This is a genomic window from Rosenbergiella nectarea (assembly GCF_900111105.1).
GTDB lineage: Bacteria > Pseudomonadota > Gammaproteobacteria > Enterobacterales > Enterobacteriaceae > Rosenbergiella > Rosenbergiella nectarea.
Genome location: NZ_FOGC01000002.1, coordinates 113,073 through 228,415, shown reverse-complemented (window position 1 = coordinate 228,415; position 115,343 = coordinate 113,073). Strand labels below are relative to the sequence as shown.

107 protein-coding genes, 4 pseudogenes and 1 riboswitch (2 of these 112 cut by a window edge) are annotated in these 115,343 nt (G+C 47.0%); of the genes and pseudogenes, 46 read left to right on the top strand and 65 right to left on the bottom strand.

What is annotated here, in order from left to right:
* The 5 genes in view from parE to nudF are tightly spaced (at most 39 nt apart) and all read right to left on the bottom strand, a layout consistent with a single transcriptional unit that may run on beyond the window.
* Window positions 1-1,162, bottom strand: partial view of a DNA topoisomerase IV subunit B gene (parE, locus tag BMX14_RS03940; protein ID WP_092673102.1) — the 5' portion only. Its footprint begins 734 nt before the window's first position; only the first 1,162 of its 1,896 coding nucleotides appear in the window; the start codon lies at window positions 1,160-1,162; its stop codon lies off the left edge, out of view.
* Between the two features lie 30 nt (window positions 1,163-1,192).
* Entirely contained in the window at window positions 1,193-1,774 is a 582-nt protein-coding gene (gene yqiA / locus BMX14_RS03935; RefSeq protein WP_092673100.1) for an esterase YqiA, read from the bottom strand.
* Window positions 1,775-1,776: 2 nt separating this feature from the next.
* Window positions 1,777-2,601, bottom strand: coding sequence for a 3',5'-cyclic-AMP phosphodiesterase (cpdA, locus tag BMX14_RS03930; RefSeq protein ID WP_092673098.1), 825 nt, complete (start codon window positions 2,599-2,601; stop codon window positions 1,777-1,779).
* A gap of 39 nt (window positions 2,602-2,640) precedes the next feature.
* On the bottom strand, window positions 2,641-3,072 hold the full coding sequence (locus BMX14_RS03925) for a DUF1249 family protein (RefSeq protein ID WP_092673096.1): 432 nt from the start codon (window positions 3,070-3,072) through the stop codon (window positions 2,641-2,643).
* Window positions 3,069-3,704, bottom strand: a complete 636-nt coding sequence (gene nudF, locus BMX14_RS03920) for an ADP-ribose diphosphatase (RefSeq protein ID WP_092673093.1) — start codon at window positions 3,702-3,704, stop codon at window positions 3,069-3,071. The genes BMX14_RS03925 and nudF overlap by 4 nt, the downstream gene beginning before the upstream one ends.
* Before the next feature lie 208 nt (window positions 3,705-3,912).
* Here nudF and tolC point away from each other — a divergent pair, with 208 nt between their 5' ends.
* Window positions 3,913-5,412 carry an outer membrane channel protein TolC gene (gene tolC / locus BMX14_RS03915; protein ID WP_092673090.1) on the top strand — a complete coding sequence of 500 codons (1,500 nt, stop codon included), beginning with the start codon at window positions 3,913-3,915 and terminating at the stop codon, window positions 5,410-5,412.
* 54 nt (window positions 5,413-5,466) lie between these two features.
* On the opposite strand, the gene ygiD is transcribed toward tolC, so the two are convergent.
* Complete coding sequence (ygiD, locus tag BMX14_RS03910; RefSeq protein ID WP_408011858.1) at window positions 5,467-6,249, bottom strand: 4,5-DOPA-extradiol-dioxygenase; 783 nt, start codon at window positions 6,247-6,249, stop codon at window positions 5,467-5,469.
* Between the two features lie 237 nt (window positions 6,250-6,486).
* Here ygiD and BMX14_RS03905 point away from each other — a divergent pair, with 237 nt between their 5' ends.
* The 3 genes from BMX14_RS03905 (at window position 6,487) to BMX14_RS03890 (ending at window position 9,921) form a co-directional block, all read left to right on the top strand.
* Window positions 6,487-8,334: a coiled-coil domain-containing protein gene (locus tag BMX14_RS03905; protein ID WP_092673084.1), complete on the top strand. Its 1,848-nt coding sequence runs from the start codon at window positions 6,487-6,489 to the stop codon at window positions 8,332-8,334.
* A complete protein-coding gene (locus tag BMX14_RS03900; protein WP_143056381.1) occupies window positions 8,315-8,779 on the top strand; it encodes a hypothetical protein in 465 nt (154 codons plus the stop codon). The genes BMX14_RS03905 and BMX14_RS03900 overlap by 20 nt, the downstream gene beginning before the upstream one ends.
* A gap of 686 nt (window positions 8,780-9,465) precedes the next feature.
* Window positions 9,466-9,921, top strand: coding sequence for a hypothetical protein (locus BMX14_RS03890; protein ID WP_092673075.1), 456 nt, complete (start codon window positions 9,466-9,468; stop codon window positions 9,919-9,921).
* Between the two features lie 133 nt (window positions 9,922-10,054).
* Here the strand turns inward: BMX14_RS03890 and ribB are convergent, their stop codons facing one another.
* Window positions 10,055-10,714, bottom strand: coding sequence for a 3,4-dihydroxy-2-butanone-4-phosphate synthase (gene ribB, locus BMX14_RS03885; RefSeq protein WP_092673072.1), 660 nt, complete (start codon window positions 10,712-10,714; stop codon window positions 10,055-10,057).
* Between the two features lie 105 nt (window positions 10,715-10,819).
* Window positions 10,820-10,968: riboswitch (FMN riboswitch) on the bottom strand.
* A 177-nt stretch (window positions 10,969-11,145) separates the two neighbouring features.
* Here ribB and ubiK point away from each other — a divergent pair.
* A complete protein-coding gene (gene ubiK / locus BMX14_RS03880) occupies window positions 11,146-11,469 on the top strand; it encodes a ubiquinone biosynthesis accessory factor UbiK (RefSeq protein WP_092673069.1) in 324 nt (107 codons plus the stop codon).
* A gap of 42 nt (window positions 11,470-11,511) precedes the next feature.
* On the opposite strand, the gene hldE is transcribed toward ubiK, so the two are convergent.
* The 3 genes from hldE to BMX14_RS03865 all read right to left on the bottom strand — a co-directional run bounded on the left by hldE (window position 11,512) and on the right by BMX14_RS03865 (window position 17,179).
* Window positions 11,512-12,936 carry a bifunctional D-glycero-beta-D-manno-heptose-7-phosphate kinase/D-glycero-beta-D-manno-heptose 1-phosphate adenylyltransferase HldE gene (gene hldE, locus BMX14_RS03875; RefSeq protein ID WP_092673066.1) on the bottom strand — a complete coding sequence of 475 codons (1,425 nt, stop codon included), beginning with the start codon at window positions 12,934-12,936 and terminating at the stop codon, window positions 11,512-11,514.
* Between the two features lie 86 nt (window positions 12,937-13,022).
* Complete coding sequence (glnE, locus tag BMX14_RS03870; RefSeq protein WP_092673064.1) at window positions 13,023-15,845, bottom strand: bifunctional [glutamate--ammonia ligase]-adenylyl-L-tyrosine phosphorylase/[glutamate--ammonia-ligase] adenylyltransferase; 2,823 nt, start codon at window positions 15,843-15,845, stop codon at window positions 13,023-13,025.
* Window positions 15,846-15,856: 11 nt separating this feature from the next.
* Window positions 15,857-17,179 carry a CYTH domain-containing protein gene (locus BMX14_RS03865; protein WP_092673061.1) on the bottom strand — a complete coding sequence of 441 codons (1,323 nt, stop codon included), beginning with the start codon at window positions 17,177-17,179 and terminating at the stop codon, window positions 15,857-15,859.
* A gap of 188 nt (window positions 17,180-17,367) precedes the next feature.
* On the opposite strand from BMX14_RS03865, the gene BMX14_RS03860 reads away from it, so the two are divergent.
* Both BMX14_RS03860 and BMX14_RS03855 read left to right on the top strand, forming a co-directional pair.
* Complete coding sequence (locus BMX14_RS03860) at window positions 17,368-17,988, top strand: TIGR04211 family SH3 domain-containing protein (RefSeq protein ID WP_092673058.1); 621 nt, start codon at window positions 17,368-17,370, stop codon at window positions 17,986-17,988.
* Between the two features lie 3 nt (window positions 17,989-17,991).
* Complete coding sequence (locus BMX14_RS03855) at window positions 17,992-19,227, top strand: multifunctional CCA addition/repair protein (protein WP_092673055.1); 1,236 nt, start codon at window positions 17,992-17,994, stop codon at window positions 19,225-19,227.
* 116 nt (window positions 19,228-19,343) lie between these two features.
* Here BMX14_RS03855 and bacA read toward each other — a convergent pair.
* Both bacA and folB read right to left on the bottom strand, forming a co-directional pair.
* Window positions 19,344-20,162: pseudogene (gene bacA, locus BMX14_RS03850) on the bottom strand (undecaprenyl-diphosphate phosphatase).
* A gap of 125 nt (window positions 20,163-20,287) precedes the next feature.
* A complete protein-coding gene (gene folB / locus BMX14_RS03845) occupies window positions 20,288-20,650 on the bottom strand; it encodes a bifunctional dihydroneopterin aldolase/7,8-dihydroneopterin epimerase (RefSeq protein ID WP_092673052.1) in 363 nt (120 codons plus the stop codon).
* A 108-nt stretch (window positions 20,651-20,758) separates the two neighbouring features.
* On the opposite strand from folB, the gene plsY reads away from it, so the two are divergent.
* A complete protein-coding gene (gene plsY / locus BMX14_RS03840) occupies window positions 20,759-21,370 on the top strand; it encodes a glycerol-3-phosphate 1-O-acyltransferase PlsY (protein WP_092673049.1) in 612 nt (203 codons plus the stop codon).
* Between the two features lie 23 nt (window positions 21,371-21,393).
* Here the strand turns inward: plsY and tsaD are convergent, their stop codons facing one another.
* Window positions 21,394-22,407, bottom strand: a complete 1,014-nt coding sequence (tsaD, locus tag BMX14_RS03835) for a tRNA (adenosine(37)-N6)-threonylcarbamoyltransferase complex transferase subunit TsaD (RefSeq protein ID WP_092673046.1) — start codon at window positions 22,405-22,407, stop codon at window positions 21,394-21,396.
* A 279-nt stretch (window positions 22,408-22,686) separates the two neighbouring features.
* Between tsaD and rpsU the strand changes: the two genes are divergently transcribed.
* From rpsU to rpoD, 3 genes are all read left to right on the top strand, one after another.
* Window positions 22,687-22,902 (top strand): 30S ribosomal protein S21, encoded by a 216-nt coding sequence (gene rpsU, locus BMX14_RS03830; protein WP_001144069.1) that lies wholly within the window; start codon window positions 22,687-22,689, stop codon window positions 22,900-22,902.
* 122 nt (window positions 22,903-23,024) lie between these two features.
* Window positions 23,025-24,770, top strand: a complete 1,746-nt coding sequence (gene dnaG / locus BMX14_RS03825; RefSeq protein WP_092673043.1) for a DNA primase — start codon at window positions 23,025-23,027, stop codon at window positions 24,768-24,770.
* A gap of 227 nt (window positions 24,771-24,997) precedes the next feature.
* Window positions 24,998-26,839 (top strand): RNA polymerase sigma factor RpoD, encoded by a 1,842-nt coding sequence (gene rpoD / locus BMX14_RS03820; protein WP_092673040.1) that lies wholly within the window; start codon window positions 24,998-25,000, stop codon window positions 26,837-26,839.
* A gap of 47 nt (window positions 26,840-26,886) precedes the next feature.
* On the opposite strand, the gene BMX14_RS03815 is transcribed toward rpoD, so the two are convergent.
* From BMX14_RS03815 to BMX14_RS03805, 3 genes are all read right to left on the bottom strand, one after another.
* A complete protein-coding gene (locus BMX14_RS03815; protein ID WP_092673037.1) occupies window positions 26,887-27,729 on the bottom strand; it encodes a GNAT family N-acetyltransferase in 843 nt (280 codons plus the stop codon).
* An 18-nt stretch (window positions 27,730-27,747) separates the two neighbouring features.
* Window positions 27,748-28,410 carry a YecA/YgfB family protein gene (locus BMX14_RS03810; RefSeq protein ID WP_092673034.1) on the bottom strand — a complete coding sequence of 221 codons (663 nt, stop codon included), beginning with the start codon at window positions 28,408-28,410 and terminating at the stop codon, window positions 27,748-27,750.
* Between the two features lie 90 nt (window positions 28,411-28,500).
* Window positions 28,501-29,895, bottom strand: a complete 1,395-nt coding sequence (locus BMX14_RS03805) for a uracil-xanthine permease family protein (RefSeq protein ID WP_092673031.1) — start codon at window positions 29,893-29,895, stop codon at window positions 28,501-28,503.
* Between the two features lie 106 nt (window positions 29,896-30,001).
* Here BMX14_RS03805 and BMX14_RS16365 point away from each other — a divergent pair, with 106 nt between their 5' ends.
* A complete protein-coding gene (locus BMX14_RS16365) occupies window positions 30,002-30,223 on the top strand; it encodes a hypothetical protein (protein WP_143056380.1) in 222 nt (73 codons plus the stop codon).
* 324 nt (window positions 30,224-30,547) lie between these two features.
* On the opposite strand, the gene BMX14_RS03800 is transcribed toward BMX14_RS16365, so the two are convergent.
* The 3 genes from BMX14_RS03800 to BMX14_RS03790 are packed head-to-tail and all read right to left on the bottom strand — an operon-like array spanning window position 30,548 to window position 32,441.
* Entirely contained in the window at window positions 30,548-31,333 is a 786-nt protein-coding gene (locus BMX14_RS03800) for a YsnF/AvaK domain-containing protein (protein WP_177173074.1), read from the bottom strand.
* An 8-nt stretch (window positions 31,334-31,341) separates the two neighbouring features.
* Window positions 31,342-31,761, bottom strand: coding sequence for a DUF2382 domain-containing protein (locus BMX14_RS03795; RefSeq protein WP_092673025.1), 420 nt, complete (start codon window positions 31,759-31,761; stop codon window positions 31,342-31,344).
* 20 nt (window positions 31,762-31,781) lie between these two features.
* Window positions 31,782-32,441 carry an OmpA family protein gene (locus BMX14_RS03790; protein WP_092673022.1) on the bottom strand — a complete coding sequence of 220 codons (660 nt, stop codon included), beginning with the start codon at window positions 32,439-32,441 and terminating at the stop codon, window positions 31,782-31,784.
* A 334-nt stretch (window positions 32,442-32,775) separates the two neighbouring features.
* Between BMX14_RS03790 and BMX14_RS03785 the strand changes: the two genes are divergently transcribed.
* The 8 genes from BMX14_RS03785 (at window position 32,776) to BMX14_RS03745 (ending at window position 44,038) form a co-directional block, all read left to right on the top strand.
* Window positions 32,776-34,023: an aromatic amino acid transporter gene (locus BMX14_RS03785; protein WP_092673019.1), complete on the top strand. Its 1,248-nt coding sequence runs from the start codon at window positions 32,776-32,778 to the stop codon at window positions 34,021-34,023.
* A 74-nt stretch (window positions 34,024-34,097) separates the two neighbouring features.
* Window positions 34,098-35,825: a thiamine pyrophosphate-dependent enzyme gene (locus BMX14_RS03780; protein WP_092673016.1), complete on the top strand. Its 1,728-nt coding sequence runs from the start codon at window positions 34,098-34,100 to the stop codon at window positions 35,823-35,825.
* 105 nt (window positions 35,826-35,930) lie between these two features.
* Complete coding sequence (gene proP / locus BMX14_RS03775; RefSeq protein ID WP_177173081.1) at window positions 35,931-37,436, top strand: glycine betaine/L-proline transporter ProP; 1,506 nt, start codon at window positions 35,931-35,933, stop codon at window positions 37,434-37,436.
* Between the two features lie 835 nt (window positions 37,437-38,271).
* Entirely contained in the window at window positions 38,272-38,826 is a 555-nt protein-coding gene (locus BMX14_RS03770) for a Csu type fimbrial protein (protein WP_230527267.1), read from the top strand.
* Between the two features lie 28 nt (window positions 38,827-38,854).
* Entirely contained in the window at window positions 38,855-39,565 is a 711-nt protein-coding gene (locus BMX14_RS03765; protein ID WP_092673010.1) for a fimbrial biogenesis chaperone, read from the top strand.
* Entirely contained in the window at window positions 39,565-41,964 is a 2,400-nt protein-coding gene (locus BMX14_RS03760) for a fimbria/pilus outer membrane usher protein (RefSeq protein WP_092673007.1), read from the top strand. The genes BMX14_RS03765 and BMX14_RS03760 overlap by 1 nt, the downstream gene beginning before the upstream one ends.
* A 223-nt stretch (window positions 41,965-42,187) precedes the next feature.
* Window positions 42,188-43,003, top strand: a complete 816-nt coding sequence (locus tag BMX14_RS03750) for a Csu type fimbrial protein (RefSeq protein ID WP_092673001.1) — start codon at window positions 42,188-42,190, stop codon at window positions 43,001-43,003.
* 390 nt (window positions 43,004-43,393) lie between these two features.
* Entirely contained in the window at window positions 43,394-44,038 is a 645-nt protein-coding gene (locus tag BMX14_RS03745; protein WP_092672998.1) for a ZinT family metal-binding protein, read from the top strand.
* On the opposite strand, the gene BMX14_RS03740 is transcribed toward BMX14_RS03745, so the two are convergent.
* A complete protein-coding gene (locus BMX14_RS03740; RefSeq protein ID WP_092672995.1) occupies window positions 44,035-44,799 on the bottom strand; it encodes a tyrosine-protein phosphatase in 765 nt (254 codons plus the stop codon). The genes BMX14_RS03745 and BMX14_RS03740 overlap by 4 nt on opposite strands.
* Window positions 44,800-45,103: 304 nt before the next feature.
* On the opposite strand from BMX14_RS03740, the gene BMX14_RS03735 reads away from it, so the two are divergent.
* Window positions 45,104-45,520, top strand: a complete 417-nt coding sequence (locus BMX14_RS03735; protein ID WP_092672992.1) for a DoxX family protein — start codon at window positions 45,104-45,106, stop codon at window positions 45,518-45,520.
* Between the two features lie 120 nt (window positions 45,521-45,640).
* Entirely contained in the window at window positions 45,641-47,920 is a 2,280-nt protein-coding gene (locus BMX14_RS03730) for an FdhF/YdeP family oxidoreductase (RefSeq protein ID WP_092672989.1), read from the top strand.
* Here the strand turns inward: BMX14_RS03730 and BMX14_RS03725 are convergent.
* The 4 genes from BMX14_RS03725 to BMX14_RS03710 form a co-directional block, all read right to left on the bottom strand.
* Entirely contained in the window at window positions 47,879-48,331 is a 453-nt protein-coding gene (locus tag BMX14_RS03725) for a hypothetical protein (RefSeq protein WP_092672986.1), read from the bottom strand. The two genes, BMX14_RS03730 and BMX14_RS03725, sit on opposite strands and share 42 nt — an antisense overlap.
* Before the next feature lie 16 nt (window positions 48,332-48,347).
* Window positions 48,348-49,595: an amidohydrolase gene (locus BMX14_RS03720; protein ID WP_092672983.1), complete on the bottom strand. Its 1,248-nt coding sequence runs from the start codon at window positions 49,593-49,595 to the stop codon at window positions 48,348-48,350.
* A 178-nt stretch (window positions 49,596-49,773) separates the two neighbouring features.
* Entirely contained in the window at window positions 49,774-51,045 is a 1,272-nt protein-coding gene (locus tag BMX14_RS03715) for an OprD family outer membrane porin (RefSeq protein WP_408011857.1), read from the bottom strand.
* Window positions 51,046-51,172: 127 nt separating this feature from the next.
* The gene (locus BMX14_RS03710; protein ID WP_092672980.1) at window positions 51,173-51,976 is read right to left on the bottom strand and encodes a MetQ/NlpA family lipoprotein; all 804 of its coding nucleotides are present in this window, start codon (window positions 51,974-51,976) and stop codon (window positions 51,173-51,175) included.
* Between the two features lie 265 nt (window positions 51,977-52,241).
* On the opposite strand from BMX14_RS03710, the gene BMX14_RS03705 reads away from it, so the two are divergent.
* A complete protein-coding gene (locus BMX14_RS03705; protein ID WP_092672978.1) occupies window positions 52,242-53,390 on the top strand; it encodes an amidohydrolase in 1,149 nt (382 codons plus the stop codon).
* 28 nt (window positions 53,391-53,418) lie between these two features.
* Here the strand turns inward: BMX14_RS03705 and BMX14_RS03700 are convergent, their stop codons facing one another.
* From BMX14_RS03700 to BMX14_RS03680, 5 genes are all read right to left on the bottom strand, one after another.
* Window positions 53,419-54,189: an amino acid ABC transporter substrate-binding protein gene (locus BMX14_RS03700; protein ID WP_092672975.1), complete on the bottom strand. Its 771-nt coding sequence runs from the start codon at window positions 54,187-54,189 to the stop codon at window positions 53,419-53,421.
* Window positions 54,190-54,205: 16 nt separating this feature from the next.
* The gene (locus BMX14_RS03695; RefSeq protein ID WP_092672972.1) at window positions 54,206-54,970 is read right to left on the bottom strand and encodes an amino acid ABC transporter ATP-binding protein; all 765 of its coding nucleotides are present in this window, start codon (window positions 54,968-54,970) and stop codon (window positions 54,206-54,208) included.
* Between the two features lie 4 nt (window positions 54,971-54,974).
* On the bottom strand, window positions 54,975-55,646 hold the full coding sequence (locus BMX14_RS03690) for an amino acid ABC transporter permease (protein ID WP_092672969.1): 672 nt from the start codon (window positions 55,644-55,646) through the stop codon (window positions 54,975-54,977).
* A 430-nt stretch (window positions 55,647-56,076) separates the two neighbouring features.
* Complete coding sequence (locus BMX14_RS03685; protein WP_230527265.1) at window positions 56,077-56,757, bottom strand: hypothetical protein; 681 nt, start codon at window positions 56,755-56,757, stop codon at window positions 56,077-56,079.
* A gap of 317 nt (window positions 56,758-57,074) precedes the next feature.
* Window positions 57,075-57,965 carry a LysR family transcriptional regulator gene (locus tag BMX14_RS03680; RefSeq protein ID WP_092672966.1) on the bottom strand — a complete coding sequence of 297 codons (891 nt, stop codon included), beginning with the start codon at window positions 57,963-57,965 and terminating at the stop codon, window positions 57,075-57,077.
* Window positions 57,966-58,076: 111 nt separating this feature from the next.
* Between BMX14_RS03680 and BMX14_RS03675 the strand changes: the two genes are divergently transcribed.
* Window positions 58,077-58,490: a DoxX family protein gene (locus BMX14_RS03675; protein WP_092672963.1), complete on the top strand. Its 414-nt coding sequence runs from the start codon at window positions 58,077-58,079 to the stop codon at window positions 58,488-58,490.
* 41 nt (window positions 58,491-58,531) lie between these two features.
* On the opposite strand, the gene BMX14_RS03670 is transcribed toward BMX14_RS03675, so the two are convergent.
* Window positions 58,532-58,891 (bottom strand): VOC family protein, encoded by a 360-nt coding sequence (locus BMX14_RS03670; RefSeq protein ID WP_268993317.1) that lies wholly within the window; start codon window positions 58,889-58,891, stop codon window positions 58,532-58,534.
* A 208-nt stretch (window positions 58,892-59,099) separates the two neighbouring features.
* On the opposite strand from BMX14_RS03670, the gene BMX14_RS03665 reads away from it, so the two are divergent.
* Complete coding sequence (locus BMX14_RS03665) at window positions 59,100-59,630, top strand: sterol desaturase family protein (RefSeq protein ID WP_092672957.1); 531 nt, start codon at window positions 59,100-59,102, stop codon at window positions 59,628-59,630.
* Here the strand turns inward: BMX14_RS03665 and BMX14_RS03660 are convergent.
* The 8 genes and pseudogenes from BMX14_RS03660 to BMX14_RS03625 all read right to left on the bottom strand — a co-directional run.
* Window positions 59,575-60,501: a phytoene/squalene synthase family protein gene (locus tag BMX14_RS03660; protein WP_092672954.1), complete on the bottom strand. Its 927-nt coding sequence runs from the start codon at window positions 60,499-60,501 to the stop codon at window positions 59,575-59,577. The two genes, BMX14_RS03665 and BMX14_RS03660, sit on opposite strands and share 56 nt — an antisense overlap.
* Window positions 60,494-61,975 carry a phytoene desaturase gene (locus tag BMX14_RS03655; protein ID WP_092672951.1) on the bottom strand — a complete coding sequence of 494 codons (1,482 nt, stop codon included), beginning with the start codon at window positions 61,973-61,975 and terminating at the stop codon, window positions 60,494-60,496. The genes BMX14_RS03660 and BMX14_RS03655 overlap by 8 nt, the downstream gene beginning before the upstream one ends.
* 8 nt (window positions 61,976-61,983) lie before the next feature.
* On the bottom strand, window positions 61,984-63,132 hold the full coding sequence (crtY, locus tag BMX14_RS03650; protein ID WP_092672948.1) for a lycopene beta-cyclase CrtY: 1,149 nt from the start codon (window positions 63,130-63,132) through the stop codon (window positions 61,984-61,986).
* Window positions 63,125-64,405 carry a glycosyltransferase gene (locus tag BMX14_RS03645; protein ID WP_092672945.1) on the bottom strand — a complete coding sequence of 427 codons (1,281 nt, stop codon included), beginning with the start codon at window positions 64,403-64,405 and terminating at the stop codon, window positions 63,125-63,127. The genes crtY and BMX14_RS03645 overlap by 8 nt, the downstream gene beginning before the upstream one ends.
* A gap of 9 nt (window positions 64,406-64,414) precedes the next feature.
* Window positions 64,415-65,323 carry a polyprenyl synthetase family protein gene (locus tag BMX14_RS03640; RefSeq protein WP_092672942.1) on the bottom strand — a complete coding sequence of 303 codons (909 nt, stop codon included), beginning with the start codon at window positions 65,321-65,323 and terminating at the stop codon, window positions 64,415-64,417.
* Between the two features lie 91 nt (window positions 65,324-65,414).
* Entirely contained in the window at window positions 65,415-66,029 is a 615-nt protein-coding gene (locus tag BMX14_RS03635) for a YtfJ family protein (protein ID WP_092672939.1), read from the bottom strand.
* 9 nt (window positions 66,030-66,038) lie between these two features.
* Window positions 66,039-66,602: pseudogene (locus BMX14_RS03630) on the bottom strand (MFS transporter); the annotation flags it as partial.
* A gap of 11 nt (window positions 66,603-66,613) precedes the next feature.
* Window positions 66,614-67,424, bottom strand: a pseudogene (locus tag BMX14_RS03625) (RNA-guided endonuclease TnpB family protein); the annotation flags it as partial.
* Between the two features lie 299 nt (window positions 67,425-67,723).
* On the opposite strand from BMX14_RS03625, the gene BMX14_RS03620 reads away from it, so the two are divergent.
* Entirely contained in the window at window positions 67,724-69,232 is a 1,509-nt protein-coding gene (locus tag BMX14_RS03620; RefSeq protein WP_092673435.1) for an L-lactate permease, read from the top strand.
* Window positions 69,233-69,771: 539 nt separating this feature from the next.
* Complete coding sequence (locus BMX14_RS03615; protein WP_143056378.1) at window positions 69,772-70,047, top strand: hypothetical protein; 276 nt, start codon at window positions 69,772-69,774, stop codon at window positions 70,045-70,047.
* 95 nt (window positions 70,048-70,142) lie between these two features.
* Here the strand turns inward: BMX14_RS03615 and uilS are convergent, their stop codons facing one another.
* The 19 genes and pseudogenes from uilS to BMX14_RS03525 form a co-directional block, all read right to left on the bottom strand.
* On the bottom strand, window positions 70,143-71,003 hold the full coding sequence (uilS, locus tag BMX14_RS03610) for a UilS family quorum-quenching N-acyl-homoserine lactonase (RefSeq protein WP_092672930.1): 861 nt from the start codon (window positions 71,001-71,003) through the stop codon (window positions 70,143-70,145).
* 88 nt (window positions 71,004-71,091) lie between these two features.
* Complete coding sequence (locus BMX14_RS03605; protein WP_092672927.1) at window positions 71,092-72,576, bottom strand: PhoPQ-activated pathogenicity-related family protein; 1,485 nt, start codon at window positions 72,574-72,576, stop codon at window positions 71,092-71,094.
* A 619-nt stretch (window positions 72,577-73,195) separates the two neighbouring features.
* On the bottom strand, window positions 73,196-74,368 hold the full coding sequence (locus BMX14_RS03600) for a pectate lyase family protein (protein WP_177173073.1): 1,173 nt from the start codon (window positions 74,366-74,368) through the stop codon (window positions 73,196-73,198).
* Window positions 74,369-74,576: 208 nt separating this feature from the next.
* Entirely contained in the window at window positions 74,577-75,575 is a 999-nt protein-coding gene (gene virB11, locus BMX14_RS03595; protein WP_092672921.1) for a P-type DNA transfer ATPase VirB11, read from the bottom strand.
* A gap of 5 nt (window positions 75,576-75,580) precedes the next feature.
* Window positions 75,581-76,645, bottom strand: a complete 1,065-nt coding sequence (gene virB10, locus BMX14_RS03590; protein WP_092672918.1) for a type IV secretion system protein VirB10 — start codon at window positions 76,643-76,645, stop codon at window positions 75,581-75,583.
* Entirely contained in the window at window positions 76,642-77,475 is an 834-nt protein-coding gene (locus tag BMX14_RS03585; RefSeq protein ID WP_092672915.1) for a TrbG/VirB9 family P-type conjugative transfer protein, read from the bottom strand. Before BMX14_RS03585 ends, virB10 begins: the two co-directional genes overlap by 4 nt.
* Window positions 77,476-78,171, bottom strand: a complete 696-nt coding sequence (locus tag BMX14_RS03580) for a virB8 family protein (RefSeq protein WP_092672913.1) — start codon at window positions 78,169-78,171, stop codon at window positions 77,476-77,478.
* Window positions 78,158-78,319: a hypothetical protein gene (locus BMX14_RS16530; protein ID WP_177173072.1), complete on the bottom strand. Its 162-nt coding sequence runs from the start codon at window positions 78,317-78,319 to the stop codon at window positions 78,158-78,160. Before BMX14_RS16530 ends, BMX14_RS03580 begins: the two co-directional genes overlap by 14 nt.
* Before the next feature lie 62 nt (window positions 78,320-78,381).
* A complete protein-coding gene (locus BMX14_RS03575) occupies window positions 78,382-79,377 on the bottom strand; it encodes a type IV secretion system protein (RefSeq protein ID WP_092672910.1) in 996 nt (331 codons plus the stop codon).
* A 27-nt stretch (window positions 79,378-79,404) separates the two neighbouring features.
* On the bottom strand, window positions 79,405-81,951 hold the full coding sequence (locus tag BMX14_RS03570) for a VirB4 family type IV secretion/conjugal transfer ATPase (RefSeq protein WP_092672907.1): 2,547 nt from the start codon (window positions 81,949-81,951) through the stop codon (window positions 79,405-79,407).
* The gene (locus BMX14_RS03565) at window positions 81,952-82,269 is read right to left on the bottom strand and encodes a type IV secretion system protein VirB3 (RefSeq protein WP_092672904.1); all 318 of its coding nucleotides are present in this window, start codon (window positions 82,267-82,269) and stop codon (window positions 81,952-81,954) included.
* A 27-nt stretch (window positions 82,270-82,296) separates the two neighbouring features.
* The gene (locus BMX14_RS03560; RefSeq protein ID WP_092672901.1) at window positions 82,297-82,593 is read right to left on the bottom strand and encodes a TrbC/VirB2 family protein; all 297 of its coding nucleotides are present in this window, start codon (window positions 82,591-82,593) and stop codon (window positions 82,297-82,299) included.
* Between the two features lie 54 nt (window positions 82,594-82,647).
* Window positions 82,648-83,376, bottom strand: a complete 729-nt coding sequence (locus BMX14_RS03555; protein ID WP_092672898.1) for a lytic transglycosylase domain-containing protein — start codon at window positions 83,374-83,376, stop codon at window positions 82,648-82,650.
* A gap of 143 nt (window positions 83,377-83,519) precedes the next feature.
* Window positions 83,520-84,569, bottom strand: coding sequence for a pectate lyase family protein (locus BMX14_RS03550; protein ID WP_092672896.1), 1,050 nt, complete (start codon window positions 84,567-84,569; stop codon window positions 83,520-83,522).
* A gap of 29 nt (window positions 84,570-84,598) precedes the next feature.
* Window positions 84,599-85,354 (bottom strand): GH12 family glycosyl hydrolase domain-containing protein, encoded by a 756-nt coding sequence (locus BMX14_RS03545; RefSeq protein WP_177173071.1) that lies wholly within the window; start codon window positions 85,352-85,354, stop codon window positions 84,599-84,601.
* Window positions 85,355-86,542: 1,188 nt separating this feature from the next.
* Window positions 86,543-87,688, bottom strand: coding sequence for an HlyD family type I secretion periplasmic adaptor subunit (locus tag BMX14_RS03540; RefSeq protein WP_230527272.1), 1,146 nt, complete (start codon window positions 87,686-87,688; stop codon window positions 86,543-86,545).
* Window positions 87,689-87,756: 68 nt separating this feature from the next.
* Window positions 87,757-89,903, bottom strand: a pseudogene (locus BMX14_RS03535) (type I secretion system permease/ATPase).
* The gene (locus tag BMX14_RS03530; protein ID WP_371316100.1) at window positions 89,900-91,204 is read right to left on the bottom strand and encodes a TolC family outer membrane protein; all 1,305 of its coding nucleotides are present in this window, start codon (window positions 91,202-91,204) and stop codon (window positions 89,900-89,902) included. Before BMX14_RS03530 ends, BMX14_RS03535 begins: the two are co-directional and overlap by 4 nt.
* A gap of 198 nt (window positions 91,205-91,402) precedes the next feature.
* Complete coding sequence (locus tag BMX14_RS03525; RefSeq protein WP_092672884.1) at window positions 91,403-95,317, bottom strand: Ig-like domain-containing protein; 3,915 nt, start codon at window positions 95,315-95,317, stop codon at window positions 91,403-91,405.
* A 1,152-nt stretch (window positions 95,318-96,469) separates the two neighbouring features.
* On the opposite strand from BMX14_RS03525, the gene BMX14_RS03520 reads away from it, so the two are divergent.
* Window positions 96,470-96,739, top strand: a complete 270-nt coding sequence (locus BMX14_RS03520) for a hypothetical protein (protein WP_092672881.1) — start codon at window positions 96,470-96,472, stop codon at window positions 96,737-96,739.
* A 251-nt stretch (window positions 96,740-96,990) separates the two neighbouring features.
* Here BMX14_RS03520 and BMX14_RS03515 read toward each other — a convergent pair whose 3' ends face one another.
* Window positions 96,991-97,224 (bottom strand): hypothetical protein, encoded by a 234-nt coding sequence (locus BMX14_RS03515; RefSeq protein ID WP_092672878.1) that lies wholly within the window; start codon window positions 97,222-97,224, stop codon window positions 96,991-96,993.
* A 370-nt stretch (window positions 97,225-97,594) separates the two neighbouring features.
* On the opposite strand from BMX14_RS03515, the gene BMX14_RS03510 reads away from it, so the two are divergent.
* The gene (locus BMX14_RS03510; protein WP_092672874.1) at window positions 97,595-99,142 is read left to right on the top strand and encodes an alginate lyase family protein; all 1,548 of its coding nucleotides are present in this window, start codon (window positions 97,595-97,597) and stop codon (window positions 99,140-99,142) included.
* Between the two features lie 427 nt (window positions 99,143-99,569).
* Here the strand turns inward: BMX14_RS03510 and BMX14_RS03505 are convergent, their stop codons facing one another.
* Window positions 99,570-100,601, bottom strand: a complete 1,032-nt coding sequence (locus BMX14_RS03505) for a phage integrase (protein WP_092672871.1) — start codon at window positions 100,599-100,601, stop codon at window positions 99,570-99,572.
* A gap of 27 nt (window positions 100,602-100,628) precedes the next feature.
* Window positions 100,629-101,207 carry a phage repressor protein CI gene (locus tag BMX14_RS03500; RefSeq protein ID WP_092672868.1) on the bottom strand — a complete coding sequence of 193 codons (579 nt, stop codon included), beginning with the start codon at window positions 101,205-101,207 and terminating at the stop codon, window positions 100,629-100,631.
* Window positions 101,208-101,333: 126 nt separating this feature from the next.
* Here BMX14_RS03500 and BMX14_RS03495 point away from each other — a divergent pair, with 126 nt between their 5' ends.
* The 9 genes from BMX14_RS03495 to BMX14_RS03455 all read left to right on the top strand — a co-directional run bounded on the left by BMX14_RS03495 (window position 101,334) and on the right by BMX14_RS03455 (window position 106,906).
* On the top strand, window positions 101,334-101,555 hold the full coding sequence (locus BMX14_RS03495) for a regulator (RefSeq protein WP_092672865.1): 222 nt from the start codon (window positions 101,334-101,336) through the stop codon (window positions 101,553-101,555).
* Window positions 101,556-101,585: 30 nt separating this feature from the next.
* Window positions 101,586-102,095 carry a phage regulatory CII family protein gene (locus BMX14_RS03490; protein WP_092672862.1) on the top strand — a complete coding sequence of 170 codons (510 nt, stop codon included), beginning with the start codon at window positions 101,586-101,588 and terminating at the stop codon, window positions 102,093-102,095.
* A gap of 7 nt (window positions 102,096-102,102) precedes the next feature.
* Window positions 102,103-102,315, top strand: coding sequence for a phage filamentation protein Fil family protein (locus BMX14_RS03485; RefSeq protein WP_092672859.1), 213 nt, complete (start codon window positions 102,103-102,105; stop codon window positions 102,313-102,315).
* Entirely contained in the window at window positions 102,255-102,590 is a 336-nt protein-coding gene (locus BMX14_RS03480) for a DUF5347 family protein (RefSeq protein WP_092672856.1), read from the top strand. The genes BMX14_RS03485 and BMX14_RS03480 overlap by 61 nt, the downstream gene beginning before the upstream one ends.
* 68 nt (window positions 102,591-102,658) lie before the next feature.
* Window positions 102,659-102,886, top strand: a complete 228-nt coding sequence (locus tag BMX14_RS03475; protein ID WP_071431294.1) for a DUF2732 family protein — start codon at window positions 102,659-102,661, stop codon at window positions 102,884-102,886.
* The gene (locus BMX14_RS03470; protein WP_092672853.1) at window positions 102,886-103,107 is read left to right on the top strand and encodes a TraR/DksA C4-type zinc finger protein; all 222 of its coding nucleotides are present in this window, start codon (window positions 102,886-102,888) and stop codon (window positions 103,105-103,107) included. Before BMX14_RS03475 ends, BMX14_RS03470 begins: the two co-directional genes overlap by 1 nt.
* A 1-nt stretch (window position 103,108) precedes the next feature.
* Window positions 103,109-103,687: a 3'-5' exonuclease gene (locus BMX14_RS03465; RefSeq protein ID WP_092672850.1), complete on the top strand. Its 579-nt coding sequence runs from the start codon at window positions 103,109-103,111 to the stop codon at window positions 103,685-103,687.
* Window positions 103,680-104,546: a DNA adenine methylase gene (locus BMX14_RS03460; RefSeq protein WP_092672847.1), complete on the top strand. Its 867-nt coding sequence runs from the start codon at window positions 103,680-103,682 to the stop codon at window positions 104,544-104,546. Before BMX14_RS03465 ends, BMX14_RS03460 begins: the two co-directional genes overlap by 8 nt.
* On the top strand, window positions 104,543-106,906 hold the full coding sequence (locus BMX14_RS03455) for a replication endonuclease (protein ID WP_092672844.1): 2,364 nt from the start codon (window positions 104,543-104,545) through the stop codon (window positions 106,904-106,906). The genes BMX14_RS03460 and BMX14_RS03455 overlap by 4 nt, the downstream gene beginning before the upstream one ends.
* Here the strand turns inward: BMX14_RS03455 and BMX14_RS03450 are convergent.
* The gene (locus BMX14_RS03450) at window positions 106,903-107,136 is read right to left on the bottom strand and encodes a hypothetical protein (protein ID WP_092672841.1); all 234 of its coding nucleotides are present in this window, start codon (window positions 107,134-107,136) and stop codon (window positions 106,903-106,905) included. The genes BMX14_RS03455 and BMX14_RS03450 overlap by 4 nt on opposite strands.
* Before the next feature lie 142 nt (window positions 107,137-107,278).
* On the opposite strand from BMX14_RS03450, the gene BMX14_RS03445 reads away from it, so the two are divergent.
* A complete protein-coding gene (locus BMX14_RS03445; protein WP_092672838.1) occupies window positions 107,279-107,467 on the top strand; it encodes a hypothetical protein in 189 nt (62 codons plus the stop codon).
* Window positions 107,468-107,484: 17 nt separating this feature from the next.
* Window positions 107,485-107,718: a DinI-like family protein gene (locus tag BMX14_RS03440; RefSeq protein WP_092672835.1), complete on the top strand. Its 234-nt coding sequence runs from the start codon at window positions 107,485-107,487 to the stop codon at window positions 107,716-107,718.
* A gap of 64 nt (window positions 107,719-107,782) precedes the next feature.
* On the opposite strand, the gene BMX14_RS03435 is transcribed toward BMX14_RS03440, so the two are convergent.
* Window positions 107,783-108,229: a hypothetical protein gene (locus BMX14_RS03435; protein ID WP_092672833.1), complete on the bottom strand. Its 447-nt coding sequence runs from the start codon at window positions 108,227-108,229 to the stop codon at window positions 107,783-107,785.
* Here BMX14_RS03435 and BMX14_RS03430 point away from each other — a divergent pair.
* Window positions 108,228-108,422, top strand: coding sequence for a hypothetical protein (locus BMX14_RS03430; RefSeq protein ID WP_092672830.1), 195 nt, complete (start codon window positions 108,228-108,230; stop codon window positions 108,420-108,422). The two genes, BMX14_RS03435 and BMX14_RS03430, sit on opposite strands and share 2 nt — an antisense overlap.
* A gap of 383 nt (window positions 108,423-108,805) precedes the next feature.
* On the opposite strand, the gene BMX14_RS03425 is transcribed toward BMX14_RS03430, so the two are convergent.
* The 3 genes from BMX14_RS03425 to BMX14_RS03415 are packed head-to-tail and all read right to left on the bottom strand — an operon-like array spanning window position 108,806 to window position 111,999.
* Window positions 108,806-109,168, bottom strand: a complete 363-nt coding sequence (locus BMX14_RS03425) for a hypothetical protein (protein WP_092672827.1) — start codon at window positions 109,166-109,168, stop codon at window positions 108,806-108,808.
* A gap of 2 nt (window positions 109,169-109,170) precedes the next feature.
* Complete coding sequence (locus BMX14_RS03420; protein WP_092672825.1) at window positions 109,171-110,232, bottom strand: phage portal protein; 1,062 nt, start codon at window positions 110,230-110,232, stop codon at window positions 109,171-109,173.
* Window positions 110,233-111,999, bottom strand: coding sequence for a terminase ATPase subunit family protein (locus BMX14_RS03415; protein ID WP_092672822.1), 1,767 nt, complete (start codon window positions 111,997-111,999; stop codon window positions 110,233-110,235).
* Between the two features lie 155 nt (window positions 112,000-112,154).
* Between BMX14_RS03415 and BMX14_RS03410 the strand changes: the two genes are divergently transcribed.
* The 5 genes from BMX14_RS03410 to BMX14_RS03390 all read left to right on the top strand — a co-directional run.
* Window positions 112,155-112,988 (top strand): GPO family capsid scaffolding protein, encoded by an 834-nt coding sequence (locus tag BMX14_RS03410; RefSeq protein ID WP_092672819.1) that lies wholly within the window; start codon window positions 112,155-112,157, stop codon window positions 112,986-112,988.
* A 16-nt stretch (window positions 112,989-113,004) separates the two neighbouring features.
* Entirely contained in the window at window positions 113,005-114,105 is a 1,101-nt protein-coding gene (locus tag BMX14_RS03405; RefSeq protein WP_092672816.1) for a phage major capsid protein, P2 family, read from the top strand.
* A 3-nt stretch (window positions 114,106-114,108) separates the two neighbouring features.
* A complete protein-coding gene (gpM, locus tag BMX14_RS03400; protein ID WP_092672813.1) occupies window positions 114,109-114,762 on the top strand; it encodes a phage terminase small subunit in 654 nt (217 codons plus the stop codon).
* A gap of 93 nt (window positions 114,763-114,855) precedes the next feature.
* Window positions 114,856-115,320 (top strand): head completion/stabilization protein, encoded by a 465-nt coding sequence (locus tag BMX14_RS03395; protein WP_092672810.1) that lies wholly within the window; start codon window positions 114,856-114,858, stop codon window positions 115,318-115,320.
* Window positions 115,320-115,343, top strand: partial view of a tail protein X gene (locus BMX14_RS03390; RefSeq protein ID WP_092672807.1) — the beginning only. The gene runs 180 nt beyond the window's last position; only the first 24 of its 204 coding nucleotides appear in the window; it begins with the start codon at window positions 115,320-115,322; its stop codon lies off the right edge, out of view. The genes BMX14_RS03395 and BMX14_RS03390 overlap by 1 nt, the downstream gene beginning before the upstream one ends.

Genomic DNA, 115,343 nt, shown 5'->3' with positions numbered 1-115,343 from the left:
CCACTTTTTTGGCCGCACGCAGACGTCGTTGTGCGCTAGCAATCGCCAGTTCTGCCAGTTGCTCAGCAATCTGTACGTTCTGATTTAACCATAAACTGAACGCATCTTTCACAACGTTAGCCACAAAACCGGCGGATTGACGCGAGGATAGACGCTCTTTGGTCTGCCCTGCAAATTGTGGATCCTGCATTTTTACCGACAACACATAGGCACAACGATCCCAGATATCCTCGGCGGAGAGTTTCACCCCGCGCGGCAGAATATTTCGGTACTCGCAAAAGTTACGCATTGCGTCCAACAGACCTTGGCGTAACCCGTTAACGTGAGTGCCCCCTTGCATAGTCGGGATCAAGTTAACGTAACTTTCGGTTAGCAGTTCCCCACCTTCAGGTAACCACACTAGCGCCCAGTCAACCGCTTCCGTCTCGCCGGAAAACGACCCAACGAAAGGCTCCTCGGGTAACACGGGAAGGCCATTAACCGCTTCACGTAAGTAGTCGGTAAGACCGTCCTGATAGCACCAGCGTTGTTCGCTATCGTTGACCTTGTCTTTAAAAACAATTTCGACACCCGGGCAAAGTACGGCTTTCGCTTTTAGAAGATGACTCAGGCGGCTGACGGAAAATTTTGGCGTATCGAAAAAATGACTATCAGGCCAGAAATGAACGCGCGTCCCTGTATTACGACGACCGACCGTACCGGTGACGACTAAGTCTTGGACCTTATCGCCATTCTCGAAGGCCATATCGTAGACTTCGCCCCCACGCTTGACCGTGACTTCAACGCGGGTAGAGAGGGCGTTAACGACTGAGATACCCACACCGTGTAAGCCACCGGAAAACTGATAGTTTTTATTGGAGAATTTACCCCCCGCATGCAGACGGCAAAGAATCAGTTCTACTGCTGGCACGCCCTCTTCGGGATGGATATCAACCGGCATTCCTCGTCCATCATCGATCACTTCCAGTGATTGATCGGCATGGAGAATGACCTCAACACGCTTAGCATGTCCCGCTAGCGCTTCATCGATACTGTTATCAATCACTTCTTGTGCCAAGTGATTAGGACGAACAGTGTCGGTATACATACCGGGGCGACGTCGTACTGGCTCAAGTCCGGTGAGAACTTCGATATCGGCAGCGTTATAACTTGATTGAGTCATTATCTTCTTTCGTTTATACAGTGTGAGTGGTTAACAACGCGTTAAACCAAGAAATTCGATTATCGATGGAAAGTGACGCTCGACAGAGATAAAAGCATGGTTTCCCCCCTGTTCAATCGTTTGACGGCATGCTGAATAGTAAGCAACGGCTTGAGTATACTCTAACACCTCATCGCCGGTTTGTTGCAGTAACCAGAGCAGTTCAGGCTCGATTAACCGGGTCACTTCAAGCGTCTTTAAATCGTCTATATGGCGAGACTCTAACACATATTTTTGCCCTGTGTATGGATTCTGGTTATCGCCTAAAAAATTCAATAATAACTCAAAGGGCCTCACTGCAGGATTGATCACTACCGCAGGAACACCATAACGTTGTGACAACCATGTTGCATAATATCCTCCCAACGATGATCCGACTATTCCAACTGGGCGCTGTTTACACTGCGCAAGTTGCACCTCTAAAAACGTCGAAATATTCTCTGGCGTCGCAGGGAGTTCTGGGACGTGCAAATGAATGGTTGGGGCATTTTCCGCCAACCAACTGGCTAATAGAGCGGCTTTTTCAGAGCGAGGCGAACTATTGAAGCCATGGAGATACAGCAATGTCGGCATCGTTAATACCCTTCAGAATGAAAATCGGGCTGAAATTGTGGGCCGAAGAGACGTTGCACCTCAGTCACTACCTCTCCGTCTGGGCGCAACTCAAGCCAACGCCATCCTGGCGACTGGTTATCGATAGTAAATCCGGTACATTGCGGACGAAACTGTACGCAGGTTGAGGGCGTGGACAGCACACGCCGGCCCTGCCAAAGGTCATCCATCTCTTGATGAATATGGCCACACACCACCGTTTTGGCGAGCGGATAATCCTGCAACACCTCGGCTAATTGATGCGAATTACGTAGGCTGTGAGTATCTAACCACGTACACCCCGAGGGAATAGGATGATGATGGAGCAAAATAATGGTGTGACGCTGCGGATGCCGAGCCAATGCATCGCCTAACCATTGCAGCTGATAGTCGCTGAGCAAGCCATGGGGAACACCATGCACTTGGCTGTCGAGCAGTAGAAGCTGCCACTGGTCGCCAAGTAGCACGGATTTTTGATCACAGACCCCTTCACTTGCCAAGGTTTTAACCATGGCCGGCTGAAAGTCATGGTTACCGGGTAACCATACACAGGGCTTCTGTAATCGACGAATACCTTTAGCAAAAGCATGGTAGGCCTCAGGGCTATGATCTTGGGCGAGGTCACCCGTGGCAATAATCAAATCGATTTGACGTTGTTCAGCGATAACCGCGTCTATTACCGCTTGGTAGCTTTGCCATGTATTGACCCCTAATAGACTCTCTTGTGGGGTTTTAAAGAGGTGCATATCAGTGAGTTGTAGGAGCCGGATGCTCCGATTATCAGCGATCTCTGGCACTAAAGAATTCACTAAAACTCACCTTTTATCCGCGTTGAAATTACTATTGTCTCACATCTCAGGCAGCGGCGTTGCCATCACACCTTGCACCAGACAATACCGTAGCCATTCAGAGAGAAACTGATTAATTTGATGCTTTTCATCACGTTGATGCAGTTTCCGATTCGGGTAATCATAGCGTGCTTTGAAGCGATAGATCTGTTGTGTCGAACACACTTCTGCAACCATCGCATCATGGTATAACCGTACAGACATCGACGGCAATTGCCAATAACTGACGACTGGCGCGACTTGTTTAATCATCACGCGGGTGGTGTAACGAGTCGATTCCTCGATCACCACTTGATAGTGGATGCCATTCACTTGGTAGGTCAAGGCGGCTCCTTCTACCTCTTCTCTTGGGATCAATCTCCGTAATTGCGCATAGTTTGTTTCATTTAAGCGCATCATTTCTGGAAAATTGGGGGTGTATTGCTGTTTCATGAAGATAACCACTCATTACGTATTTGCTCATGATGTAGGGCGAGCCACTGGAGGGCGATAATAGAGGCTGCATTATCGATAATTCCCGACTCGACCCACTGATAAGCGAGTTCACGACTCACTACTCTGACTAAAATGTCCTCGTTTTCACTCGCTAACCCATGATTCCCTTCTGCTTTGGTCGCGTCGACCTCGCCGATAAATATCGCTAGCCTCTCACTGCTACCGCCTGGACTGGATAAATAACTGAGTAGAGGCTTAGTACGCCCGATGTCTAGACCGGCCTCTTCTTGCGCTTCACGACGGGCCACATCCTCATCCGACTCTCCCGCCTCACAAATACCCGCGACTAATTCAATCAGCCATGGTGTTTTCCCAGACTCTAGAGCAGGAATGCGAATCTGTTCAATTAATACCACTTCATCACGAACGGGATCATAAGGGAGTAAAACGACCGCTTTTCCACGTTGAAATACTTCACGCACGACAGGCTCGCTCATGCCCCCAGCGTAGAGCCGATGTCGAAATCGATATTTAACGATTGAAAAGAATCCCTTATACATGGGTTCTTGGTGCAAAATTTCAACATCATCGCGTGTAAATTGGGTGGGAGATTTTGGCTTTTTGCACATATAATAGACCTCGGATGTAGAGTGGTTCCAATGTCCTAGGACGATTTTTACTAGAAAACTGGGCTATTAAGTCAATATTTTACGCTAACGCGCCAAGTAAGGCACGTTCAGCCAACTTATTTCATTCTGTCTGTCTGGTACAATTCGAAAAATTTTTTGACCTGACAACTTTATTTTTGCAATTTCGCTGCAACACAAAGGAACGCAAATGAAAAAATTGCTCCCCGTACTCGTTGGTCTGAGCTTAGCTGGCTTCAGTCATTTAGGCCACGCTGAAAACTTATTACAAGTTTATCAACAAGCACGTGATACCAATCCTGATTTACGTAGTGCAGCGGCCGATCGTGATGCTGCGTTTGAAAAAATTAATGAATCGCGTAGCCCATTACTTCCGCAGCTGGGACTGGGGGGGGACTACACTTTCAATAGTGGTTATCGCGATAATAGCGGTGTACGTTCCAATGCTTGGGCCGGTTCCTTACAGTTATCACAAACCATTTTTGATATGTCGAAATGGCGCGCGTTGACTCTGCAAGAGAAAACCGCAGGGATCCAAGATGTGACTTACCAAGTCGCGCAACAAGATCTTATTTTAAACACCGCAACCGCCTACTTTAATGTGCTTAATGCGATTGATACGCTCTCGTATGTCGAAGCGCAGAAACAATCGATTTACCGCGAACTCGATCAAACCACTCAACGTTTTAATGTTGGACTGGTGGCTATTACCGATGTGCAAAATGCTCGTGCCCAATACGACAGCGTATTAGCGAGTGAGGTCACTGCACGTAATGATATCGATAATAAGATGGAGGCACTGCGTCAGGTCACTGGAAATAGTTACCTCTCCCTGTCTTCACTTGATATTGGCCGGTTTAAAACGGAAAGACCGCAGCCTATCGATGCCTTACTGACCAAAGCTGAAAACCATAACTTGTCGTTGCTTTCCGCACGTCTGTCAAAAGACTTGGCGCGTGAGCAAATTCGTTATTATGAAACTGGCCACATGCCAACTCTGAGCTTAAATGCCTCGACGGGGCTGACTAATACCAAGTATCAAGGTTATCGCGCTCACACTACCTCTACTACCCAAGATTCTATCGGGGGGAATAATCAAGTCGGTGTCAGCTTATCTATCCCGCTGTATACCGGTGGATCGGTAACCTCTCAGGTGAAACAAGCTGAGTACAGCTTCGTTAGCTCTAGCGAGAAATTAGAAAGCGCGCACCGTTCAGCGGTACAAACCGTTCGTTCATCGTTTAACAATGTTAATGCGTCCATCAGCAGTATCGATGCTTACCGCCAAGCGGTGGTTTCAGCGCAAAGCTCTCTTGATGCGATGGAAGCCGGTTACCAAGTTGGTACCCGTACCATTGTTGATGTGTTAGATGCGACCACCACGTTGTATAACGCCAAGCAACAGCTCTCCGATGCACGCTACGGCTATCTGATTAACCAAATCAATATCAAATACGCGTTAGGCACCCTTAACGAGCAAGATATTATCGCGTTAAACAGTACCTTAGGTAAGGATGTATCAACCTCTCCACAAGCGGTTGCGCCGGATAATCCAGTACAAGATAACCGCGCCGATGGTGTAGCACCGGTACGGACGCAACAAGCATCATTAAACTCAACGGCTCCGGTGACTCATTCGTCTACCTCTGCAACCAGTACGCCTCGTGCAGGGAATCCGTTTCGCGGATAATTAGATGATAACGTTGGCAAAGTCTTCAGAATTTGCCAACGTTAGCTTGGTCTCTCACTGCACTAATACACTTGTCATACTAATACTGCCCATATCCATTCCCGTCACGGGTACTGTTATTTGGTCATCGGCACGTGCCGCGCCCAAAATATACAATAAAGGTAGAAAGTGTTCAGGGGTCGGATTGGCCAGCTGTGCGCCGGGAAACTGCATATAGTCGACTAAAGGATGATGGCTGTCGCCGGTTGCAGATCCTAAAGCCTCTTGCACTCGCTGATCAAAATCTTCCGCCCAAGGATAGATACCGCCCTCTTTTCCCCAGCGCGCCATTGATAAATTATGCACAGTATTGCCACTCGCCAGTAATAGTACGCCTTCGTCGCGAAGCGAAGACAATTGTTGACCCAGCTGATAGTGTTCTTCAGGCGATAACGCGGCATCCAGGCTCAATTGCACCACAGGAATATCAGCTTTAGGATACATTTTTACCAGTACCCCCCAGGTGCCGTGATCCAGCCCCCATTGATGGTCCAGCTTTATATTCGACGCGCCAAGTTGTTGTTTAACCTTTTCCGCTAATGGCGGATCACCCGCCGCAGGGTATTGCATATCGAATAACGCCTGAGGAAATTGGCCAAAATCGTGGATCGTTCTAGGGTGGCTCATCGCCGTCACGGCTGTGCCTCTCGTCACCCAATGTGCCGAAATAACGAGGATTGCTTTAGGTCGAGGCAATTGTTCCCCGAGTTGCCGCCATACGTCGGTATAACGATTTTCTTGAATGGCATGCATGGGATTGCCATGGCCAAGAAACAGTGCTGGCATGCGCGGAGTCATAATAAATATCCTATTTTAAATAATTTGAGCCTAGGATACGCCGCTAAATAAAAAACACACCTAGCGAGTAGTGATGATCATTTTCAAAAAAATTGAATATCGGTTTTTTGGGTGGATTTATTATTTATTAACGAAATTTTGATATTGAACAAATTTCGACCTCCTTTATTGAGACCTGTCTAGTAAAATTGCTCTTTATAAATGGGTATAAAAAGCTGAGCTAATCAAGGAGTGATTATGAACATAACTAAAAAGCCTCTTTTGGATGCAGGTAATCAGGGAATAATAGGATTTGAAATTACAATTTCGAGTTATTTTTTTAATGTAAATAAAGCCAATGATCAACTAAATAAAATAAGGGATAAAAGGTATGACGTAGAATATATCATCGATGAGTGGCAGGAAAGTCAGTCTGAAATTGTAGAAGAAACAGATGAATTACAGATTCTAAAGGGTACTTTACAGGAACTGATTACTGAAGAAGAGAAACTTACAAAAGAGATAGATGATTATTACAATCGTCATGATGAAACTGACCAGAGCAATGGCGAATTCAATCCCTATAACCATTTATATAGCGATAGCCGTTCCCTTAGCTATGCGACGACCTTAGACACTGATGCGTCATTTATTAAACATAAACCTGATGAATTTGGCGATTTCCCCCCCTACCTCAGCGTCAACATAGAGAGCTTTAAAGCCTCCATAGACTTTACCTTTTCAAGTGCGATCGCTGAGGAAAATAGGGATGATATTGTGCTGAGATTTTTTACTGACCACACTCTCTACGGTGAGATGAAAAGTTACGATGTCAGTATTTCCAGTTACAGCACTGATTCCTATTCTAGCTTTGTTAAGTTCTGTGAGTGGGTCAGGATGGACGCTGAAGAAGACTTTGTCGACGATGACTTAGGCTATTGGGGAACGGATCAAACGTTTTCCGATGGGGAATCTCTCTTATCGCTTGATAATTGTACCATCAGTCCAGGCCATACATCGCTCTCTTTACATAGCCTCTCTGTTATCAATATTAAGGCGTTATCCTGCACTATCGACTTTCACGATGAAGGGAAGGTTAGTGCTCTGATAAAGATAATTAATGGCAACGAGTTAGTAGAGCAAAGAGACACACTTGGTTTTATGATCGCCAATAGAGACGCGATACTAAGCGAATTAGTGAATGAGATATTTACGGATAAGTCACCTTCAGAAGCCATAGACTTATTTAGAAAATTGAATGGCCCGGACGATAGCGTCATTAAGGCAGGAAGTATTTTAATACTTGCCGATCCTGAGTACCCTTATGAGGAAGAACTAGCTCAGTTGATCACCGCCCAAAAGACTGCCCAACTCGCCTTAGAGGCGGTTCAAAACGAAGGGATTAACCGCGATTTTTTCCTTGATCATTACGCCACTCTGTCACATTTTTCTTCTATTGCCTCAACAGGTGTTGGTATCACGGGTACGGTTGGTGAAGTCTACTTCACCAAAATTAATAAAATTTTAAATCAAATCGACCAATTATATAAATCGACTTATGTGGGCAACACTGCTCTGGGGGGTGAGGCCTATTATTTACGCCGTGGGGTTCTTTTTTCCGAACTCGATACGTTACTCAAGCATTCATTTTTACGCCAAGTGTTCGACCTACCCCAAGATCAAAAAATCAAGTCCGCTTTACGACTCTCGTCTAAATCAATCGTCCATCACTGGAAAAAATCGGGGACCACCGAAATCCCTGGCTATGCGACACATCTAAACAATGCCAGTAAGCTCGTCAAAATAATGAAAACAACGGGTTACGTAGGTATTGCGTTTAGTGCGATGTATTCGGCGAATGAAATCTATAATGCCTGCTCGGTAGGGAGAGTAAGCGAGTGTAAGCAGACCACGTTTAGAGAGATAGGAAAATTTACGGGGGTTATTGCTGGTGGGGCTTTGGGGATGCGTATCTGTATCGGGCTCTTTCCGAATGTATACGCTACTGCAGGCTGTGTTATTACCTTAGGAACGTTAATAGGAATTGGCGGCGGTTACTTGGGCGAATCAATCGGTAATGATATTTATGAATCTTTTGAAGGATAATATGTTCTGGGTATACTCACTGTATATCTTATTGGTCGCTTCCCCTGCTATCTTAATTTTAATTAATTCAGAGGTATACCGCTCTTTAGATAAACTCTATTTTGAAAGATTTTCGATACCTCAACAACTCCACTGGTTAGACACTTACCGAGGTTCTACTTCTGTAATAATGAAATGGGGGATTTACGGAATGATTTTGACACAGAAAAAATACAATCCTAAACATCGACTTTTCCGTAACGTTTCAGAAGAAGAATATAATTTCATAAAAGAAGCGCCTGCAGAGTTACAAAAGAAAATTTTACGTGAAATGTTAATTCGTCGTTGCCTTCTTTACGCTATCGGCTTGGCCACTATAGCTATTTTTCTCTTTGGGGGGGGACTCGACTACCTGCTCGAACCCGTCACTCATGAAAATATTATGCAGGGAATTTCATTACTTTGACGGTCGGCATGCGGTTTATTATTTAGTTGGCCGTGGACTAATTGCCATGTTAATGCTGCACAAAAGTCGCCGTGTCGGTGATGTAACTAGGACCTCTCTGCTGTGGCCATTCATCTGTAGGTAATGAATTAATTGGTCCAGGTTATCGTAAAAGGAAGATATTAAAATTATCGCGCTCGGGTCGTACCAGCCGCTGGGCTTTTGAAGCTTTCTGCAAAGCGTTGCGTGAGTTGATAGCACCTTGGCAATAATTTTAGCTACCAATGTTCACACTGGATAACAGAGCTGCTGGCAATAAAAATCCGGGTACCAGTACTACGCAGGGCCCCTTCTTCGCTAGCGACCTTCAGAGGGGCTGCAACAAATATAAAAAACATAACCAATTAAAACAAAGGGTTACGTAGGTATTGCGTTTAGTGCGATGTATTCGGCGAATGAAATCTATAATGCCTGCTCGGTAGGGAGAGTAAGCGAGTGTAAGCAGACCACATTTAGAGAGATAGGAAAATTTACGGGGGGTATTGCCGGTGGGGCTTTGGGGGCACCAATATGTATTGCGTTAGGAATTACCGGGCCTTGGAATATTGTAGGCTGCGCTGTTGGCTTAAGTATAATAGGAACCGGAGCAGGCACTTATTTTGGCGAATCGGTGGGTGATATTTTATATAATATAATCGAGAAAAAAGATGAGTATCCATAAATTAATTATTGGCGTAGCCATTATATCGTTATTAATTATAATTCATATATATGATAAAAAAACCTCACCTATTTTTAAAAAGTTAGATAATGACCATTATAAAAGATTTAGAAAATATCCAAACTTCTATTGGCTGGAAAATTACCCACGTAAATATTGGTCCCGTATACGGTTAGGTGTGTATGGGAGATTATTAAAAATAGAAACCTACGATGCTAATGACCGTTGGCTAAAGACAATATCTAAAGAAGAGTTTGATTTTATAAAGAAAATACTGATTGCAACTCAGAAATTCATCATAAAACATTTTTTATTTAAAACGTATTTTCTCTATATCTTTTTTATTTTTATTATTACACTGTTTCTAGTAGATGGTGGACTCGACTACCTGCTCGAACCCGTCACTCATGAAAATATTATGCAGGGGATTTCATTACTTTGACGGTCGGCATGCGGTTTATCTTTTAGATGTCTAATGTAGTGATATTAATAATGATAAAGGCCTAATGCTACCCACCTAAAGCTAATACTAGCCCTAAGTCGATAGCAGTAGGCCCACCGATTATTCTGTAAGCTTAGACCGCTTTTTGTTGATCATGCTGTTGGCGCCATGCCACCAGATCATCAATGGTCACTACAGGCATATTATGCTGCTTAGCAAAAATAATCGCTTCCGGCGCACGCGCCATGGTGCCATCGTCATTGGTTAATTCACACAATACCCCTGCTGGGGCATAACCGGCGAGTCTGACTAAATCGATAGTCGCTTCGGTGTGACCACCACGGGTTAGCACTCCACCTTCACGCGCACGTAAAGGAAATACATGGCCTGGACGGTTAAGGTCACCTGGAACAGCATTATCAGCAATGGCTGCACGTACAGTGGTTAAGCGGTCAGCCGCAGAAACACCCGTGGTCACCCCCTGAGCCGCTTCGATGGTCACCGTAAATCCGGTACCGTAGGCACTCGAATTATGCTCAACCATCATCGGTAGCGCCAGCTGTTTACGCCGTTGCTCAGTGATGCACAGGCAAACAATACCGCTACCGTGGCGAATGGTTAGCGCCATCTGCTCCACGGTCATACTTTGCGCAGCAAAAATCATGTCGGCTTCATTTTCGCGATCTTCGTGGTCTAAAACCATAACGCCTCGGTTTTCACGAAGTGCCTGTAAGGCCAACTCTACACGCTGTTCTGGCGTGCCGAATTCAGATAAAAGTGTGTTCTGATTCATGGTAAAAAATCCTATATATATTAATAAAATTACCAGAATCAGGGCATAGGAGTGACGTCGATAGACGTAGTAATACAGCAGAGATCGTAGTGATCGGAACAGTATCTTTACCCTCTCCCGTCCGGACTATTACCGTCGGCCCCGGATTTGCACCGGATCTGCTGACCTTCACCACAATGGGTAAAGCGCTCGCGGGCTTTCAGAATGACTGATTTACCGCCGGTGGGGAATTGCGCCCCGCCCTGAGAATAAGCCTCTTCACTATATCGGCAAAATTATCAATGCGCAATCAAGCGCTAAGTCCAAAATTGGCTTTTCGTGTGCTGAAAATTAGGTTTCGCCATAACCGATTAGCGATTACACTTAAGTGACCTACAGCCTGCACGCCAGAATTCTCAGAGTGACTCCGGCGTTAACCTCGGGAAATAATTATGATTGACGCAAAAAAAATTGAACAAATCGCTCGCCAAGTTCAAGACTCCTTACCTCAGGGAATTCGTAATCTTGGTGATGACGTTGAAAAGAAAATTCGTCAAGTGCTCCAAGCCCAGCTCAGCCGTATGGAGTTGGTCAATCGCGATGAGTTTGATGTACAAACACAAGTCTTAGTGCGTACCAGAGAGAAGTTGGCTTTATTAGAGAAGCGCCTTGATGCACTTGAAGGCAAACAAGCCGCTGGCACAGAACCGCAAGAAGTCAGCCCAGCAGACGTTTCTAACGAAACACCGATCGTACCGGACGTGAAGCACGACTAATCGCGTTGACGTCGCCTATTCTTGGCGACGTCTTATTATCGACTAATGGCTCGTGATCTTTTTGATGATATTGGTGGTCGATAAGCCTTCTTCAAAATTTAGAATCCGAACTTCACCACCATTGGCGATGACCTCTGCGCCACCTGCTACTTCTTCAGGACGATAATCACCGCCTTTCACCAGCAAATCAGGTAACAATTCTGCGATTAAACGCTGTGGAGTCTCTTCTTCAAAAGGGATCACCCAGTCGACCGCCCCTAAGGCCCCTAGCACAATCATCCGGTTCTCGAGTTTATTGATAGGACGGGTGGGTCCTTTCAGTCGCGCCGTGGAAGCATCGCTATTTACCGCTACAATTAATCGGTCACCCAACTTACGGGCGTGGGTTAAATAGGAGACATGGCCGGCATGCAAAATATCGAAACAGCCATTGGTCATGACGATTTTCTCACCACGCTGACGCGCCGCGTCCAAAGCTTTCTGCAGGGTTGACTGGCTCATAATACCAAACCCGTCTTCGGGGCGAGCATGCAAAACATTTTCCAGCTCAATCGGTGTTACGGTGGAGGTACCGAGTTTTCCCACCACAATCCCGGCTGCCGTATTCGCCAGGAAACTCGCCTCTTCCAAAGTACAGCCATTCGCTAACGAGGCCGCTAATACCCCGATTACCGTATCCCCCGCTCCTGTGACATCGAACACTTCTTGCGCTTGGGTAGGAAGGTGTAGTGGAGCCTTGTTCGGTTGTAATAGCGTCATACCTTGCTCAGAACGCGTGACTAATAGAGCACTCAGTTGGCAGCTTTCCAACAACGCCATCCCTTTTTCGACTAACTGCTGTTCGCTATGACATTTCCCCACCACCGCTTCAAACTCTGACAAATTCGGTGTTAATAAGGTCGCGCCACGGTAGCGTGAAAAATCGTGACCTTTAGGGTCGATAAGCACGGGAATGCCTGCCTCTCTCGCTTGCGTGATCAGCGGTTGAATATCCGCTAGTGCGCCTTTAGCGTAATCCGATAAAACCACCGCACCGACATTATCGAGGGCAAGGGGCATGCGCTCGGCAATTTTCTTGCTCTGTTGCCGATCGAATGGCTCTTCAAAATCCAATCGGATGAGTTGCTGATTACGGGAAAGTACCCTTAACTTGGTGATCGTAGGATGGGTCGCGAGTGCCACAAACTGGCAATCGACGCCCACTTGCGCCAATGCCGTATTAAGCTGTTCAGCCGCCTCGTCTTCACCCGTTAAACCGATGATGCGTGATGCCGCACCCAGTGAAGCAACATTCATTGCAACGTTGGCTGCGCCACCAGGACGCTGTTCCACTTCATCAACTTTGACGACAGGAACTGGGGCTTCCGGGGAAATCCTTTGTGTTGGTCCGTACCAATAGCGATCAAGCATTACATCGCCAATCACTAATACTCCTGCACGATTAAATTCAGGCAGTGAAACCTTCATGCCAGCAACTCCAAGCTCGATTTGTTTAACATTTTCCGCCTATCATACCACAGCCCATTCAGAATGGCGGTGCTCACTGTAACGCCCTACTTTTCCGGCTCTAACCACTGCTGCCAAGTCGTTCGCGTAACCGAACGCTGTGGTAAGAATGCCTGCTCGTCCACCACGCCATCATCGCCCTGCAGCGCTAAATGATGAAGCGTGTCACGCAGAGTGATGTAAGCTTGAGTAAGGGCCTGAGCGCTCTGTTCAGTTAAAATTCCCTGCTGAGCTAACATTTCGACGATCCGCACGTTATCCGACCAGCGCGTTAAGTTGGGGTGCTCCGCGGCAAACCTTAGCACCCAATACTGTGCGAGGAATTCAATATCGATAATCCCGCCTTGATCGGCTTTGATATCCCATTTCGGTAGATGTTTATTGCCTAAATGCTTAAGCATTTTCTCACGCATCTCCGCCACCTCCGTCGTAAGCTGGCCAACCTCTCTGGGACGACAGAGGATGCTTTGTCTGATTTGCGCAAACTTCTGTTGCAGCCCAGGTTCACCGAATACCGTTCGTGCACGAACCAGTGCCTGATGCTCCCATGTCCAGGCTTCTTGACGTTGGTAATCCTCGAACGCTTCGAAGGTGGTGACTAGCATACCCGCGGCGCCCGATGGCCGTAAACGCGCATCGACTTCATATAAAATACCGGAAGCGGTTCGAGTGCTAAAAAGATGGATAATCCTTTGTGCCATCTTCAAATAAAATTGCCGCCCTTCTATACTGCGTTCGCCAGTGGTGACCGTATCGGCGGGGCAATCATGCAAAAAGACTAAGTCTAAATCGGAACGATATCCCAGTTCCCAGCCGCCTAACTTTCCGTATCCCACCACCGCAAAACCTGGCCCCTGCTCTGCAGTAAAATGATTGGGACGGCCATAGCGCTGTACCATCAATTGCCAAGCCTGCCAAACTACCACTTCCAATAAGGCTTCGGCCAGCCAAGTTAAGTGATCGCTTACCTTCATTACCGGCAAGGTTCCGGCAATATCTGCCGCAGCAATACGTAACTGCTGGGTGAGCTTAAATTGCCGCAAGGCTTCTACCTGCTGCTCCTCATCCTCTTGAGGGATCCGCAATAGGTATTCACGGAGCTCTTCTCGATAACTGTTATTCGGTGCGGGTTGATAGAGGGTCTGAGGATCTAACAGCTCGTCGAGCAGTAAGGGGTGGCGAGCAAGCTCCGTCGCCACCATCGGTGACGCGGCACATAATCTCACCAAATGCTTTAGAGCACCGGGGTGTTGAATAAATAATTCAAGGTAAGTGCTGCGACTGGCAACACTGAGTAACACTTCGGCTAACCGAGAAAACGTCGCCGCTGCGTCCACGCGGGGACAGACCTCAGCCAAAATAACGGGCATTAACTGGTCAAGTGCCTGACGTCCTCGCGGTCCCACCGTTCGCCGTTTAATATCGTGTTGGAAGAGTTGTAATGAAGTCAATAATTGCTGTTGCTGCTCGGCGGTTAACTGGGGGGTTGCGCCCTGTAACTCCTCGAGGTCCGGGGCCTCTAACCACCAATGTTGCGTGTAATGCTCTGGGGCCTCTTCGGTACGAGCCTCTTCTTCACCGATAAGCTCCACGAAAATGACATGGATCTCCTGCATCACTCGGTCGAGGGTCGAGACCAATAAGGACCATTGTTCCATCCCCATCGCCCAGGCTAGGCGTTGGCGATTTAAATCGTCTTCCGGCAAAGTTTGCGTTTGTTGGTCACCGATGCTTTGCAGAAGGTTTTCGAGTCGTCGCAAGAAAAGGTAACCGGAATGCAGCGCCTGGGCTTGTTCTCTGGGAAGTAACCCCAAGGTTTCGATTGATTGTAACGCAGTTAAAAATGATCGGGTTTGCAGAGCACGCTCCCTGCCCCCGCGAATAAGTTGGAAGACCTGGACGATAAATTCGCACTCGCGGATCCCACCCGCGCCTAATTTAATATTATTTTTTAAACCACGACGCCTGACTTCCCGGTGGATTTTACCTTTCATCGTCCGTAATGATTGAATTGCGCTGAAATCGATATAGCGGCGATAGATAAAAGGGCGTAGCAGTTGTTGCAGTTCCTCGTTATAGGGGGAGTGTGCTGTGCCCATTAGGCGCGCTTTTACCATCGCATAGCGTTCCCACTCACGTCCTTGCTCTTGGTAATAATCTTCGAGGGCTGCAAAACTCAACACTAAGGGACCGCTATCACCGAAAGGCCGCAAGCGCATATCCACGCGATAAACAAACCCATCAATCGTCGGTTGGTCGAGAAGTTTAATCAGCCGTTGCCCCATACGCATAAAAAATTGCGCATTATCGAGCTCGCGACGTCCGCCTACCGTGCTGCCATTTTCTGGCCATGCGAAGATGAGGTCGATATCCGAAGAGAAATTTAGCTCGCCTCCCCCCAATTTCCCCATCCCAAGGACCAGTAAAGGCTGAGTCTCTCCTTGCGCGTTGGTGGGGGTCCCCATCTCCTGGCAACATTGCTGCCAACACCAATCCCGTGCGGCGGCAATCAGTAATTCGGCTAGGTGGCTCAATTGCTGCAGGGTTTGTTCTGTGGTCGCGATACTGAGCGTTTGCATCCATGCAATTCGCACCAACATCTCACGACGAAATAACCTTAATCGCCGCATGACCTGTGCTTCAGTTCCTGCGGGTACTGACTGCTGATCCAGCCACTGTTGGTAGTGCTGCCACTCATCAGCTAGTGGGGGGTGGTCAACCAAACGCTGTTGCCACTCAGGATGTTGCTGCAGGTTATCCGCGACAAAATCACTCAATGCGAGTACGGCAAATAACGGATCTTGAGGTGAAATCTGACCCTGTACACGATGTTCCGCTTGCTGTGTTAATGCTAACGGGAGTGGCAACATAATTTTCTCTCTTAGTGGTTAAGTGAGTCTTTCGCGGTATTACTCGTCAACCAGAATGGCGATAATGGGCGCGAGGGGAGTGGCAAGCGGAGCACCTCTTGGCCGCCGGAGACCAGATGTTGTCTAGCGAGTAACCAAGGGGCTAACCATTCGTCTACCTGATCTGATGGGTAAGCACTACTTAATAGACTTATCGCTATCGTTAATTTATCGAGCCTTAACAAGGTCGTGCTCAATTGATTTGCGATGAGTGTTTCTGCTGCGAGATCATGTAACTCTGCGGCACAACGGCTCAACATTACATCACAAAAACGTTTGAATGAGCTTTCTAAGCGTTTGAGTTGCCGTGCATTAATGGACTGACGCCATTGCTGTTCAACAACCAGCTCGATCAGTTTAAGCTGACCGAGGACCCAATCCGTGGAGAAACAGAGGTGCGACGCGTCCGGTTTTTTTTGCTGTAATGCTTGATCCAGCGTCAGCAATTGTTGACGAATTTCACTACTTACCGAGCGCGGAATGAGTCCACCAAATAACGAAAATGTTTCACGAATCGCGAGCAGGGTTTGGAGTAACAGCGTTGGTATTTGTTTATCGCCAGCCATCCAGTGTGATTCCAATAATTGCCAGCGGCCAATTAGCCCACTGAGTAAGGTAGATAACCCCTGTTCACAACTTGCTTTTGGCTCAACGCTTGGCTGAACCAGGGGTTCCACTATCGGTAGACCACTCCCTTGCGCTAAGCCATAGCCTCGGGCGGCTTTACTTTGCCAGCCCAATCGGACTCCGCCGTTTTTAACCAACTCGTTGGCTAAGGCAAAAATATCGGCACGTGTCCCCTGTAACAGCTCAAGCTCCAGTTCTAGTAGAGGGGTGCTCTGATCACCGGCGCTGACGGAACCTTGGTCAAGCGCGACTTCAATCTCACTCTTGCCGTAGCTAATCACCCACTTTTCACGGGTAAAATCGGTATTGAAGAGTGGAGTGAGGTGTTGCTGTAGGGCCGAAAGATCGGTGCCGGTAGGCCAAACATGGTCGGGTAATAAGCCGATATTCAGTCGACTATCTTCAAGGGCGACATTGTACTCTGGACGTTGATGTAGCCCACCGATCTCTTGCCCGGCCGTTTTTAATGTCATCTCATAGTGACCATCCTTCCCTCTGACACGCAATCCCATGTCCCAACCCCGCAGTTGATTGTCTGCCGTCTCATAATAATGGTTGGCAAGCAGTGTCGGCGATGTGTAGCGATGAGGATAACTCGTCAGCTGTTGCGTGATCACATCAATTTGTTTAGGGTCGAGAAGAAACTTTAGTTCGATTTCTATGGTCATAATTATCCTGTTACTACTCTTTTGGTACGAGATCTTTCACTGTTATTGTTATGCAGGGTAATCCACTAAAGACGTACTGTCTCTGATTTGTTAGGATCCTACGGTGGGGAGAACAGGAAATTTCTCATTTATAACACAACTTGACGCCTACAGACTGTGGCGACACTTACTATTAGAACTGTCATCCAATGAAAAAAATTATTTTTGCAGGTTGCTTACTGCTTACACTTGGCCAAACGGTCACACTCGCTCACGCTGAAACTACCCGATATATCTCGGATGATCTTTCTACGTGGGTACGTAGCGGTCCAGGGAATCAATACCGCTTAGTCGGACAAGTGAATGCAGGGGAAGCGGTAACACTGCTTAGCACTAACCCTGAGACGCATTATGCGCAAATCCGCGATCAACAAGGCCGCACGACATGGATCCCAGAATCTCAGCTAAACGATAATCCAAGTTTTAAAGTGCGTGTTCCCCAATTGGAACAGCAAGTTAAAACGCTGAGCGATAAACTGGCAAATATCGATACTAGCTGGAATCAGCGCACTGCAGAAATGCAACAAAAAGTGGCGGGTAGTGACGGTGCCATCAATCAATTGAAAGAAGAAAATCAGCGCCTAAAGAATGCGTTAATTGTTGCGCAGAAAAAAGTTGATGCCGCGAATGTGCAGCTCGACGATAAGCAACGCGCGATTATCATGCAGTGGTTCTTATACGGTGGCGGTGTTCTCGGGATCGGTTTACTCTTCGGTCTGTTTTTACCCCACATGATCCCTCGTCGTAAAAATAAAAATCGTTGGATGTAATCAGTGCAAAAATATCTTGTGGGGGGTGCGGTCAGAGACCGATTACTTGGGTTACCTGTGACTGACCGTGATTGGGTGGTGGTTGGCGCTACCCCCGATGCACTGTTAGCGCAAGGCTATCAGCAAGCGGGCCGAGATTTTCCGGTATTTCTCCATCCGACCACTCACGAAGAATATGCCCTTGCACGTACCGAGCGGAAAACCGGCAGTGGTTATACCGGTTTCGATACTCGCTTTACACCGGAAGTCACATTGGAAGAAGATCTGCAGCGCCGCGATCTGACCATTAATGCAATGGCGCAAGACGCTGCAGGGATGATCATCGATCCTTGGCACGGTCAGCAGGATTTAGCCCAACGCTTGCTACGCCATGTATCCGTTGCCTTTATCGAAGATCCGCTACGCGTATTAAGAGTGGCCCGCTTTGCAGCGCGTTTCGCCCCACTGGGATTTTCAATTGCGGAGGAAACCTCGGTGCTTATGCAGCAGATTACCCAGAGTGGTGAACTGGCGTATTTGACCCACGAGCGAGTCTGGAAGGAGACCGAAAAAGCGCTTTCAACCGACTCCCCCTCCACTTATTTTTCGATCTTACGTCAATGTGGGGCGCTCGCGGTACTGTTTCCTGAACTTGATGCGCTGTTCGGCGTCCCTGCACCCGCTAAGTGGCATCCAGAAATCGATACTGGTGTCCATAGCCTACTGTCACTGGATATGGCCACACAGTTAACCGATGACCCTGCCCTACGGTTTTCTGCTTTGTTTCATGATGTCGGTAAGGGGTTAACCCCAGCAGAATTATGGCCATCACATCCCGGCCATGGTGCGGCAGGCGTTCCGCTCATCGAGGCCCTATGTCAGCGGTTAAAGGTCCCCAACCACTATCGCGATATCGCCCGCTTAGTCACTGAGTTGCACGATATTGTCCATAGCGTCGAGAAATATCCTGCAGAGCGTTTAGTTACACTGTTCGATCAGCTCGATGCATGGCGTAAACCTGAACGTGTCGCTCAACTCGCGTTGGTTAGTGAAGCCGATGTTCGAGGTCGTCTCGGCTGGCAAGATAGGGCATATCCTCAGGCGAAGCAATTAAGACAAATTTTTGCTGCGGCCCAAGCGGTCAGTGTCGGGCCAATCGTCGCGGCAGGATTCACCGGTAAAGCGGTGCGGGATGAGTTAACCCGACAACGTACGCTTGCGGTGGCAGGTTTTATGGCCGAGATATTAAAAACCGAGTGAAATGACGATATTTTCTTAACCAAAGGTCATGCAAAAGGAGTGCTTTCTATTTTCTAGGAAGCGCTCCTTTCCCCATTGATAACCAAGCTACACGAGTTAATAAGGCCTGCAATCATTTACATAAACACATACCACACCAGTAATGCCACAAAGAAGCGGTAAATCGCAAAGGCAATAAAAGAGATGCGCTTAATGATGGCAAGGAAGGCTTTTATCGCCAACAAGGCGACTAAGAAGGCTGCGATAAAACCGGTGGCAAACATAGGTAAATCGCTGACGGATAGAAATCAGATACTCTTTACTAAATCAAGACCCGTTGCGCCAATCATCATGGGAACGGCGAGTAAAAAGGAGAACTCAGAGGCAGCAAAACGGCTAACGCCCACCAACAACCCACCGCTAATCGTGGAACCTGAGCGAGAGAACCCCGGCCATAAGGCCAAGCATTGGAAACAACCAATAAGAAAAGCTTGTCGATACGAAATGTCATCAATACCTACCGCTTTCGGTTTAACGGGCTTCAGCCATTCCGCGACGATTAATAAAATCCCGCCAGCGATCAATGAATAGAAGACATTTTGAGGGGTGAATAGGGCTTTGATTTTATCGTGAAGTACCAATCCCAAGACGACTGCAGGGAGCATCCCACAAAGTATATGAATAAGCGATAGCCGGCCTTGTCCGATCCCTTCATGTGGCACTCTGCCAAAATGGATACCGAGTAATCCAAATAAACGGCGCCAGAACATGACCAACACAGCGAGTATCGAGCCGAGTTGGATAACTATCTCAAAGGTTTCAGCCTTAGCTCCCTGAAACCCTAATAGATGCCCGACGATAATTAAATGCCCAGTCGATGAAACCGGGAGAAACTCCGTTAATCCCTCAACGAGGCCAAGCAGCGTCGCCACACCCAATGGGTGAACATCTATCATTACTTATTCCTCTTGTCATGACCAAAAATAAAAATTAAATTTTATAAACAATTTTAATAACTTATAGCGATTTCTAAAAAATATGACCCGCCAAGTGAACAAAAGTTTCTCCCATAATTTATATTTTAATATTGAGGGAAAATGCCACGGGTAATCTTCACACCAACGCTACGAGCCTGCGCAACAGCTCCCGGTTTATTGACGGTAATGCGCACGCCTGGCGTAGCAAATTCACGCATCAATAACTCAGCCACTTCCTCAGCAACGCGTTCAACCAATGCAAAGCGCTGGTTCTCAAGATGCCCCAATACTGCTTGGGCAACATCCGCATAACTCAAGCAGTCATTGACGTCATCGCTTTTCGCCGCGAGACGATTATCCCAAGCTAGCTCAATATCCAAGACTAGCTTTTGCGTGATCTGTTGTTCCCATTCGAACGCACCTATCGTGGTGAATGCGGTTAACTGCTCAATAAAAACAATATCCATCTCTCAACTCTCTTTATTTAATGATGCCTCGGTGATACCACTTAACGATAAATATGCGTATTATCATAGCTATCGCTAACGACTGTACACCTGTTAGGTGGGATTATTATGACAGCTATCGCCGTAGGAATGATTATATTTGCCTACCTTTGTGGATCAATATCGAGCGCTATCGTGATCTGTAAAATTGCACGCCTGCCTGATCCTCGCCTTAGCGGCTCCGGCAATCCTGGTGCGACCAATGTGTTACGGATAGGCGGCCGTATTGCCGCGATTAGCGTACTTCTCTTTGATATTATCAAAGGCATGCTTCCCGTCTGGCTAGCGTACCACCTACAGCTTTCCTCGATGAGCTTGGGCTTAGTCGCGATTGCTGCGTGCTTGGGTCACATCTATCCAGTCTTTTTTAAATTTCAGGGGGGGAAAGGTGTCGCAACGGCGCTAGGTGCCATCGCTCCAATTGGCCTAGACCTCAGCCTACTATTAATGGGGACATGGCTATTAACCGTATTCCTTAGCGGTTATGCCTCTCTGGCGGCAATCCTTAGCGCGCTGGTTGCTCCATTTTATGTTTGGTGGTTTAAGCCGCAATTTACCTTTCCTGTCGCCATGCTTTCCTGTCTTATTTTATTACGCCACCACGAAAACATTCAGCGGTTATGGCGTGGCGATGAAAAGAAATTACTGAAACGTCGCTGGTTTCGTCTGAAAAAAAAATAACCCGGCAAGCCGGGTTATGGGAGTCAAATCGGAGTGAGTTCTGATAAAGGCCATCGTGGACGTACGGTGATACGAGTATCTGTCGTGCAGCCGGCTTTAAGCCGCACCATTCCTGCATAAGCAATCATCGCACCGTTATCGGTACAAAACGCTGGCCGGGCATAAAATACCTCGCCCCCACGTCCAGTCATCATCGCAGATAATTTTTCGCGCAGATTTTGGTTTGCGCTTACTCCCCCCGCGATGACCAAGTTCTTAAAGCCGGTCTGCTGCAGTGCGCGCTTACACTTAATTAATAATGTATCGACGACGGCCTCTTCGAAAGCTCGGGCAATATCAGCGTGAGTCTGCTCATCACTCGCGTTGGCGCGTATCGTATTCGCCGCAAAGGTTTTCAGCCCTGAGAAACTAAAATCGAGACCGGGGCGATCCGTCATCGGGCGTGGGAAAGTAAAACGACCAACCGTTCCTGTCGCCGCCATCTTCGCTAATCGCGGTCCACCGGGGTAATCTAGGCCCAATAGTTTTGCCGTTTTATCGAAGGCTTCACCTGCCGCATCATCGATAGATTCGCCCAGCAATTGATATTCCCCGATCGCCGTAACACTGATGAGCTGAGTATGCCCCCCGGAGACAAGTAGTGCGACGAAAGGGAATGAGGGAGGCGTATCTTCAAGCATCGGCGCAAGCAAATGGCCTTCCATATGATGGACCGTAACTGCGGGAACATTCCAAGCGAACGCGAGCGAACGTCCAACGGTCGCCCCTACCATCAAGGCACCCACTAATCCTGGGCCTGCTGTATAGGCAACCGCATCAATATCGTTGTGGGTCAGATTAGCTTCTTGCAATGCCGCATCGATGAGTGGCAGTAATTTACGAACGTGGTCGCGGGAAGCCAGTTCAGGGACCACGCCGCCATAATCGGCATGCAGCTCCACTTGGCTATAAAGTTGATTCGCAAGTAGTCCCGTTGTTTCATCATAGATGGCAACACCGGTCTCATCGCAAGATGTTTCTATACCTAATACACGCATGATTTTCCCCTCACTCATTGGCCGCAGTGTAACACAGCGAGCCGGTATGCGAAGAATGCAAAGCAGTGCAATTAAATAATTATCGACCTTGCCCGCGAGTTTAGGCTATAATTTGCGCCTTCCTAAAACCGGCATCCACTGCACAGGCATTGTTCCGTTGGTTTGAAATTGTTCATGGTGCTTTACTTTACAGGTCATGCTGAAGTAAAATGCTGCACCATTTTGAAATATGCTGGCGAGACAGCCAGTCGAAATCGAATTTATCGAGGTGAGAGTTACATGCCGGTAATTAAAGTACGTGAAAACGAGCCATTTGACGTAGCACTACGTCGCTTCAAGCGTTCCTGTGAAAAAGCAGGCGTTCTGGCTGAAGTTCGTCGTCGTGAGTTTTATGAAAAACCTACGACTGAGCGTAAGCGCGCTAAAGCGTCTGCAGTTAAGCGTCACGCCAAAAAATTGGCTCGCGAAAACGCACGCCGCACTCGTCTGTACTAAGTAGTTTCGGAGAAGTTCTCTTCTCCATTGCGTAATTTACGCAGTTCGAGTCAAGTATCAGGCCGTGCTTTCCGAAAGGAAGCGCGGCTTATTGTCGTTTTTATGCATAAAAAACAGGTGTCATGGCTGGTAGAATACCAAGTAGTTTTATCAATGACTTGTTAGCGCGAACCGACATTGTCGACATCGTCGATGCGCGAGTACGCCTCAAGAAACAAGGTAAAAACTTTCACGCTTGCTGCCCCTTCCATAATGAAAAAACACCCTCTTTTACTGTCAACGGCGACAAACAGTTTTACCATTGCTTCGGCTGTGGTGCACACGGTAATGCTATCGATTTCTTGATGAACTTTGATCGACTCGACTTTGTCGAAACGATCGAGGAATTAGCCACCTTACATGGCTTAGAGGTTCCTCACGAAACCGGGCAATCCGCGACACCGATGGAACGTCATAAACGGCAGAGCCTTTACCAATTACTAGACGGATTGAGCCAGTTTTATCAACAGGCATTGGCTCAACCAGCCTCCGCCTCGGCGGCAGAGTATCTCGATAAACGAGGCCTCAGCGCGGCAGTCACTTCGCAATTTGCGATTGGTTATGCCCCCGCGGGATGGGATAACGCGTTAAAGCGGTTTGGTAGAAACAATGACGACCGGCAGTCTTTAGTTGAAGCCGGTATGTTGGTTACCAAAGAAAATGGTCAGCATTACGACCGTTTCCGTGACCGCATTATGTTTCCAATACGGGATAAACGTGGTCGAGTGATTGGCTTTGGTGGGCGCGTCCTAAACGATGACGTCCCGAAATATTTAAACTCGCCCGAGACCTCGATTTTCCACAAAAGTCGCCAGCTCTATGGCCTGTATGAAGTCAGCCAGGCTCATAACGCGCCACCCCATATTCTCGTCGTAGAAGGGTATATGGATGTTGTCGCCTTAGCGCAATACGGTGTCGATTACGCCGTTGCCTCGCTAGGGACCTCAACAACTAGCGAACATATTCAGTTACTATACCGGAATACGGAGAATATTGTCTGCTGCTACGACGGTGATCGTGCGGGGCGTGAAGCCGCTTGGCGGGCGCTCGAAACGGCCCTGCCCTATCTAAACGATGGGCGCCAATTGAAATTTATGTTTCTGCCAGACGGTGAAGACCCCGATACGCTAATCCGTAAAGAGGGTAAGGCGGCGTTCGAACAACGGATTAGCAGCGCGACTAGCTTGTCTGATTTCCTGTTCGACACGTTGTTACCGCAGGTCGATCTCAGTAGCCGTGAAGGTAGAGCGCGGTTAAGCCATCTTGCGATACCGTTGATTAACCAAGTTCCCGGCGGCACATTACGAATCTACCTCCGGCAAGTGCTAGGGCAAAAGCTCGGTATCCTGGACGATCAGCAGTTAGAAAAGTTATTACCGCAACAGGGCGCGAGTCAAGGAGCAACGCCCGCGCCAGCACTGAAGCGTACTACCATGCGTGTACTTGTTGCTTTACTGCTCCAGCGGCCGAGTTTGGTCAGCGCCGTACCGGTTTTGGATGCGCTAAAAGAAGTCAATTTACCGGGATTACCGCTGTTCGTTGAACTTGTGACCTTCTGTTCTGCGCATCCGGGGATCACCACCGGACAAGTGTTGGAGCATTATCGTGATAACGAATTGCGTCAGACCCTTGAAACGCTGGCAACTTGGCACCATATGATAGTGGATGAAGAAGTTGAAGCCGTATTTATCGACTCCCTTGCCAGTATTTATAATATTGCTCTTGAACAACGTTTAGAATCACTGATTGCTCGCGAACGTACCGCGGGATTGAACAAAGCAGAACGACAAGAGTTACAAGCGCTTGTCAACGCGTTAGCGAAAAAATAGCCAGAATCTTGGCAAAGATTGCGTCATCACTCTGACATAATCATCAGAGTGGCACTATAATGATTGTTACAGAATTGCGAAAGTACTTATATCCTGCGGCTTAAGTGCCGATTATTGAGGGCTGATGCCCGTTGCTGCGCAAAGGCTGCAGCCCCTTAAACGCCTTTATAGTTTAATTGGTTCTGCCAATTACCTCTTTATACTAACAGAAGTGTGGATACCGTCTTATGGAGCAAAACCCGCAGTCACAGCTTAAGCTACTTGTCACCCGTGGTAAGGAGCAAGGCTATCTGACCTATGCTGAGGTCAATGACCATCTGCCGGAAGATATTGTCGACTCCGATCAGATTGAAGACATCATCCAGATGATCAACGACATGGGTATTCAGGTTGTGGAAGAAGCGCCTGATGCCGATGACTTGATGCTGAATGAAAACAGCACAGATACTGACGAAGATGCTGCAGAAGCGGCTGCTCAGGTGCTGTCGAGTGTCGAATCGGAAATTGGCCGTACCACTGACCCCGTGCGTATGTATATGCGCGAAATGGGGACCGTTGAACTGTTAACCCGTGAAGGTGAAATCGATATCGCGAAGCGTATCGAAGATGGGATTAACCAAGTGCAATGTTCGGTTGCTGAATATCCAGAAGCGATTACTTACTTACTGGAACAGTACGACCGAGTGGAAGCTGAAGAAGCAAGACTCTCCGATATTATTACTGGATTTGTTGATCCTAACGCTGAAGAAAACATCGCCCCTACCGCGACCCATGTCGGCTCTGAGCTGTCTGAAGAAGATCGCGATGATGAAAATGAAGATGAAGATGGCGACGACGATACCAGCGAAGACGATAACTCCATCGACCCAGAATTAGCACGCGAGAAATTCACTGAACTTCGTACTCAATACGAGACGACCCGTGATGTGATCAAAGCTAAAGGTCGCAGCCACAAGGACGCAGTGAAAGAGATCAACAATCTTTCTGAAGTCTTTAAACAGTTCCGTTTGGTGCCAAAGCAGTTCGATTATCTGGTCAACAACATGCGTCAAATGATGGACCGCGTTCGTCTACAAGAACGTACTATCATGAAGATCTGTGTTGAACTCAGCAAAATGCCGAAAAAGAACTTCATTACCCTCTTCACGGGTAACGAAACTAGCCCAACTTGGTTTGAAGCCGCACTGGCCATGAAAAAACCTTGGGGCCAAACGCTGAAACAAAACGAAGAAGAGATCCAACGTTTTGTACAAAAGCTGGTTCAGATTGAATCAGAGACTGGCCTGACTATCGAGCAAGTCAAAGATATCAACCGTCGCATGTCAATCGGTGAAGCGAAAGCACGCCGCGCGAAGAAAGAGATGGTCGAAGCAAACTTACGTCTCGTGATCTCTATTGCTAAAAAATATACTAACCGAGGATTACAATTCTTGGATCTGATTCAAGAAGGTAACATCGGTCTAATGAAGGCGGTTGATAAATTTGAATACCGTCGCGGCTATAAGTTCTCGACTTATGCAACCTGGTGGATTCGACAAGCTATCACTCGTTCGATTGCTGACCAAGCGCGTACCATCCGTATTCCTGTGCATATGATTGAGACCATCAACAAGCTGAACCGTATTTCACGGCAGATGCTGCAAGAGATGGGACGCGAGCCTTCTCCGGAAGAGTTAGCTGAACGCATGCTAATGCCTGAAGATAAGATCCGTAAGGTATTAAAAATTGCCAAAGAGCCAATCTCGATGGAAACACCTATTGGTGATGATGAAGATTCGCACTTAGGTGATTTTATTGAAGATACTACCCTGGAGCTGCCACTCGACTCGGCAACCTCAGAAAGCCTACGCTCAGCGACTCACGATGTTCTGGCCGGTCTGACCGCCCGTGAAGCGAAAGTGCTACGTATGCGTTTCGGTATCGATATGAATACCGACCATACCCTTGAAGAAGTAGGCAAACAGTTTGATGTCACGCGTGAACGTATTCGTCAGATTGAAGCCAAAGCATTACGTAAACTTCGTCACCCAAGCCGCTCAGAAGTCCTGCGCAGCTTCCTTGATGAATAAGCCAGCCTAACGCTGTCAGCCCTTCCTCGTGAAGGGCTTTTTTTTGCCTAGCCCAACGCAGGCGTCATCACCGTAACTTCAATGGCTGTCGGCGTAAAGGCGGGGATCTTTCCCGCTCTGATCATGATTTGCGGCACATCGACCCGTTGCAAGCCCCACTGCGTTAACCATGCTTCGTTGACCCACTGCTCATCAATATCCAGCCGCACGAACTCGCCAGGTAACTGACTCAACGCAGCTTGCAGCAGCCCGGTCAGTATACCGCTCTCTTTAACATAGCAAGGCCCGAGCGAGAGTCCTCGACCAAAGCGGTGACACCCCACGGAACCCACTATCCCCCCCTGCTGATCGGTCAAAACGAAGAGTCGCTGCTCTTTGAGCAAATAGTCATACAGCTGCGGTCGATTCATTCCGGTTGCACAATAGGCCAACTGCTCTAACCCAGGGCGATCCTCAAGAGTTGCTAATCTGACTTGGTAGCCCTTGGGAAAGGTCGGTGGCGAAATCAACGCAAGTTGAGGGGTCTGAAACTGCGACAGCGTGCCGCGAACCGTAAAGCCTAATTTCTCATAAAGCATGGCTCCCTGTGGGGTAGCATGCAGTCGCAGTTGCGGGTTGGGAAAGTCAGCCATTAGGGTCTGCATTAATTGCTTCCCAATCCCCTTCCCTTGCCAAACATTATCCACCACAACAACCCCCACCGAGGCAAAATGCTCACCCCAGCGCCAAGCCATAACGGTCCCGATGACTTGGTCATCATGTTCCATCGCATAGCCTTCGCCGAGTGTTAACAATAATTGCCAATCCACCAGGCGATGCGGCCAGCCACACTGTTGTGTTAGACGAAAGCCATTTGCTGCATCGTTATAGGTCAATCTACGTATCAGCATCGAGAGCGACCTTACTGGTTAATGAAGGCAGCATTGCTTGAATTTTTTTCCACTGCCGCATGGACAAGGCTCGTTACGCCCAACCTTTGTCTCGACGATCTTCGGTTGTGGCGCATTTTGCTGTGCCTGAAATGACCAATACTGATACAGATCGAGCACTGCTGCCGGGAGGGCTTCGATATGTTCTTCAAACTGTTCAGCCGTCAGAGCATTGACCTCCTCCGCCTCGGCTTCGGAACCATGTAAAGCTATTAATTGGAACGCAGACGCTAATTGCTCGGATACAGGCTGCAGCTTCGCGAGGCCGATACCGCGCATATAGCCGTAGCACCAATCGCCAATCACCGTAAAAGTTTGACCTTCCAGCTCTTGCTCACCAAAAAGTGGTTCGAATTGATCGGGAAACTCCACCAGACGCTCTTCGATATCCGCCATATGTTGAAACGTGAGATCCATGAACCGATCGCGTTCGCGGGTCGTTTTCCATTGTGGGATATGCTTTTCGCCGCCCCATAACGCAACCATCCAAAATTCAGGCTCGATAGCGACCGGAGCAGAAAGGATGGCGGTGAGGTAACCATCCAGTTCGGAAACATCAATCACTGAATGTTCACTTGCATACTGCTCTAGCGTGTCATCAAGCCATTGCAATTCGTTTTCTGTGAGTGGACCTTGTTTCATTTTCTCTTCTCCGCAAAAACAACAGGCGCAAGGAGCGCCTGAAAGTTCTATCATAACAGCGAAGCGATAAGCGCGCTAAACTTAGCTGATTTATTCCACGCGGGTGACAGGTAGCACTTTGGCCTTGAAAGTCGCCAAACCGGCTTTAGGCAGTACGATATTGAGGAGTATCGCCACTAGCCCACCACTGGTGACCGCCCCGTGCAGCAGGCTTTGTAAAAAGACCGGCAGTCCATGAATAATCTCCGGTTGCGCCTCAATACCCAGCCCTACCCCAAAAGCAATAGCAATAGCAATAGCAATGATCAGCATACTGCGGTTATCTAAGGCTTCACGGGTCATAATACGAATTCCGGCGGCAATCACGTTACCGAACATCACTAAGGTCGCGCCACCCAGTACCGGTTTAGGAAGTTGTTGTAAGAAATGACTGAACATCGGGAAAAAACTCAGTAGCAGTAAAAGCCCACCAATCCAATACCCGGCATAGCGGCTGGCCACTTGGGTCATCTGAATCACCCCGTTATTCTGTGCAAAGGTCGTATTAGGAAACGAGTTAAAGGTTGCCGCAATTAAGCAACTTACCCCATCGCCAATAATCCCCCCCTTTATGCGCTGAGTAAATTCAGGGCCTTCAAGGGGTTGCTGGGAGATCATACAGTTTGCGGTTAAATCCCCTACCGCTTCAATAATCGCAATCAAAGCCACCAGTGCGATAGGCACGAACATGCTCCAGCTAAAGGCAAACCCGAAACGGAAAGGAATAGGTAACGTTATAGCCGGACCATCCAGTGCCAGTTGAGGATGAAAGCTTCCCTGCCAAGCCGCGATAAGGGTTCCCAACACGATGCCACTGACAATGGATGAAAGACGCAACCAAGGTGATTTACAGCAATTCAGGACAATAATGACCGCTAAGGTAATTCCCCCCAAGATTAAGTGCGATGGCGCGCCGAAATCCGTTGCTGTTGCCCCACCACCCCAGTCGGTAATACTGACTTTTACTAGGCTAATCCCAATTAAGACGATAACAATACCGGTCACCAGCGGGGTCAGGATTTTAGCAAAAAGGTGAATAAAACGGCTAACGATAATCGGGATGAGTGCGGCAACTAAGCTGGAACCGAAGATCATCGCCAAGATATCTTCAGGTAACGCCCCTTGCTGTTTCATCGCCAGCCCTCCGGAGATGATCACCCCTAAAAAGGCAAAGCTGGTACCTTGCAAACAAATCATGCCTGCGCCAACTTTCATAAAGCGCCCCGCCTGCACCATGGTGCCTAAGCCAGAAGCAAACAATGACATGCTGATTAAGTAAGGCAAATAGCTATTTAGCCCTAAGGTTGAACCAATAATTAAGGGTGGCGTGATCACCCCGACAATACTGGCCAGAATATGTTGGATTGCGGTAAACAGCGCCGCCGTTAGAGGCATTTTCTCGTTTAAGCCATAAAGAAGTTGATGTTGGCGAGTAGGCTGTTCCATGGTCTTGGCTCCAATAGTTGCAATGAAACTTTTTTTGCAATTTTCAGGCCATATTCTCGCCAATATCTTCTTCAAAAATTAATTGATTGAAATTTAAGCGTTAATCATGAAACTAAAATATCAACACCAGAGTTACCCCCCCCAGTGGCCGGTGGGATTGCACGATGACTACGCATCGATCGCCCCCTATGCACCAAAGCACGGCAATTTACGGTGGCAATACTTGTTAATCGCGATTCCTAAAAGAGACTTATGCCACGACATGTATCACCTTCGTTACGCAGACATGTACCACGGCATACTCTCTCCTCGACTCGATTACGAGTGATGTAAAGTGAGCTGCAGGCTACATTGATATTGGCTACTCACTGAGTAAATAATTGAGATGTAAATTAGGTAGCGCACATTCTCCGCCTATAGTCGCGGGTCGGCGAGCGTTGACTCTCACACAGCACTCACTAGCCGGTAGTCCAACCTTAACGTCAGAATGATGAGTAGACTCAATTATGCCAGCGATAAGTGGGTCTGCTCTTACCTTGATGATCGTCTCGCTATGGGTGATACCAGGAAATTTCACAAGCATTTAATCCAAAAACGATAGAAAAAAACACAAAAAAAACCCGGCTTTCGCCGGGTTCTCTCACTGAAAAAATTACTTCTTCAGATTGTCTTCGTTGCGTAGACGCTCAACTTCAGCATGTTGCTGACGAACAGTGTCTTTGATCTCTTCGTCGTGGTTAGTGTTAACTTTCTTCACTACCACTTCTTCGACAACGTGAGCGGTTTTGTTAACGACTGGCTTCTCGGCCAATTCGTCGACCACTACGCTTTTCTCGCTCCAGTCGATGTTTTGACCTGTCACTGGACGGTTCACTGAGTTACGAACGACTTCTGCGTGTTGTTCACGAAGGTTAACCTTCTGTGAGACATCTTCAGTGGTTACGTAGCGGCGAATACGGGTGGTACCCTCTTTCACCAAACGCTTACCCACTTCCAGCTCTTCTTTAGCCAGTTGCAGAATTTCGTCTTTCGTTTCGTTACCGGTCAGGTGGGGACGGGTATCACGTGGCGTCGGCGCAACGGGTGCTGCAGCCGTTTCTGTACCGCGTGCTTTAGCAGGCACGTCTACTAATTGGTGACGGTTCAGAATGGCTAATGCTTTGGCGTGCTCATCTTCGCCATGCGCGACTACCGTTAATACTGCACCGTTTTTATGTAGCGCTTCGCTATAGAGCTCTGCATGTTCTTCTTCAACATCGTTTCCAAACAGGCGCTTCCAAATACTCGTATCTTTGAAAACGGTGCTGTCGCTATCGAGGTCGCGACCATGGATCACACTGATATTGCTTTCTTTAAAGTCAGCTTTAATGAGATTACGTTCAGCCGCTTGTGCATGTTCAACTGTGTCGAATAATGTGACGATTTTTTCGCTAGACATATTATACCTCATTTATCGGTGGATATTCTTTTTTGTGAAACGGTCTGATACTTCAGCGTTTCTTCGGATTTAAAATGGTTTACACTCTCATGACTCTCTATTCTAATCTCCTCCTTAAGATATATTTTCTTCACTATTTCTATATGTTCCTCAAAGATTGGAATAATTTTTACCCCATTCTCTTCACGAATTTGCGGAATTTCAGAAATATATTGGCCGATAGGGACATGTTTTATTTCTGCCTGTCGACTTATTAACTTTTCGTTAATGTCGACTTTCTTAGTTTCCGTTTTTCTTTCGATATGAAATTGACTTTTAACAACCTGTTTCTTCTCAATTTCTACTCTTTCTTCCGCCAGAGGAATAATGAATTCCTCTGACTGTTCATTGGGAGTGCTGTTTATTTCTGGTTGCTTATCAGAACTCATCACACTTATTCCCCGATAACTTATTGAGCTGCTTTGACTTGAATCGCTACACGGCGGTTTTGATCACGACCTTGTGCGGTGTCATTGTTCGCCACGGCATGGTCTGCACCTTGGCCATCGATAGTGATTTTCGAACCGTCAACGCCATGTTGAGTTAACCAATTTTTAATAGCGTTAGCACGTTGACCCGAAAGGGGTTGGTTGATTGCTTCATTACCAGTGCTGTCTGTAAAGCCACGCACGACGATGCTGTGATCGGGGTGTTGACTAATCAAGGAAGCCACTTGGTTCAGAGACTGCTCATCAGTGATTGAAGGCGTTGCATTACCGGTCGCAAAGCTCACTTGGTCCAAATCGATCCATTGGCTATCGTCGTTTCCTTCACCGGCATAGTATTGCTGCAGAGCAGTTAGCGCAGTGTCGCTATCGGCAGCCGGTGCTGCAGCTGGCGTTGAGTCATCAGTCGCCGCAGGTTGCTGCGCGGGTTGAGACATTGCCGACGAAGAGGATGAAGGGGCCGGGGCAGCATCATTATTATTTCGTTGGGTACTAAACCAAATAGCAAGAATAATAATGACGATGGCTAAAAGTAACCACCAAATTCCTTTGCCTTTCTTCTGCTTAATAATTTTCTGATCAACGACTGGGTCTACAAATTTCTTGTCAGTTCTTTTGTCCATAAATCACCTCAATTAATGCAACTCATCGTTTAAAATTAAAAATATAAAAGTTTCGTATTCCGTAAACTTAACACTAAGCCTAGAACAAGCTTGAATTAGATCAAGAAACAAATATTTCACTTTCTGGCTATAAATACGATAACTCTATGAAATCAATAATAGGTTTCGGTAAAATATATTTTTAAAAAAAGTTAAGTTAAGAATTTTCTGTAGATAAAAGCATTAGGATAATTAATCAAAAAACCAATGAAATGAGTGAGTTAATCTCTGTTAGTGCTGAGCCTGAAGAACTGTTATAGTCTGCGCCTTTTAGCGTTCTCATTGAGGAGTACAGATGGCCCCTTCCAAGAAGGCCTCACTACCATCCAGTGCTTGGGGAGCAATGATAATCTGTGGCACCGTCGCCGGTGCAGGCATGTTTACACTACCCGTAGTGATGGCTGGCGCGTGGTATAGCTGGTCAGTCGTGATGCTGGTGATCAGTTGGTTCTGTATGCTGTTGTCTGGGCTGCTGTTTATGAAAGTCAGCCTAAACTTTCCACTCGGTGCCGGTTACGATACGCTGACCCAAGCGCTCACTCCCAAATGGTGGGGAAGACTCAATGGCCTAAGTATTACCTTTGTGTTAGGTATCCTGACTTACGCCTATATTTCAGCCAGTGGCCCCGTTTACCAACAATCGTTGAATACGCTTGGCTTTGCGCTAAATGGTGCAGAAGCGAAAGGGTTATTGACCGCAGTGGTGGCGTTAGTCGTTTGGTTAGGCACCAAAGGGGTGAGTCGATTCATTACCTTCTGCCTAGTCGCTAAGCTACTGCTCTTTTTTATGCTATTCGGTGGACTCATTCACCACGTTGACCTCTCCCAACTTCTGACGCCGCGAGAGAGTAGTCAACACCCTACTGCTTATTGGCCATTTTTATTGGCGGTAGTGCCCTTCTGTCTTGCCTCCTTCGGCTTTCACGGCAATATCACTGGCTTAATCAGCTATTACCAGGGCAATGAGCGTAAAGTGAAACAGGCATTAATTGGCGGAACATTGTTTGCGCTAGTAATTTATCTTTTCTGGCTGACCTGCACCATGGGCAATATTCCGCGCCAAGACTTTCCGGAAATTAGCCGCCAAGGTGGCGATATTCATGCGCTGATCCAAGCGATGCATGACCGAATTTCTCAAAAATCTCTAGGACTACTACTGGATATTTTTTCACACTTCGCGGTGATCTGTTCATTCCTAGGCGTCACTGTTGGACTCTTTGATTTTATCGCCGATAAGCTTGGTTTTGAGAACAGTAAAGCGGGTCGCGCAAAAACTGCGCTTATTACCTTCTGTCCACCCTTAATCGCCTCGATCCTATTTCCTCAAGGCTTTCTAATGGCCATTGGTTACGCTGGATTATTCGCGACGTTCTGGGCACTGTTTACCCCAGCGCTACTTGCTTGGAACGCCCATCCTCGTTTCGCACAGGGAAAACCCCGTCGCGTCAGCGATAAGGCCGCGATATTGCTGGTGCTGGTGTTCGGCTTGGTCAATATCGTGGCATGGGCGGGTAGCCAACTGCATCTTATTCCTCTCTTTTAGGGATACGTGCTCCCCTCTAAGCAAAGTGATAGACCCACACTATACTTATTTACTATCTGTATTGGGGGTCTATCATGTCTGAACGGTTAGTGGCTTCACTCATTATTGAACAGCTTGAAAAAGCCGGTGTGCAACACTGTTATGGCGTTGTCGGCGATACGCTCAACTATATTACCGATGAAATGAGTCGCAGTAGCATAAAATGGTTGCACGTGCGCCATGAAGAGGTTGCGGGTTTTGCTGCGGGCGCAGAGGCCTTAATGACCGATAGACTTACCGCCTGTGCAGGGTCATGTGGCCCAGGCGGCCTACACTTTATTAACGGCCTGTTTGAAAGCCATCGCAACCGCGCACCGGTTATCCTCCTTGCCAGTCAGATCAGTAGTGAACTGCTCGGTAATGACTTCCCTCAAGAAGTCGACTTTCTTTCCGTCTACCAGAGCTGCTCTGTTTTCTGCGAACAAATTCTTACCGCTGACCAAGCCCCCGCGGTGATCCGACGCGCTTGCCAAGCGGCACTCAATCAGCGGGGTGTTGCTGTCGTCGTTGTGCCCGTGGATATTAGTAAAGCGAAAACCCGAGCGGTCACCCAAACTATCTGGCAGCCCCAGCCACAATTAACCCCGAATCCTCACGAGCTCCAGACCATTGCCTCGCTGCTTAACAAAGGTAAGCGCGTCACTTTTTATGCTGGAGCGGGCTGTGAGGGAGCACATGATGAGTTGGTGGCATTAGCCGAGAAGTTAAAAGCCCCAATCGTCAATACTTCTCGGGGTAAAGATTTTATCGAATATGACAATCCTTATTCTGTTGGGATGACGGGTATCTTTGGCTGTGAAGCAGGGTTCGAGGCAATCAAACAGTGTGACGTCTTATTACTACTCGGCGCAGACTTTGCTTGGTCACAGTTCTACCCAGACAACGCGACCATCATCCAAATAGATCAGTACGCGACTCACTTGGGTCGTCGCCATCCCATCGCCTTCGGTGCCGTAGGCCGAGTCACCGATACCCTTACTGCACTGCTTCCGCTGATCGATACCCATGACGACGTCCGGTTTTTTCAGCAAATTGCTAAGGTTCGCGATCAGTCAGTCAAGCGTCGTCATAAAGAAGAACAACGCGCCACCGGTCACCCTATTCATCCACAATACCTGGTGAGCCTGCTCAATCAACACGCAGCAAAAGACGCCTTTTTCACCGCCGACGGTGGCTCTGCGATGGTATGGCTGTTACGGCATATCGATAGCTTAGGAACACGCCGGACGCTCGCTAGCCTGCTACACGGCACCATGGCTAATGCAATGCCACAAGCCATCGGCCTACAAGTCGCTTTCCCCGAACGCCAAGTGATCGCCCTGTGTGGAGATGGCGGATTGAGTATGCTACTGGGTGACCTGTTTACCCTAGTACAGGAAGAATTACCGGTTAAGCTGGTGGTGATCAATAATGGTTCATTGAACTTTGTCGAGCTAGAGCAGAAAGTCGAAGGGTTACTTGATCATTATACCAAGCTAAAAAATGATAACTTCGCTAAGGTCGCCGGGGCCGTCGGCCTCTATAGCCAAAAAGTTGTCGAAGCCGAAACCTTAGAAGAGGCAATGGCGCGTTTCCTCGCCCATCCTGGCCCCGCGCTCTTGGACGTTCATACCCACCCTAATGAGCTGGTGATGCCGCCCGAGATCTCGTTGACTCAAGTCGCCGACACGGCACTGTACGCAACCAAAGCACTGTTTCACGGTCGGTTGGCCGATGTGGCCAGCTTCGTTGGCAGTGAGATAAGTCAAAAACTCGGCAAATAGTTATTCGATTAATTGTTCACTCCCTAAAGCGACGCTTTGGGTAGACTAGTCTATGCTTATCACTTTGACTTATTTGGGGTCTTAATTGCGTAAGGAAAGCCTATGTTGAAAATTAAACGAAAAAAAGTAAAACCTATTGGCCTGAATGATGTCACCATCATTGACGACAGTCGACTTAAAAAAGCGATTACAGCCGCCGCCTTAGGTAATGCCATGGAATGGTTTGACTTTGGTGTCTATGGCTATGTCGCCACAGTCTTGGGTAAAGTTTTCTTCCCTCATGCCTCACCGGGTATTCAAATCATTGCGGCCCTCGCCACCTTCTCCGTTCCCTTTATCATTCGTCCGATTGGCGGAATGTTCTTCGGTAGACTAGGTGATAAATATGGTCGACAACAAATTCTTGCCATGACCATCATTTTGATGACGCTCAGTACCTTCTGTATTGGTCTAATTCCCTCGTACAATAGCATAGGGATCTGGGCGCCCATCTTGTTATTGATCGCTAAAATGGTACAAGGATTCTCAGTCGGTGGCGAATATACCGGCGCTTCCATCTTTGTCGCTGAGTACTCTCCGGACCGAAAACGCGGATTTATGGGGAGTTGGCTCGATTTCGGTTCCTTGGTCGGCTTTATCTGTGGTGCCGGCGTCGTCGTCCTATTAAACGCAATCTTGGGACAAGAGACGTTCAACGACTGGGGATGGCGTATCCCGTTCTTCTTGGCGTTACCGTTAGGCTTTATTGGTCTGTATCTTCGCCATGCCTTAGAAGAGACCCCTGCCTTCCAAAAGCATATAGAGTCATTGGAAGAGGGATCTAAGCAGGGCTTAAGCGAAGGGCCTTCTGTTCCATTCAAAGAAGTCGCCCGCAAACATTGGCGTAATCTGATCTCCTGTATCGGTATCGTTATTACCACCAATGTGGCGTACTACATGCTATTGACCTATGTCCCTAGCTACCTCAGCCACGACCTACATTATTCTGAAAATCGCGGTGTCTTGATCATCGTTGTGATCATGGTCGCCATGCTGTTTGTGCAACCGATCATGGGGCTGCTCAGTGATAAGTTTGGACGTCGTCCCTTTATCATTATTGGTAGTGTGGCAATGGTCCTGTTTTCTATTCCGTCGTTTATGCTAATCACTCAGCACAGTCTGGTGGCGCTGTTTTTCGGTCTACTCATCCAAGCGGTAATTCTTAACTGTTTGATCGGTGTAATGGCATCCACCCTCCCGGCGATGTTCCCGACCGAAGTCCGTTATAGCGCCCTAGCCAGTACCTACAATATCTCGATTCTGGTCGCGGGTATCACCCCAACCTTAACGGCTTGGTTGGTTGAGACAACGGGCAATCTTTACATGCCGGGTTGGTATTTAGTCGTGGTCGGTATTATCGGTACAATCACGGGTATCACCATGCGTGAAACGGCGAATAAGCCCTTGTATGGCGGAACGCCTGCGGCCTCTTCTCTGGAAGAAGCGAAAGAGCTGTTGCAAGAACACCACGACGGTATCGAACAGCGTATTGAAGATATCGATCAACAGTTAGAAGAGTTAAAACAAAAACGTAGCAACTTAGTCGATCAACACCCAAAGATTAATCACTAGTTCCTGTAAACGGCTACTGACCAGTAGCCGTTTTTCGCTTGCCCCCCCTCCCCCTCAGCCTCTATAGTTCTCAATTTTTCCAACCCAATACGCGTCTATGATGACGATATAAAGAGTAAGCGTTTCAGGATGCTTTATGTCGGTGATAGCGGCTTCTGTTATTAGCCGATGGAACCCTGCTAGGGAGCAGGTGGTCACGTTGTCGTAAATCATGGGACAGCCATAGGAGGGACGGCTTGAAGGGCTGAGTCTGCGGAGCAGAAACGGCATATCTTACATAGGGTCAGTTTTCTTACCTGGATCATTAATTAAAATATTTATTCGTACAATTAGAGAAGACATTTTTTACCCAGCCTCTAAAGAGAAAAATTGAAGAGAACATTCTTTATTCGGATAGATATTCTACTAAATAGAGATAATAAGCTGGCTAATATTTATTAGATTAATTATTTGGTTCTTATAAAAGGAATCTATGATTATTTTTTGATCTTTTTATAGGCATTTAGTTAGCATACTTATTAATTTATTTTATCGTGCAGTTAATGAGAAGGTAATAATAGGTAAATATTCGAGCGCAAAACCCCTGACCCCAAATTAAATCCTTTATATTCATAATTTTAAAGAAAAAACCTCAACTAACCTGTGTTTTTGACCGACACCAAAACGATTAAAAAACAACGTATAAATCCAAGAAAAAGCCCACATTATCGTTTTTATCTATCAATATTACCAATTCAATAGTCACATCATTAAGACTAATCCGTAACGCTTTTTTATAGTAAACCCATATTCGTTAAACAAATCCCCCTGCATAAATTAACGCTGGACTCCTAAAATGAATAAAAATACATTATCTCTGTTAATGGTTACCAGTTTCGGCTTATTTACCGCTAATAGCTTTGCCGCAGGCAGTGCCACAGGCTCATTGCAGGTCAAGGTGAATGTACAAAGTTCCTGTGTGCTAAATACAGCGACTGTAGGCGGGACAACAGCGACTCAAGCACTTCTTGATTTTGGTACTATTACCTATCTCGCTGCAGATATTAAAGCCAACACCAGTACAAGTGGCCAGGGATTAATCGTTCTTTGCAGTCCTAATACTGCTTGGAGTTTGAATTTCGATGGTGGCGTTAACTTAAGCAGCAGTCAGCGTCGAATGAGCGATGCGTCGAAATCGAATTATATAGCGTATAACCTTTACGCGGATTCAGGGTACGCGAAAAAGGTCCCTGTCAACAGTAGTACTACCGATGCGACAGGAGCCGTCTTTGCTGAAACGGGGACTGGTGCACCGCAAAATGTCATTGTGTATGGAAAGATTCCTGCGACCGGTACAATTCCAGTACCTGGCAGCTATAGCGATACCGTAACGGTATACGTTATTTTTTAACCCTTTATAAAAATTTCGTGGGGATTTCATGAAGAAGCACCTTGTTAAATTAAGTCTTTTAACCCTATTACTGAGTCAAGGTGCTCTAGCCGGTGCGCTACGTTTATCGCCTATTAATTTAGCAATGGATGATGACCAGCAAGCGACTACGCTAACTATTTTCAATCAGTCCGCTGAAGCCGAGAATATTCAAATTCGTGCATTTTCCTGGACGCAAGATACACAAGGGAAAGATCAATTATCGGTCACCAATGATATTGTCGTCAGCCCTTCCGTTGTCGCGATTGCTCCCAATGGATCGTTCAATGTAAGAATTGTTCGTCAAACCTCGGGAAAAGTGAGTAACGAACAGGCTTACCGAATTGTGGTTGATGAGTTACCCAAGCCCAATGATAGCCGCAAAAATAATGGCAACATCAGTATACTTCTGCGTACTTTATTACCACTTTTCGTTGGCAATGATGAATTATTGCAAACTCAAGACCTGAAGATTATCAATAATGCAGGTTCATGCCAGTTACAAGTTAATAACCGCGGTCAACGCCATTTACTCCTTAGCCAGGTATCCATCACTGACACTACGACACAGCGCCACTATCCGATACCAATTAATCCTGTTAATGGATATTTATTACCTACCATCACTAAGTATTACGAGATCAAAGGACTTATGCAATGTGACGTCAACGATAAACTGCGGATTAATTCGACGATTAATGGTAAAACTTTCGCATATTAATGCTTGTGAAAACTTATCACTATTATCTCTTATTAGCGCTAGTTAAAAGTAGTCAGGTTTACGCTGACTCACTTTATGATATTCCCGCTGCGTCTGGCCAATCGCAAAGTAATAATCAACTTTTTTTGATGACTTCAATCAATCAAGGTGGGTTAAACGACCTAGTTGCCTGTAGGCTGAATGCGGCAGGCGATATAGAAGTTAAGAATAAAGATCTCAAGAAATTACGGATCATCCTACCTAATTATCAAGATGAACAGTGGGTTGACCTACGGGGCGTAAAGAATCTGACCTATCGTTATGATGCTCCCAATCAAAACCTCTTTATCAATACAGCCAGTGGAAATTTATCCAGCTACAATTTATCCAGCTACAATTTATCCGCAAATTCGCAAGGCGTAGACACTGCAGGCGAACTCAGCCCCGCGATTAATGCAATGGTGATTAATTATACCGCTTTCAATTCAACCACCAACACTAACGGAATGGTTAGCGGTGGGCTAAACCTACTTTATACGACTGGCTTGGGCAGTCTTTACTCTAATTCACTGTACAATTTTAGCTATAAGGGAAGTAACGATAATAAGCCTATCGTTCGCTTAGACTCTGGTTGGCAGTATATCGATAATGAAAAGGTTCGAAGTTACCTCTTTGGTGACTACGTCTCGAATACGACTGAGTGGTCAAATAGTTTACGTCTCACGGGTATACAAATTTCAAGTGCCTATAGCAAACGCCCAGATGTCATCACGGCCGCCTTACCACAGTTTTCGGGAAGTGCCGCCCTGCCCTCGTCACTGGACCTCTATGTTGATCAACAAAAAGTTTACTCAACTAATGTTCCCTCAGGTCCCTTTGATATCAAGTCACTGCCTTATGTGAATGGCTCCGATGTGAGCCTGGTGACGACTGACACCAATGGCCGTCAGGTGAGGACAGAGGCAAAATATTATTTTTCACCGAATATCCTGCAACGAGGGCTGAGCGAATATTCGTTAGATATCGGTATCCCGCGTTACGATTTTGGCCGCGCTTCAAATCACTACGATAATGACGTCGTTTTTTCAGCCGGTAGCCTACGCTACGGCTTAACTGATCGGTTAACTGCGAGCACACATATTGAAAATAGTAGCGACGGTCTTAATAATGCTGGGCTAGGCATAGCAAAAAGTTTTTGGGGGATGGGCGTTATCAATGCGGATATTGCCGGTAGCCAGTACAAAAACAGTATGGGTGGGTTAACCTTAGTGGGTATCGAAAGTCGTTTATCGCCGAAGCTAACCGCCAATGCAAGTTATCAAAGAACTTATCAAGACTATTATGACCTGGCGCGTGTCTCACAAAAACGTTATCAAGCATCAACGACAATGGAATCGAACATCAATACCGTCAGCCCCTATGCATCAACTATTGCTCGAGGAGGCTTAAATTATCGTCTATTCTCCCAGCTCAATATTTCAACCAATTACAACAGCATTGTCTATCGAAATGATACTTACCGAACGGTATCGTTGAATCTTAGCGGTAATATAACGAGTACAAATAGCTTCTATTTAACCTTGAATAAAAATTTACGTGACAGTCATGATGTTAGTGCCTTCTTGACTTATCAATACCAACCTCGTAATGATATTAACTTAACCTCTAACTACAGCAATAATGCTGGGACAAGTAGTTTACGTCAGCAATTCGATAAGCTATCGACCTCCAGCCAAAACTCACTGAATTATGGCGGCTATTATCAGACAGCCAAACAAGAGGATAGCTTTGGCGGCTATGCGAGTGTTAACACCCGATATAATAGCCTGACCCTCGACTTCGCACGCGCTGCTCAGAATTATCAAGCAAATGGTTCAGCGACTGGCTCAGTCGTTCTGGCAGAGAATTCGCTGTTCTTTGCGCAACGTATCGATAATGCATTTACCATTATAAAAAACGCCGGTCCGGGGAGTCACATTATTAATGGCGGTGTGGACTTGGGTGCAACCAATAGTCAAGGGGCTTTACTCGTTTCGGGGATCACTCCGTACGTTAAAAATAATTTCTATATTGACCCTACTCATCTGCCTCTCGATTGGCAACCCGTGAGCACCTCGAAGAGTGTCACCACTAGCTACAATCAAGGAACTTTAGTGGATTTCAAGGTAAGAAAAGTCATGTCTGCCTTAGTTAAGATTGTTGATGGTCAACATCAACCTATCGCACCGGGTTATCAAGTCCAACTTAATCAGGAGTCACCGACTGTCGTGGGCTACGATAGCGAAGTGTACTTAACCGGAATCCAGTCTCACAACAAAGTCTCTATTGATTTGTTAGACAAAGGACACTGTGAATTCACCTTCGATTACTCTGATAACACTTCGCCCACGCACCCTCTAGGACCTTATCTATGCCATTAATCAAAATCCAGAGCGTACTGAGACGCTTCTTTCGTCTCTCCATTTTACTAAGATTAGTCATATTAAGTGGGCTCTTTTTTTTCTTATCCCAACGTCACAGGCCAGTTGTACCGCGACCACCACAAGTTTCTCTAAAGTCTTTAGCTTTACTGCAGCAAACAACACAGCAAATGCCGATATCACCTTTAGTGGAACCATTACATGTGTACAGCCCTGTGGTTTTATGGATTTAATTTGCATACTACAAGGCGGTAGAACAAAAGTTAGCCCCTACATATGTGCAAAAACTGTATTTAGTGGTATTACCTCAAGTGTCAGTAATCAAGCCCTCGCCTATCAATTGGTTAATCTCAGTGTCGGTGGAGTGACTCGGACGAGTTCACTCAGTACCGACACCTGGTATGGGCCGGCGAGAACAGTCTCTTCGGGCTATCAAGTCCCTTATTCCATCACCTTTAGGGTGCCCACTAATACAAACATTCTCCGAGCTTACCCTACAGGAAGTTACCAAGGCTCTTTTCACCTGATCATTGATATGCAGGATGGAAGTGGTGCTTGTGAAGGCTCTGCTGGCGGGGGATGGGATTATGCCGATCTGACAATGACCTATACCTTAACCATGCCCAGTTATTGCCAATTAAATACTAGTAAAACCCTAGATTTCGGGACAATCAGTGATATTAATACAGCCTCTCAAAATTACGATGCCACGAGCGCCGTTTTCTCGGTTTGTAATCTGAATACTCCCTACACCCTCTATCTTGGTAGCGGTAATAACTCGCTGACGGGGACAAGACGAATGGCAAATGGCAGTGCCTATATACCCTATCAACTCTACAAAACGACCCCCAGCGCTTCGGCTGCGGTATGGGATGAGACCGGCGGGACTTCTAGCGTAGGAGGAAGTGGCGGTGTTTCGTTAACGGGTACTGGAAATATCCAAACAACCACTATTTATGGCCGCATTGCCAAAGGAACCGCTATACCGGGGAATACAGGGACTTATACTGATACGGTTGTCATAACCTTAACGTATTAATTTCTACGTTAACCACCGTTATGCTTCGTAACGGTGGTCGTCATTCTCATACTGTTGTGTAGATAATCAATGATGAATTTCAGTTTCTATTTGCCCTTGTAACCCGCCATGCCGTTCAGCCTACGATTTTGCTCATTACCTTTTTTGGAACTTACCCTCAACAGGAGCGCTATTTCAGTCTGAATTCATCGAAGTTCTTTTCTAACCTTATAAACTTCATCACTTTTCTTCCGTCAGTTTACTTTTAGTATTGCCCCGTTTTGTTACTCTCCCTCTTGATATACGAAAGTGTTAAAGACAAGGATTATCCCTCCATAAATCACGCTCAACGTAGTAGAAATCCACCCACCTTAATGTTATGTTATAACAAAATATAACTAAGGGTTTACCATGATATTCACACCTCTGAAAAAACGGCTAGTTTTAGCCTTACTTTACAGTGCTCCCATCGGGGTCTGGGCGCATGGCAGTCACGGTCATGTGATGAGCGCGGAAGAAAAAAAGATTTCGCAAGGAGAGTTTAGCGATCAGCAAGTCGCAGACCGGCCGCTCTCTGATTGGGATGGCGTATGGCAGTCAGTTTATCCCTTATTACAAAAAGGGGCACTAGCGCCCGTTTTTAAAGCGAAAGCCGCTGCACAACATAAATCTGAAAACGAGATTGCTGACTATTACCAAACCGGTTATCGGACGGATATCGACAGTATCGAAATAGAGAATGGGAAGGTCGAATTTATTCAAGGTCAGAATAAAACCTCCTGTCACTACCACAGTGCGGGCTATAAGATCCTGACGTATCCTTCGGGCAAACGCGGGGTGAGGTATCTATTCGAATGTCGTGACACGGCTTCGAAAGCGCCGCGCTATCTACAGTTTAGCGATCATCGTATCGCGCCACACCATTCTGATCACTTCCATATTTTCCTTGGTAATGACTCACAACAAGCGTTATTCACCGAACTCCATCATTGGCCGACTTACTTTCCGTACCAAATGATGGAGAAGGACATTATTGACGACATGCTGCACCACTAAGCTTCAAGCCATTTATCTTGAATCGTTTGGCGTTGCTGTGCGGTAACGCCATATTCCTGTTCCAGCCACTGCTCAATCGAAATGTATCGTTGCTTTATCTCAGTAAAGGCTGCCACTAGCCACCCTTTATCGACTGAGAGCAGGTGCCGAAAGTTGGCCTGCGCTTTTTCGCTTACCGCCACTGGCCACTGTGCTAAAGCGTGCTGGCCAATACTCTCCAATCTGCCGTTGGTCGCCAGATAGTCGTCAATAATGACTGACTCTTCACATCCCAATAGTAAGAGCGTGATCGCACAGCCTATACCGGTACGATCTTTACCGACTGCACAGTGCTGGATAACCGTGTTAGTTTCAGGGTGACTAAGCGTGGCGATCAACTGATGCCACGCCGGATTATTGAAAGGTAATTGCTGATAAAGCTGCGTCATAAAACGATCGACGTCTAATGCTTCAATGGCCTGCGGCGAGAACTCTACCACTTTCGCATCGACGGCCAGGTCCGGGGGATTAGCAGGAACATTCAGGTAATCTCCTCCCGCGACTATCCGGTCGGGTCTGGCCTGCGCTTCATGAATATCACGATAATCGAGAATGGTAACGCCTGCGAGTTGGGCCAATTGCTGAGTATCCGGCTCATTAAGCCTGTCCAATGCGCTACAGCGAAAGAGGCAGTTTGCGCGAATCGTTCTTCCATTCGCCCCAATAAGTCCGCCCAATTGACGAAAATTAGCAATGCTTTCTAATGTAATGTGTTGAGACATAAAGATGTTTTTTCCTCTAGGCCGCAGCCCATGCTAAGTAACAGTGTTAACGTGAGAGTGACATCATACGGCGGTTTATCTTAACAAAAGCTGATCAGCATCATAGCTTGAATAGTGGTACTGGACTCTAGAGTGAGTATTTTTACTTCGTTAACACGGCATGGCATACGCCAGCCTTTGAGTCAAAAACGGGATGACTTATTGAATTTACGCGCAAATATTTTTCCCATCATATTCAAATATATTCAATTTCATCACGTAACTATTCCGCTATATGATTGGTTTTTCAACAGGAGAGACTGTGATGACACTACTCACTAGATTTAATCATGCCGTGGATCACCCTAACGCAGGGCGTTTACTTCTCAGAGTATTACTGGGTGGTTTGATGCTATTTCATGGATATTTCAAGTTAACGCACGGTGTATCGTGGATTGCCCCAATCCTTGCGGCCCACCACCTTCCTAGCCTACTCGCTTACGGTGCTTACCTCGGGGAAGTCATCGCGCCACTCTGTATCATTCTCGGCCTCTTCACTCGTGTGGCGGCACTGGTCTATGCCATCAATATGGTCTTTGCCGTCTTATTAATTGCAGGTGCAAACTTCTGGAATACTACCGAGGTGGGAGCCTGGGCATTAGAAACTGAGGCCCTCTATTTAGTTGGTGGCCTAGTGGTGATGCTACTCGGGGCAGGAAAATACAGTATTTCTAAAGAGTAATTCGCTAGGGGGAAGGTGATGCTAGCTTATCCCTCTCATTTCTCGACACACTTCTTACTCTTGCTTGACATCATTAGGCGCCTATAATTAAGCCAATCCCCTAGCCTATTGGAGTCACTCATGTCGACCAAACGTCACGTTCCTGGTATTCATCCCTATAATGGACCGGCTGGTGGCTGGGGGGCGTTGAAAGCCACGGCGATTGCCGTCAAAACGCAGATGGATACCTTGGTCGCCCCCAAGGCGCTCCTTAATACTAACCAGCCTGATGGCTTCGACTGTCCGGGATGTGCTTGGCCGGATAAAAATCATCACTCTACCTTCCAATTTTGTGAGAACGGCGCGAAGGCGGTTACCTGGGAAGCGACCTCTCGACGCGTCACCGCAGAGTTTCTGAGTAAAACCCCGGTCAGTACCCTGCTCACACGCAGCGATTATGAACTAGAAGGTTATGGCCGCTTAACCCAACCGCTTCGCTATAACGCTGCCACAGATACCCTGCAACCTGCCAGTTGGGAACAGGCATTTAGCCTTATCGGCGATACCTTACAGGGAATTCCCCCTGAACAAGCCGAGTTCTACACCTCTGGACGGACCTCTAACGAGGCCGCTTACCTCTATCAGTTAATGGTACGTGAATACGGCTGCAATAACTTTCCTGATTGTTCGAATATGTGTCACGAGGCGACCAGCGTTGGATTACCGCACTCCATTGGCATCGGTAAAGGGACGGTCTCCTTAGAGGACTTCGATAAAACAGAGCTTATTATCTCGATCGGTCATAACCCCGGTACCAACCATCCGCGGATGATGGGGACGCTGCATGAGGCGGCTCGTCGCAACGTGCCGATCATCGTCTTCAATCCGATGAAGGAGCGTGCCTTAGAGCGCTTCGCTGATCCGCAAAATCCATTGGAGATGGCGACGTATCAGTCGACGGATATCGCCTCATCCTATTACCAGGTTAAAGCGGGCGGGGATGCCGCCGCACTCAAAGGGATCGCCAAAGCACTGCTGGAGGCTGAAGCGATCAATCAAGATGTATTGGATCATCCGTTTATCGAAGAACATACTCTGGGCTTTGAGGAATTTGCCGACGATCTCCGCGCGACCTCTTGGCAAGCCATAGAACAAGCGAGTGGCTTGAGCGTCGAACAACTCACCCGTGTCGCTGAACATTACGCTAACTCGAAGGCCACCATCATTACCTACGGTATGGGGATTACTCAGCATGAGCACGGTACCGAAAACGTACAGTTAATTGCGAGCCTGCTGTTGATGCGCGGAAACTTTGGCAAGGCTGGCGCGGGGATCTGCCCATTACGCGGTCACTCAAATGTCCAAGGGAACCGAACGGTGGGTATCTCTGAGAAACCTACCGAGCGATTCTTACAGGATCTGGATCATTTCTTTGGGATACGTTCACCGCGCGAACACGGGCACGATGCGGCGGCGGCGATGGAAGCGATTATCCGGGGGGAATCCAAGGCCCTAATCTGTTTGGGTGGAAACTTTGCCGTCGCCCTGCCCGATCCGCAACACTGTTTCCCGGCACTCAAAGCGTTAGAATTGAGTGTCCATATCGCGACTAAACTTAACCGTAGCCACCTGCTAGTGGCTAAAGAAACCCTGATCCTACCTTGTTTGGGGCGCACCGAAATTGACCGACAAGTCACCGGCCCACAATCTATTACGGTCGAAGACAGTATGTCGATGGTGCATGCCTCTGCGGGTAAACTCAAACCCGCCTCACCCGCGTTATTATCCGAAATCGCGATTGTGGCCGGGATTGCCCAGGCGACATTGCCTCACTCGCGGGTGAATTACGCCTATTACGTTGAAGATTACGCCCGTATTCGCGATGCCATTGAGGCCACTATCCCGGGGTTTACGCAATACAACCATCGGATTGAACAGCCGGGTGGCTTTCGTATGCCCTTGCCACCCACTCAACGCCAATGGCCAACGCCGTCAGGTCGGGCGCATTTTATGGTCTATCCAGGACTTAATGAAGATCATGCTCTCACTGAGCAGCGAGTCTTTCGCTTAATCACCTTACGCAGTCACGATCAATACAACACCACGCTTTATGGCTTAGATGATCGCTACCGTGGCGTCTTTGGCCGTCGAGACGTGCTGTTTATGAATCCAGAAGACATGAGCGAACAAGGACTCGAACATGGCGACATGGTGGATATCGTGACCGCTTTACCTGATTGCCAAGCGAAAATGAAGCAGATCACCGTGATCGAATATGCCATTGCCAAGGGTTCGGTAGGCGCTTATTACCCCGAAGCCAATATCCTTATTCCATTAAGTTATCGCGATCAACAAAGTGGAACTCCTGCCTATAAATCCTTACCGGTTACATTGCTCGCTAGCGCAACCGAAACGGCTTAGCACGGCTAGCGAGGTGCCCGTTGCCTCGCGCACCCTAAGAATGACGGCCAAACGTTGGAAAGGTAGATTAAATAGGCTTCCCCACCCCGCCGCGGCATTATACAGACCGTTGCTGGCCACCGAGGCACAGTTGATCACAAGGAACAGCGCCGCAAAGAGCGTATAGCCGGGGCCGAGCTGATTGAGTAGTTGCGCTAAGTTACCGTCTTTTGCTGCCAGGCTGGCAGCCACAATCCCCCCCAATAGCATGGGGATTGTATTCGCGATAGGAAACGCCGATAACGAGGCAATCACCGCTTGGGTCGGGCTTTTCGACCCGCGGGTAAAATCTGCGGTCAGTGTTCCTGAAATGTTTTGGTCATCTTCTCTTCTCCACCATTCAAGGATAGGGAGAAGAGAATCAATAATCATGCCGTAGTCACGCAGATTAGTCGGCCGCAGACCACGTCAGCGCGGCCAGCAGCATCGCTTCCAATCCAGCCTGCATTGTACCCGGCAGGTGAAGCGTAAAGTGTGAAGAGTGATTCGCCGGGATATTGGCAATACTCTGCGTTTGTTGAGCCTGCGCCCAGACCTGCGGATCCGTTCCCCCCACAAACCAGAAGACGTAAGGCACTCGCCAATGACGACCAAATTGACTGAAGTCTTCGCTCGCGGTTACCGGCTCGGTCTCGAAACATCGATCGGCAAAATGAGCGACAAATTGCTGAGCCAGTTTCTCCGTTGCCTGACTGTCGTTCACCGTGACCGGATAACTATCAATGAAATTAATGTCTGGATCACCGGCACCCGATGCATGACTTTCGCAATGACAGATGCGTTTCACCGAGCTTATCATTTTCTCACGTACTGAATCTTTATAACTGCGCATATTCAGTTTTAGGGTCGCCTCATCAGGAATAATATTTTCTTTTGTCCCTGCCTGAATCGAGCCAATCGTCAGGACGGCACTATCGAGAGGAGAGGTCTCTCGCGAGACAATGGTCTGCAAGCGCACGGCTGAATGGGCCGCCATCATCACCGGGTCAATCGCATTCTGCGGCATCGAACCGTGCGCTCCACGACCATGGAAGGTAACGTGTAGGCTATCGCCTGCCGTCAAGATTGCCCCCGTGCGATAGCCAATAGACCCGGCCTTACCGACCATCACATGCTGTCCCAGAATAATATCCGGCTTAGGGAAATGTTCCATCGCCTCAATCATCGCCAAGGCCCCTTTACCAATCTCCTCACCCGGTTGGAACACCAGCATTGATGTTCCCTTCCATAATTCTCGATGATTAGCGAAAATTTCCGCCGCACCGAGTAACCAGGCAACATGCATATCATGGCCACACATATGGGAAACTGGCGTTGGCGTTCCATCCTCTAGTTTCCCCACTGCTTGACTCGCATAAGGCAGACCGGTCTTTTCAGGCATTGGCAAGGCATCCATATCGGCCCGTAACATGACGACGGGTCCCTCACCATTTTCTAATAGCCCCACGACGCCGGTTACCCCCACTTCTTCCGTCACCTGATAGCCAGCGTGTTGCAGGTTTTTGGCGACAAGCGCGGCGGTTCTAAATTCTTGCATCGACAGTTCGGGATGCTGATGGAGATCTTTATACAGCGCTTCGAGTTTAGGGAGCAGTGCTTGAATGTCAGGTTGTAATGCTAATAGGGTCGGATTCATAGTTACCTCGTCGATGAGAAGCCTTAGGTTTTACTCTCACTGGCCGACCAGGATGTGGCAATTTTTGCGTTAAGGTATTGTTGAAGAATAATAAAGGCTGATTTAGCACCAAAACCTTAAGGGAATAAGGGAGTGAAGTGAGGGTCGCCACCCTAGAGAGGATGACGACCTGCAGAGATTAGAAAATGGATAATGGATACTGGGCGATGACGCGAATTTCACTCCCCCCAGCATTGTAGTCAGAGGCGTCAGACGAGACACGTAACACCGAGTAACGGATCCCTAATTGAAGATCTTTGGCGAAACCGGATGGGATCTTATATTGGATCTGATTGAAGAACTCATGTTCATGACCGTTACTTGAGGCCGACGTTTTGATGTTATCGCCGCGCACATACGCCACGTCATAACGTAGTCCTTCAATACCTAACCCCGCTAGATCCACGGAATAAGCGGCTTGCCAAGAGCGCTCATCCTCACCGTTAAAGTCAGACCAGTAGGAGTTCGCTAACCAAATAGTGTTACCGCCATCACCGATTCCGCCTTTATTACGGTAGCCGCCATACTTATAGCCACTGCTACCGGTATTCTGTTGGTAAGCGACTTTGAAAGTATGGATATCGTAGGTGTAGCTAGCCGCTAGGCTCCAAATAGTATTGCTGCGGCCGCTGTTGATACTTTCAGCATAGGCTTTATCAAGGCGGGAGTTATAGCCATTAAAGTCCCAGACCATCTTCTGCTTTTCGTCGAACGGTTGGGTATAGGTAAAGCCTAAATACTGTTTATTATCGACATCTCGCACATGAGACGCATAGGCCGAAGCGGTGAACTGGTCATTAAAGACATATTTCACGCCACCAAAGGCGATATTATCTAAGCCAGAGTCGTGGCTCTCGGCACTTTTCCGCTGCTCGGCGGTAAAGTAGCCACCGGTAATATCCAGACCGTCGATCTCCTGAGAATCTAGCATAAAACCGGTGTAGGTTTCAGCTAATAGACGAGAACTGTCCGAGGTTAATATTGGAAGAGTCGGCTGCTGGGTGCCGTAACTGAAAACGGTATTGGAAAAGCGCATTTTCGCTGTCGCGCCAAATTTCGCCAAATCTTTCTTCGCGCGGCCATCGCTGTCTTGCGAAAAGTAGTCAATCCCCCCCGCACCGCTGCGGCCACGTCCACCATCCAGACGGACGGCGTATTGTCCGATGGCATCGACACCGAAGCCTACCGCACCTTGGGTAAAGCCGGAGCTATAGGTACCGATGAAGGCCTGACCCCATTCGCGGCGCGTACGTACCCCCTCATCTTTGTAATTACGATTGATCATCGCATTTTTGATTAAAAGATTAAGGTGGCTATCTTCGATGAATCCGTTACTTTCCTGTTGAGACGCTGCAAAAGCGGGTTGGGCGACCAACATCGCTAAAAAAGAAAAAGAAAAAAGCTTGTTCACTGTGTCTGCCTATTATGTAAATTTATATGAATTTTTATAGGTAAGTTTTACTTACTTTGACAATCTAGCATCATTAAGAGCGTTTTAAAAAGTACTAAAATCAATTTTTAAGTCTTTATCTGGAAAATTACCATCCAGGAATCGCACCGCCTTTAAATAAGGTTTCTGCGGCCTTGGCCACTTCAAGTGACTGATAAGCCCTCACAAATTCCTGTACGTTTTTCGCTTGGCGGTTATCGTCACGGCTGACGACAATATTGACATAAGGAGAGTGCTTGTCTTCGATAAATAAGTTATCGCGCAGGGGTGACAGCCCGGTTTGTTGGATATAGGTCGTACTGATAATGGCGATCGCCACCTTAGGATCATCCAGTACGTGCGGTAACTGCGCCCCCTCTAACTGCAGAATAGTCAGATGACGGGGATTTTGAGTAATATCTAATGTTGTTGGCAAAAGTCCTTTGCCTGGCGCTAAGGTAAGTAGCCCCTGCTTTTCTAATAGCAGTAACGCCCGCCCTAAGTTAGTCGGATCGTTGGGAACCGCCACCGTGGCATAATCCTTCAGCTGTGTCACAGAATGAATATGACGAGAATAGGCGGCAATCGGGAAAACGAAGGTATTCCCTACCGCCACCAGATGATAGCCATGCGCGGCATTATCTTGTGCCAAGAAAGGTCGGTGTTGAAAGACGTTGGCATCCAGCTCGCCATGATTCGTTGCATCATTGGGCAGTATCGACCCACTGAAACTGACCAACTCTACTGTTAAACCGTATTTCTGTTTAGCGACCTGCTTGGCCACTTCAGCGACTTGCTCTTCCGCCCCGGTGATTACCCCCACTTTAATTTGAGACATATCTTCTGGTGCTTTGTCGCAGGCAGCGAGTAGGCAGCTCGCAACGACTAATGACAATAATTTTAGGTGACGCATCGGGTTCCTTAAAGGCAGTGGCGGCTATGATTGGAAGTGTAGGCATCTAGACATCCAAATAAATCTAATGAATCTTCGAGGCTGATGCAAGAGAAATACGTGAACCTGTATTCACGATAAGGCCAAGGATGCCGGATACCGTGATGCCTTGGGCTTATATTTATTATGACTAAGCTTTTCGCTTATCGTTTTTTAACAAAAGAAACGATTACTGATAGGCTCAAACTCTTCCATCCCGATTCGTACCCACAATAAGGCTGATTTAATGTCGTTAAACACTGAGGAATTTGCGGCTTACCTAACCGATTTTCGCCACGAACTTCATCGCTTCCCGGAGCTTTCGACACAAGAAGTAGAAACCACCCGCCGTATTCGCCAGCAACTCGACCACCACCAAATACGTATCCTCGATTTACCACTCAACACGGGGTTAGTCGCCGAAGTGGGTCCGGTAGACGGGCCGCTATTCGTTATTCGCTCGGATATTGATGCGCTACCGATAGAGGAGCAAGCTGATGTCAGTTTCCGCTCAGAACACCCGGGGATCATGCATGCCTGTGGTCATGATTTTCATAGTGCCGCCGCGCTGGGCGCGGCGATCCTTTTAAAGCAACAAGAGGCGCAGCTGGTGGGGCGAGTCCGTATTTTATTTCAGGCCGCCGAAGAAGTGGGTGTTGGCGCGCAAGACATTCTCGCGACGGGTGCGCTGGATGATGCCTTTGCGATAGTCGGTATCCATAACGATCCCTCACTCCCGGCAGGAACCATTGGCTGTAAAGCTGGCCCGTTAACCGCGGCGGTAGATCGTTTTGCCATTAGCGTACAAGGTATCGGGAGCCATGCGGCAAAACCCGAGCAGAGTGTCGACCCCATTGTTATCGCCAGTCAATTGGTCTCAAGCCTACAAACCATTATTAGCCGCAATACCTCGTCGGCGGATAACGCCGTCGTGTCTATTACCCAGTTTCATAGCGGCAGCGCGTGGAACATTATTCCCGATAAAGCGTGGTTAGAAGGGACGGTAAGAAGCTTTTCCGCTCAAGCGCGACAGGTGATTGAACAACGTTTTCAACAGATAGTCGTGGGATTTGCTGCCGCGTTTGACGTAGAGATTGATCTCGATTGGCAGGCAGGCCCCCCTTCGGTGGTGAACGATTCACATTGGGCGGCTTTCGCCTTAGCACAAGCGACAAAGAGTGGCTTGATTGCCAAAGAGGTCGATGCCAGTCCGATTGGCGAAGATTTCGCCTATTATCTGCAGCGAACGCCAGGCGCTTTTATGATGGTCGGTACCGGAGAGAAGCATCCCCTGCACCACCCAGCCTTCAGGATAAACGATCAGGTGCTGCTCCCTACCGCACAGTATTTGGCCGATTTCGCCATCGCTGGATTAACCTCACACCGCGCAGGGTAATGCCCCCCAGTGGGGGGCAATGTTCAGGCTAGTGCGAGACATCTGCTCCGAAATATTTCTGAGAGATTTTCTGATAAGTCCCGTCTTTTTTCAGTTCAGCCAAGGCAGTATTAATTGCGGTTTGTAATGACGTATCGTCCTTACGCATTAATACACCCGATGCGCTTGCGTTATCTTCCGAAGCCACCACTTTCACTGGGGCATTGGCGAGGTGCTTTTTGAAGTCGAGGTAAGAGAGGTTATCGTTAACCGTGGCGTCTGCACGGCCTTGTACCACTAAATCAACCGCTTGGTTGAAGCCATCAGTATTCACTAACTGCGCACCATATTGACGAGCAATTTGCGCATAGTTACTGGTCAGTGATTGGGCGGAGTTCTTCCCTTTTAGATCACTAAATTGATGAATCGTGTCGTTATCACTTTTCACAACCAGCACCGCTTTGGAGGCAATATAGGGTGCAGAGAACCCATATTTCTTCTGGCGCTCTGGGCTAATGCCGACTTCATTGATCACCACATCGTAGCGTTTTGCATCCAAGCCAGCGATAAGGCCGTCCCACTTACTTTCGACAAAGACAGGTTTCACTTTGAGTTGTTTAGCAATCGCTTCACCGATCTCGACATCAAAGCCAGTCAGATCGCCCGAAATGGTATGAAAGGTAAAAGGCGCATAAGTGCCTTCTGTACCAATCTTTAACTGGCCGGACGATTTCACGTTGGCAAGGGTATCCGCCATCGCTGAACTGGCAAATCCGAGAGGCACTAACATGGCGGCTACTGCTAGATAATTTTTTTTCATGACGACTCCTGGTAAATTAAGTCGGGCTGCCCGCGGGCAGACCTTCCGTTAAGGTGGCTATATACTCTGCCGTACGTGCTTTATGTGGGGAATGGAAAAGGGTTGCCGAATCCGCAGTCTCGACGATCTCCCCCGCTTCAAGGAAAATCGTTTGATTGGCAACCGAGGCGGCTAACCGCAGGTCGTGTGTCGCCATCAGCATTGTCGTCCCTTCATTGGCTAACTGGCGGAGTACCGCCACCACTTCCGCCGCTAATTCAGGATCTAACGCTGAAGTGGGCTCATCGCATAATAGGACTTGCGGTGAGGGAGCCAGTGCCCGGGCAATGGCTACCCGTTGTTGCTGCCCACCCGATAAGGTTGCAGGCAATACATTACGTTTATGTGAGAGGCCCACTTTATCGAGTAGAGCCTCCGCTCGAGCTATCGCTTCGGCTTTTGGCATGCGATGCACGATAATCAGCCCTTCCGTAATATTTTCAATGACGGTTTTATGGGGGAACAAGGCGAAGTTTTGAAATACCATCCCCGTTTGTCGGCTAATTTTATGAATATCGCGCGAACGCGGGGGCTTCTGAGTAAAGACCAGTTTTTCGTCACCCAGTTGCATCTGGCCAGACTGAGGAATTTCAAGCAGGTTAGCGCACCGTAGTAAGGTACTTTTGCCACTCCCTGAAGGGCCAATTAATGCGGTAACCGACCCTTTCGGAAGAGTCAGGCTAATGTCCTTCAGGACATGGTTATCCTGAAAATATTTATTAATTCCCTGTAGTGAAATCATCTCGCTAACCTCCTGTCACGGTTTCACGTGAGAAATGCTTTTCAAGCTTATTTTGTAATGCCGAGAGAATCGTACTGAAAAATAGATAGATAAGCGCCGCTTCGATATACAGAATCAATGGCTGGTAGGTCACTGCGGCAATACGCTGCGCGGCTAAGAACATCTCAGGTACAGTGATCACCGACGCCAACGAGGTATCTTTCACTAATGAAATAAAGGTATTCGACAGGGGGGGGACCGCAATTCTGGCGGCTTGTGGCAGGATAATCCGTACCAATGCTTGCCGCCAACTCATCCCAATAGAGTGCGCGGCTTCCCACTGGCTGACCGGAACGGATTTAATGGTCGCGCGGATAATCTCAGAGGAGTAAGCACCGATATTCAGGCTAAAGCCGATCACCGCTGCCGGAAAGGCAGAGATCGTGATCCCGACACTGGGTAAGGCATAAAAAATTAAGAAAAGCTGCACTAACAGTGGGGTGCCTCGGAATAACCAGACATAAAAGCGCACGAAATATTGTAGTGGCTTTGGCCCGTACAAGCGGGCGAGTGCCACTAAGAAACCGAGCGATAAGCCCAGCACAAAGGCCAGCAGCGTTAGGGGTATCGTAAAGGTCAATCCGGCATGTAGCATCGGCCAGAATGATTCCGCGGCAAGATTAAGCCAATCTGGCACAGTCCACCTTCCATAGAAATGAGTTAAAAAATTAACGCTATCGTTATCGATAGCCACTCTCTCTATTTTAGGCAGTAAATGAAGGGAGGGAAATATCATTTCGGAATTGATTTAGAACAAGCCTTAACCCTCTATGCTTTTTGGGTTAAAAGTGATGGAAAAATAGCCATAAAGGCGTAGAGCTTCGAGGGATTGATTGGCATGCAGTGAAATATCGAGTTGCCTAGGAGGGTAAGACAAACTTTCTCACTGGGTGGCTTTTAGTGGTCATTATAAGGAGATAAGAGCGATCAGTTTTTATTATCAGGCTATCGATGCGTCGAAAAAATAGACTCCTACGAGGGTTTTCCGCTAAAAGGCTTGAGGTTAAGTGTGCTTTGCATCCCCATGCTAAACAGCTTTCGTAATGACCGTGGCACTTTGCTAAGAGTTAAAGATGAGCGTTTAGCAACAAATGGCTAATTGTCCAATCTTTCTCTCTGACGATCACTTCAAGAGTGTATTTCTTATAGGTATAGGTTTTATTAACCTTATCTTCAATCAGTCTATACATTCCATGTTCGTAACGAAAATACCCAGCTTTTCTCTGCGGATCAGGCATTCTACGACCATAACGAATCGCTTTTTCCTGAAGTTGTAAAGGCACATAGCGTCCAGGATTATACATGTGCTTGGCGGCGGTTTCTGTCATTTTTAGATTACGGCCGGATAATCCCAGCTTTAACCGACCACGCAGTAAGCTGACTGTGCTCTGGCTAAGTCTTACGGTTATTGCCGTTCTCGCCCCGCTTTGTAAAAACGACCTGCCCGCCAACAATACGCGAAAAACACCGGCGGCAAGGAGCGTGATATCGAGTGGATCAATGAAAGGTGATTCTAACGGTGCTTCTTCGAGTGTAATTAAGACGCCTTCGGCATCATAAATACGCCATAAACCGGGAGCCTGTGAAACGGAATAGCCGATACACATTCCGCTTTCATCATCCGTAATAGGGTTTGCATTATCAGGTAAGATCCGAGGGCGGATTTCAAAAAATTCCCCGACAGGCAATTTAGACGAGAAATGATAAAAATAGCCGGGTGCTTCCTTTAAGAGGAGTTCTGTCGTCATACACTAATTCCTTTTAGGTAATCCTAGATACAGGAATAGTATAATATTTTTTTAAGCACTACCTCACTCATTATTAGTAGTTGTTGGGTGATTCTATCGGGTAGTGAAACGCTAACATTAACGCTTAATTTTTAGCGCACTCGTAATTAATCATTATGGATATTATCTGCATATTTTATGAAATATTCTTATAATATTATTCAATCCTGCCGATAAAATCGCTCCGATATATTCTTCGCAGGTTACTCTTCATAAATTGGATTAACTAAGTCCCGTTTGGGTAGAGGCCTATTATTCGGCTTATCCCACGAGGGGCATTAACTCAACTGCTCAAAACGCCTGACGAGGCTATCAATAAAAATACGGGTACGTGACGGCATCAATCGTGTCGCAGGAAACACTACCCATACCGGGCGTTTTTTACTCTGCCACTCAGGCAACACCCGGATTAACTCTCCTGATTCAACATAATGTTGTACAGAATGGGCGGCAATCCGAGTGACTCCCGCGCCGCGTAGTGCAAGATTAACCAGGATATTGGGAGAATTTGCCAAGGTTTTAGTGGCTAATTCCCCCTGCCATTGTTGCTGACCGCTAGATAAGTTCAATGGCGTATTATCACTGTGTAGACGGAGCAAAGGATGGGCGAGCAGATCGCCCGGTTGGCGTATTTTTGCTGCGTGATGCAAATAGCGGGGTGCCGCATAAAGCCCCAATTCGAAATGCCCTAATAATCGCGCGGCGAGCGAGGCATCGTCGGCTAAGGCCCCAATCCTCAAGGCCAGATCAAAGCCTTCAGCGATCATGTCGACCCGCCGCTGCGACACATCAATATCCAGGGTAATCTGCGGATAGTCGTCAATAAAATCCGCCAAAAATTCGCTGATCAGTGCTTGGGTGAAATCCCCAGGCAGAGAGACCCGTAACTTCCCGCTAGGCACGATGCTTCGGTGCTCGATTAACGCATCGATTGCCGTAATCTCTGCAGCGATCTGTTGGGTATGCCTAAGTATCGCTTGCCCGAAAGGGGTAATGGTCATTTTCCGTGTGGTACGAATAAATAACCGCTCACCCAGCTGCTGCTCCAGTGCGGCAATGCGCCGGGACAAGGTAGAGGCTGGAAAATCGAGACGGTCAGCGGCTTTGGTAAAACTGCCGTCCTCCGCAATACGCGTAAAGAGCAGCAAATCGTTAGCATCAACGCGCATCTATTATCCCAAAAATGAAATTATCTTACTCATTTTAGCCATTTATTCCATCCACTGCTAGCGCTAGAGTCTGCGCTATCAATGACCGCGAGATAAATAATGAGGATTTCCATGCAATATTTCACTTTTACTAAACAGCAGCCTAGCGTGCTACTCATCGCCCGAGTCTTACTGATGCTGTTATTTGTCATTTTTGGCTATCAAAAACTGATTCATTTCGGCGGCACCGTCAATTATATGCAGGTATTAGGGACACCCTTGCCGACAGTTGCCGCCCTAATTGCGGTAGTACTCGAATTCTTTGCAGGATTGGCGATTATGCTGGGATTCTTTACTCGGCCCATCGCAATTATTCTGGCGATCTACACCTTGGCAACGGCGATTATCGGCCATCCTTTCTGGTCGATGAGTGGCGCAGAACAGATGGCCGCGGAAATTAATTTCTACAAAAATATCAGTATTATTGGCGGGCTGTTATTGCTATCGGTGACCGGTGCAGGGCCTTACTCTCTCGATAAAAAGTAGTATTGGACACGCCCGTCTCGACAGGAGGGCGTGTCGACACACTACCCTTGCGTTTGATAAAAGGCGCAGAGCTTATTCCCAGTCGGATCACGCAAATAAGCGACACATTTACCGTCTTCACGAACATATGGTGCTGACTCAGCGCTGCTCCCGCCATGAGTGACTCCCGCCTGGTGCCAAGCATACACCGCTTCGCAGCTTCCTAACTCAAAACCAATAGTGCTGCCATTCGCCGCTGTGGCCGGCTGGCCATTGATGGGGTGAGTAATAATAAAACGCTGCTTGCCCTGCCGATAAAAAGGACGCTCGAATTTATCTACCCCCTGCTCGTCGAGTGGCATATGCGAAAAAATCGCGTCATAAAACCGCTTAGCCATCTCTATATCTTTAGCGCCAACCACAACATGACTAACATAAATACCCCTTGGTGATTTGTGCGCCGCCCCGGCGACCCGATGAGATGATAATCACTATTACATCGCACTGCTCGCTATGGGGCACTTTATTGACTATGCTATTTTCTGACGACTGATTTCTGGGTAAGCCTTGGAAATATAACGCCGGGTGGTCAATTGACCCAACAATAATCTGTTAACAAGGATTAACTGAATGCCGTGGTTCATTAACCTACTGATCGTCGTCGTAATGGTGCTGGTGATGGAGGTCGTCGCCACCGCAATGCATAAATATGTGATGCATCGTTGGGGCTGGGGTTGGCACCAATCTCACCATGAGACACGCCACGGGATCTTTGAAGTTAACGATCTTTATGCGCTGGTCTTCGCTGGGATCGCTATCGCCCTGATCTTTGCAGGCAGCCATGGGATCTGGCCACTGCAATGGATCGGCGCAGGGATGACCTTATATGGCGTGATCTACTTTATTTTGCATGATGGATTGGTCCATCAGCGCTGGCCTTTTCGTTATGTCCCGCATAAAGGCTATCTGCGTCGCCTTTACCTTGCCCACCATTTCCATCATGCGGTCAGGGGCAAGGAGGACTGTGTCTCATTTGGCTTTATCTACGCGCCACCGGTGGAAAAGATCCAGGCTCAGCTTAAAGACTATAAAAAACGCCAACGCGCTATGGCCGCTGCCACAAAGCGGCGGAACGCTGAGTCGTCGCCTGTAAACGACTGATCACCACATCTCCGGCGGCGGTGGCTAGCATCAGTATTTTTTCCAGCTTGGATGTCGACAGTCGCTGCTGCCATGCTCCCGCGCCCGCCTGCTTCACTCGACGGCCAACTGCGCGGTAAACACGCCGCGCCGTCGCCACCGCCCAAGCTGAACGTAGAGGTAATGCCGCCAAGCCTTGATAGGCCGAGTGATAATAAGGGTCGGCGTAATCGACGAGTCGTGCGGCGATACGACTCAATGCTTGACGATGCTCAGGATCAGCGAAATTATCGAGGCTTAAGCCTTCCTCGGTCAACCATTGCTCAGGAAGGTAGCAACGCCCCGCCTCGGCGTCTTCCACGATATCTCGGGCAATATTCGTTAGCTGAAAGGCTAAACCCAAATCGCAAGCGCTATCCAGCGCGGCGGGTGATTGCGCCCCCATAATTTGCGCCATCATCAAACCGACGACTCCCGCCACGTGATAACAATAAGCCAAGGTTTGGTCGATGGTGACGTAATGCGTTTGGTCGACATCCATCGCATAGCCTTGCAGATGGTCGAACGCGAATTGTTGCCTTAAACCATGTGCGTTGATCACCTGCTGTAGCGCGGCAAAAGCGGCTATCGATTGTTGTTCCCCCGCGAAAGCGCTCGCGGTTTGGGTGCGTAAATCTGCCAAACGCTCTGTAACCAAAGAGCTGGCTGGCTGTTCAGCGCTAAAGCCTAGCACTTGGTCGTCGATGGTATCGTCGCAGTAGCGACACCACGCATAGAGCATCAGTACGCTACGCCGTGTCAGTGGGTCGAATAGTGTAGAGGCGGCAGCAAAACTCTTCGATCCGACTTCCATCGTCTGTTTTACATGTTGATCAAGGTCGCGATTATCCATGCTTATCCTCAATCATTAGGCCAGCCGTCGCCTTTGCCGATCCGAGCACCCCGGGTACGCCCGCCCCTGGGTGAGTTCCCGCACCGACGAGATAAAGATTCTTTAAGGTTTTATCGCGATTATGTGGGCGGAACCAAGCACTCTGCGTCAATATCGGCTCGATCGAGAACGCTGAACCTTGCCACGCCTGTAACTGATCCCGAAAATCGAACGGCGTAAACATTCTCTGCACCACTAACTGGCTACGTAGACCGGGCATATAATGCTCTTCAAGGTAAGCAAAAATCTTATCGCGTAATTTTGGCCCTTCTACTTTCCAATCCAGCGCCGCGGTACCGAGGTGAGGAACGGGCGCTAAGACGTAATAACTGCCACACCCTTCAGGGGCAAGGGACGGATCGGTAACACAAGGGGCGTGCAAATACAGTGAGAAGTCCTCTGCCAGCCCATCGTGATTAAAGATTTCATCGATCAATTCTCGGTAGCGAGGACCAAAACAGACGGTATGGTGGGCCAATTGGTCATGGTGGTGATTGAGCCCAAAATAGAGCACGAATAATGAGTTACTCATGCGTTTTTTAACCAATTGCTCAGCATACTCCTCCGAGGACTGATGTCCCCGTAACAAATGCCGGTAGGTATTGACGACATCAGCATTGGAGGCAATCGCCGCGACGCTAAATTCGCGACCATCTTCTAACGTGACTTGCGTAATACGTTGATCGACACAATCGATCCGATCCACCTTAGCATTGAGCAGCAACTCCCCGCCTAAATCCTGGAATAATTTCACTAACCCTTGGACTAAGGCACCCGTGCCGCCACGCGGAAACCAGACGCCCCACTCACGTTCTAGGGCATGAATTAAGGTATAGATCGATGACGTCGCAAAGGGGTTTCCCCCCACCAGCAATGAGTGGAAGGAGAAGGCTTGCCGCAGATGCTCATCTTGTATATAGCTCGCCACTTTACTGTAAACGCTACGCCAAGCTTGAAGCCGGCCCAATTGGGGGGCCGCATGCAACATGTCTTTAAAAGAGAGGAAAGGCACCGTACCTAATTTCAAGTAGCCTTCTTTAAAGACGGCCTGCGAATAGGCTAAAAAGCGCTGATAGCCTTGTACGTCGGCGGGATTAAAGGCCAAGATCTGACGGTCGAGTTCAGCTTGGTCATTGTCATAATCGAAGACCTTACCGTTCTCCCAGCAAAGGCGATAAAAGGGCTTCACAGGAAGGAGTTCGACATAGTCCTCAATGCTTTTCCCGGCCAGTTCAAACAGTTCAAACAACGCCGTGGGATCGGTAATCACCGTCGGTCCCGCATCAAAGGTAAATCCCTGTTCTTGATACACGTACGCACGACCACCCGGTTTATCACGCTGCTCCAATAATAGCGTAGCGATACCCGCAGCCTGTAAACGAATGGCTAACGCTAATCCCCCAAATCCTGCACCGATAACGACTGTTTTTTTCATTCTATGACTCATTTTATAAGCGGTGTAATAATGGCTTTTATCGCGGCGATCACCGGTACGGGAGGTTTGCCACTGACAAGACGAAGTTTATCCCAAAGCGTTAGTTGTCCCGCGTAAAAGCGAGTAATCAGTGGGGCCTTGAGACGATAAAACCGCTGCATGACCTCCCAGCGCTGCGTCGCAGGGCCGGCAAGGAAAAGCATACGATTTAATAGGCGAAAGAAACGCTGCTTTCGCCATGATTGGCGTGAAAAGTGGTAAGTGAGTAAACGTAAGCAAGAGCTGGTTACACACGACATATCTGCGATCTCGTCGGCCAATGCCACAGCGTGCGGGAGTGAATAGCCAGTGGTGGCATGATAGAGATTTCCTCGTAAGCCACTGGCGGCAATAGGTTGGCCCGACCAAAAACGCGTAAATTTTCCTGCTAAGGTGATCGGTAAATTACCGCGCTCCTCGCGCAGTAAGGTCGCCAGTTGCCAGCCCTGATCCTCAGCATACTCACTAATATTGTTTCGTCCGCGATCTAAGGACAGATCGGCGTGATCGATATAGTGTGTGTCTTCGATCAATAACTGATCGTCTGTCAGCGGTAAGGTATAAACAAAGCGATACCCTTGCTGCTGATCGACCGTGGCATCCATTAGAATTGGCCGCGTGAGTCCATGGGGCGCAGTAAGCTGCCAAACTTGACCGACAAACGCCTGTACGCCAATCGCCATCGACTTATCTTGTCGGAATCCTCGCCCATCGATAATGGCGTGAGCAAAAATTTCTCGCCCATCCTCTAATTTGACCGAGTGCTCACTGAGCGCTTTAACGGGTGAACCGGTCATGATCTGTCCGGATAGACTCTCGGCAAGCTGCGCGGCGAGCTGCTCGGAGGTCAGGGTAAAATATCCCCCCCCTAGCGTTCGATGTAGTTTGGGGAAGCGGACATCATAACCCGACCAGCGATAACCGATGTAAGGCTGTATCCACGCGAATTGGCTGTCGGTTAAATCATCGCGATGAAATGACCAGGTGTGATTGCCTAACGGCTGTTCGTCGGCTTCTATAAGCAGTAACGAAAGCTGAGGTTGTTTGGCTTTAAGCCTAAGAGCGATCAGCGTATTGGCTAAACCTGCACCGACTAAAATCAGATCGTAATCAGCCATGTTCACCTCTGGCGACGACCGGTTGTCCAGAGCGCAACGCTTGACTGGCTAATGAGGCGGCGTGGCCGCTGCCCCCGGCTTGGCAAATCGCTTGTTGTAGCCGTAGAAGCGTAGACTGTATCTCCGGCTGCTCTCGTAAGTGGCTCAGTTGCTCCCCCCAAGATTTACTGCTCGCAAAACGTGATAACTTCTGCCCCACCCCGTGATGTAATACACGCGCGGCGACGCCAGGTTGGTCAAATGCCAGCGGTATCACTAATAACGGGGTTAAGTGTTGAATGCTGTCCAAAACGGTATTCATTCCCCCATGGGTGATCGTGACATCCGCGGCCGCGATTGCCTGCGGTTGATCGACAAAATCCACCACTTCGACCCCTGCCGTCTTGGCTAACGCTGCGCTTTGTCCAGCGGTTAATCCGCCGCAATGGGCGATCAGTAAATCAGCCTGAGCATGCTTGCAGGCGGCAACTAACTTTTTAAACACCGAATAGCGATGCCCTTGCAAGGTGCCTAGTGACGCATAGACCTTACAGCGCTGAGGATCTGTCGCTGACGCACGGGCGGTTACTTTGGTCTTCGCCCGCAGGGGGCCGACACAATGAAAGTGCTTGGGTAACTGATGGCGTGGAAAATCGAGTTCTGGGACTAATTGGCTCAATTGCGCTAACGGCGAGAAGCAGTGATGTAATTGGGTTATCCCGCTAAGGCCAAAGGCTTGCGCATACTGCGCCACGACGTCGTCATGTTTACGCATCATCCAATCGTAGATACGCTCACTGGTTTCATAGCGCTTATAAGCTTGCGCCGTTTGTTGATAGGTGAACGGCATCACGGCTAACGGTAATCCCGCTTCGCGATTTAAGGGTAGCGCACAGGCTACGGAGATATAGGGGAGATCCAGTTTCTTAGCCACCAGCGCGCCACCTGGCTCCATCTGGTCGACAATTAACCCATCGATCGATAACGCTCGGCAGGCCGCTGGCAACTCACGACAAAATAACGCGGTACTTTTCGCCATATCGTCAATCAGCCGAAACATTGAGGGTCCAAAGGGTTTCGCCGCCAAAGATAACGTTTGACGTAGCGTTCCAGCTGGATGACTCTTCGCACCCAATGCATAGAAGCCAATTGCCGAAGAACGGACCAGGCTACGGACATCGGCCTGTTGAAAAAAAGTAATACGGTGGCCTTGTTCGATTAATGCCAGCGACAACTGTTCAAGGGCATGGAGGTGACTATAAAAGGGCGGAGCGATCACCGCATAATGACTCATCGACGTTTCCTAGCCCACCGCAGCGAGTTTTTGTGCAAACCACTGTTCGACAAATTGCTGAGTTTGACGACTGTGCTGACAAGCTTGCGAAAAGTGTAGGCTGACATACCCTAGATGATCGCGCAGCTGCTTTTCGCTTTTTCTCGCGCCAAACACATTGACCCACGTCGATTTACCAAGATCTTGATGGGGATCTTTACCAGTGAGCAGCGAGTCGTCGGATAAATCATCGAGTAATTGAAAGGCTTGGCCGAGGTTAAAGGAGCAGTGACGGAGTTGGTCACGCGTCGCCTCACTCGCACCCACCGCGATAGCCGCCATCTGTAAGGCTGCACAAAATAGTGTGCTGGTCTTATAGTGATTGGTCAGGGCGATCGCTTCAGGACTACGCGGATTCTCCCCTTCGCTTAAATCTTGATACTGCCCTTCGACCAGTCCCTGCACCCCAATGGCATGTGAAAGTTCGGCAACCGCTAAATTTTTGGCTGAATCGCTAATCCCTTCGGCTTGACTGATAATCTGAAACGCCTTGCTCACCAATGCCACCACCGCCAACAATGCCACCGCCTCACCGAATTTTCGGTGCACAGTGGGCTGGCTACGACGTACTAGGGCATTATCCATGCAAGGCATGTCATCCATGATCAGCGAGGCTGCATGGACAATTTCGATGGCGCAGGCGAAATCGAGTAGCCCCTGTTGGGACGATTGATATCCCAAATCTTGCGCCGTCAAAAGCAGTAACAGTGGCCGAATACGCTTACCCGGCGTCAACGTCCCCTCGCGCATTGCTAAGCTGACTTTTTCGCGCTCAGATGGGTTAGGAAGTAATTGATCTAATCGCTGTTCAATAGCGCTAAGGGTGAGCGTAATCGGATCGGTCACCCTTCCTTCGCTATTTTTACTACCGATCGACATAGCCGCCCCTTATTACAAACAGGTTAAAAAAATAGAGTATTTATCATTACTCTAAGCGTAGCTGACCCAGTGTAAATTGTTAGTGAAAAGATTAATTTAAATCACTTTTCACCGTCTGCTGTAAGCGGTTGAGAAGCTGCTCAATGCTTGCCGCAGAAAAGGGCGCTTGTTGGAAAAAAATAACCTGCCCCTGACCCGTGGTCGCGATTATTGCGGCACTCTTGGGGTGTAGATGCCATTGGTGAGCCACCACGCCACTACTATCCAAAATAAAATGACTGGCCGGGGAGTGCTTTTTGCTAGTAACAATGCTGTGTTCAACGAAAGGCCGGCTGCCCCAAATACTGTCGTCGGTATTTACAATGGTCGTCAGGGTGACCTGTTGATTGACCCACTGCGTGCGAGCAAGTCGTGCGACGACGGGATCCAGCTGTTGTTTGGCCGCCAAACGCCCGGCAACATGAATAATCAATTGTGGTCGTGAGTGGGGCCTCAATGGCTGCCAGGGTTGACGTGTCTCCTCGTCTGCACTGAGAATAATTTCTCCACCCCGTTCCACGGTAACGGCAGGTAATAGGCTTCCGACGCGTGGAAGTTCGGCATTTGCCGTCTGAGCAAGAAAAGACAGCCCGATAATCAAGGCTATCTTACGGCCAACTCTCTTCATTAATGAGTACGCTTTAGCTAGGATCACAGCGTTAAGCATAGCTTACTCTCATAACTGAGGCGAAGTCATGGAATGAGAAACCGCTGACCGTCGGCCGATTAACCGCTTTTCAGGTTGCAGAAACGCCATCGCACAGAGACTGAACAATGCAAAGCTTCCTGTTACCCAAAATATCGCATTGTAGCCATAATACTCCGCCAACGCGCCACTCAGCATGGGCGAAATAATCGCAGAGCTATTGGCAATCGCTAACGTCATCCCACTGTAAGCGCCGACTGAAGATTTCGGTGTCACATCGATCACGACCGAGCAATAGATATTATTAATCAGTGCATTAAAAGCATTCCCCAGGGTCATTAACGCGATAACCGCCGTCGCCGATCCGACTGAAGGGATGGCGGGGAAGCAGCTTGCCGCCCCCGCCAGACTGATTACCGCGAACAGATTGCGTGCAACACGTAAACGTTGGAAGCGTTTTAGGAGATAATCGCTGATCCTGCCACCACACAGTACGGTGGGTGCCGCGCCGCGCCATGGGATCATGGCGACATACCATAACGCGTGTAAATCATAATGGAAGGTATCTTGCAGGGACTTGGGCATCCAAGTGACTGCTCACCGCCCTAAAGGGCGATGCTTCCCACTTCAACGGCTGCAACTGGCGCAGAGCCAGATTTGCGCAAGCCTACGTGGCTTTGACGACAAGTCCTGCCGCCATTAAATCGGTAATGCCCTTCTGTCTGATATTCATCGCCGCATTTGTATCGCGGTCATGGTTATTACGACAGATAGGACATTGCCATTGGCGCACCTTCAACGGCATTTCTGCCATTTTGTGACCGCAACAATGGCATGTTTTCGAGCTTGCAAACCACTGTTCCAGTTTGACTAAGTGAACCCCTGCCGATTCCGCTTTGTATGCGAGTTTTTCGACAAATTTAGACCATGCCGCATCCCCGATATGTCGGGCAAGGCGGCGATTTTTCATCATATTGGCAGACTTCAATGTTTCCACGATTACCGCTTAGTTTTCGTCAATAATTGAGCGTGAAAGTTTATGTTGAAAATCTGCACGGGAGTTAGCAACCCGTTCATGTTGTGCTGCTAGTTTTTTCTTGCTTTCTTGCGGTTACTGCTTCCACGTTTTTTGCGAGACAAGCTTTTACTGTCACGGCGTAGGCGGCGATAGGCTTTGACCAGAAAGCGAGGGTTGGCAGTTGTCTTTCCGTCATCGCGGATAAGATAATCTTTCAGGCCAATATCATAGCCTGTTACTGACGTTAGCTTAATAGACGCTTCAAGACCATCATCGGAAAGAATGAAGGCATAATATTTGCCTGTCGGGGATAGCGTGACAGTTATGCTTGAAACCTTTCCGATGATTTCTCGGTGGATGTTGGCGCGAATAGGCGAGATTTTGGGGAGTTGGATAGCGTAAAAGAGCAACCAAGCAAGCGGCGTGTCAGAGAGTCGGTAGCGATAACTTGATGAGTGACCTGACACCTTAATGGGCGCTATTGAAGCATCGCTAAAAATTACTGCGAGGTGTCTCTCAAACCATGGAAAAATTTATCGCCACGTTATCAACTTATCACTACAAATAGAGCGGAAATCCACTCTTTATCTATGCCAACACTCGTCTTTATGCCATAAATCAATAAAGAGAGGCTGCAACTCCCGTATAGTTTTTTAGCGGTTAATCTTTGCTCGCCTTGTTCAAGGAATTGAAAATGATGACGGATATACTCTCCTTTTTCCTAGCAGTAACCCCCCTTGCCTTATTGATTATTCTTATTTTGATGTTAAGAGTCGCGGTGCATTACGCCGTTCTCATCACCCTCCTGATCACTTGGTGCATTGCCGGTTGGCACTTTGATTTCTCCCTACAAGCCTTAAGTGTCGCCTCGCTCTATGGTGCCGCTAAAGGGCTATGGCCCATTGTGATCGTCATTTTTGCCGCGATTTATGGTTACAACCTTATGCTTGGTAACGGTAGCATGACGGTGATTAAGCAGGCTTTAGCGGCTATCAGTGATGACAAACGGATACAAGTCTTAATTATCGCTTGGGGATTTGGTGGATTCCTAGAGGCGGTCGCTGGCTATGGAACCGCTGTCGCGATCCCCGTCGGTATTCTTATCGCATTAGGCATACCACCGCTTAAAGCCGCTGTCGTTTCTTTAATTGCGAATACTGTTCCGACGGCCTTTGGTGCAGTAGGCATCCCTGTGATTATGCTTGCCGAACAAACGGGCTTAGCCGTACAAACGTTAAGTACGCATGTCATCCTGCAATTAGCCGCGTTTAATATCCTCCTCCCCTTTGTCTTGGTAGCAATCATTGGCGGAGGGATAAAGGCAATCCGTGGCGTATTTTGGATCACACTCTGTTGTGGTGTTGCCTCGTTACTCCCACAATACGTTGTGGCACGTTATTTAGGTGCAGAGCTACCCGCCTTCGCCGGCAGTTTAGGCGGCTTGATCGTTACCATTGTGCTTGCTCGCTACCAAAAAAACGACCGCGCCCCACAAGGTGTCGCACTCCCTACACTTTTTAAGGCAAGTTTGATCTACCTCTTTACCTTTATCTTTATTGTCCTCTGCTCCCCCCTCTTCCCCGCCATTAAGCAGAGTTTAGGGGCTTTTTACAGCCAAATTAATTTCCCATTGAGTTCCACCGATACGCTACTATTAAAAATTGAATGGCTCACCACTCCTGGCGTGCTGATACTATTAGCCTCTCTAATCGGCGGAGCGATTCAAGGTAGCCAGCCGAAAGAGATGCTCAGCCTATTCTTCGCCACACTCTGCCAACTCAAGAAGTCGATTGTCGCTATTTTAGCCATCGTCGCGATGGCCACCGTGATGGATAAAAGCGGAATGATCACCGTGATCGCCACCACATTGGTCGCGACCACGGGGATTGGTTATGTCTTCCTCTCACCCGTGATTGGCGCGCTAGGCACTTTTATCACCGGCAGTGATACCAATGCGAATGTGCTTTTCGGTAAGCTACAGGCTACTGCGGCGCAACAACTCGGGATTGATCCCCACGTGCTCGCCGCCGCAAATACTGCGGGGGCAACAGGCGGTAAGATGATTTCACCGCAGAGTATCGCGATTGCCGTTTCCGCCAGTAAACTAGAGCATCTTAGCGGCCAAATAATGTCTACCACCTTGAAGTATTGTTTACTTTATATTTTCTTATTGGGGTTAGGGATTGGTTTGCTTTATACGCTCTGAGTGTGCTTGGAAATAAATCACTCACATTTATCATCGATATTGATGATATACATTGATAAGCCAGCTTTTGCTGGCTTATCAAATAATAATATCCTTAATATCCCTTTTAATTTCCCTGATAAATGAATACTGCCCCCAGGTCAATCGATAATCTAATTTTATCCTGCTAATAAGGATTGTATCTTCACCTCGTGATCTATATGCTAACGGTTTACATCTCAAGAGTGAAAAAAACTAATGTTTCGTTCACTCTAAGCAAGGTATTCTCTATCAAAATAGCTAAAGCCCTAGATCATTTCTATCAATAAAAAATTCATCTGATTCTTGGGTAAACTATCTCCCAGGCTATTACTGATTATTTTACTGATTAATTTCATAGAGTTAATTTATTTTTTAAATGTCTACTGGCTTACTTTGTCTAGAAAATTTTATTTATTCGCCGCAATATCACAAAAAGTGATGTAACTTTTCTCTATTTGTTGATGCAGCAGCATCCCTTACGGAGTATGATTGACGGGTATTCTCTGAAAGGTGACTTAATGCCAAAAATTATCTCAATATTACCAGACGTTGAAATTGTATTTAGCCTTCCTAGCGGAAAAATAATTGAAAATAAAAGTATTATTTATTTACTCGCTCACTATATTGGCGCAACAGTAAAACTCGATGATATTAATAGGGCTCAACTATTTTCTCTTGAAGGAGAAATGAAGGATTTGGTGCTTATTATTAACCATAGCGATTTTATATTCCTGACTGATCAAGAATTTGAAAAAAAATCTCTTGAGACTAAAACGTTCATGCAACCAGACTAAAGCGAGTCTCCGCACGAAGTTAAGTAGACTCAAGAAATAAGTAACATAATTTCAGAACACCCTATAGGTGATGAGACAAGGCGTCTTCATTTACATCATAAGTGCTTTCTAAACCATTCAGTTTGAACAGCGATCACCCGTTTGAAGTGTTCCCCGGTATAGATATCATAGTGTCGGGCATCACTTTCCTCGTAGAGTCTTTTCTGTTGGCTCCTTACCGCATCAAATAAAGCTCGCCCTTGCGCAGGCGGATTAACCTTGTCTTGGCCTGCAATCACAATCAAGGTCGGACAGGTGACCTGCGCGGCATTCAGTGCAGGTTTGTATAGAAGGGTTTCCCTTACGGTCAGAAACGGTATCTTGATGTCCATTTTGGGGTGCAGGGCTCTGTTTTCTTCGAAAAATAATGTCGATTCGGCATCACTCAGTACGCGGTTAATACCGACGAACATCTCTTTGCCGGTACGCTTTTGCTTGTCGACCATCTTATTCAGAGTTGAAATAAAAGCCTCTTTCTCTGTCGCACTCATTTTTCCTGTAACAATGTCCTCACCGTCCGCAAACGCTAACTGACTAACGATACATTTTATGGCTGGATCGTTAACCGCGGCGCCAAACACGTGACATCCTCCAAAGGAAGTTCCCCATAGGCCAATACGCTGTGCATCGAGCGTAGACTGCTCTTTAGCCCAGTTAACCACAGAATGTATATCATCAATCTGCTGAGTAGGAACCAGACGTCCACGCTCGCCGTCACTGTCTCCGAACCCCCGATAATCAAAGGTAATAGTCGAATAGCCAGTGTGGGTAAAGGCTTCAGCAAAATCAGGGAGTAAAATATCCCTGATTCCACAGAAGCCATGACACAAAATAATCAGCGGATTTTTGGTACCACCGGTGGGAGAGCGAAGCGTTAAAACGATGCCGTTAGAAAGCTTATGTGTAGAAATGTCCATAAAGATAATCGTCCTTTTAGCGTTAACAAGAAGTCTGCCAACCCGACAACGATCGTCGCTCAATCGGCAGAGCTGAATAAGGTAAGTATTAAGGCTTCACTGACACGGAATTAATTCCGCGACCAGGTAGCGTCTGACAGGCTCCTCCTGTCGATGGCGGCGCGACTTGCGGATACTCATCGTCTGGCGTGATATAAACTTGCGATGTTGCCACATATCCATCGTTAAAGGTTGCTTCAATATAGGTGGCTTGCCATCCTTTTTCTGGAGAAAGTAGCGGAATGCTCAGCTGCTCGCTGCCGACCCTATTAACCGGCGTAGAACGGTATCTGATGTCGCAGGCATAGCGAAAATCCCTGGCGACTGGGTTAGTGGCTGTCCACTGTAAAACGGTCAGTGGTTTCTCTGAAAAACTGACTGCCAATGCTTTTTTCCCCTCTTTGCTAACCTGCAAGGCTTCTGTAATAAGCGGAAGTTTTTGCTTATTTTGAAAGCGGTTAACAAAGGTAACCAGTGATTTTTCTGCAACGGAAAGAATACCGTTATGGGTGGAGTTTGGGGCAACTCGCAAGGACTTTACGCCGGGTAACTTGTCATAATAGAAATGACTGTTGTCAGGGACATAAAAATCGTCTCCGCTGGCATTAATAATATATTTCGGAATGTTGAGTCGATTACCCAAATCAGTTTTCAAGTAAGTGAGAGGATCTTCAAGCGTCATCAAGCTTGCAAAGTTATCCGAGCCAATCTGCTGGTCAACGCCCTGTTTATAGTAGGGATAAAAGGCGATTGGCCAGTTTTTTCCATAAGACCGATACATATGTTCGAGCGACTGTTGGGTATCCAACAAGTCCATGACGAAAGGTACTACTGCATCAACATCTGGATCTGACAACGCGGTAAGCCACGCGGCCCAACCCCGTTTAGAGGCGCCGGTTAGGATAAATTTCGTAATAGTAAGGGGAGCAAGCTCTCGCTTTGCCAGCCTAAATGCCTGCGAGACTGACGCTGCCATGGGGATATGGAGGGATGCATTAGAATACTTCTGAGGATCATTGAAAAACAGTTTCCAAGAATAGGCCACGCTGTCATCTTCACCCAGTGCTGTGGGTTCGCCCTGATAAGTCAGTAATTGATTAGGAACATTACTGACTGATATCACAACTGTACGGGTATCGAGCGCAATACGTGAAAGTTCGTCTTCGCTAAAGTTAGTCGGCACGACGGGAGTCCCGGAAGCATTAGCATTGCTACCGTTGTTAACGACCACCAGTGCATTGTTCTTTCTGGCTGAATCAGGAATATAGATATCCACCTCATTCTGCCAACGTTGCGGCGTAACGACGCCTTGCTGCGACCATGTTTGTGAGTTCAAGTTATATCTCTGTAACATCACGCCTGGTAGCGGCTTTTTTTCCAACAAGGAATAATCGAGAGGGTATGCCGCAAGCGCTATACGGTAATCAGATATACTATGCGTCAGTGGGGTATTTTGAGTGGGAACACCGGCAGATAATGCCAAACAGTTAGGCGCGATACCGAACATCGCCAGCGCTAACACTTTTATTTTCATCAAGAAACTCCTTCTTCACGCTAATCTCAATTCATCACTCGCTATTGGCCATCGTGGCCGTCAGCGTTGAGATAGCAGCAGAATTTCTGCCTATCTCAAAGACGAATCACACTGTCTCGTCCTCTCCTCAATAGTAAGCACCCCGCTTATTTTCTGGCATGAACAGATTTTTCGGTACCTAACTAGGCGCCAAAATCGCCGGCCATACATGAGTTGATAGCAAACTCACCGAAACTCAGTCGCTAAACCGTTTCTCGATCCGTTACGGGTACCTGACATATAACGGGTCGCTACCATGTCCTTTTAGCGGGCCTTCACTGTTCTGCCATAAGACGAATACTAGTAGTAAGCAAAAACCTATGATGCGGGATAGCTTTCGTTGCGAAGAGAAGGGAAAGATTATAAAGCGTATCCGTAAGGTATTTCACTGACTTTGCGCCCAGAGTGAGATCCCGCTACAAACTGATTGGGTTTCGAACCACGATGTGAGTTGCCGATAATCGTTCCTGCCGATTCTCTACAGTAGGATCATCGTGGCAGTCGCGTGATGCGGAACGTATAGACTTGTTTAGCTAATGAATTTATCCCAGAACTATGCTGGGATAAATGATGAAATGACTTACATCTTTCCAGCACCTGCTTGCGTCGTTCCCCGCTGGAGCACCTGCGATACAGCGATTAACCTATAGGTATAGGGGATTTTCCATTTAGGAACGCTTAGCCCTGCGCACTTCGTGCCCCCTAGCCAAGCACTATTGCCCGCATAAGACCCTTTATCACTGAAGCTATTTCCATCTTTACCGAAAGCCTTCACGATTTTGCAATTATCAGATAGGCCATTAATCGAAAATTGATTATTTTCAGAAATGATGGAGCCTTTTACACCAACCCCGTAACTGTACTGGTAGCGATAAGCTGGTACGCGTGATCCTGCATCCCCCATGAAAAGATTATTAAAACTATGTACTTGGCCAAACCTCACTCGCGGCGAGCGTTGTTCGATTAGTTCAAACACCGAGTCGTGAATGGTGACATGAAGTTTGCCCGTATCTTGTGCGCCATTGCCGTCGCTATGTCCGATTAACATGGTTTTATCATGGTGGTTAAAGTCACTCCACGAGATAGTCACAAAATCACTACCCCGTTTGATGTCCAACATACCATCGTGCTGAGTCCAAGTTTCACCGTCTTTTTGTTTGTACTGATCGTCGGTAAAGCTACCATCTGTCAAAGTAAGATGATCAACCCAGACATGTTGACTCTCTTCAATCGTTATCCCATCCCATTCTGCGTTCCACCCATCCCCTTGCTCGTAATGCGGGGCGACGTCGACAGGCATCTCAACCGTAAAATTACGCAAAATAACATTCTGAACCTGATTGACGAGTAGGCTGCCATGAATGAATTTTGCCTCTTTACCGATACCGATTAGGGTAGTATTTGCCGGAACCGCCAACTGGCTCCGTTTCTTTTGGTCAGCAAAGTTTTTATAAGGTATACCATTGCTAATATCAATTGTCCCCTTAATCTGGATAATTTTCGGCTGGTCTGCTGCCGCATTAACTACGTCGCGTAATTGTTGTGCTGAGCTGACAGTATATATATTCTTCCATGATGCTAGGCTCCCCCCCGTTGTTCCCCCTGCTTGCCCAGCCCAACCGTCACTTGGAGCGACCTCTTTGCCTTGTTTAACGATAAGTTGTGTAATGGGTAACGTTTCAGCTTGTGCGACTGAGAGACATAATAAGAAAAGACTAGAAGTGCTAATTGCTATGTATTTATTCGGTTTCAATCTATTCTCCAATATTTAATATAAAAACATAGGTACAACATGCCAGTCGCCGTTTTACAAGAAGCGACTGAAGAGGTTTCGTGATATAAAATTTTTGAAAATTAAATTAAGTAATGATCACTGATAGGGAACACTTATTACTTTATATAATAACCATACCATACATAATATTTACCCTTACGCCTTCCCCCTAGGCTTTTAACAATCATCATTTATTTAGAAAAGAATATTTATATTGAGGGTCGAAATAGATCTCTTTTATTTTCCTCTTTTCCATATAGACCACTATATCGAGGGTTGAATAGAGTAAGCGCATAATATCTTGATACTCTAACATCTTGCCAATTTCCGTGGCTTTTATGAGTAAACCAATCCGTTGAAAAGTATCCCGTGCCGAATTGGCATGCGTCGAGGTGAGCCCACCCGGGTGCCCAGTATTCAACATTTGAATATAGTCCCAAGCGGCTTGATCGCGAAGCTCGGTCATAAAAATACGATCGGGAGTCAAACGCATACAGGCCTTTAAACAGTCAGTCGGCGTGATTAATTGAGTATGACTCTCGGTCGAATAGCGCATATAAACCACTTCATGAAGATGTTCGGCGCTCACTTCGTGAACATCCTCAATCAAAATAACTCGTTCTGTAGGATCGACGCACTCAAGTAAGGCGCGCGTCAGTACCGTTTTACCACTTCCCGTTTCCCCCGCCACCACGATCGTTTTCTTATGCTTAACGGCATACTCTAAAAAATCCTGATAGGCCTGCTGGGAGAATAAATCCAACAAGTGGTGGTCGCTGGCTTGTAAACCAAATTCATGATTACCGATTGCTCGGCACTGATTAAAAATCCCCTCTTGGTCAAGTGTCGAAAGGGGTTTATTGAGTGAAATATTTTTTCGGAAAGCAACCGCAGTGGTGCCTTGATGCACTGCAGGCGGTAAGCAAATAATCCCACGCGATCCATCAGGCAGAAGTAAATTATTAATGGCTTGACGCTGTATCCCGTTATAACTGAGCAACGCTTGCGTTAAGCGTTGAATAAAGGTCTCCGATATTGCGGCGTCATGATAAAAGTGTCGTCCATCAAACTTATCGCAAACGACTTCACCAAAGCGATTAATACGAATTTCAAAAACCGTCGGATCAGAAAAATAGCGTTGTAACGGACCTAATTGACGCTCCAGTGCATTCGTAAATGTCGACATTCTGTTTATCGCTCCGCTAAGGCATACACACGGCTGAAATCGAGATCTCGTGCGACATAAACGCCCACCGCCGAGCCCTGATGGGCATATAGGATAGGTGGAATATCGATTGTCGCCGGTAATACTGCCGACACAATTTCATTACTGCCACCGGAGGATGTGCCGTAATTTGCCACATTTCCTCGTTGAGTGGTATTGACTAATGCTGTCATTGCATCATCCAACATCGATATTAAAATAGCGCTTTTAAAGCGCTGCCAAAAGAGAGTGTCTACTTGCCCAGGCACGCCAGCCCCCCCGACTTGATTCGTCGCGGGGCTATTTAAATCAATCGTCACCCCATCATTACTGACGATCCTTTCCCACACGACAAACACGCGCTTCTGACCATCTTTTAACGCTGCATTAACCTGTCCATCAATGATCGCGCCTTTATCGATGAGCTTCACTAAGCCATCCGCCGAGTAAACGTCGCGTGAGACTCGGCAGGCAAGCATGCCATTAACGGTTGTATTAAGCTCATTGGTTAAGCCGCAGGGAATAAAGGTCCCCCTTAAAATTTTTAAACTTCGATTTTTAATGACACCGGCGGTTGCTGCCCCCATTTTCATCGGCGTTAATAGTCGATCTAGCTGGTTACCCAGCGGGGTGGTAGTCGGTACAGAGGTATCTGGAATACCACTGTTGTGTTCTGAATCCTGATTTTGGTCTGATAAGGGACTCGACAAACGACGCTGTACTGCAGCCTCAAGCTCACCATCATTTGAAGGAGGTGGGGCGACAACCACTTCTGGTGCAGGGGCGGGCGGGGAAGGTTCAGCGATTGGCTGCTGATGAAACACCACATTGGGTAAACTTGATACCTGTTGCCGACTGTCCTCTTTTTGACTATCCGTCGCCTGCTGCGCCGAATGGTGTTTCAGGAAGAGTGTTACCAAGAATATCATTGGTAAAATTAGCAGTAACAACATGAAGGCTTTCGCGCCAGGCACCGCGGATTTTTTTTTCCCTTTAAACCCACCGCGTTGACTTTCAAAGGTACGGTTTTCTTCATCGGGTAACTGACTCACTCCTCATCTCCTTTTAAGGTGACACGTTTTACTGCCGGAGAGGCGGTCCCAGAAGCATTCGTTCCGGCTGCCGGTGAATAGAAAATATTCCGGACTCCGACCACTTTCTCTCCCAATCGAATTCGCCACTCTGGCGCGATCCCCTCTGCTTCAATAATATTATGCTGTTCGCCGATGACCCGGGTATTAACCAGCTGCTCGTCACCGGTGGCTGATCGCATATAAATTTGAGGCAGTTCACTCATTGGTGGGAAGATAAAACGCGTGAACTGGTGATTATCGACCACACTTAATGGCTGTATTGGACGCATTTGCGGTTCATCACTCATAATGTAATGGTAATTTTTTAGTCCTGTGAAACGGGTCTGCTGAAGTTTTTTCTCTAAAGCCTGTTGCTGAAGTTGCTGTGGATAAAGATAGGTCAGTTGTAACGTCGCTTGATTACGCGCCCAAGGGCTAGATTTTGCTGCCTTCGCTTGTGTATCGGTATCAATATAATGCAGCACAATATTGTAGTTATGTTTATCCGTGACAATCGTTAAGTTGGTGTCCCCTAAGGCCAGCAACGGTTTAATAAAGAAGTGATTATTAACATGGGTAAAAGCCCAACTTTGGGAGTCACCAAAGACATGAGTGACATAGGTTTCATCGGCTCCCACCACAATATGTGTCGCAACCCCTGCTATCGCATTGATTTTCACTACATCTTGAGGGTTATACAGAACGCTTTTGATCCGATAATCATAAATGGAATGCTGACCATTATCTAAGGCCTTCACCGGAGCCGCCGCGATAAGCATCGCAATAATTAACCCAGAGAGACAACGCATTTACTCTATCTCCGTACTAAGACGATAACTGGTAATACGAAAACCGAGCGGATTGATAAAGCGTTGCTGAGCATTCATGGTTAATGCTTGATACTCGTAGCCCAAAATCACTACCCATGCTTGTCGCTGTACATTATCTGGAGTAGACGTTGAACGAGTCACCGTTTCAAATCGTACCGTGGCCACCCCATGAGGGCGATCTAACATAACTGAGCGGATCTTTACGTCGATCGTTTGCTTTGAGCCGAGGACTTTATCGATACTCTGCGGCCCGGAAAATTTCTTTAAATAATCATCAACCACTTGCGGCGCGGACATTAAGCCAACAGCATCGTAGTCTGCCTGTATAGAGTAATAGTCATAACTTTCGCGGTGCCTAACGTATTGTGTCAGCCAATATTTATCGATCGCTTCACCATAACTGCTTTGATCCCGCGTCATTTTTAATTGTGATACTTCGCCCGTTTGTTTATTAATCGTCAATAGATAGGGGGGTAAGGGCTGGCTGTAGCGGTAAATAGTCAATCCGGTGATCACTATTGCGACAAAAAGTAGCAGCAAACACGCACTGGTAATACGCCAAGCTAAGGTTCTGGATGCCAGCACCTCTTGCATGATATCAATTTCGTAGTGTCGGCGATTTTTTTGATATTCGCCGATTTCCTGTGCGTTCAGCGGTTGTCTAATTTTCTTCACGTAATACCGCCTGATTAATAAGGGTACGCTGAGCACCGAGATCAATGGTATGGCTCCAATCTGGCTCTGGAGGGGGTTTAATGGGCTCAACGCAACTCGTTAGGCAACTTATTACGGCCAGTAGCCAAAAAAGGGAAAAAGTACGCATAGCTATCTCTACAATGTAAATAATATCGGTGTCGAAAAAAAATATCGGGGAGCGCTCATATCTCAACGCCCCCTGCTTCCACGGGCACGACCACTTAACCCACTCGCCGAAGGGGACGCTAGCGGTGAGCCAGCGTGGTTGCCCGCCCCGCCCTCCGTGATAGATGACGTCGCCATCGAATGGCCAGATTGTTGGGCTCCGGTTAACGCAAGCATCAGTTGGGAAACGCCCGGTATTTGCTGCAGACCACTGCTTAAGCTCTGTGCTAATTGGTAAACTTGATAAAAGACGAAAATATTGATGAAGGTAAGGATGAGCGCTGATAGAGCAACGATCAGCACATCTCTGCCAGGAACCAGATTAAGGGTCAACTGGTGAAACAGTGACATGAATAACCCCATCACCATAAGCAGCAACAATGTCAGTAATTCGAAGCGTACCAGTGTTGCTAACCAACTGAAAAATAGCGCTCGGGTCGGCTCCCAAATCAAACAGATTAACGCCAACGGGCCAAAACAGAGGGTAAGACCCAGCATCAATTTGGCCGTAATCAATAAACCTGCACTAATCCCCACGTAAAGGCTACAACTCACAATCATAATGGCCCCAGCCACTTGATTCTGCGCAGCGACATTCGATTTTGTAGTGTTGACCTGACCAAAAGCCTGACTGATGAAATCTAAACAATGACGAGTGTCTTGTTCTAATAACATCACTAAATTGGATGCCGACGTGCGGTCAAAAACAAACACGGCATTCACCAGCGAGTCAGGAAGCGCTAACGCGAGATGGATGAGCGACTGCTGATACCAGCCCGCCGAGGTGGCAAAACTCAGAATAATGACTACACGCAAATACTCTTTAATCAAAAAACTCAGTGGCTCGCCTACCCCTGGGTTATAGAGGGTAAAAAGTCCTAACATCATAAACCGAATGGTAAGTAATAGGCTGAGCACCGGCCCGATATACACCAACACGCCCGAGACGCTAGCATTGACCAGTAGCGCTTGCTTACTTTGAATTAGCTCATAGAGAGTCGAAATTATGGTGAAATCCACGGCCCCTCCCGATCACGATGCTATTCATTACCGATTTTTCCAAAAAGCAGGTAGCCAAGACTGTGGAGCGTCACCATACTGAGCGATAGCCCGTTCAATTCTCTCGGCGTTATCGGGTGTCCCGGAAAGAATACTGAGGATATTCTCCATTCTTTCTCGATTTTCCGGTGAATTAGCGTCTGCTCTTGGACGTAGATCCAACGTGGCGAGTGCCGACTGTAATCCTTGCTTCACTAAAAATTGGCGTGAATTTTCAGGTATGCTGCGTAGCGCACTAAACTCCGCTTCGGTCAATTTCAACCCATGTAAATAGTCGTGCTCGTCAGCATCGGGATTCTCTAAACATAGTTTGGTCACAGTCTGTTGAACGATCGTCTTGCCAATATTGCTATCCAGGGCATCGGTCGGCTCTTGAGTGGCAAAAATATAGACAGCGTCTTTTTTACGATCGGTTTTGATGCCGCGCCTAACCTCTTCTTCCAGAACCTGATCATCTAAGTAAGCATGGAATTCATCAAAACATTGAATCACCCTTCGTGAACCATCGATCGACTGGCGAATGCGGTATAAGAGGTACATCAGCAAGGGGGTTCTCGCTAAACTGACCGCATTATTCTCGCCTTCACTGATGAACTCTTTCAGATCGAAGCCGTACACATCATTAGTATGTAAATCTAATTGATCATTAGGATTGTCGAACAACCAGCCATATTCCCCCTGACGAGTCCACTCTTTAACGAGAGAACAAAGTGAAATGCTCTGTTCCTGAACGTCCTCAACAAAGGTCAATAGCGCACTGATATTGCGTTCTGCATGGGGTATCAACGAATCTTCATCCATCACGGCATCAACCGCAGTATAAATAGCAGTGGCCATCGCCGACGACAGAGCAGACCCTTTCAATGTTTCCACACATACGCGCAGGAGATTTTTAACAAAGCTAATATTGCGCGGAGTCGGTGCTAACTGTAACGGGCAGAAACCAGAAGGCACGCCTGTTTGTAGCGTGGTATAAAGCCCGCCGACACTGCGAATAAATGGCTCCATACCGCGGTCCCGGTCATAGCAAAATAGCCGAGGTGAAAATTTCATCGATTGCGCTAATAAGAAGTTCAATACCGTCGTTTTACCCGCACCAGAGCGTCCTAAAATCAGGGTATGCCCGAGCGGACGTTTACCACGTGAATCTTCCTCTATCGGTGTCGCATGAAAATTAAAATAGAGCGGCGTACCCGAGATCGTTCTTAACAAGGTAACCGCAGGCCCCCACGGATTGTTCTCTGCTTTGCCACGCATGAAATTGTGAAATGGACTTAAATGGAGAAAATTCCAAGAATTAATAGGAACGGGGCGTGGACGGAAGTGTTGATTGCCTGGAAGTTTTGCAAAGTAAGCCGCTTCCGACGCTAAACTAACATTTCCCGCCATAAGCCCACACTGGGTCATTAAAACTTTCGCTTTGCGAGCATTGTGTTGAACTTGCTGCTCATCAGCGTCGAAAACGTGTAGCGTCGCGTGATGATTCCCCATGACAAACTCTTTAGATAACAGCATATCCAGTGCATTGCCCAGTTGTGAAAGCTGGCTCAGGCTGCGATCTTTCGTCTCAAGCATCGATTTTTCTTGATGCTCCAGTAATGTTTTCGCTGTTAATTCCGACATAATGGTGAAGCTTTGTGTCAGAAGATAACTAAAATCTGCCTCTTTTAATAAATTAAGCTGACCAGGTTCTGTCGCCTTATCATAATCACGGATCTCGATAGCAGTAGTATAAAAGTTATGATCGACCGCCCGCAGTTGGATAATATCCCCCCAAAGTGAACTAATCACTCGGTTATCCATGATAAAGCTACCGATTTTTCCTGAGCAAACAGGTACGAGCGACCACTCTAAATTCACGAGAAAATAGAGGAGCTCTAAGGCGCTGGAGTAAGCATGAAGGTGCGGTAGCGGCTCATCATTTGGTAGCGTTTCCGTCGATGCCGGAGGGAAATATTTTTCACCGCGCTTTGTTCGGTAGTAGATCCCTAAAGGTTCAACACCGTAGGCCTGCATTCCTTCAGCAATTTGCCCACAAATCTCCTGCATTCCCGCCAACGCAGCAGCTTGTAAATCCTGTAATTCAGCCGGGCTACTCTTCTCAAAACGTGAGAGAAATTTTTGAGTTTTATCTCCTGGCTGCCGATAAATAACGCTTAAATAAAGGTCATTCACATAGCGGTCTGAAGCGGTATGCAGGTCATGATTATACTGGTCAAGATAGTCAGCAAAAAAATGGTCAAAACGCTGCTGAGGATACTCTTCTACGGGATGGTGATATTCATGGGTCCACAACTCGATATTATCGTTGGCAAAGGATTTTACGAGGTTGTTCAGATCACGATGCCAAGTGATTAATTCCCTATCCGAAGCACACTCGTGAGTACGCCCTTCAATTTTAAAGCAGGCCAGTAAATCACCATTACTTAACGAAATGATATGATCAGTGAGATGCCATGAATAAGGCAGATACCGCTGTTCGGCGGCACGCTCCTTCTTGAAAAGACCGCTGTCAAATATTCGGCTAACAGACACTTAACGCCTTTCCTTACTGGTGTAATCGACTGGGGAGTAGGTTGACCCGCCCCAGTACTTTGAGCTGGGCTCCAACGCGTTAATCCCTTTCGTTTTGAGCCATAAAGATAGGATGTGCAACATACGGTCATCGTAACGTGTCAATGCCGCAGCGAGCGTCCAGAGAACAATTAGGAGAAATATTGCCCACAAGTGGATCACCATAAAGAGTGCGGCGCACAACATAAAAACCATCAGTGCGGCGTTACGGGGAACGCCCATCACGCGAGGCACGCGTGTTGCGCCTTTGAACAATGGCTTAGGCCCTTCGAGCGACATAATTAACTCCGGTTGAGGTCAGCAGAATTACCCTGATACGCCCATTAACGAGACTAAATAACTGGCCGAGCCAATAAAGATCAATCCGATGGCGACGCGCGATGCCCACGCGATAGAAATAAGATGCAACATCCAGGCGAAAGCACAGACCATAATGCAAATGGCACAGGCTACTGGGATCCAGGTATTCAACCAACTCTGGATGGAGGTCATTGCAGCCTCGCCCGTATCAATTCCTACGGCGAATGTCATAGTGGGTAAAACTGCCCCTAGACAGAGCAATGAATAAGTAGATAATTTTTTAACATATTGGATGGTTGACATTTTACTCTCCATATTACAATTTCATTGAGATCAAAGAGAAAGACTCATTTCTCATTAAGGGATGCGAGCAGTGAAAGCATCCTCATTTCCCGCTTGGCTAAAAGCATCTAACTCGCCTTGGGCTGACACGGTAAGGGGCACGGATTTTGACACAACGCTCTGTTCGCTCTGGCGAGTTACGCCAAGTAGTTCAGGAACTTGTTCCGGTTGCCGTGTTGCTAAATTCTGTAATTTCGCCACATAGCCATTCACTAACCCACCCTTAAAATTACCGGTGTTATAACAAGATAAGGCATGAGTCAGCGCAACTTGCCCCGCAGGATAGAGTCGTAATGCTCGGTTGTAACAATGTTTCAGCACCTCCGCGCTTGCCGTGAGGTTAGTACAAGGATCGTAAACATCAGCCACAGACAACCCAAGGCGTTGCATTGTCGTTGAATTAATCTGCCCCAATCCCATATCGATGTTCTCGCCCTGCTTAATCAATTTATTCGCCATTGCTATGGCAGAAAGCGCATCCTTAAAGAGTAAAGATTGCGATTGCACCTTACGATTAATGTTTATGCTAAAAGGCTGAAATCCAGATTCGATATTGATTAAGTAGCGCATCGTCACCGGTGAAATTTCAGGTGCGCAGCGACTCACCAGTTCATCCAGGGTCGTGGCGGTTAAGGGAGGTTGAGCAGACACCGAAGAAAACATAGTTATCGCGAGCACTATTAATCCGCAGGTGCGCCAAGCGTTGTGGCGTAAGCGTCTCGAAGAGAGACTTATTGAACTCATGGATAGCTCAACTTATTCTGTTGTCTTGTTAGCATTAGTTCAGGTTATTGAGTCCGCTTCATCATCATATATAAAGATTAATGGCCTGTACGGCCTCACTCATCATCCGCATTATCACTGTCGCGAATGATGAGCTTGTACTATTACAGTAGGTAATTTAATTGCTGATCGCTGGCACCCGCCCGTGCAGGAACCAAAGTACTGATCTGATTTGCTGTGAATTTTTTATAGGTATAATTAACATTGAACACCTTGTTATTTGGAACATTCACAGCAATAGGCTGACCATCTTGCAAATAAATACTGCCTGAATCGTAGAATCCTCGAGCGCGGTTATCCCAAGTGATTGGATTAGAATAAGGAACAGAGCTAGTATAATAGTTATTTTCGCTGATAAAACTTGCTCTAGCATGCATGGTTATACCATCTTTATAATCACGAATAACGTTGTTATAAATATGGAAAAGTCCGTAGCGGAATAGTCCTGGCGCTCGGACTAAAAGATTTTTATAGTAGTTGAAACAGATAGTCATCTTAGGATAACCCTCATATTTCACATCAGCAGCCCCATCCTGCGGGTAGCCAATAATCACGCCATACTTGTGGTTTTGGAAGAGGCAATAACTCAACGTCACATAATCAGCGTAGGCACCCACATAGAGTAGCTTATCTAAGCTATTATCGTTGGCAGACCACGCATGACCGACGAAAGAGCAGTGATCGATCCAGTAACCTTTACCTTCAGTGAGGTAGAGCTGAATATCATCATTTGCATTGATGTTCTGGTCATGGGCAAACTTTATATTTTGAAAAATAATGTTTGCAGACCCGGCTTGAGTACGCAGATGAATATTGCTTAAAGTATGATAAGAATAAGAGCCGACAATTGTCTTATTACTGCCCAACATCACCTTGGTTAATTGACTCACTTTGATATTATTTGCCAACACGACAACACGTTTAGTATTACCCGCCACTGCATTGACCAATTCATTTAATGACCGTACAAAAACCGTTTCACCGCCCCAACCACCAGTAACATTGGCCTCTTTCGCATAACCAACCATGCCCCCCGTTTGAGAGGTAGGATAGGCTACGGCTGTCGCAGCAAAAAGCGTTGAACTTTTTAGACTAATCGCTGAGGTAGAAGCAGCTAATGCTGAATAGCCAAGAAAACGTCGACGACTTAACATAATAAACCTCTTTTTAAGAGTTACGAGAATTAATAAGCAGTAATGCTGGCGGTGAGATTAATCGTGCCTTGACCCTTAACCACTTCATAACCCGCTTCAATCACATCGATATACATTGAATCATTATACCGTCCTGCGGAAGCTCGATTCGCTTGTAACCAGTTAAAAAAAGGTTTGATATCAATATGTAAACTTCCCTTCGCCGGTAATGTGCGGTTATCACCGATGCCGTTATGTGGGACAAAAGAGTAAGTAAAATATCCCCCTGCCGAATCGCCTTCCCACAGGTCGAAATATTTGCCACCTATATTAATATTACTCGAGGTAATCACTCCGATTGGGTAGGAGTTATTATCTCCCCAGATCATAACTTCAAGTTGCGGTGTTGATTTCTGATTATCTTTGCGTAGGAAAATATCATAGGCGAAATCTCCCTGCATTCCGCTACCAGATTGCGAATATCTGAAATACGTCGGTATCGCTTTAATTGTCGATATTTTTTTCGGGAAGAGGTAATCGTTAGAGGCTGGGTTGAACCCATAATGGTATCCGCGACATATCGCAGGGTAGCCCCATAACTGTTGATAGGTGGTGTTCACATACGCCGTCATGGAGGCACTATTTCCCGTTCCAAATGAAGCGGTTAGTGCATTCTGTTTATCATTAAAATTATTATTCCATGCATAATGATTACCGAAGACCTTATAATCACCGGCCTGTGTAATCGCAGGAAAACACCCGATTGCAATGAAGAATAGTGATTGATAAATACGTTTTTCAAACATCATAGGTTCCTGAAAGTCGGATAGAGAATGTGTCGCTCAACATAACATCGCAGACAGACACTAGGGCCAATATTGAGCAGCTTATCTGCCTAAAGATTTTTCAGATAATCTCAGCGTTCGTAACAAACGACTGACGTGGCAACAAGCTCCAGTGGAGTGCCTCATTCTTTAATTTCGAGTTTGGTACTATTTTTTGACTAGGCTGGTAACTTAACACTCTGTAAATTTTTTTTAAGTATTTTTATCTATTTTAGTCAACTAATGTAAATAACTGTGATCAGTGTAACACTAATGGTACCGATTTCAATAAAAAATTCTTATTTTAATCATGCCACTCTGTTCTGTTTTCTTTTTATACAAAAATATTTTAGGCGTCATCACCCTCAGGGTTTAAGCCATAATCTGGGCATGTTTTATCATTCGGTGAGGAAAAATCGTCTTCTAACAAAAACCTTTCGGATGATACCTATCAATATTATTTATTATAAAATTAAGCTAGTTCATGTCGATTCCCTACTGATTTGCGAAAGTTTCTCATCGATTATTCAGTTATTATTATGACGGAATCGTATTCCTCACTGCCTCAGCTTTTCCCCATCGTGTTACGGTCGTGTTTTTTACCTAAAATAGACCGTTAAGCCCACAATGAGGCCCATAGCGTCTAAATCGGTCTTACCACCAGAATAGTGCGTTGACGAAAGTAAGTTTGGCCTCGTTTAGAGCTCAACCACTTGCCTGCTAGATCAGCCAGCTAATCGCAACATTATTGTTTTTTTGTTGGTGAGGGTTTTCACTTCGGCGTGGCGTAAATCATTAATGAGATAAGATGCTCACTCTCACCCATGCACCGATAACCTTATGGCCAACTCGTGACGCTTGCCCGAACGCGATGATTATCGACGCTGTGTGGAGATTTTCTCATCATGATCGGCACCCTATAGCCCCGCCCTAAAGGACGGAGTTATAAGGTGTACCTGTTAAGTTACGTTCCCGACATTCAACGTAATTAAAATTTATTCCCTATCGAAATGTGAGTGTATGCGTGCTGTTTCCCATCGCAAATATTGAAAAAAAGTATACAAGCAGGGTGAGGAGCGAGATGTTCAGGCGCGTTAACGCTCATCATTTCGAAATGCGCCTGTTGTAATAGATCACTTAATGCCATGTTTAGCTTTTCCTTTAGATCGTTTAACGTTCGCGCAGGGCTTCTCTTGCTCGGTTGAAAGGTTTGATTAAATAATCCATCACCGTTCTCTCACCGGTTTTAATATCGACGGAGGCGATCATTCCAGGGCTAATCGCAAAATGTTTACCGCGTTTATTGACTAGCGAATCATGGTCAGTACGAATATAAACACGGTAATAATAAATTTCCGGTTTTTGCTCGTCTTGAATCGTATCCGGTGAAATCGTTTCAACCACACCGGGTAGACCGCCATAGATGGCGTAATCATAAGCCGTGATTTTTACCATCGCTTTTTGTCCAGGATGGATAAAGGCGATATCCCGTGGTGAGATGCGGGCTTCAATCAATAAGCGATCATCGACCGGTACAATCTCCATTAATTCGCCATTCGGCGCGATTACCCCACCGATCGTGGTGACTTTGATATTTTTTACAATTCCTTGCACGGGTGAGCGAATCGTTAAACGGCTCACGCTGTCACTGCGCCCTCGGACCACCTCCGCTAATGACGCAACGTCAGCATTCGCTTTGGAGAGCTGCTCACGCGCGTCAACATAATAATGTGTTTTCAAATAGGTAATTTTTAGCGCGATATCCGATTGCTGTTGTTGAAGCCTCAGCACTTCCACACTACTGGCTGCACCGGTTTTCGCTAAGCGCTGAGTGATAGTGAGTTCGCGATTAATCAGTGACATAGAGTCTTGTAGCTGTCTCATCGATTGTGTTAGCTGATCACGACGGCTCTGATAGAGGTGGGTCTCCGCGGCTAACAGATCAGGGTAAGCCTGCAAACTAGCAGGGAAAACCAATGGACGATTATTGACTTCCGCATCCAATCGAATGCTCGCGGCTAATGACGCACGGTATTTGGCTTGACTCTCTCCAACGTTAGATTCGCTACGCGTCGGATCTAAACGTGCAACCACTTGCCCTAACTTCACGCGCTGACCTTCTTGAACCGGTAACTCGGTTAGTACACCGCCATCTAGGGACTGTAGCACTTGCTCACGAGAGCTCGGGATCACCTTCCCTGTCCCGTTCGACACTTCATCGACCTGACCAAACCAAGCCCAGATTCCGAAAAAAATTACTAAGATAGCGAGAATCGCAATCAGATAAGCCGACTTTACAATATGCGCTTCGTCCATCTCGCCGCCACTCAATATTTCGGTGGGATCGTAGGGTAGATAGCCTTTATTGGAGGTTGATAATTGGCTCATTGCGAAGCTCCTTGAGGGCTAGCCTCTTTGCCTTTCGTTTTGAATAACTCTTCACGTGAGGTGTCCATGGCGATACGTCCCTCTTTTAAAACAATCACCCGTTCCGTGAGCGATAGGATGGCGGCACGATGCGTCGCAATAATTAAGGTGCGATGACCAATCCATTGTTCTAGCCGCTCAATAAACTGTTTTTCGGACGGTTCATCGAACGATGCGGTTGGCTCGTCGAGTAATACGATATTGGGATCACGTAATAGGGTGCGCGATAACAATAACGATTGACGCTGCCCACCAGAAAGCCCCGTTCCTCCTTCCATAATCGGATGCTCTAAACCTAAGGGGAGTTGTCGAACAAAATCGATGGCACCAGTAAGTGTTAAGACTTCAAAGATTTCTTCGTCATCACTGGTGGGTCGCCCAAGTAATAGATTGTCGCGAATGGTGCCATGGAATAGACGGGCTTCTTGCGTCAGTAAACCGATATTCCTGCGCATGTCTGCCATATCGATATGCTCTAAACTTAAATCGTCGAGTCGCACTTGACCGGAGACCTTCTCCAAGTTACCACTCAACGCTTGTAACAGCGTCGATTTTCCAGCCCCCATCCGACCCAATAACGCAATTTTTTCACCCGCGGCAATCGAGAGTTTATTCACTTGCAGAGGGATCGATTCATGATCTTGACCATAGCTAAAGGTGGCTTGCTGAAGCTCATAGTTACCATGGAGTAGCGCCCGGTGAACCTTCATCTCATCTGGATGATCTTCGACAGGCAGTGCCATGAGTTGGTCGAGGCTATGTTTCGCCACCTTCACTTGCTGCCAACGAGCAAGCACCCCACAGAGGGCTGTCATCGGCGCGATCATTCGTGTCGAGAGCATCGAGGCTGCGACCATGGCACCGGTGGTAATATCTCCGCTAATCACCAGCGGCGCACCCACCACAACGACGGCCGCGTAGACCAAACTTTGGATCGTTGTCCCCCAGGCAACCAAACCATGGGTTAATTGACGCGTTTTTACGCCAGACTCCGCGGTAATGCTGATATAGCTGTTCCATTGCTGAAGGAATCGGCTCTCGGCCTGCATCAACTTAATATCTTGGATCCCTTGCAAACTCTCCACCAGAATAGCGTTACGCAAGGTCACTTCTTGTAGATTCTGCTGCGCTAAGCGCGCCAGTTTTTTCTGATAGAGCAGCCCCGGCACCAACATAATAATTACCGCGATGGGTGCAATCCAACTTAACCACGGTGAAACAATCACTAACACTAGTTGGAAAAGTAAGAAGAAGGGTAAGTCCACCAAGACTGAAACGGTACGCGAGGTGACCATCTCGCGAATTTGCTCGATCTCACGAACTTGGGCGATGAAGCTCCCCGTCGAACGAGGAATGGCGGAATTTTTTAATCGTAGCGCATGACCAAATACCCGATCGGAGACCCGAATATCGGCACGCTTGGCCAACAAATCGGTAATATGTCCTCGCGCCAACTTCAAGATAAACATGAAGATGACAGAGATCATCACACCGCCAAACAGGACATAAAGCGTAGGATAGGATTGCGCGGGAATGACCCGATCATAGACTTGCATCGAGAATAAAATACCCGAAAGCGCCAGTAAGTTGATCACGAACGACGCGACCATTACATGCAAGTAAGGTTTTAAATCCTTGATGATCAGCTTTTTCAACCAATCAGGTGTATAGGTCGAAAAGTATTGAACGGTACGGCTGTCTTTAACCGGCGCGATAGGACGAAAAGCAACGACCGACTCGGTTTGCGCTAGCAGCTCGGTTACGCTTATCTGACTGACCAAGCCGTCCTCTTCCATAAAACGTACGCCGACACAATCTTGTCCATCGAAGCTTTCGAGATGACCACAACCGAACCATTTTGTAAGGTCGCGACCAGCGGTAGACGCAGCCCAGAGATTAACTTTTCCGATTGGTCCAACAGGGTAAATTTCAATCCAGCGAGTCGGGAAAGGTGCTGTAGCTTGGTTTGAAGACTTTGTTCAGATAACCACGGCACGGCGGCATCCAGCGCACCGGGTGAAAAGGATTGTCGATAGTGTCTGGCGATTAACGTGATGGCATCGACCCATTCGTCGCGTTGAGATTGAGGCTTTTTTTTAATCATGGGCGAATATCCACTCCCTGAATTCGACGGTTATCGAGACGGAATACAGAACGCATCATGCCAGTGCTGAATAGGCAATCGAGTTGTAAACTGTTGAGTTGTGCCAGTGTTTGGGCCTGGCTAAATTTAGCTTGGAAAATTTCTTGATCGACGTTTAACAGGTCGAGTAATGGACGTGTGCCTAATTGCAAGTATTGGTCCTGATAAAGCCCCAAAGTTTTCTCGCCAAGCGCTTGTTGCCGCTGTTGAATCACCAAGGTTTGCCCTAAGTTAGTGGCTTCATCTTGTGAGGTGGCCAATTTTTGATAAGCCTCTAACTGTGCCGCTTTGATCGCCGCATTGGCTGCCGATAAAGCTTGCTCTGCCGCATCACGAGAGGCACTCAACCCCCCGCCTTGGTAAAGCGGCATTTGCATACGAATGGAGGCGGTGTATTGGGTCTTATCCAACTCGCTGCTGCCCGAGTAATGGTTATTTACATAATGCGTCACTTCGGGTTCCAAGGAGATCGTCGGCATCATTTGGGCGTTGGCGTTATCGACATTGGCTTGTGCTTGATTCGCACCCGCCCACGCCGCCAATACCGAGGGGATTAACTTATAATCGGGATGCTGTACCGCGCAGCCCCGTGTTAGCGTTTCAGGCACGTCTTGCGTCACGCGGTTTACCCCTTCCACGCCAATATAGGTCGCAAGGGTCGCCTGCCAGCGCTGTAAGGAGGCTTGGTATTGCATCAAGGTTGCTTGGGCCCCCTCAATACGGGTATCGGTTTGTACGACATCTGATAACGGGCTGGCTCCCTCGGTATTACGTTGTCGGATCAAGTCACCAATCTGTTTTAAAGAGTCAAGCTGTTGGGTGGCCATGGTGACCAGCTGCTGATAACCTTGGACTTGAACGACGGCAGAGGCAGTATCGTGGGCAACTTGGTCGATAGTTAACATCACTTCGGCTTGTTGCTGAGCCACCGCGGCATTGGCAGCGCGAACAGAACTGGAGACCTTACCGAAGTCGTATAACATCTGAGAAAGAGAGATATCGATTGAGGGGGAATATCCTTTATTGGTGTAAGTGTTGCTGTAGCCATTATTCACCCCAGCATTCACTTGCGGATAATACTTCGCTTTAGCGACATCCACATTCGCCGATTGCTCAAATAACTTACCGACTGCTTGTGTAATGGTAGGATGCCAATTAACCGCCATCGCAACCGCTGCTGACATATCCAGTGGCTGGCCGTTATGTACCGAACCATTCGGCGTGACGCTGTATAAATCTGGCAGCTTCTCCTCACCGATCATCTGTTGTGCACTGATTATCGCTTCATCCGCCAATGCTGGAACGCTAATGATAATGTTGATCCCCAACACTCCCCGAACCACTAAATTACTTAAGGTGATCAAGCAAAATTTCTTCATAAAATCAATCTCTTGCGCCGATAGTAAATCTTTTAACTTTTTACAGACGTAAAAAAACGGGAGTTGCCTCCCGCTTAATCATTATGATGACGAATTGTGGTCAATCAGTTCATCGAGCGTGACGTTGGCGTTTTCTAGCGTAACTAATGTCGCTGAACTGTAATGGCTACCCGTTCCATCGCGGTCAATCGAGACTACGGTATTATTATCGGTGTGGCTGACCGAAATATAATTTCCTAAACTGCTCGACTTACCATCCCAGCCAACGAGTAGCGCCGAGACATCAATGTGGTCGCCTTGTGCCGCAGAGAAATCGGTCCAGGTATCGTTACCATTACCGCCGGTATTATCATCAGCCAGTAGTTTGTAAACTACGGTATCCGCACCACTTCCTGTCGTGAAGGTATCGTCATACGCCGTACTTGCGATGGTATCGGCATTGGCGCTACCGGTAATCACTGGATGCAGATCGATGGTTAACTTAGCGGTCGATGAGGTGCCATCGCTATCGTTCAATGAATAACTGAATGTCTCCTTAGTGGTAATGGTCGAGGTATCAATACCGGCTTTTAAGGTATAGGTATAAGAACCCTCATTCGATATCACTAAGGTACCGTATTTGCCATACAGTGTGGCCGTATCACCGCTCACTGTACTGCCGCTCGAATCGGTAATCGATTTATCGCCACCACTCACCGTATAAGAGACCGAGGTGCCTGAAGCGTTATTGCCGGTCATGGTAAAGGACTGATATTGAATACCGAAGGTGTCGGCGACGCTATCAGAGTCAGTGCCATCTAGGATATTGCCTGACGTGGTTTCTGATACGGTATAGTGGTGAGTCGTATCGACCGAAGTTCCAGAAAGAGAACTTGTGATGGTTAACGCCGCACCGCCAAGCAGAGCCGACTTATTGGTCGCACTGTAGGCTAAGGTTATAGTGTAATTCCCTTCTGTTAGCTCAGCTAACCCCATATCGGAGAGTGAGATAGTTTGGCTCGTACTAGTCCCTAATAGGAGGGAAGCATTACTCAAGGTTAACGACTCAGATTCGCCTGTCGTCACATTCAGTATCGTTAAAGTGCCTGATACGACCGTGGTTGATAGATTAAGAATACTATTAGCTGCCGTAAATTTTAGTACTAAGCTTGCGTCATCTAATGTTGTTCCAGAAGCTACCGTGATCGATTGTGAAACCGAATTAGTAACCACTGCATTTTTGGCAACGGTTACCCCATTAACCAAGGTATCAGTGGTGTAGGTTAAACTACTACCCGCTGCCAATACGGTGGTATCACTAAGTGATACCACATCCGCTACCGCCGTTGAGTGCGTACCTTCAATAGTCAGCGTTAAGGTCGCTGTTGCAGTCTGTCCTGACGCATTGGTAATGGTATAAGTGAAGACATCCGATTTACCGATATCACTGTTCCCGCTGGTCGGTTGATAGCTATAGCTTCCATCCGCAGCAATGGTAAGGACGCCATACTCTCCAGTAATGGTTGTTGTGCCACTACTTGCCACAGTAACCGCGCTCGATCCGTCGACACTCGTTGCCACTACGCTCGTCACATGAATACTGGTTCCAGTATCCGCAACATCTCCCGCAGTATCAGAACTTAATACATTGCCGCTGGTTTCACCGAACACGTACTGGACTGAATCGGTAATATCGACACTCAGTACCGTACCAACATTTGCGCTCACCAACAGTGATAATAATCTTCCCACCACGGAAGATGAGTTAGCGGATGACACTGCGACGGTATACGTTCCGGAGGTCAACCCCTGAATATAGACCGAACCGCTATAGGTTAGGTTAACCAGTCCAGCGTTAATCGAAATAGCATTGGATAGAGTTTGAACAACCTCACCCGTGCTCGTATTAATCACCGATAAATCAGCACTAAAGTTATTTAACCCTAACAGTGATAGCAGAGAAGTTAATCCCGCAACAGCGCTTAAGGCTACGCTACCGCTCACATCCAATGTGACGTCTTCCGACGTATTATTACTCACTGTAAAATCAAAGGTGTTGGACGAGAACAGCGATATATCGACCACACTGAGCGCGGTCAACCCTACCGCTTGAACAATGTTTCCCGATGTTCCTGTGAGGTTATCTTGAACAGCGGTAACCGTTGCCGTATGCGTATCAGCATTGGCGATAAGCTGATCATCTGTTCCAGAGCCACTGTTATCAGAGTAGGTAACTATGCCCTTATCTGATTCATTGTTTGACGAGTCAGTGAGCGTAACTGATAAGTCCTGATTTATTGACAGCCCTTCAGGTAGTTTGACCTCAAATGTGCCATCGTCATTTACTGTCCCGCTGGCTACAACATTACCGTTACTGTCGTACACTTTAACGGTTGTCCCTTCTTCACCTTTACCTGATAGCATTAAACTGCTGTCATCTATCACAAGATCGGTAGGTTCGTTTGGTGCCGTAGTATCTTTAGCCGTTACCGAAACCGTCTCGGAAGTATTCCCTGTGGTATCAGAAGCGGCAACGCTGAGCGTCTGCCCATTCGTTTGTGCGGCGTCTAAAGTGACAGAGAAGGTCCCATCACTGTCCACTTTACCGGTTCCCAACGCTTTACCATTTATATTGGTAACCGTAATAATCGATCCGATCTCACCTTTACCTGTAACGGTTACGCCATCATCGCTTAGTAGAACATCAGTCGGTGCTGCGGGTGCCGTGGTGTCTTTAGCTGTAACAGACGTTGCAATGGAGGTATTACCCGCCTTATCGGAGGCAGCAACACTCAATACCTGTCCATTAGTTTGGGCTGTCGACAAAGTCACAGAGAAGGTACCGTCAGCGGCTGTCGTTGCACTGCCTAAAGTTGTGCCAGCAGCGTCTTTAATAGCCACCGTTGAGCCCGCTTCAGCCTTACCAGTAACCGTTACACCGTCATCGCTCACAACAACATCAGTCGGTGTTGCGAGCGCGGTCGTATCTTTAGCTGTGACACTGGCGGGATCTGAGGCATTACCCGCCGTATCGGTCGAGACAACGCTTAGGGTTTGGCCGTTGGTTTGTGGTGTGGTTAAGGTTACTGAGAACGTCCCATCCGCACCAACTGTGCCGGTACCTAGCGCTTTACCGCTTGCATCGGTCACGGTGACTGTTGAGCCAACTTCACCTTTACCAGAAATCGTTTTTCCGTCATCGCTTAGCTGAACACCACTTGGTTCAGCCGGAACCGTAGTATCTGGAGCGGAGATTGTCGCCGCCGAAGACGTATTGCCCGCAGCATCAGTAGAGGTGACGCTTAGGGTTTGACCATTAGTTTGCGCAGTAGGAAGGGTAACGCTGAAGGTGCCGTCGCTGCCCACCGTTGCACTGCCAAGCGTATTGCCCTCGGCGTCTTTGACGGTGACCGTTGAGCCTACTTCGCCTTTGCCGGAGATCGTTTTTCCGTCATCGCTCAGCTGAATACCGCTTGGCTCAGTGGGAGCAGTGGTATCTCCCGTTTCACCATTCACGACAGTATTGCCAGTAGTAGTTGTTGTTTTACTACCAGACTCACTGTCAGAATCGTCATTATCCGAATGTCTATGGTCGGACTTGGATGCTCCCAATAGCATGGCACCTATACCAAGCAGAGCAGCCCCAGCTATTGTCCAAGCACCTATGTGCTCATTCGCTGTAGTTTGTGTACCCACTTCGGCTAAAGAATCGATTGATGTATATGCCGCTGCATCGGTACCAGGGTTTTCAAGCCACCACAAAGTCCCATCATGCGGGTCTTCTAACACTAAATCACTGTGCTGCCCATTTGCACCAACAGTGAAAAAGTTTTTAATAGTGATTTTTTCATGGTCATTAAGTTCGACAATCAAATCATTATTAACACGAGAAAAGCTTTTAATATCTTCACGGCTAATGGCTATTTTCAATATCGATGCTGAGTCGAGCGTAACGACGGAAGAATGCTCTGTATAGCTACTTCCCTTTTCTTTCGATAAAGCAACAATATTCATCATAGAATTAGCCTCAATAATATTTTTTGATAATTATATTTTTTAGATGCGCGTGAGCTAGTTCCGCTTAATAAGCAGAATTTTTAGTGAGTAAGATTATTCCTAAGTCTTCAAGCAATAGTGAAAGTAGAGAAAACGACATAGTAATGCAACGAGATATTCAATAAATATTTTTTATTGATAAATCACGGTTACCTTTGCAATTATGTAAGGTGTGTCACAAATTTTGAACTTATAAGAATCAGGTGAATCCTCGAGGGTATACCGTTTGAAGAAACTAAAAAGAATGATAAAAACAACCCACTAAGGATAATTTCCATAGTAAACACATCAAAAATAGCCTTTTTTATCGATATATTGGTTCAGAGCATATACATATCGAGGTATAAATAGTCAATCAATCGACGTTTTTCACAATAGTGAATAGTCAATTAATTTAATGAGTTAGGGACGAAGGGGAAGGGATGTAATTAACGGTGCAGTTCGCAATTTGATCAAACGTTTATTTTCACCACAATTAAAGACCTAGGCTTTCTCTAACATAATCTCTAGCCAATAAAATATCTTATGGATATCCCCCTTTCTCTCCGACCTTAATGCAATAGATTCTGAGAATCATGCAAATAATTTTCTTGAGAAACAAAAAATCCTAAAAATAAAAAACGCCAAATCGATATTTAATATCACAAAATAAGACTTATTTTTCCAGATGGGATTATTTTTTATGAAATTACAGAAAATAAAAAAATTTCATATTTTTATTAGATTTAATAATATGATCAGAAAAGCGAAGAGCTTTCTCCAAGGCTAAGTGCAGATAAAAATTCCCCACGCTATACCCCCTCGAAAAGATCCGCCCCATCACTTCCTGCTCAGGTCAGCATCGTTCGCCCCTAACAAGCTAGGAAGGCTACATCGGAAAAAACCTCAGAAAAGTGCTCTTTATCAAAGTAAAGCGATAAAGTTGGCCGATTAATAATGGTTATATAGTTATATTAAAAAGTTATAGGTAATATTTATATAACAAAATAACAGAGCAGTATGCCAGCGCGGTCAACGAGAAAAGTCGATGTCAGGGAGACTTACTCATTGGCATCGAATTACCATGAAAGCGTTCCCATGCTGTATAAAAGCCCAATCAAAGGAACGTATTTCATGATGAGCAGTGTCAACGTATCACGTCGCCGTTTTTTACGGCACTCTGTGATCGCCGGTATCTCCGTGTACCTCGCCCCGCTACACAGCAAAGCATTCGCCGCGCTATTTGAAAATCAACTCTTGACCCTACCCGCTTGGGATCCTGCTTCCAAACACCTTCGCTTTCGTATCGATGGTAAAGCAAAGGCGATGGGTAAACAACGCCAGCCAGAATCCAGTGAGGAGTCTATAGATTTAGATAACCTGACGAGAAAACAACAACGATAACTTTATTCAAGGCTAAAGCAGGTTGGGCAAATAAAAAGGAGAGTTGCAAAAGGCTATCAGCAGAAAATAACTCATCATCAATATGACCAGTTAGCGGCGGAATTGAAGGCAAGAGGGTTTGCAGGTAGCGGAGGTGAAATTGAACATCTGACCAAGGGCGAGAGTTTTCCATCTGGTGGCGGCTTACGAATTTTCTATGAAAAGTACAGGCTGAAAGAAGACGATAGATGGCAATCTTACCTTCAACTTTATTAATTTTTGCCTAGTGTGAGATTTAGTCCTTTTACTCGCGAGACATCATAACGCAATTCCCGGGCTTTTCTCTTACACTCTTCTAGGGCATCAAGCCATTGCGATGGAGTGGGGAGATCTTCGCTGGCGGCGCTAAGGTCAACAGTGTATAAAAATTTACCATAGCCGAACTCGCCAGCAATCAGTGTGACAACTTTCGCAGGTGCAACCAACTCGATACTCGCCTTTCTCATCGCTATTCGCTCTTCATTACCATTAGCAGAATTTAAGTATTTATACCTCACCAAATTTTAAAAAAAAATCAAAAAATGGACTTTTATCTTTTAGAATTCTTATGCTCTGTACTTATATACAGTTTTTATGAGAGGGGGGAGTAATGGGTAGTGAATTCGAAGAGATTGTCAGATTGGAGCGAGTCGAGTTAATAGCAAGACTCGCATCAATAGGAGCCCTTAAAGAAAAGGACAGAGAAATAGCATTGAATATCATTTCATGGTTATTATGGTGAAATTATGCAATATTATTTTCTCGCATAAACGCCAAAATTTTATGATGCCGGCCATCACTGTTTATTTACGCTAATAATGACTACGAGAGGTTTTTATGTTAATGAGGCTCATACTGATATCAGCTATCGTGCTAGTTACTCTAAATGTACAAGCTTCAATGATAAAAATAATACCTAGTACAGTAACCGTCATGCAAGGAAGTGAGGCAAAATATTACCTGTTAGCCCAAGAGAAAGATGATGTAAGCAAAAATATATCTCTGCATGGATTACCTGAAGGGGCAACATGGAGTTTGGTCTGTACCGGTACTAGAGGAGATAATTGTAAAAACGATTATGGATCCAATGACCTACCGATATTTACATTAAATGTAAGCATTCCACCTACTACTAAAAATGGTAATTATAATATAGAAATACAATCTAACCTTAAAAATAGTATCACTCAATCTTTCAAGTTACAGGTTGTTGAACCTATTAAGTTCTCTCATCCAGGGATATTACTTAATGCAGAAATGCTTGCAAATATCAAAAACACATTGCTAGAAAAAGACTCAATGAGATACAAAGCATTATTGTCTGCTAAGAATAGCACCTATGGGAACCTAAATTATAAACCCCACCCTCATTCATCGATAAACTCTGATGATCAAACAGGGGTAGATTACAGAGAAGATGCTATTGCAGCGTACACTCAAGGACTACTTTGGTACATCACTGATGATAACCGTTATGCCGATAATGCTATAGCTATTATGAATGCATGGTCGCAAACATTAAATAGTAACTTACAAGGCGCTAATAGGTTTAACTTAGCTGCATGGTCAGGGGATGTATGGCCTCGAGCAGCAGAAATTATTCGTTCAACATATTTAAATAGTCAAGGTATATCTGTTTGGTCTTCATCGGACATTAACAATTTCAGTCAGATGTTAAAAAAATACACTATAGAATTCATAGAGAAAAACTATTTTACAAGCGGAAATTACGGTGGAAACTTGCTTAGTTCACAAGCAACAGCATTCATTAATATTGGCATTTTTAACAATGATACTAAAACGTTTCTTGAAGGTGTAGATAAATGGAGAAAAATGCTACCAGCTTATATCTATATGAAGAACGATGGTACATTACCGATGCCGCCTTATTTTTGGAGAAATAGCTATATTTCATCAACATCTTTACTGAGTACAGCTGGATACTGGAGAGGACAGCAATTTAATTCATCATCCATCGGGGAAGGTGGGTTATCTCAAGAGACATGTCGTGACATAGGCCATGTTATATGGGGACTATCAGCTCTAGCAAATGGTTTGGAGTCAGCGAGAATCCAAGGTTATAATTTATCGAAAGAAGAGACATTGGGGACCGTAAATGCAGTAAGACTTAAATATGGTTCCGAATACAATACAAATTTTTATGACGATAAAAGCGCGATACAACCAGATTCAGTAAATAATCCTTGTGGAAAAAAAATTGATTTAGGGTCTTCTGTAGGCAAGGGAGAAGTGTTACTTGATGAGTTGACTAATAGAAACCAGTTAGCACTTCCAAATAGTGAGCTGTTTATAAAAGGCTTTAGACCTACTGGGGCGAGTTATTTTATGATTTGGGAGACTTTGACACACTATCAAAACCCCTAAAGATCATAATAGTTTATTTAAAAGATTAAGCGTATTTGCTTATGATTTTGTTCAGCATTTCCCATAAAACAAGAATCATATGTAATTTATCACCTGATGTTTACTCTGCGCTTAAACTGCATGAAAACGTATGAGTCTCTTGCACTCCAAATCGTCCTAAAGCCCGCGCCGAGCGGTTTTTTTTACGCCTGATAAAAAAAAAGAGAATTCGAGTATCACCATTCGAAAAAACATCAACAAAAAAGCCACTCAATCGAGTGGCTTAATGTCCTGATTTAACAGGTAAAATTTGGTGGCCCCTCCCAGACTTGAACTGGGGACCAAACGATTATGAGATGGTTTACACGGCATTTAAAAACAATAACCTACATTAAAATCATGTAGTTAAAAACTTAATATGGATAAATACACATATATATCAATAAGCTCACGCGACACTTTTGCGACAATTAATAGGATTTAGTTTTAAGGCATCACCGAGATGATCTGGAGCAAAATGAGCATATCTCATAGTCATTTTTATATCGCTATGGCCAAGTATTTTTTGGAGAACTAGAATGTTGCCTCCATTCATCATAAAGTGGCTTGCAAATGTGTGCCTGAGTACGTGAGTAAGTTGCCCTGCGGGAAGCTCTATATTCGCGCGCTCAAGAGCATTGCGAAAAGCATAATAGCAAGGTTTAAAAAGACGGCCTTTAGCCTTAGGAATGGCAGAGATGATTAAAGGATCTAAAGGTATTGTTCGGTTTTTTTTGCCTTTTGTTTTTATGTAAGTGACGCGGTCGAAAGAGAGCTGAGAACTTTTCAATGATTCCGCCTCGCTCCATCTAGCGCCAGTAGATAGGCAGATTTTGACAATTAAAGCTAAGTCAGGAGAGCTGCTATTCAAACATTCAGCTAACAAGGTGTCTATTTGCTCGCTGGTTAGATAAGCCATTTCATGTTCGTCTATCCGAAAATGTCGAACATTTTCCAGCGGGTTTTCCCTTTCCCATTCCCCTAGTCTTTTTAATTCGTTGAACACAGCTAAAAAGTAAGCAAGCTCAAGATTGACTGTACGGGCTGAAACCTTAGAAACTCTGCTGGTTCTAGAAAAAAGACCATCCAATCGCTTTGCTCTGTAAGAAGTGAATACCTGAGCGTTAAATTCGTTAGCCTTAGGATGGCCCATGCATTCGATGGCCCATCTCATGGAACTCATCCTAGCCTTGCCATCACTCAACGTAATTCCATGTCTTTCGTACCAGGTTTCTATAAGATCATTTAGAGTGCGTGACTCTTTTTTTTCTCCTAACCATGGAGAAGAGTCAATTTTTTGAAGGGTATAATTTTCAAAAGCAGTTGCTTCGTGTTTGGTCGAGAACTTTTTTCTGACTCGCTTGCCGCTCTTCCCTTCACTTCGGTCTACAGTATAAAAATCAGCAATCCAATCGCCATTATTTAACTTTCTAACTGCCATATATCGCGCACGCTCACTTGAAAAAAATCAACACTCGATAGTCATTATGACTTTGCCAATAACGGTAATATCTGAAATAGAACAGTCGAATGTGGTATTGCTACCGTTTACTCGAACCATATTAGTAGGTAAGTGAGTTAAGGTTCGAATACTAGATTTTCCTGCTACCTGAACAAGCCACATGCCATCATAGGTTTCTTTAAAATCACATTCGACAACGTAGGCAGTGCCATCGTTAACATACATTCCTTGATTTGGAAGAGATTTGCCAGCAGGAAAAAGCGACTTATCAAGGGAGATAACTCCATCTTCGAAAAGCTGCCCATCTACAAGCTTGTGCTTATTCAGCCTCAAAAATGTAATAGAGACCTCATTAAATTTATCTCCGTATCCTGTGGCCAGCCACTCAAGATTTACTCCTGTTTCAGCCATACAACGCACAACTATGTCAGAAGGAAAATAATCCCTTTTATAACGCATAGCTAAGCTACTGCTAGCGATACCAAGGTGATCAGCTAATGCTAGTTTTGTGTGAAATCCGTAAGCCTCTATTACTCTCGATAGAACTTCAGTGCCACCGGATTCGAAATTAATTTGTAGACTCAAGGTAATTTCTCCTTTACAGAACGCATTAGCGAGAATATGATGCGAACTGTAGACTTTAGTGAATAATACTTATATTTAACCATATCAGCCTATATTGACGTATAGGCGTATACAGGAGTTTGCCTCATGAGGCCTAATATTACAATTACGATCCCTGAACCATACCTACCTTTAGAAGAGTATTGCCGTAGAACAGGCTTAAACCGTAATACGGCTGACAAATTAATCTCTGATGGAAGACTGCCAATCAAGCCAAAAGGTGCCAAAAAGAAAGGACTGGTTGAAGTCAACATGGCTGCATTAACAATCCAAGCCCTTTCAGAATGCGATATTGCCCTTACCGTTTAATCGAATATACACGCTAGATTGAGGCTAAACATGTTTGATTTTAAGGTTTCCATACATAAGCACTTTGATGATGCTTGTTCAGGGTTCGCAAAGAGACACAATCTTGAGCAACTTGCAGAGCAAGCCGGGATGCAACCGCAAACCCTGCGCAATAAGTTAAACCCCGAGCAAGTACACCAGTTAACGGTGAGAGAACTGCTTACGCTTACCGACTTAACCGAGGACTCGGCTTTAGTTGATGGTGCACTTGCCCAATTAAATTGTCTTCCTTGCGTTCCAGTGAATGAAGTGGCTGACGAGAAATTTCCCACTTACGTTCTCAAGGCAACGGCAGAAGTCGGAATCTTAGCCGCCAATGCCGCAAACCAAGGCGCAATATGTAACGCAACTCGCCGCAATGTGATGAACAGCGTAAACATGGGGATTCGTTGCTTAACACTGGCTGCTATTGCTGTGCAATCACGGATTCACTCAAGCCCTACGTTAAGCACGACAGTAGACGCGATCAGCGGCATTGGCGCATCAATCGGAATGAGCTGAGGTAAACATGATTTCATTCGCAGCAAGGCTAAAGAAAAAAAGCCCATCTATGTCTTATGGGCACGGTTGGATTATCGGTGCCGACGGAAAGCTTTTTCACCCTAGCCGATCTCAGTCTGACTTATTACAAGCATTAACAACACGCAAGAAGGTGAACACATGGCAATCGAAGGTGCAAACACTGTGCAACTTAGTGCGGGCCAACGTGTCTCGACACTAAATCACATTGCTGCTATTCGTGGGCAGTTTTGGGGTGATAGCTGGAAAGAGGTTGAACGGTTTATTGATGATATGCGTGACCCGCGTGATTCAAATAACGAGGAGAATATTCGAACCCTGTCAGCAATATTTTATTTAGCAAAGATACCAACAAATAAGCACCACTTATCGCTGAGTGAATTGACGACTGACGAAAGGACAGCGCTAGTTTCAGCGATGAATCAACTAAAAGCAGTCGTGAGTTTATTCCCCAAGCGAATAGCCTTACCAAACTAAATAAAACCGTTAATTAAATGGCGTCAACTCGCCGGGCATTCTTTTGCCTAAATTCAGGAGTTAGAACGATGCGAAATATCCAAAAACATCAAATTAAATCAGATAACGACGCGTTAGTTGCGTTACTGGCAAAGGCCAAAGACGAAGAGCGCAAAGACCGCGCATTAATGGCTTCCGTACGTTTAGATAAGTTAGCCGCCCACATTGCCAGCAATGAGTTAACAGGTATTGAAGCTGCCGAATTGCTACGCCAAGAGGCTGCACGTTATGAGCACGAATCGCAGGAGTTTCACTAATGGCCGACTCAATGGACTTTACGCAAGAGCGCACCGAAGAGATGCGTCAGCGCAATGTAGATAATGTGCTTAACAGGCAAAAACTACCATCGCGTAGTTTCTGCGTTGATTGTGACATGCCTATTCCAGAGCTGCGCCGCCGTACATTGATTGATGTAGAGCGCTGCGTTGATTGCCAGCAAATATCAGAGATTAAAAAAAATAATTTCAGAGGGAAATGAAATGATTAGTTCAGTAGCTACATGCAGGGCGAAAAAATGGGTCGAAAAACAAATGGTAATCATTGACACCGAAACCACGGGGCTTGGTGATGATGCAGAAATCATTGAGGTAGCAGCATTAAGATGTGACGGGAAAATAATGCTTAACACTCTAGTCAAGCCTTTAAAGCCCATCCCTGTCAGCGCAACAGCTATTCATGGAATAACAAATGAAATGATAGCCAATGCTCCTTCATGGCCAGAGGTTATTGGACAGCTAATACTAGCTGCTGGTTCTGATGATTTTTTGGCTTATAACTCGGCATTTGATGCAAGACTGATTAAGCAAACAACTTATGAGCACTATGGTGTTATCTCGGTCTTATTCGAGCGATTTCATGAAAGACACTGTTGCGTCATGGATGCCTACGCAATGTACAGAGGCATTAAAAAAGGAGATGGGTACAAGAAGCATAAGTTGATTGATGCAGCAGAGCATGAAGGTGTAGTTATCGAAGGTTCTGCTCATCGTGCGCTTTCGGATTGCTTACTAACATTAGAGTTAATAAAGGTCATGGCTAAGGGTGATGGCCATGAATAGCACTATCCTAAAATGGGCGGGCAATAAGTCCGCCGTCATACCGGAACTAGCAAAGCACCTTCCTCATGGCTCGCGATTGGTAGAACCTTTCGCGGGTTCTTGTGCTGTGATGATGGCAACGGATTACCCCCAATACCTGATAGCAGACGTCAATCCCGATTTAATTAATCTCTATAAGCAGATCCAGGCGAATACCTCTGCTTTTTTGACGCACGCAAAAGCGATGTTCACTCAAGGGAATAACTCGCAACTTAGATTCAATGCGATTAGACAAGCATTTAATCAAGGCACTCTCGAGGGAGGTGTTTTTCGCGCGGCTTTATTCCTTTTTCTTAATCGCCACGGTTATCGCGGACTTTGTCGCTACAACCAAAAAGGACAATTTAACGTCCCTTACGGTAATTATAAAAAGCCCTACTTTCCTGAGCGTGAGATTCTGGCGTTTGCCGAAAAGGCAAAGCGAGCAACATTTCTTTGCGCTGGGTATCAAGAGACTTTAAAGCAGCTCAAGGCGGGTGATGTCGTGTATTGCGATCCACCGTATGACGATACTTTCGCGGGTTATCACACAAGTGGATTTAATAAGGCCGACCAACAGGAGTTGGCAAATTATCTTCGGGTTGCGGCATTACACGTTCCTGTCATTGCTTCTAATAAAGATACGCCTTATATCCGCGAAATTTACCAAGAGTTTGATGTTAGTGAATTGATAGTAAAACGCAGTATTGGGGTTTCCGCTGGGGAGAGCAAGCAAGCCAATGAAGTGATCCTAACCAAGGCTCCTGCTATTAATTTTTTTTGGGGGTTAGATTATGCGTCACGCCCTGACCGTTCAGCAGTGTTACGGGTGCCTCAATGACTTCACAATACGCTTACCCGTGGAACGCTCCACGGGAAGCAGTAAACCCTTATATTTCCCCTCAAGCGCCAAAGCCTTCGGCGCTTTCAAACCTGATCGCTCTCTATAAAGCTGACGATGCACATAAAATCGCGCAACAAGAAGCTCTGAGCGATGAGGTTTGGAATAAGTTCTTTTTCAATGAAACCCGCGATCCTATCCAGCGCGAGTATGACCAACAGAACAAACTTAGTCATGTTGCGATGGCTAAAGAGCAGCAAGCATTAGACCCTGTTTTACATATTATCGCCGATGTTAAGGCACAACCTCCCCATATCAGTAAACCGCTGCTCGAGCGGATCACTTACTTTCAAGGACTTGATAAGCCTAAATTCTATAACCGCTATCTGTTTGAGACCATTAAGCCCTGTCTCAACCGCCTTGATGTTGTGCGAGATAGCCAAATATCCAGCTCGTTTAGATACATGGCAAGCCTTGAAGGGTTAGATGGATTATTAACGCTGCCTGAAATGAATCAAGAGCAAGTAAAAAAACTCTCTACGCTCGTAGCTTCGCACATGGGGATGTTCCTCAATGAAGCGAGCGATCATCTTTTCCAAGAGGAAAACGTTAAACCAGAAGAAATCCGTAGCGCATGGGAGAGCGTCGCAGCCCAAGCAATGAGGCTAGACGTTATCCCTCCGGCGTTTGAGCAATTACGCAGAAAAAAAAGCAGACGAAAGCCTGTGCCTTACGACCTTATTCCGGGTTCATTGGCGCGGATGCTTTGCGCTGATTGGTGGTATCGGAAACTGTGGAAGATGCGCTGTGAATGGCGTGAAGAGCAATTGCGTGCAGTATGCCTTGTTAATAAAAAAGCCTCGCCTTATGTGAGCTATGAGGCCGTGATCCATAAACGCGAACAGCGTAGAAAGTCGTTAGAGTTTTTCCGTTCACATGAGTTAGTGAATGAGGACGGTAATACGCTAGACATGGAAGATGTCATAAACGGTAGTAACAGTAACCCTGCTAACCGCCGCAATGAAATGATGGCCTGTGTTAAGGGCCTTGAACTAATCGCCGAAATGCGTGGTGATTGTGCGGTATTTTACACCATTACCTGCCCTTCGCGCTTTCATGCAACGTTAAGCAATGGTCGCCCTAACCCAAAATGGACAAGCCAAACCGTCCGGGAAAGTAGCGACTATCTGGTTAATACTTTCGCTGCATTCAGAAAGGCCATGCACAAAGCAGGGTTGCGCTGGTATGGCGTGCGCGTTGCCGAGCCTCACCATGATGGCACTGTCCACTGGCATCTACTTTGCTTCATGCGCAAAAAAGAGCGTAAAGAAATTACAGCCCTATTAAAAAAGTTCGCCATACGAGAAGACCGTGAGGAGCTGGTCAATGGTACTGAGCCTCGTTTCAAGGCTGAACTTGTTGACGAGCGAAAAGGCACGCCGACTAGCTATATCGCTAAATATGTTAGTAAAAATATTGATGGGCGCGGGTTGTCAGATGAAATCAGCAAAGAGACAGGTAAATCACTCAAAGATAGCGCCGAGCATGTCACTGCATGGGCCTCGCTTCACCGCATACAGCAATTTAGATTTTTCGGCATCCCCGGTCGCCAAGCGTATCGCGAGTTGCGTTTACTTGCAGGGCAAACCGCACGAACTCAGCCCCAAGCCAAAGCGGGAGCGCCTGTTTTATCCAATGAGAAAGTTGATGCAGTCTTAGCGGCAGCAGACGTGGGCTGTTTTGCAACCTACATCATGAAGCAAGGCGGCGTATTGGTACCAAGAAAGCATCATATCGTTAGAACCGCTTACGAGCTTAATGACGAGCCTAGCGCTTATGGCGATCACAGTGTGCGCATTTATGGTGTCTGGTCGCCGCTTATCGAAGGTCAAATTTGCACACACGCGGTTAAGTGGAAAATGGTTCGTAAGGCCGTTGACGTTGAGGAGGCGCAAGCCGACAAGGGCGCTAGCGCCCCTTGGACTCGTGGCAATAACTGTCCCCTAGTAGAAAAAACAACCAAAATTGAGAAAGAACAAAGCGAGCCAGAACCCAGTGAGGAGCCTATTGATTTAGATAACCTGACGAAAAAACAACAACGGGAACTCTATTCAAGGTTAAAACAGGTTGGGCAAATAAAAAGGCGTGTTACTAAAGGCTATCAACAGAAAATCACGCAACATCAGTATGACCAGTTAGCGGCAGAATTGAGAGCAAGAGGGTTTGCAGGTAGCGGAGGTGAAATTGAACACCTAACCAAGGGTGGTAGTTTCCCATCTGGTGGCGGCTTACGCATTTTCTATGAAAAGAATAGGCTGAAAGAAGACGACAAATGGCGATCTTACCTTCAAGTTTATTAATTATTGTCTAGTGTGAGGTGTTGTCCTTTTACTCGCGAGACATCATAGCGTAATTCTCGTGCTTTTCTCTTGCACTCTTCAAGGGCATCAAGCCATTGCGATGGCGTAGGGGGATTTTCGCTGGCGGCGCTAAGGTCAACTGTGTATAAAAATTTACCATAGCCGAACTCGCCAGCAATCAGTGTGACAATTCTAGCAGGTGCAACCAACTCGATGCTTGCCTTTCTCATCGCTATTCGCTCTTCATTACCATTAGCAGAATTTATGTATTTATACCTCACCAAATTTTCAAAAAAAATAAAAAAAAGGACTTTTATATTTTGAAATTATTATATACTGTACTTATATACAGTTGTTTTGGAAGGGGGAGTAATGGGGAGTGAGTTCGAAGAAGTTGTTAGATTGGAGCGAGTTGAATTAATAGCAAGACTCGCGTCAATAGGGGCTATTAAAGAGAAGGACAGAGAAATAGCATTGAATATCATTGCTGAAATTGCAGGTGATAGTGTCATCAAAAGCAAAGATTTCTCCATTATCTTTACCCCTTCCAGTGGAAATTAATATTGAGGTTAGATTTTATGCGTATAGAGATCATCTTTAACAAAGATAAAAAAATTAAACAGTCCGTTTTCGATGCGTTAGAGACTGAAATTTATAAAAATCTGCGCCAAAGCTACCCAAAAACAGTCGTGCGCATTCGGACGGGAAGCGCCGATGGATTGAATATTAGTGGGTTGAAGTCTGACGCAGAAAAAGAAAAGGTGATGAACACCTTGCAGCAAGTTTGGGAAGACGACAGCTGGTTAAATTGAAAACCTTATCGCCTCAAATCTGTGGTTTGGGGCGATAAGGTTGAACAACGAACAGAGTGAGGCGTTAGGAGCCGTTAACAAAATTAGCCATTAGGGTAATAGCCGTAGTAAATAAATTTGTAACTGTTCCAATGATAACCGCAGGTGTCCCACTCTTTACGGCTTTGATAATGTTATCGCCTATTGTCTCTTTACCCTCTAGGGACTCTAATTCCATATTGAGTACCAATAAAGATTTTTCGGTTAAACGAACGTCCCTAAAGTGTGTCTGGTGATCAGCCTCGTAGTGAATGTAACCATTCTCACATAAAAATTTAAATGTGCCTTCGACCACACTACGCAATTGCATTAACTCAACCATTTCTGGTGAGTTACATTGTTCAAAATAGTCATCAGGTAATGCAGCATTGAATTTTTCGTACTTGAAAATTTGAGGTACTGGAAAATTTGCCCACAGCACAGCAAAAATTTCCGCTGTTTGAAGGTTAAATAAATCGAGGTTTTTGGTCATGCAAAGTTCCATTCAAAGTAATGATGCGCCATTCATAGATTGGGTCAAAAACCTAATCATAATGGCTGAAAATAACGATCTCAGCTCTCGCGAGATTGAAAGCTATACTGCAAAAATAACCGAACAAGCCACCCAGCAACAAATGGCTGTTATCGTTTCGCAGCTCTTAAACTACATTAGAATCCATCAATAAGTTAACCATTTAGCACGTTAACCTCCATGAATCGGCACTCAGTTGCCGATTTTTTTTGCTCAAAGCGAAGTGCATGTCTATGCTGCATGAAAACGCATGAGTCCCTTGCACTAAAAATCGCCCTAAAGCCCGCGCCATGCGGGTTTTTTAATGGATCGTAAAGTGCATGAAAAACGGGTCGTTAAGTGAAGAGCGAAGGCGGGCGGGCGATTGCGCGCCGACCCCTGCGCTGGGTATAATCAGTCATCACTCAGCAACGCTGTGGGAGCTTAAAATGAATAAACCATACCAAGCACGCAAAAAAAAGAGCGCCTTATCAGGGCGCTCTCATTGCGTTTAAATGGATGGTAGAGTTTAAGGGAGAGATGTTCGTTTTAACGAGACTAGCAGTTTGTGACCTTCCAATGTAAGGCGCTTAGGTGAGATTGATTTGCACAGCCGGGACAGACTGCCCCTGTATTTCGAATAACCCTCACCGCCCTATCATCCCACAGCTCTATCAATCCGCTATCTTTAACGGCGGTGACGGCTAATTCAGGAAGTGAGTTAGCTTTTAACCAAGCCTTAACCTGTTTTATCCCTGTGTTAGATGTCGCTCTAACCGTGAATATTCTTAGCTCAACCCCCTCGGCGTGCCATTTAAGTACCCTTTCAACCATATCAGGGATGGCATCACCAATAACCCCGCCATTTTGTGGGGGATATTCTGCCAGTGTACCATCGAGATCAACGCCTACCCATCCCATGATTATTCCTTACGTTCATCAGCGTTATTATCATCCAGCGAGTAAGGCGCAAACTGTATAATTTCCTCGCCCGCCCACTCGTTCAATTCCTCAAAGCGTTTTTGAAGTGGCAGCAATTCATTGCGCACAAAGACGCGACTCGCTTTCTCAACATCCCCAAAGCCGCCAACGTTATTCGGCATGATCCCCATCATCTGCGGCGGTACCCGATGCGCACCCAGCATATCGTCACGGCTCACGTTTTTGATATTGAGAAACTCATCTTTCGCCGCGACCTCAGACAGCGGGATAACCTGAATACCGTCCTTTTTACCGTTTGGGGCGTACATAAACAGATTACGGAAGTTACCGGGGCCTTTCGCGCTTTTCATTGCCGTGCGGAGATTGTTCACGTCTTCCTGATTTTGCGCCGCATCGGTCATATACATGATAAAGCCCGCGTGCGATCCGTTAATGTAATACTTACGCCGGAACAGGGTCGCCGACTCGTTGAGCAAGGTTGATGGGATAGCTGAGAGATATTCTGGTAAGCCGTAAATCTCCTGATTTAAATCCGGCTCCATCAGGTGGAAAACATTCCCGGGCGTAAACTGGTACGGCTCAGTATTAAAGCCATATTGCACAAACCAGTACGTGTCTAAATCGGTGCCGCGTCGGGTGAATTTTGCCAGCGATGGCTCAAGCGAGATAATACCGCCGAGTCGATTGGTGCGCTTTTCCAGATAGGCATTACCAAAGACCAGATAATCCTGCACAAAGCGGCTAAACGCTTGGCGGCTGAGGAGCTTATGCGGGATAAATGAGCTGATTAAAATATTACGCTTAACCTGAATCGGCGAGCTGTGATGCACCGCCGCACGAAAGGTACGCGCCAAGCCGTCGAAACTCACGGGCGGCTCATACCAACGGTCGAGCTGAATACATTCGACATAATCCAACAGCTCGCGGCGGTCGAGTACCGGGATCGGGTCGCCAAAACTAAACGCCTCGGCGCGGGTCGCCGTGTTGTCTTGGGCAGTCGCGCTCACTACTGGCAATGCTTTTTTGCCTCTGCGTTTGCTCATCTAAAAAATCTCCATAATATTGCCAGTATGGGCGGCTTCGCCCTGTAGGGGTTCGTTGGCTAAGGCGTGCATCGTCGCCCACGCTAAATCGGCGTGACTCGCTTCTTCGCTGCGACTGGCTTCATAAGTGGGGCGATTACCGCTGGCCGTAGTGGTTTTGCGGATCGACATAAAGGATTGCGCAATATCAAGGTGGCTCGCATCAAACTCTAAACGGCCACTGCTAATGGTGTCGTAAGCCTTGAGCACTAAGGCATTTTTAACGGTAGGGTTATAGACAAACTCTTTGACCATCGGAAAGAACATTTTGACGTTCTCATAAACCCCATGACCAACCCCTGTCGAGTCAATACCGATATAGGTGACGTTATACTGCAATGTGAGCTGTCTAATGGATTCGGCTTGGGCTTTAAAGTCCATGCCGCGCCATTGATGGCGCTCAAGGATACGAAACTTACCGCCCGGCACGGCAGGAGGGGCGATCACCACGCACCCAGCACTGTCACCGTTTTGTGTGCCCTTGGCCGGGTCGTAACCGATCCACACTTCGCGCCAGCCGAATGGACGTAGCGCCAATGCTTCAAAGTCTTCCCACACTTCCCAGCTATCGACCATGCATTTTTGCAGCATGGCTAATTGGAACACCGAGGCCAAGTCATCCATAAACATGCACATCAGCAAGTTTTGATAATCTTCCGGGCTGTAGCGCTGGCGAAGTTGTTCAAGGTCAAACAGATTACAGCCGCCCTGCACCGCATCCTCTACGGTGACAATTTGCCGCCATTGACCGTCCTCACACAGCCGACCGCGTGATAGTGCGCTGTGACTAATATCAAGGTCGATTTTGTCTGACTTGGCGCGGCCCTTATTAAATTGCGTGCCTGACCAGAACGGATACGCGCTATGCGTCAGGCTAGACGGGGTTGAGAAATAGGTTTCGCGCCACTGTTTATGCAGCGCCATACCCGAGGCGACTTTTTGCAGCTCTTGGAATTTGGGGATCCAGAAATATTCATCAAGATAGAGATTGCCGTGATAACTCTGCGCGGTGCGGGCATTGGTGCCGAGGAAGTATAAGCACGCACCATTACCCAGCGTCATTGGGTCGCCTTTTAACTCGACGTCAACCTCGCGGGCAAACTCAATGATGTACTGCTTAAAGACATGGGCCTGTGCCTTACTGGCCGATAGGAAAATCTGGTTACGGCCCGTTTTCAGCGCATCGACCAATGCCTCACGGGCAAAAAAGAAGGTGGCACCAATTTGCCGGGATTTAAGCAGATTACGCACCGCAAAATTATTACCCGCCTCCCACCATTGGCGCTGATAGCCAAACATCGACTCGTGAAAAATCGACTCTAACTTCTTAAACTGCTCGTCGCTAAAGGCATTCTTTTCTGGGGGCTTGCGGGTGCCGCTGTTACGGCTGGCAATATTGGGGTTTAAGTCGGTTTCGTTGCCGCCATTGTTGAATTTACCGATGCGTGCATGGCGCTCTGATTGGCGGGCCAGTAAATCAATTTCCTTAAAGTCCTTCCCCTCCTTTTGCGGCTTGAGAATGAGCTGGCAATAGCGCGCGGCCGTGGTGATCTGCATCTGCTCAAGCGGGCCGTATTCGCCCCACTTATCGCGCTTTTTCCAACTGTGCACGGTCGCGGCTTTCTCGCCCAGCATTTGTGCAATGCGGGCAATGCGGTACCCCTGAAAGTAAAGCAACAAGGCTTGTCTGCGGGGATCGAGTTCTTCGGGCGTCGGGGTCATGTTCATGGCACAAGATTACGGCCTGAATCTAAACCTTTCGCTTAGCGCGTTTTGTGTAGTGAACCCCACAAGAGGCGCTGATTGTTCAGCCAATCAGAAACCGCAACCATAAGGCTCCTAACTGCGAATGAGCGCAGCATTTTATTAATCGGAGCACAGCTATGGCAGTGAAAGCAAAGCGTTTTCGTATTGGTGTGGAAGGTGCCACGTCAGACGGTCGCGAAATCTCCCGTGATTGGCTGGTGCAAATGGCCGCCAGTTATAACCCCGAATTCTATACCGCACAGATTAACCTTGAGCACATCAAGGCTTACGATCCGACCAGTACCTTTAATCGCTACGGTACCGTTGCGGCATTGACCGCAGAAGAAATTAAAGATGGCCCATTATCAGGAAAAATGGCCCTCTATGCCGATATTCTGCCAACCGACGCACTGGTTGAGCTGGTCAAAAAAGGTCAAAAGATTTTCACCTCAATGGAAGTGAGTCCGCAATTCGCCGACACCGGAAAAGCCTATCTCTCGGGCCTTGCCGCTACCGACGACCCGGCAAGCCTTGGCACCGAAATGCTGGCCTTTAGTGCTAAAGCCGAGCACAACCCTCTCGCCAATCGTAAGCAGCATAAAGACAACCTGTTTACGGCGGCCGTTGAAACCACAATCGAACTTGAAGAGCTACCGGAAGAAAAGCCGAGCCTGTTTACCCGTGTAACTGCGATGTTTGCCAAAAAACAGCTTAACGACGAAGCGCGTTTTAGCGACGTACATCAAGCCGTGGAACTACTGGCAACCGAGCAGCAAACCTTTAGCCAGCAGTTCACCATAACGATCAACGAGCAAGCCAGCGACTTGCAAGCCCTCACTGAGAAGTTAGCGGCCCAGCAGACTGCGTTTGATGCACTCAAGGCACAGCTTGAGACAGCAGACTCGCGCAATGACTACCGACAACGCGCACCGGGTGGCCAAGTGCCAACCGAAAACCTGACCAATTGCTAACGGAGCGATTACCCCGATGAAAAAGAACACCCGTTTTGCCTTTAATGGCTACCTCACTCAGTTAGCGCGCATCTATAACGTTGAAGAGAACGAGCTACACGGTAAATTCAGCGTTGAGCCAGCAATGGCGCAAACACTGGAAGACCAAATCCAACAAAGTGCCGCATTCCTAACGCTTATCAACGTGATCGGCGTGACTGACCAATCCGGCCAGCTTTTAGGGTTAGGCGTTGGCAGCACGATTGCGGGCACCACTGACACCACGACCAAAGACCGCCAAGCCAGTGACCCGATGGTGATGAGTGGCATTGAGTACAAATGCGAGCAAACCAACTTTGACACCGCGATTACCTATGCCAAGTTGGATTTATGGGCGAAGTTCCAAGACTTCCAGACCCGTATTCGTAACGCCATCATTAAGCGCCAAGCGCTTGACCGTATCATGATTGGCTTTAACGGTACCCAGCGCGCGAAGACCTCCGACCGCGTGAAAAATCCGTTATTGCAAGACGTTAACAAAGGCTGGCTGCAAAAGCTGCGCGAAGATGCACCAGAACGGGTAATGGGTAGCGCAACAAAAGACGGCGTAACAACCGCTGCGTCCATCAAAATTGGTACAGGCGGGACTTATCTAAACCTTGATGCGTTAGTGATGGATGCGGTTAACGAGCTTATCGACCCGATTTTCCAAGATGATGACGAGCTGGTTGTAATTTGTGGTCGTGAGTTACTGGCAGATAAATATTTCCCATTGGTCAACGCCGAGCAAGCGAATAGCGAGAAACTGGCGGCAGATTTGATTATCAGCCAGAAACGCATGGGCGGCTTGCAAGCAGTGCGTGCGCCGTACTTCCCCGCGAATGCATTGCTTATCACCCGTTTAGATAACCTCTCCATTTATTGGCAGGAAGAGAGCCGCCGTCGCACCATTATCGACAACGCCAAGCGTGACCAGATTGAGAACTACGAATCGGTCAACGAAGCCTATGTGGTCGAAGACTACCGCTGCGCAGCTCTAGTGGAGAATATTTCACTGGTCGGTGCGGTAACGGCGAGCAAGGCTGACGATTCGCAAGCTAATGCAGAACAAAACGCCAACCAAAAAGAGGGAAGCTAATCCATGAGCCTGAGTCCTGCCCGGCAACATCGGCTGCGTATTCAGGCAGAATCCGCCTCCCGACAGGGAGGCTCTGCCCGGCACGCGAATGGTTATGAATTGATGCTAATGCAGCTCAATGAAGACCGTCGCCGATTAAAGGGGATTCAGTCTCATGTGCGCAAAGCCGAAATAAAAATCACCTTGCTTCCCAAATATCTTGCATGGATTAACGGCGTGATTGAGGCCAGCAGCGAGCGACAGGATGATGTGTTGCTCTATGTGATGGTGTGGGCGATTGATGCGGGAGATTTTGACTTAGCGCTGCGCATTGCCGAGCACGCCTTAACGCATCGCTGGGTTATGCCGATGCCAACACCGCGCAATGTCGCCACTTGGGTCGTTGAGGAACTTTCTGACAGTGCGCTCAAAGCACTCGCCACCAAGCAAGAATTTGCTGCGGACACCTTGCTACGCGTCTTAAGTGTGACTGAGGGCTGCGACATGCCCGACCCATCACTGGCGCGGCTCCACAAAGCTATTGGCTATGTGCTGCGAGAGGTCAGTCCGATGGCGGCACTTAATCACCTAAATCAAGCCCTTGCCCTGCATGACAGATGCGGAGTGAAAAAGGATATAGAGCAGTTGGTTAAACGCTTACAGCAAGCCAACGGCTAACCCAACGCCAACGCGTAGGGCGGCACGCAGCCGCGATAGGTTTCTAACCTTATCAACGCTGCGTTCACCGCCCACCTATTAAGGAGAAAGGCCATGCAGTTTGTGTCGCCTGAGACAAGTCAGGGCACCCCGGAGGTGATCCCGAATAACAGCTTTTGGCCGGAAGTAAATTTAGCGCAGTACGCCAAAGTGATGCGCAGCGATGGCACCGTAACCCCAGAGCGGTTAAAGCAGGTAGTGCTCAGTGCCATGAGTGAAGTCAATACCGAGCTTTATGCATGGCGCGAGCGTCAAGAGTTGCTGGGTTATAACCATCTTGATGAGGTGCCCGCCTCGAAACTTGGCAACCAAAGCCAGCGGGTCCATCACTATCTTAATGCGATCTGGTGCTGGGTGCGCGCCGTGCTTTATGAGCGTTACGCCGATTATGACGCGACGGCGTCCGGGAGTAAGCGTGGCACCGAGCTAGAGAAAGTCGGTGATGATTTATGGCGCGATGCGCGCTGGGCAATCAGCCGTGTGCAAGACCTGCCGCATTGTGTCGTGGAGCTTATCTGATGAAAGTGCGTGCGCGCCAATAT

Excerpts from the sequence above, each read along its gene's own strand:
- yqiA (WP_092673100.1), bottom strand. The coding sequence starts at position 1,774 with ATGCCGACATTGCTGTATCTCCATGGCTTCAATAGTTCGCCTCGCTCT.
- BMX14_RS03925 (WP_092673096.1), bottom strand. The coding sequence starts at position 3,072 with ATGAAACAGCAATACACCCCCAATTTTCCAGAAATGATGCGCTTAAAT.
- nudF (WP_092673093.1), bottom strand. The coding sequence starts at position 3,704 with ATGTGCAAAAAGCCAAAATCTCCCACCCAATTTACACGCGATGATGTT.
- tolC (WP_092673090.1), top strand. The coding sequence starts at position 3,913 with ATGAAAAAATTGCTCCCCGTACTCGTTGGTCTGAGCTTAGCTGGCTTC.
- ygiD (WP_408011858.1), bottom strand. The coding sequence starts at position 6,249 with ATGACTCCGCGCATGCCAGCACTGTTTCTTGGCCATGGCAATCCCATG.
- BMX14_RS03905 (WP_092673084.1), top strand. The coding sequence starts at position 6,487 with ATGAACATAACTAAAAAGCCTCTTTTGGATGCAGGTAATCAGGGAATA.
- BMX14_RS03900 (WP_143056381.1), top strand. The coding sequence starts at position 8,315 with ATGAATCTTTTGAAGGATAATATGTTCTGGGTATACTCACTGTATATC.
- BMX14_RS03890 (WP_092673075.1), top strand. The coding sequence starts at position 9,466 with ATGAGTATCCATAAATTAATTATTGGCGTAGCCATTATATCGTTATTA.
- ribB (WP_092673072.1), bottom strand. The coding sequence starts at position 10,714 with ATGAATCAGAACACACTTTTATCTGAATTCGGCACGCCAGAACAGCGT.
- ubiK (WP_092673069.1), top strand. The coding sequence starts at position 11,146 with ATGATTGACGCAAAAAAAATTGAACAAATCGCTCGCCAAGTTCAAGAC.
- hldE (WP_092673066.1), bottom strand. The coding sequence starts at position 12,936 with ATGAAGGTTTCACTGCCTGAATTTAATCGTGCAGGAGTATTAGTGATT.
- glnE (WP_092673064.1), bottom strand. The coding sequence starts at position 15,845 with ATGTTGCCACTCCCGTTAGCATTAACACAGCAAGCGGAACATCGTGTA.
- BMX14_RS03865 (WP_092673061.1), bottom strand. The coding sequence starts at position 17,179 with ATGACCATAGAAATCGAACTAAAGTTTCTTCTCGACCCTAAACAAATT.
- BMX14_RS03860 (WP_092673058.1), top strand. The coding sequence starts at position 17,368 with ATGAAAAAAATTATTTTTGCAGGTTGCTTACTGCTTACACTTGGCCAA.
- folB (WP_092673052.1), bottom strand. The coding sequence starts at position 20,650 with ATGGATATTGTTTTTATTGAGCAGTTAACCGCATTCACCACGATAGGT.
- plsY (WP_092673049.1), top strand. The coding sequence starts at position 20,759 with ATGACAGCTATCGCCGTAGGAATGATTATATTTGCCTACCTTTGTGGA.
- tsaD (WP_092673046.1), bottom strand. The coding sequence starts at position 22,407 with ATGCGTGTATTAGGTATAGAAACATCTTGCGATGAGACCGGTGTTGCC.
- rpsU (WP_001144069.1), top strand. The coding sequence starts at position 22,687 with ATGCCGGTAATTAAAGTACGTGAAAACGAGCCATTTGACGTAGCACTA.
- dnaG (WP_092673043.1), top strand. The coding sequence starts at position 23,025 with ATGGCTGGTAGAATACCAAGTAGTTTTATCAATGACTTGTTAGCGCGA.
- rpoD (WP_092673040.1), top strand. The coding sequence starts at position 24,998 with ATGGAGCAAAACCCGCAGTCACAGCTTAAGCTACTTGTCACCCGTGGT.
- BMX14_RS03815 (WP_092673037.1), bottom strand. The coding sequence starts at position 27,729 with ATGCTGATACGTAGATTGACCTATAACGATGCAGCAAATGGCTTTCGT.
- BMX14_RS03810 (WP_092673034.1), bottom strand. The coding sequence starts at position 28,410 with ATGAAACAAGGTCCACTCACAGAAAACGAATTGCAATGGCTTGATGAC.
- BMX14_RS03805 (WP_092673031.1), bottom strand. The coding sequence starts at position 29,895 with ATGGAACAGCCTACTCGCCAACATCAACTTCTTTATGGCTTAAACGAG.
- BMX14_RS16365 (WP_143056380.1), top strand. The coding sequence starts at position 30,002 with ATGAAACTAAAATATCAACACCAGAGTTACCCCCCCCAGTGGCCGGTG.
- BMX14_RS03800 (WP_177173074.1), bottom strand. The coding sequence starts at position 31,333 with ATGTCTAGCGAAAAAATCGTCACATTATTCGACACAGTTGAACATGCA.
- BMX14_RS03795 (WP_092673025.1), bottom strand. The coding sequence starts at position 31,761 with ATGAGTTCTGATAAGCAACCAGAAATAAACAGCACTCCCAATGAACAG.
- BMX14_RS03790 (WP_092673022.1), bottom strand. The coding sequence starts at position 32,441 with ATGGACAAAAGAACTGACAAGAAATTTGTAGACCCAGTCGTTGATCAG.
- BMX14_RS03785 (WP_092673019.1), top strand. The coding sequence starts at position 32,776 with ATGGCCCCTTCCAAGAAGGCCTCACTACCATCCAGTGCTTGGGGAGCA.
- BMX14_RS03780 (WP_092673016.1), top strand. The coding sequence starts at position 34,098 with ATGTCTGAACGGTTAGTGGCTTCACTCATTATTGAACAGCTTGAAAAA.
- BMX14_RS03770 (WP_230527267.1), top strand. The coding sequence starts at position 38,272 with ATGAATAAAAATACATTATCTCTGTTAATGGTTACCAGTTTCGGCTTA.
- BMX14_RS03765 (WP_092673010.1), top strand. The coding sequence starts at position 38,855 with ATGAAGAAGCACCTTGTTAAATTAAGTCTTTTAACCCTATTACTGAGT.
- BMX14_RS03760 (WP_092673007.1), top strand. The coding sequence starts at position 39,565 with ATGCTTGTGAAAACTTATCACTATTATCTCTTATTAGCGCTAGTTAAA.
- BMX14_RS03750 (WP_092673001.1), top strand. The coding sequence starts at position 42,188 with ATGGATTTAATTTGCATACTACAAGGCGGTAGAACAAAAGTTAGCCCC.
- BMX14_RS03745 (WP_092672998.1), top strand. The coding sequence starts at position 43,394 with ATGATATTCACACCTCTGAAAAAACGGCTAGTTTTAGCCTTACTTTAC.
- BMX14_RS03740 (WP_092672995.1), bottom strand. The coding sequence starts at position 44,799 with ATGTCTCAACACATTACATTAGAAAGCATTGCTAATTTTCGTCAATTG.
- BMX14_RS03735 (WP_092672992.1), top strand. The coding sequence starts at position 45,104 with ATGACACTACTCACTAGATTTAATCATGCCGTGGATCACCCTAACGCA.
- BMX14_RS03730 (WP_092672989.1), top strand. The coding sequence starts at position 45,641 with ATGTCGACCAAACGTCACGTTCCTGGTATTCATCCCTATAATGGACCG.
- BMX14_RS03725 (WP_092672986.1), bottom strand. The coding sequence starts at position 48,331 with ATGATTATTGATTCTCTTCTCCCTATCCTTGAATGGTGGAGAAGAGAA.
- BMX14_RS03720 (WP_092672983.1), bottom strand. The coding sequence starts at position 49,595 with ATGAATCCGACCCTATTAGCATTACAACCTGACATTCAAGCACTGCTC.
- BMX14_RS03710 (WP_092672980.1), bottom strand. The coding sequence starts at position 51,976 with ATGCGTCACCTAAAATTATTGTCATTAGTCGTTGCGAGCTGCCTACTC.
- BMX14_RS03705 (WP_092672978.1), top strand. The coding sequence starts at position 52,242 with ATGTCGTTAAACACTGAGGAATTTGCGGCTTACCTAACCGATTTTCGC.
- BMX14_RS03700 (WP_092672975.1), bottom strand. The coding sequence starts at position 54,189 with ATGAAAAAAAATTATCTAGCAGTAGCCGCCATGTTAGTGCCTCTCGGA.
- BMX14_RS03695 (WP_092672972.1), bottom strand. The coding sequence starts at position 54,970 with ATGATTTCACTACAGGGAATTAATAAATATTTTCAGGATAACCATGTC.
- BMX14_RS03685 (WP_230527265.1), bottom strand. The coding sequence starts at position 56,757 with ATGACGACAGAACTCCTCTTAAAGGAAGCACCCGGCTATTTTTATCAT.
- BMX14_RS03680 (WP_092672966.1), bottom strand. The coding sequence starts at position 57,965 with ATGCGCGTTGATGCTAACGATTTGCTGCTCTTTACGCGTATTGCGGAG.
- BMX14_RS03675 (WP_092672963.1), top strand. The coding sequence starts at position 58,077 with ATGCAATATTTCACTTTTACTAAACAGCAGCCTAGCGTGCTACTCATC.
- BMX14_RS03665 (WP_092672957.1), top strand. The coding sequence starts at position 59,100 with ATGCCGTGGTTCATTAACCTACTGATCGTCGTCGTAATGGTGCTGGTG.
- BMX14_RS03660 (WP_092672954.1), bottom strand. The coding sequence starts at position 60,501 with ATGGATAATCGCGACCTTGATCAACATGTAAAACAGACGATGGAAGTC.
- BMX14_RS03655 (WP_092672951.1), bottom strand. The coding sequence starts at position 61,975 with ATGAAAAAAACAGTCGTTATCGGTGCAGGATTTGGGGGATTAGCGTTA.
- crtY (WP_092672948.1), bottom strand. The coding sequence starts at position 63,132 with ATGGCTGATTACGATCTGATTTTAGTCGGTGCAGGTTTAGCCAATACG.
- BMX14_RS03645 (WP_092672945.1), bottom strand. The coding sequence starts at position 64,405 with ATGAGTCATTATGCGGTGATCGCTCCGCCCTTTTATAGTCACCTCCAT.
- BMX14_RS03640 (WP_092672942.1), bottom strand. The coding sequence starts at position 65,323 with ATGTCGATCGGTAGTAAAAATAGCGAAGGAAGGGTGACCGATCCGATT.
- BMX14_RS03635 (WP_092672939.1), bottom strand. The coding sequence starts at position 66,029 with ATGCTTAACGCTGTGATCCTAGCTAAAGCGTACTCATTAATGAAGAGA.
- BMX14_RS03620 (WP_092673435.1), top strand. The coding sequence starts at position 67,724 with ATGACGGATATACTCTCCTTTTTCCTAGCAGTAACCCCCCTTGCCTTA.
- BMX14_RS03615 (WP_143056378.1), top strand. The coding sequence starts at position 69,772 with ATGCCAAAAATTATCTCAATATTACCAGACGTTGAAATTGTATTTAGC.
- uilS (WP_092672930.1), bottom strand. The coding sequence starts at position 71,003 with ATGGACATTTCTACACATAAGCTTTCTAACGGCATCGTTTTAACGCTT.
- BMX14_RS03605 (WP_092672927.1), bottom strand. The coding sequence starts at position 72,576 with ATGAAAATAAAAGTGTTAGCGCTGGCGATGTTCGGTATCGCGCCTAAC.
- virB11 (WP_092672921.1), bottom strand. The coding sequence starts at position 75,575 with ATGTCGACATTTACGAATGCACTGGAGCGTCAATTAGGTCCGTTACAA.
- BMX14_RS03585 (WP_092672915.1), bottom strand. The coding sequence starts at position 77,475 with ATGCGTTGTCTCTCTGGGTTAATTATTGCGATGCTTATCGCGGCGGCT.
- BMX14_RS16530 (WP_177173072.1), bottom strand. The coding sequence starts at position 78,319 with ATGCGTACTTTTTCCCTTTTTTGGCTACTGGCCGTAATAAGTTGCCTA.
- BMX14_RS03565 (WP_092672904.1), bottom strand. The coding sequence starts at position 82,269 with ATGTCGCTCGAAGGGCCTAAGCCATTGTTCAAAGGCGCAACACGCGTG.
- BMX14_RS03560 (WP_092672901.1), bottom strand. The coding sequence starts at position 82,593 with ATGTCAACCATCCAATATGTTAAAAAATTATCTACTTATTCATTGCTC.
- BMX14_RS03555 (WP_092672898.1), bottom strand. The coding sequence starts at position 83,376 with ATGAGTTCAATAAGTCTCTCTTCGAGACGCTTACGCCACAACGCTTGG.
- BMX14_RS03550 (WP_092672896.1), bottom strand. The coding sequence starts at position 84,569 with ATGTTAAGTCGTCGACGTTTTCTTGGCTATTCAGCATTAGCTGCTTCT.
- BMX14_RS03545 (WP_177173071.1), bottom strand. The coding sequence starts at position 85,354 with ATGTTTGAAAAACGTATTTATCAATCACTATTCTTCATTGCAATCGGG.
- BMX14_RS03540 (WP_230527272.1), bottom strand. The coding sequence starts at position 87,688 with ATGGACGAAGCGCATATTGTAAAGTCGGCTTATCTGATTGCGATTCTC.
- BMX14_RS03530 (WP_371316100.1), bottom strand. The coding sequence starts at position 91,204 with ATGATCGGTGAGGAGAAGCTGCCAGATTTATACAGCGTCACGCCGAAT.
- BMX14_RS03525 (WP_092672884.1), bottom strand. The coding sequence starts at position 95,317 with ATGATGAATATTGTTGCTTTATCGAAAGAAAAGGGAAGTAGCTATACA.
- BMX14_RS03520 (WP_092672881.1), top strand. The coding sequence starts at position 96,470 with ATGATGAGCAGTGTCAACGTATCACGTCGCCGTTTTTTACGGCACTCT.
- BMX14_RS03515 (WP_092672878.1), bottom strand. The coding sequence starts at position 97,224 with ATGAGAAAGGCGAGTATCGAGTTGGTTGCACCTGCGAAAGTTGTCACA.
- BMX14_RS03510 (WP_092672874.1), top strand. The coding sequence starts at position 97,595 with ATGTTAATGAGGCTCATACTGATATCAGCTATCGTGCTAGTTACTCTA.
- BMX14_RS03505 (WP_092672871.1), bottom strand. The coding sequence starts at position 100,601 with ATGGCAGTTAGAAAGTTAAATAATGGCGATTGGATTGCTGATTTTTAT.
- BMX14_RS03495 (WP_092672865.1), top strand. The coding sequence starts at position 101,334 with ATGAGGCCTAATATTACAATTACGATCCCTGAACCATACCTACCTTTA.
- BMX14_RS03490 (WP_092672862.1), top strand. The coding sequence starts at position 101,586 with ATGTTTGATTTTAAGGTTTCCATACATAAGCACTTTGATGATGCTTGT.
- BMX14_RS03485 (WP_092672859.1), top strand. The coding sequence starts at position 102,103 with ATGATTTCATTCGCAGCAAGGCTAAAGAAAAAAAGCCCATCTATGTCT.
- BMX14_RS03480 (WP_092672856.1), top strand. The coding sequence starts at position 102,255 with ATGGCAATCGAAGGTGCAAACACTGTGCAACTTAGTGCGGGCCAACGT.
- BMX14_RS03475 (WP_071431294.1), top strand. The coding sequence starts at position 102,659 with ATGCGAAATATCCAAAAACATCAAATTAAATCAGATAACGACGCGTTA.
- BMX14_RS03470 (WP_092672853.1), top strand. The coding sequence starts at position 102,886 with ATGGCCGACTCAATGGACTTTACGCAAGAGCGCACCGAAGAGATGCGT.
- BMX14_RS03465 (WP_092672850.1), top strand. The coding sequence starts at position 103,109 with ATGATTAGTTCAGTAGCTACATGCAGGGCGAAAAAATGGGTCGAAAAA.
- BMX14_RS03460 (WP_092672847.1), top strand. The coding sequence starts at position 103,680 with ATGAATAGCACTATCCTAAAATGGGCGGGCAATAAGTCCGCCGTCATA.
- BMX14_RS03455 (WP_092672844.1), top strand. The coding sequence starts at position 104,543 with ATGACTTCACAATACGCTTACCCGTGGAACGCTCCACGGGAAGCAGTA.
- BMX14_RS03450 (WP_092672841.1), bottom strand. The coding sequence starts at position 107,136 with ATGAGAAAGGCAAGCATCGAGTTGGTTGCACCTGCTAGAATTGTCACA.
- BMX14_RS03445 (WP_092672838.1), top strand. The coding sequence starts at position 107,279 with ATGGGGAGTGAGTTCGAAGAAGTTGTTAGATTGGAGCGAGTTGAATTA.
- BMX14_RS03440 (WP_092672835.1), top strand. The coding sequence starts at position 107,485 with ATGCGTATAGAGATCATCTTTAACAAAGATAAAAAAATTAAACAGTCC.
- BMX14_RS03430 (WP_092672830.1), top strand. The coding sequence starts at position 108,228 with ATGCAAAGTTCCATTCAAAGTAATGATGCGCCATTCATAGATTGGGTC.
- BMX14_RS03435 (WP_092672833.1), bottom strand. The coding sequence starts at position 108,229 with ATGACCAAAAACCTCGATTTATTTAACCTTCAAACAGCGGAAATTTTT.
- BMX14_RS03425 (WP_092672827.1), bottom strand. The coding sequence starts at position 109,168 with ATGGGATGGGTAGGCGTTGATCTCGATGGTACACTGGCAGAATATCCC.
- BMX14_RS03420 (WP_092672825.1), bottom strand. The coding sequence starts at position 110,232 with ATGAGCAAACGCAGAGGCAAAAAAGCATTGCCAGTAGTGAGCGCGACT.
- BMX14_RS03415 (WP_092672822.1), bottom strand. The coding sequence starts at position 111,999 with ATGAACATGACCCCGACGCCCGAAGAACTCGATCCCCGCAGACAAGCC.
- BMX14_RS03410 (WP_092672819.1), top strand. The coding sequence starts at position 112,155 with ATGGCAGTGAAAGCAAAGCGTTTTCGTATTGGTGTGGAAGGTGCCACG.
- BMX14_RS03405 (WP_092672816.1), top strand. The coding sequence starts at position 113,005 with ATGAAAAAGAACACCCGTTTTGCCTTTAATGGCTACCTCACTCAGTTA.
- gpM (WP_092672813.1), top strand. The coding sequence starts at position 114,109 with ATGAGCCTGAGTCCTGCCCGGCAACATCGGCTGCGTATTCAGGCAGAA.
- BMX14_RS03395 (WP_092672810.1), top strand. The coding sequence starts at position 114,856 with ATGCAGTTTGTGTCGCCTGAGACAAGTCAGGGCACCCCGGAGGTGATC.